The 111449-nt window shown below is 73.3% G+C and carries 100 protein-coding genes and 1 pseudogene (1 of these 101 only partly in view); 54 read left to right on the top strand and 47 right to left on the bottom strand.

What is annotated here, in order from left to right:
* Nucleotides 1-247 carry the 5' portion of a GFA family protein gene (locus FGE12_RS13455; RefSeq protein WP_228530777.1) on the bottom strand. 245 nt of this gene lie to the left of the window's left edge, so 247 of the gene's 492 nt are visible here — the first part of the coding sequence; the start codon lies at nucleotides 245-247; its stop codon lies beyond the left edge, outside the window.
* An 85-nt stretch (nucleotides 248-332) separates the two neighbouring features.
* Nucleotides 333-2372, bottom strand: a complete 2040-nt coding sequence (locus tag FGE12_RS13450; RefSeq protein WP_153866860.1) for a M13 family metallopeptidase — start codon at nucleotides 2370-2372, stop codon at nucleotides 333-335.
* A gap of 197 nt (nucleotides 2373-2569) precedes the next feature.
* On the opposite strand from FGE12_RS13450, the gene FGE12_RS13445 reads away from it, so the two are divergent.
* Nucleotides 2570-3043 carry a VOC family protein gene (locus tag FGE12_RS13445; RefSeq protein WP_153866859.1) on the top strand — a complete coding sequence of 158 codons (474 nt, stop codon included), beginning with the start codon at nucleotides 2570-2572 and terminating at the stop codon, nucleotides 3041-3043.
* Between the two features lie 146 nt (nucleotides 3044-3189).
* On the top strand, nucleotides 3190-5322 hold the full coding sequence (locus FGE12_RS13440; protein ID WP_153866858.1) for an AAA family ATPase: 2133 nt from the start codon (nucleotides 3190-3192) through the stop codon (nucleotides 5320-5322).
* Between the two features lie 75 nt (nucleotides 5323-5397).
* On the opposite strand, the gene FGE12_RS13435 is transcribed toward FGE12_RS13440, so the two are convergent.
* From FGE12_RS13435 to FGE12_RS13425, 3 genes are all read right to left on the bottom strand, one after another.
* Nucleotides 5398-6438: an MBL fold metallo-hydrolase gene (locus FGE12_RS13435; RefSeq protein ID WP_194797853.1), complete on the bottom strand. Its 1041-nt coding sequence runs from the start codon at nucleotides 6436-6438 to the stop codon at nucleotides 5398-5400.
* Between the two features lie 550 nt (nucleotides 6439-6988).
* Nucleotides 6989-8779, bottom strand: coding sequence for a CotH kinase family protein (locus FGE12_RS13430; protein ID WP_153866856.1), 1791 nt, complete (start codon nucleotides 8777-8779; stop codon nucleotides 6989-6991).
* A gap of 130 nt (nucleotides 8780-8909) precedes the next feature.
* Nucleotides 8910-10244: an amidohydrolase family protein gene (locus tag FGE12_RS13425; protein ID WP_153866855.1), complete on the bottom strand. Its 1335-nt coding sequence runs from the start codon at nucleotides 10242-10244 to the stop codon at nucleotides 8910-8912.
* Between the two features lie 376 nt (nucleotides 10245-10620).
* On the opposite strand from FGE12_RS13425, the gene FGE12_RS30940 reads away from it, so the two are divergent.
* Both FGE12_RS30940 and FGE12_RS13415 read left to right on the top strand, forming a co-directional pair.
* Nucleotides 10621-12084 carry a GGDEF domain-containing protein gene (locus tag FGE12_RS30940; RefSeq protein WP_153866854.1) on the top strand — a complete coding sequence of 488 codons (1464 nt, stop codon included), beginning with the start codon at nucleotides 10621-10623 and terminating at the stop codon, nucleotides 12082-12084.
* Between the two features lie 165 nt (nucleotides 12085-12249).
* Complete coding sequence (locus FGE12_RS13415) at nucleotides 12250-13566, top strand: DUF6600 domain-containing protein (RefSeq protein ID WP_153866853.1); 1317 nt, start codon at nucleotides 12250-12252, stop codon at nucleotides 13564-13566.
* Nucleotides 13567-13603: 37 nt separating this feature from the next.
* On the opposite strand, the gene FGE12_RS13410 is transcribed toward FGE12_RS13415, so the two are convergent.
* From FGE12_RS13410 to FGE12_RS13390, 5 genes are all read right to left on the bottom strand, one after another.
* The gene (locus FGE12_RS13410; RefSeq protein ID WP_153866852.1) at nucleotides 13604-15664 is read right to left on the bottom strand and encodes an alkaline phosphatase; all 2061 of its coding nucleotides are present in this window, start codon (nucleotides 15662-15664) and stop codon (nucleotides 13604-13606) included.
* 131 nt (nucleotides 15665-15795) lie between these two features.
* Nucleotides 15796-16977 (bottom strand): carboxypeptidase-like regulatory domain-containing protein, encoded by a 1182-nt coding sequence (locus tag FGE12_RS13405; protein ID WP_194797852.1) that lies wholly within the window; start codon nucleotides 16975-16977, stop codon nucleotides 15796-15798.
* Between the two features lie 165 nt (nucleotides 16978-17142).
* Nucleotides 17143-17847 (bottom strand): outer membrane beta-barrel protein, encoded by a 705-nt coding sequence (locus FGE12_RS13400; RefSeq protein WP_153866850.1) that lies wholly within the window; start codon nucleotides 17845-17847, stop codon nucleotides 17143-17145.
* A gap of 129 nt (nucleotides 17848-17976) precedes the next feature.
* Nucleotides 17977-19539 (bottom strand): GMC family oxidoreductase, encoded by a 1563-nt coding sequence (locus tag FGE12_RS30935; RefSeq protein WP_153866849.1) that lies wholly within the window; start codon nucleotides 19537-19539, stop codon nucleotides 17977-17979.
* A complete protein-coding gene (locus FGE12_RS13390; RefSeq protein ID WP_153866848.1) occupies nucleotides 19536-20186 on the bottom strand; it encodes a gluconate 2-dehydrogenase subunit 3 family protein in 651 nt (216 codons plus the stop codon). Before FGE12_RS13390 ends, FGE12_RS30935 begins: the two co-directional genes overlap by 4 nt.
* Before the next feature lie 231 nt (nucleotides 20187-20417).
* Between FGE12_RS13390 and FGE12_RS13385 the strand changes: the two genes are divergently transcribed.
* Nucleotides 20418-21302: a class I SAM-dependent methyltransferase gene (locus tag FGE12_RS13385; protein WP_153866847.1), complete on the top strand. Its 885-nt coding sequence runs from the start codon at nucleotides 20418-20420 to the stop codon at nucleotides 21300-21302.
* Nucleotides 21303-21475: 173 nt separating this feature from the next.
* Nucleotides 21476-22339 carry a metallophosphoesterase gene (locus FGE12_RS13380; RefSeq protein WP_153866846.1) on the top strand — a complete coding sequence of 288 codons (864 nt, stop codon included), beginning with the start codon at nucleotides 21476-21478 and terminating at the stop codon, nucleotides 22337-22339.
* Between the two features lie 16 nt (nucleotides 22340-22355).
* Here FGE12_RS13380 and FGE12_RS13375 read toward each other — a convergent pair whose 3' ends face one another.
* The gene (locus FGE12_RS13375; RefSeq protein ID WP_153866845.1) at nucleotides 22356-23354 is read right to left on the bottom strand and encodes an alpha/beta hydrolase; all 999 of its coding nucleotides are present in this window, start codon (nucleotides 23352-23354) and stop codon (nucleotides 22356-22358) included.
* Between the two features lie 222 nt (nucleotides 23355-23576).
* Between FGE12_RS13375 and FGE12_RS13370 the strand changes: the two genes are divergently transcribed.
* Nucleotides 23577-24845: a phosphatidylserine/phosphatidylglycerophosphate/cardiolipin synthase family protein gene (locus FGE12_RS13370; RefSeq protein ID WP_153866844.1), complete on the top strand. Its 1269-nt coding sequence runs from the start codon at nucleotides 23577-23579 to the stop codon at nucleotides 24843-24845.
* Between the two features lie 93 nt (nucleotides 24846-24938).
* Here the strand turns inward: FGE12_RS13370 and msrA are convergent, their stop codons facing one another.
* The 3 genes from msrA to FGE12_RS13355 all read right to left on the bottom strand — a co-directional run bounded on the left by msrA (nucleotide 24939) and on the right by FGE12_RS13355 (nucleotide 29393).
* The gene (msrA, locus tag FGE12_RS13365) at nucleotides 24939-25448 is read right to left on the bottom strand and encodes a peptide-methionine (S)-S-oxide reductase MsrA (protein WP_153866843.1); all 510 of its coding nucleotides are present in this window, start codon (nucleotides 25446-25448) and stop codon (nucleotides 24939-24941) included.
* Nucleotides 25449-25634: 186 nt separating this feature from the next.
* Nucleotides 25635-27635, bottom strand: coding sequence for a methyl-accepting chemotaxis protein (locus tag FGE12_RS13360; RefSeq protein ID WP_153866842.1), 2001 nt, complete (start codon nucleotides 27633-27635; stop codon nucleotides 25635-25637).
* Nucleotides 27636-27968: 333 nt separating this feature from the next.
* Nucleotides 27969-29393, bottom strand: a complete 1425-nt coding sequence (locus FGE12_RS13355) for a cytochrome P450 (protein ID WP_194797851.1) — start codon at nucleotides 29391-29393, stop codon at nucleotides 27969-27971.
* A gap of 112 nt (nucleotides 29394-29505) precedes the next feature.
* On the opposite strand from FGE12_RS13355, the gene FGE12_RS13350 reads away from it, so the two are divergent.
* Nucleotides 29506-30126 (top strand): TetR/AcrR family transcriptional regulator, encoded by a 621-nt coding sequence (locus tag FGE12_RS13350; protein ID WP_194797850.1) that lies wholly within the window; start codon nucleotides 29506-29508, stop codon nucleotides 30124-30126.
* Between the two features lie 96 nt (nucleotides 30127-30222).
* Nucleotides 30223-31353: a hypothetical protein gene (locus FGE12_RS13345; protein WP_153866839.1), complete on the top strand. Its 1131-nt coding sequence runs from the start codon at nucleotides 30223-30225 to the stop codon at nucleotides 31351-31353.
* A gap of 57 nt (nucleotides 31354-31410) precedes the next feature.
* Here FGE12_RS13345 and FGE12_RS13340 read toward each other — a convergent pair whose 3' ends face one another.
* Complete coding sequence (locus FGE12_RS13340) at nucleotides 31411-32283, bottom strand: alpha/beta fold hydrolase (RefSeq protein ID WP_153866838.1); 873 nt, start codon at nucleotides 32281-32283, stop codon at nucleotides 31411-31413.
* A 347-nt stretch (nucleotides 32284-32630) separates the two neighbouring features.
* Nucleotides 32631-33392 carry a hypothetical protein gene (locus tag FGE12_RS13335; RefSeq protein WP_153866837.1) on the bottom strand — a complete coding sequence of 254 codons (762 nt, stop codon included), beginning with the start codon at nucleotides 33390-33392 and terminating at the stop codon, nucleotides 32631-32633.
* 294 nt (nucleotides 33393-33686) lie between these two features.
* Between FGE12_RS13335 and FGE12_RS13330 the strand changes: the two genes are divergently transcribed.
* Nucleotides 33687-34100: a trypsin-like peptidase domain-containing protein gene (locus tag FGE12_RS13330; RefSeq protein ID WP_153866836.1), complete on the top strand. Its 414-nt coding sequence runs from the start codon at nucleotides 33687-33689 to the stop codon at nucleotides 34098-34100.
* A gap of 75 nt (nucleotides 34101-34175) precedes the next feature.
* Here the strand turns inward: FGE12_RS13330 and FGE12_RS13325 are convergent, their stop codons facing one another.
* Both FGE12_RS13325 and FGE12_RS13320 read right to left on the bottom strand, forming a co-directional pair.
* Complete coding sequence (locus FGE12_RS13325; protein WP_153866835.1) at nucleotides 34176-35366, bottom strand: NAD-dependent epimerase/dehydratase family protein; 1191 nt, start codon at nucleotides 35364-35366, stop codon at nucleotides 34176-34178.
* A 32-nt stretch (nucleotides 35367-35398) separates the two neighbouring features.
* Nucleotides 35399-36667, bottom strand: coding sequence for an NTP/NDP exchange transporter (locus FGE12_RS13320; RefSeq protein ID WP_370458976.1), 1269 nt, complete (start codon nucleotides 36665-36667; stop codon nucleotides 35399-35401).
* Between the two features lie 334 nt (nucleotides 36668-37001).
* Here FGE12_RS13320 and FGE12_RS13315 point away from each other — a divergent pair, with 334 nt between their 5' ends.
* The 7 genes from FGE12_RS13315 (at nucleotide 37002) to FGE12_RS13285 (ending at nucleotide 44631) form a co-directional block, all read left to right on the top strand.
* A complete protein-coding gene (locus FGE12_RS13315; protein ID WP_153866833.1) occupies nucleotides 37002-37709 on the top strand; it encodes a DUF1361 domain-containing protein in 708 nt (235 codons plus the stop codon).
* A gap of 78 nt (nucleotides 37710-37787) precedes the next feature.
* Nucleotides 37788-38642: a class I SAM-dependent methyltransferase gene (locus FGE12_RS13310; RefSeq protein ID WP_153866832.1), complete on the top strand. Its 855-nt coding sequence runs from the start codon at nucleotides 37788-37790 to the stop codon at nucleotides 38640-38642.
* Nucleotides 38643-39053: 411 nt separating this feature from the next.
* Nucleotides 39054-41966, top strand: coding sequence for a TonB-dependent receptor domain-containing protein (locus tag FGE12_RS13305; protein WP_370458975.1), 2913 nt, complete (start codon nucleotides 39054-39056; stop codon nucleotides 41964-41966).
* Between the two features lie 9 nt (nucleotides 41967-41975).
* A complete protein-coding gene (locus FGE12_RS13300; protein ID WP_370458974.1) occupies nucleotides 41976-42452 on the top strand; it encodes a GNAT family N-acetyltransferase in 477 nt (158 codons plus the stop codon).
* Between the two features lie 124 nt (nucleotides 42453-42576).
* Nucleotides 42577-43023, top strand: a complete 447-nt coding sequence (locus FGE12_RS13295; protein ID WP_153866830.1) for a hypothetical protein — start codon at nucleotides 42577-42579, stop codon at nucleotides 43021-43023.
* Nucleotides 43024-43037: 14 nt separating this feature from the next.
* On the top strand, nucleotides 43038-43874 hold the full coding sequence (gene nudC, locus FGE12_RS13290) for an NAD(+) diphosphatase (protein ID WP_153866829.1): 837 nt from the start codon (nucleotides 43038-43040) through the stop codon (nucleotides 43872-43874).
* A gap of 64 nt (nucleotides 43875-43938) precedes the next feature.
* Complete coding sequence (locus tag FGE12_RS13285) at nucleotides 43939-44631, top strand: radical SAM protein (protein ID WP_153866828.1); 693 nt, start codon at nucleotides 43939-43941, stop codon at nucleotides 44629-44631.
* Here the strand turns inward: FGE12_RS13285 and FGE12_RS13280 are convergent.
* Nucleotides 44628-44903 carry a hypothetical protein gene (locus tag FGE12_RS13280; RefSeq protein ID WP_194797849.1) on the bottom strand — a complete coding sequence of 92 codons (276 nt, stop codon included), beginning with the start codon at nucleotides 44901-44903 and terminating at the stop codon, nucleotides 44628-44630. The two genes, FGE12_RS13285 and FGE12_RS13280, sit on opposite strands and share 4 nt — an antisense overlap.
* A gap of 96 nt (nucleotides 44904-44999) precedes the next feature.
* Here FGE12_RS13280 and FGE12_RS13275 point away from each other — a divergent pair, with 96 nt between their 5' ends.
* Nucleotides 45000-45344, top strand: coding sequence for a hypothetical protein (locus FGE12_RS13275; RefSeq protein WP_194797848.1), 345 nt, complete (start codon nucleotides 45000-45002; stop codon nucleotides 45342-45344).
* Nucleotides 45345-45366: 22 nt separating this feature from the next.
* Here the strand turns inward: FGE12_RS13275 and FGE12_RS13270 are convergent, their stop codons facing one another.
* The 3 genes and pseudogenes from FGE12_RS13270 to FGE12_RS13260 form a co-directional block, all read right to left on the bottom strand.
* Nucleotides 45367-45834: a DUF1877 family protein gene (locus FGE12_RS13270; protein ID WP_153866827.1), complete on the bottom strand. Its 468-nt coding sequence runs from the start codon at nucleotides 45832-45834 to the stop codon at nucleotides 45367-45369.
* A 241-nt stretch (nucleotides 45835-46075) separates the two neighbouring features.
* Nucleotides 46076-46294: pseudogene (locus FGE12_RS30320) on the bottom strand (GIY-YIG nuclease family protein); the annotation flags it as partial.
* Between the two features lie 57 nt (nucleotides 46295-46351).
* A complete protein-coding gene (locus FGE12_RS13260) occupies nucleotides 46352-46696 on the bottom strand; it encodes an HPP family protein (RefSeq protein WP_153866826.1) in 345 nt (114 codons plus the stop codon).
* A gap of 262 nt (nucleotides 46697-46958) precedes the next feature.
* On the opposite strand from FGE12_RS13260, the gene FGE12_RS13255 reads away from it, so the two are divergent.
* From FGE12_RS13255 to FGE12_RS13230, 6 genes are all read left to right on the top strand, one after another.
* Nucleotides 46959-47963 (top strand): peptidyl-prolyl cis-trans isomerase, encoded by a 1005-nt coding sequence (locus FGE12_RS13255; RefSeq protein WP_153866825.1) that lies wholly within the window; start codon nucleotides 46959-46961, stop codon nucleotides 47961-47963.
* Between the two features lie 74 nt (nucleotides 47964-48037).
* Nucleotides 48038-49015 (top strand): peptidylprolyl isomerase, encoded by a 978-nt coding sequence (locus FGE12_RS13250; RefSeq protein WP_194797847.1) that lies wholly within the window; start codon nucleotides 48038-48040, stop codon nucleotides 49013-49015.
* A 2-nt stretch (nucleotides 49016-49017) separates the two neighbouring features.
* Entirely contained in the window at nucleotides 49018-50028 is a 1011-nt protein-coding gene (pdxA, locus tag FGE12_RS13245) for a 4-hydroxythreonine-4-phosphate dehydrogenase PdxA (protein WP_194797846.1), read from the top strand.
* A gap of 10 nt (nucleotides 50029-50038) precedes the next feature.
* On the top strand, nucleotides 50039-50848 hold the full coding sequence (locus FGE12_RS13240) for an SDR family oxidoreductase (RefSeq protein WP_153866824.1): 810 nt from the start codon (nucleotides 50039-50041) through the stop codon (nucleotides 50846-50848).
* A gap of 87 nt (nucleotides 50849-50935) precedes the next feature.
* Nucleotides 50936-51751, top strand: coding sequence for a hypothetical protein (locus FGE12_RS13235; RefSeq protein ID WP_153866823.1), 816 nt, complete (start codon nucleotides 50936-50938; stop codon nucleotides 51749-51751).
* Nucleotides 51748-52293, top strand: coding sequence for a hypothetical protein (locus FGE12_RS13230; RefSeq protein ID WP_153866822.1), 546 nt, complete (start codon nucleotides 51748-51750; stop codon nucleotides 52291-52293). The genes FGE12_RS13235 and FGE12_RS13230 overlap by 4 nt, the downstream gene beginning before the upstream one ends.
* Nucleotides 52294-52347: 54 nt before the next feature.
* Here the strand turns inward: FGE12_RS13230 and FGE12_RS13225 are convergent, their stop codons facing one another.
* The 3 genes from FGE12_RS13225 to FGE12_RS13215 all read right to left on the bottom strand — a co-directional run bounded on the left by FGE12_RS13225 (nucleotide 52348) and on the right by FGE12_RS13215 (nucleotide 55854).
* Nucleotides 52348-53079 carry an energy transducer TonB gene (locus tag FGE12_RS13225; RefSeq protein ID WP_153866821.1) on the bottom strand — a complete coding sequence of 244 codons (732 nt, stop codon included), beginning with the start codon at nucleotides 53077-53079 and terminating at the stop codon, nucleotides 52348-52350.
* 142 nt (nucleotides 53080-53221) lie between these two features.
* The gene (locus tag FGE12_RS13220) at nucleotides 53222-53932 is read right to left on the bottom strand and encodes a response regulator transcription factor (protein WP_153866820.1); all 711 of its coding nucleotides are present in this window, start codon (nucleotides 53930-53932) and stop codon (nucleotides 53222-53224) included.
* Nucleotides 53929-55854, bottom strand: coding sequence for a HAMP domain-containing sensor histidine kinase (locus tag FGE12_RS13215; protein ID WP_153866819.1), 1926 nt, complete (start codon nucleotides 55852-55854; stop codon nucleotides 53929-53931). The genes FGE12_RS13220 and FGE12_RS13215 overlap by 4 nt, the downstream gene beginning before the upstream one ends.
* Nucleotides 55855-56172: 318 nt before the next feature.
* On the opposite strand from FGE12_RS13215, the gene FGE12_RS13210 reads away from it, so the two are divergent.
* From FGE12_RS13210 to FGE12_RS13180, 7 genes are all read left to right on the top strand, one after another.
* Nucleotides 56173-56706 (top strand): pyridoxamine 5'-phosphate oxidase family protein, encoded by a 534-nt coding sequence (locus FGE12_RS13210; protein WP_153866818.1) that lies wholly within the window; start codon nucleotides 56173-56175, stop codon nucleotides 56704-56706.
* 402 nt (nucleotides 56707-57108) lie between these two features.
* Nucleotides 57109-58446, top strand: coding sequence for an inositol-3-phosphate synthase (locus FGE12_RS13205; RefSeq protein WP_153866817.1), 1338 nt, complete (start codon nucleotides 57109-57111; stop codon nucleotides 58444-58446).
* Nucleotides 58447-58489: 43 nt separating this feature from the next.
* Entirely contained in the window at nucleotides 58490-59458 is a 969-nt protein-coding gene (locus FGE12_RS13200) for a phosphatase PAP2 family protein (RefSeq protein WP_194797845.1), read from the top strand.
* The gene (locus tag FGE12_RS13195) at nucleotides 59451-60701 is read left to right on the top strand and encodes a GtrA family protein (RefSeq protein WP_153866815.1); all 1251 of its coding nucleotides are present in this window, start codon (nucleotides 59451-59453) and stop codon (nucleotides 60699-60701) included. Before FGE12_RS13200 ends, FGE12_RS13195 begins: the two co-directional genes overlap by 8 nt.
* A complete protein-coding gene (locus FGE12_RS13190; protein WP_153866814.1) occupies nucleotides 60691-61737 on the top strand; it encodes a hypothetical protein in 1047 nt (348 codons plus the stop codon). The genes FGE12_RS13195 and FGE12_RS13190 overlap by 11 nt, the downstream gene beginning before the upstream one ends.
* A 49-nt stretch (nucleotides 61738-61786) precedes the next feature.
* Nucleotides 61787-62380, top strand: coding sequence for a dual specificity protein phosphatase family protein (locus FGE12_RS13185; protein WP_153866813.1), 594 nt, complete (start codon nucleotides 61787-61789; stop codon nucleotides 62378-62380).
* Nucleotides 62381-62455: 75 nt separating this feature from the next.
* Nucleotides 62456-65251, top strand: a complete 2796-nt coding sequence (locus FGE12_RS13180; protein WP_153866812.1) for a hypothetical protein — start codon at nucleotides 62456-62458, stop codon at nucleotides 65249-65251.
* An 8-nt stretch (nucleotides 65252-65259) separates the two neighbouring features.
* Here FGE12_RS13180 and FGE12_RS13175 read toward each other — a convergent pair whose 3' ends face one another.
* The 5 genes from FGE12_RS13175 to FGE12_RS13155 all read right to left on the bottom strand — a co-directional run bounded on the left by FGE12_RS13175 (nucleotide 65260) and on the right by FGE12_RS13155 (nucleotide 69682).
* Nucleotides 65260-65616, bottom strand: coding sequence for a hypothetical protein (locus FGE12_RS13175; protein ID WP_153866811.1), 357 nt, complete (start codon nucleotides 65614-65616; stop codon nucleotides 65260-65262).
* A gap of 143 nt (nucleotides 65617-65759) precedes the next feature.
* Entirely contained in the window at nucleotides 65760-66617 is an 858-nt protein-coding gene (locus FGE12_RS13170) for a class I SAM-dependent methyltransferase (RefSeq protein ID WP_153866810.1), read from the bottom strand.
* 17 nt (nucleotides 66618-66634) lie between these two features.
* Nucleotides 66635-67390: a LytTR family DNA-binding domain-containing protein gene (locus FGE12_RS13165; protein WP_194797844.1), complete on the bottom strand. Its 756-nt coding sequence runs from the start codon at nucleotides 67388-67390 to the stop codon at nucleotides 66635-66637.
* Nucleotides 67387-68505: a sensor histidine kinase gene (locus tag FGE12_RS13160; protein WP_153866809.1), complete on the bottom strand. Its 1119-nt coding sequence runs from the start codon at nucleotides 68503-68505 to the stop codon at nucleotides 67387-67389. The genes FGE12_RS13165 and FGE12_RS13160 overlap by 4 nt, the downstream gene beginning before the upstream one ends.
* Nucleotides 68506-68515: 10 nt before the next feature.
* A complete protein-coding gene (locus FGE12_RS13155) occupies nucleotides 68516-69682 on the bottom strand; it encodes an acyltransferase (protein WP_153866808.1) in 1167 nt (388 codons plus the stop codon).
* A gap of 157 nt (nucleotides 69683-69839) precedes the next feature.
* Between FGE12_RS13155 and FGE12_RS13150 the strand changes: the two genes are divergently transcribed.
* Together FGE12_RS13150 and FGE12_RS13145 are read left to right on the top strand one after the other, a co-directional pair.
* Nucleotides 69840-70886 (top strand): hypothetical protein, encoded by a 1047-nt coding sequence (locus FGE12_RS13150; RefSeq protein ID WP_153866807.1) that lies wholly within the window; start codon nucleotides 69840-69842, stop codon nucleotides 70884-70886.
* Between the two features lie 133 nt (nucleotides 70887-71019).
* Nucleotides 71020-72510 (top strand): hypothetical protein, encoded by a 1491-nt coding sequence (locus FGE12_RS13145; protein ID WP_153866806.1) that lies wholly within the window; start codon nucleotides 71020-71022, stop codon nucleotides 72508-72510.
* A 21-nt stretch (nucleotides 72511-72531) separates the two neighbouring features.
* Here FGE12_RS13145 and FGE12_RS13140 read toward each other — a convergent pair whose 3' ends face one another.
* Nucleotides 72532-73314 carry a phosphate/phosphite/phosphonate ABC transporter substrate-binding protein gene (locus FGE12_RS13140; RefSeq protein ID WP_228530776.1) on the bottom strand — a complete coding sequence of 261 codons (783 nt, stop codon included), beginning with the start codon at nucleotides 73312-73314 and terminating at the stop codon, nucleotides 72532-72534.
* A 312-nt stretch (nucleotides 73315-73626) separates the two neighbouring features.
* Between FGE12_RS13140 and FGE12_RS13135 the strand changes: the two genes are divergently transcribed.
* Together FGE12_RS13135 and FGE12_RS13130 are read left to right on the top strand one after the other, a co-directional pair.
* Nucleotides 73627-74325, top strand: a complete 699-nt coding sequence (locus FGE12_RS13135) for a hypothetical protein (RefSeq protein WP_153866804.1) — start codon at nucleotides 73627-73629, stop codon at nucleotides 74323-74325.
* 4 nt (nucleotides 74326-74329) lie between these two features.
* Nucleotides 74330-75532: an MFS transporter gene (locus FGE12_RS13130; protein ID WP_370458973.1), complete on the top strand. Its 1203-nt coding sequence runs from the start codon at nucleotides 74330-74332 to the stop codon at nucleotides 75530-75532.
* Here the strand turns inward: FGE12_RS13130 and FGE12_RS13125 are convergent.
* Nucleotides 75529-76428, bottom strand: coding sequence for a hypothetical protein (locus tag FGE12_RS13125; RefSeq protein WP_153866803.1), 900 nt, complete (start codon nucleotides 76426-76428; stop codon nucleotides 75529-75531). The genes FGE12_RS13130 and FGE12_RS13125 overlap by 4 nt on opposite strands.
* A gap of 319 nt (nucleotides 76429-76747) precedes the next feature.
* Between FGE12_RS13125 and FGE12_RS13120 the strand changes: the two genes are divergently transcribed.
* Nucleotides 76748-77224 carry a hypothetical protein gene (locus tag FGE12_RS13120; RefSeq protein ID WP_153866802.1) on the top strand — a complete coding sequence of 159 codons (477 nt, stop codon included), beginning with the start codon at nucleotides 76748-76750 and terminating at the stop codon, nucleotides 77222-77224.
* Nucleotides 77225-77398: 174 nt separating this feature from the next.
* The gene (locus tag FGE12_RS13115; RefSeq protein WP_153866801.1) at nucleotides 77399-78034 is read left to right on the top strand and encodes a DUF4142 domain-containing protein; all 636 of its coding nucleotides are present in this window, start codon (nucleotides 77399-77401) and stop codon (nucleotides 78032-78034) included.
* 90 nt (nucleotides 78035-78124) lie between these two features.
* On the opposite strand, the gene FGE12_RS13110 is transcribed toward FGE12_RS13115, so the two are convergent.
* Nucleotides 78125-79054, bottom strand: coding sequence for an AraC family transcriptional regulator (locus FGE12_RS13110; protein ID WP_153866800.1), 930 nt, complete (start codon nucleotides 79052-79054; stop codon nucleotides 78125-78127).
* 145 nt (nucleotides 79055-79199) lie between these two features.
* On the opposite strand from FGE12_RS13110, the gene FGE12_RS13105 reads away from it, so the two are divergent.
* Together FGE12_RS13105 and FGE12_RS13100 are read left to right on the top strand one after the other, a co-directional pair.
* A complete protein-coding gene (locus FGE12_RS13105; protein ID WP_153866799.1) occupies nucleotides 79200-79634 on the top strand; it encodes a DUF4267 domain-containing protein in 435 nt (144 codons plus the stop codon).
* A 46-nt stretch (nucleotides 79635-79680) separates the two neighbouring features.
* Nucleotides 79681-80025, top strand: coding sequence for a hypothetical protein (locus FGE12_RS13100; RefSeq protein WP_153866798.1), 345 nt, complete (start codon nucleotides 79681-79683; stop codon nucleotides 80023-80025).
* Here the strand turns inward: FGE12_RS13100 and FGE12_RS13095 are convergent.
* Both FGE12_RS13095 and FGE12_RS13090 read right to left on the bottom strand, forming a co-directional pair.
* Nucleotides 80001-80621, bottom strand: a complete 621-nt coding sequence (locus FGE12_RS13095) for an SMI1/KNR4 family protein (RefSeq protein WP_153866797.1) — start codon at nucleotides 80619-80621, stop codon at nucleotides 80001-80003. The genes FGE12_RS13100 and FGE12_RS13095 overlap by 25 nt on opposite strands.
* 11 nt (nucleotides 80622-80632) lie before the next feature.
* Entirely contained in the window at nucleotides 80633-80983 is a 351-nt protein-coding gene (locus FGE12_RS13090) for a hypothetical protein (protein ID WP_153866796.1), read from the bottom strand.
* 136 nt (nucleotides 80984-81119) lie between these two features.
* Between FGE12_RS13090 and FGE12_RS13085 the strand changes: the two genes are divergently transcribed.
* From FGE12_RS13085 to FGE12_RS13070, 4 genes are all read left to right on the top strand, one after another.
* Nucleotides 81120-81953 carry an AraC family transcriptional regulator gene (locus FGE12_RS13085; protein ID WP_153866795.1) on the top strand — a complete coding sequence of 278 codons (834 nt, stop codon included), beginning with the start codon at nucleotides 81120-81122 and terminating at the stop codon, nucleotides 81951-81953.
* Nucleotides 81954-82037: 84 nt separating this feature from the next.
* Complete coding sequence (locus FGE12_RS13080; RefSeq protein ID WP_194797843.1) at nucleotides 82038-82796, top strand: metal-dependent hydrolase; 759 nt, start codon at nucleotides 82038-82040, stop codon at nucleotides 82794-82796.
* A gap of 70 nt (nucleotides 82797-82866) precedes the next feature.
* The gene (locus tag FGE12_RS13075) at nucleotides 82867-83097 is read left to right on the top strand and encodes a TM2 domain-containing protein (protein WP_153866793.1); all 231 of its coding nucleotides are present in this window, start codon (nucleotides 82867-82869) and stop codon (nucleotides 83095-83097) included.
* 74 nt (nucleotides 83098-83171) lie between these two features.
* On the top strand, nucleotides 83172-85163 hold the full coding sequence (locus tag FGE12_RS13070) for a hypothetical protein (protein WP_194797842.1): 1992 nt from the start codon (nucleotides 83172-83174) through the stop codon (nucleotides 85161-85163).
* 65 nt (nucleotides 85164-85228) lie between these two features.
* Here FGE12_RS13070 and FGE12_RS13065 read toward each other — a convergent pair whose 3' ends face one another.
* Both FGE12_RS13065 and FGE12_RS13060 read right to left on the bottom strand, forming a co-directional pair.
* On the bottom strand, nucleotides 85229-86359 hold the full coding sequence (locus FGE12_RS13065) for an MBL fold metallo-hydrolase (protein WP_153866791.1): 1131 nt from the start codon (nucleotides 86357-86359) through the stop codon (nucleotides 85229-85231).
* 94 nt (nucleotides 86360-86453) lie between these two features.
* Entirely contained in the window at nucleotides 86454-87374 is a 921-nt protein-coding gene (locus FGE12_RS13060) for a LysR substrate-binding domain-containing protein (RefSeq protein WP_153866790.1), read from the bottom strand.
* A 129-nt stretch (nucleotides 87375-87503) separates the two neighbouring features.
* Between FGE12_RS13060 and FGE12_RS13055 the strand changes: the two genes are divergently transcribed.
* The 3 genes from FGE12_RS13055 (at nucleotide 87504) to FGE12_RS13045 (ending at nucleotide 89876) form a co-directional block, all read left to right on the top strand.
* The gene (locus FGE12_RS13055) at nucleotides 87504-88268 is read left to right on the top strand and encodes an SDR family NAD(P)-dependent oxidoreductase (RefSeq protein WP_153866789.1); all 765 of its coding nucleotides are present in this window, start codon (nucleotides 87504-87506) and stop codon (nucleotides 88266-88268) included.
* Nucleotides 88269-88303: 35 nt separating this feature from the next.
* Nucleotides 88304-88732, top strand: coding sequence for a nuclear transport factor 2 family protein (locus FGE12_RS13050; protein ID WP_153866788.1), 429 nt, complete (start codon nucleotides 88304-88306; stop codon nucleotides 88730-88732).
* Between the two features lie 115 nt (nucleotides 88733-88847).
* Nucleotides 88848-89876: a hypothetical protein gene (locus tag FGE12_RS13045; protein ID WP_153866787.1), complete on the top strand. Its 1029-nt coding sequence runs from the start codon at nucleotides 88848-88850 to the stop codon at nucleotides 89874-89876.
* Here the strand turns inward: FGE12_RS13045 and FGE12_RS13040 are convergent.
* The 5 genes from FGE12_RS13040 to FGE12_RS30775 all read right to left on the bottom strand — a co-directional run bounded on the left by FGE12_RS13040 (nucleotide 89845) and on the right by FGE12_RS30775 (nucleotide 96706).
* On the bottom strand, nucleotides 89845-93444 hold the full coding sequence (locus FGE12_RS13040; protein ID WP_153866786.1) for an ABC transporter permease: 3600 nt from the start codon (nucleotides 93442-93444) through the stop codon (nucleotides 89845-89847). The genes FGE12_RS13045 and FGE12_RS13040 overlap by 32 nt on opposite strands.
* The gene (locus FGE12_RS13035; protein ID WP_153866785.1) at nucleotides 93441-94352 is read right to left on the bottom strand and encodes an ABC transporter ATP-binding protein; all 912 of its coding nucleotides are present in this window, start codon (nucleotides 94350-94352) and stop codon (nucleotides 93441-93443) included. Before FGE12_RS13035 ends, FGE12_RS13040 begins: the two co-directional genes overlap by 4 nt.
* A gap of 112 nt (nucleotides 94353-94464) precedes the next feature.
* Nucleotides 94465-95394, bottom strand: a complete 930-nt coding sequence (locus FGE12_RS13030; RefSeq protein ID WP_153866784.1) for a hypothetical protein — start codon at nucleotides 95392-95394, stop codon at nucleotides 94465-94467.
* On the bottom strand, nucleotides 95391-96296 hold the full coding sequence (locus FGE12_RS13025) for an ABC transporter ATP-binding protein (protein ID WP_153866783.1): 906 nt from the start codon (nucleotides 96294-96296) through the stop codon (nucleotides 95391-95393). Before FGE12_RS13025 ends, FGE12_RS13030 begins: the two co-directional genes overlap by 4 nt.
* Nucleotides 96293-96706, bottom strand: coding sequence for a GntR family transcriptional regulator (locus FGE12_RS30775; RefSeq protein ID WP_194797841.1), 414 nt, complete (start codon nucleotides 96704-96706; stop codon nucleotides 96293-96295). The genes FGE12_RS13025 and FGE12_RS30775 overlap by 4 nt, the downstream gene beginning before the upstream one ends.
* Nucleotides 96707-97041: 335 nt before the next feature.
* Between FGE12_RS30775 and FGE12_RS30310 the strand changes: the two genes are divergently transcribed.
* The 4 genes from FGE12_RS30310 (at nucleotide 97042) to hxsC (ending at nucleotide 100526) form a co-directional block, all read left to right on the top strand.
* Nucleotides 97042-97575, top strand: a complete 534-nt coding sequence (locus FGE12_RS30310) for a hypothetical protein (protein ID WP_228530775.1) — start codon at nucleotides 97042-97044, stop codon at nucleotides 97573-97575.
* Nucleotides 97572-97937: a His-Xaa-Ser system protein HxsD gene (gene hxsD / locus FGE12_RS13010; protein ID WP_153866781.1), complete on the top strand. Its 366-nt coding sequence runs from the start codon at nucleotides 97572-97574 to the stop codon at nucleotides 97935-97937. Before FGE12_RS30310 ends, hxsD begins: the two co-directional genes overlap by 4 nt.
* A 7-nt stretch (nucleotides 97938-97944) precedes the next feature.
* Nucleotides 97945-99411, top strand: a complete 1467-nt coding sequence (hxsB, locus tag FGE12_RS13005; protein WP_153866780.1) for a His-Xaa-Ser system radical SAM maturase HxsB — start codon at nucleotides 97945-97947, stop codon at nucleotides 99409-99411.
* A 134-nt stretch (nucleotides 99412-99545) separates the two neighbouring features.
* Nucleotides 99546-100526 (top strand): His-Xaa-Ser system radical SAM maturase HxsC, encoded by a 981-nt coding sequence (gene hxsC / locus FGE12_RS13000; RefSeq protein ID WP_194797840.1) that lies wholly within the window; start codon nucleotides 99546-99548, stop codon nucleotides 100524-100526.
* 141 nt (nucleotides 100527-100667) lie between these two features.
* On the opposite strand, the gene FGE12_RS12995 is transcribed toward hxsC, so the two are convergent.
* A complete protein-coding gene (locus FGE12_RS12995; RefSeq protein ID WP_153866778.1) occupies nucleotides 100668-101336 on the bottom strand; it encodes an HAD family phosphatase in 669 nt (222 codons plus the stop codon).
* 88 nt (nucleotides 101337-101424) lie between these two features.
* Between FGE12_RS12995 and FGE12_RS12990 the strand changes: the two genes are divergently transcribed.
* Both FGE12_RS12990 and FGE12_RS12985 read left to right on the top strand, forming a co-directional pair.
* Nucleotides 101425-101751, top strand: a complete 327-nt coding sequence (locus FGE12_RS12990) for a hypothetical protein (RefSeq protein WP_153866777.1) — start codon at nucleotides 101425-101427, stop codon at nucleotides 101749-101751.
* The gene (locus tag FGE12_RS12985; protein WP_153866776.1) at nucleotides 101748-102080 is read left to right on the top strand and encodes a hypothetical protein; all 333 of its coding nucleotides are present in this window, start codon (nucleotides 101748-101750) and stop codon (nucleotides 102078-102080) included. Before FGE12_RS12990 ends, FGE12_RS12985 begins: the two co-directional genes overlap by 4 nt.
* Before the next feature lie 52 nt (nucleotides 102081-102132).
* Here the strand turns inward: FGE12_RS12985 and FGE12_RS12980 are convergent, their stop codons facing one another.
* Nucleotides 102133-103734, bottom strand: coding sequence for a PQQ-binding-like beta-propeller repeat protein (locus FGE12_RS12980; RefSeq protein WP_153866775.1), 1602 nt, complete (start codon nucleotides 103732-103734; stop codon nucleotides 102133-102135).
* Between the two features lie 170 nt (nucleotides 103735-103904).
* Here FGE12_RS12980 and FGE12_RS12975 point away from each other — a divergent pair, with 170 nt between their 5' ends.
* Nucleotides 103905-104369, top strand: coding sequence for a type II secretion system protein GspG (locus tag FGE12_RS12975; RefSeq protein WP_153866774.1), 465 nt, complete (start codon nucleotides 103905-103907; stop codon nucleotides 104367-104369).
* 45 nt (nucleotides 104370-104414) lie between these two features.
* On the opposite strand, the gene FGE12_RS12970 is transcribed toward FGE12_RS12975, so the two are convergent.
* From FGE12_RS12970 to FGE12_RS12960, 3 genes are all read right to left on the bottom strand, one after another.
* Nucleotides 104415-106925 carry an RND family transporter gene (locus FGE12_RS12970; protein ID WP_153866773.1) on the bottom strand — a complete coding sequence of 837 codons (2511 nt, stop codon included), beginning with the start codon at nucleotides 106923-106925 and terminating at the stop codon, nucleotides 104415-104417.
* Nucleotides 106926-107199: 274 nt separating this feature from the next.
* Nucleotides 107200-109233, bottom strand: a complete 2034-nt coding sequence (locus tag FGE12_RS30770; protein WP_370458972.1) for a collagen-like protein — start codon at nucleotides 109231-109233, stop codon at nucleotides 107200-107202.
* Between the two features lie 451 nt (nucleotides 109234-109684).
* Entirely contained in the window at nucleotides 109685-110308 is a 624-nt protein-coding gene (locus FGE12_RS12960) for a macro domain-containing protein (protein ID WP_370458971.1), read from the bottom strand.
* A gap of 628 nt (nucleotides 110309-110936) precedes the next feature.
* Between FGE12_RS12960 and FGE12_RS12955 the strand changes: the two genes are divergently transcribed.
* Nucleotides 110937-111383, top strand: coding sequence for a hypothetical protein (locus FGE12_RS12955; RefSeq protein ID WP_153866771.1), 447 nt, complete (start codon nucleotides 110937-110939; stop codon nucleotides 111381-111383).
* Nucleotides 111384-111449: the final 66 nt, after the last annotated feature.

The raw sequence follows: 111449 nt of genomic DNA, 5'->3' as shown, positions 1-111449 counted from the left end.
CGGTGCTGCGGTGCGCCCGCGCATCCTCGGGGTTCTTGATGCGCGCGCGGTACACGCGCAGGTGCTCCTTGCCGCGGACCTTCAGCGTCTTCGCGTCACCCGAGAGGTTGATTGCAGAGCCCCCGCCCCCTTGCGTCTTGCGACACACCGAGCAGTAGCAGTGCATGAACGGGTACGGGTGCTTCGACTGCACGCTGAAGCGCACCGCGCGGCAATGGCAGGAGCCCTCGAGCTTCATGCGCCGCATCCTCGCGCACCTGCCTGCGCGGGCCGTGCGGCACCCGGCCCGCGCTGTCGAGGACGCGAGCGCCTCAGGCCGTGTGCGGGCCCACTCACCAGACCCGCACGCGGTCCTTGGGCTCGAGGTACAGCGCCTGGCCGGGCTTCACGTCGAAGGCGGCGTACCAGGGGTCCATGTTGCGCACGGTCTGCGCCCGGTACTGATCCGGGGCGTGGCCGTCGGTGATGACCTGCTGGCGAAGCGTCGCCTCGCGCGTTTCCGAGCGCCAGCTCTGGGCGAAGGCGAGGAAGAACTGCTGGTCGCCGTCCAGGCCCCGAGCCGCCGGGCCGGCCTTGCCGCCGTTGGCGATGCGATAGGCGTCATAGGCGGCGTTCAGGCCGGCGAGATCGGCGATGTTCTCGCTCAGCACCTGCTCGCCGTTCAGCACGAGGTCCGGGAACGGCCTGTAGGTCGAGAACTGCGCGGCCAGCGCCTTCCCCGAGGCTTCGAAGTGGGCGAAGTCAGCCCGCGTCCACCAGTTCCGCAGCAAGCCCTGGCTGTCGAACTGCGCGCCCTGGTCATCGAAGCTGTGGCTGATCTCGTGGCCGATGGTGGCGCCCGTCGCCCCGAAGTTCACCGCCGCCGGCGAGGCCGGATCGAAGTAGGGCGGCTGCAGGATGGCCGCCGGGAAGTTCAGCGCGTTGCGCACCGGCAGGTTCACGGCGTTGACCAGCTGCGGGTTCATCACCCACTCGCCGTGATCGACGGGATGGCCGAACTTCGCCAGGTTGCGGCGATATTCGAAGAGCTCGGCGCGATCGAGGTTGCCGACGGCGTCGTCGGCCTGGACCGTCAGGGTCGAATAGTCGATCCAGTGGTCGGGATAGCCCACGCCGACCTTGAGCGCGGCGAGCTTGCGCTTCGCCTCGGCCTTGGTCGCCGGCGCCATCCAGTCGAGGCCATCGATCCGCTTGTCGAAGGCGGCCATCAGCGCCTTCACCATCTGCTCGACGGCGGCCTTGGACGACGGCGGGAAGTACCTGGCGACGTAGAGCTTGCCGACGGCCATGCCCAGGCTGTCGCTCGTCGCGTCGACGCCGCGCTTCCAGCGCACCCGCTGCTCGGGCACGCCGCGCAGGGTCTTCGAATAGAAGGCGAAGCGCTCGTCGGCGAAGGCCCTGGGCAGGTAGGCCGCATGATGCTCCACCAGGTGCAGCGCCAGGTAATCCTTCCAGGTCTCCAACGGCTCGGAGGCGACCAGCGCCGCCTCGCCCGCCACCGCCTTCGGGTGCCAGACGTAGAACTCGCGCCGCGCCTGCAGGCCAGCGGCGGCGAAGAAGGTCGTCCAGTCGAGCCCGCGCGCGCGCGTCTTGAAGCTCGACGTGGCCCAGCGGTTGTCGGCCTTCTTGACGTCCTCGGACTCGGCGCGCGTGGCGTGGGCCCGGGCGAGCTTGGTCTCGAGCTCGAAGATGCGCTGCGCCGTACCCTGCGGATCGGGATGCCCCATCAGGGTCAGCACGGTGGCCAGGTGCGCCTTGTAGGCGTCGCGGATCTTGGCCATCCGGTCGCTGGTGGCGACGTAGTACTCGCGATCCGGCATGCCGAGCCCGCCCTGCAGCAGGTAGGGCGCATGGACGCCGGGCTTGTGCAGGTCCTGCTCGACCCACAGGCCGAACAGGTTGTCGGTGTAGAAGTCGGTGTTGTTCAGCGCGTCCACGTCGGCGCGCAGGCCCTGGCCGAACGCGCGGGCGAGGTCGGTCTTGTTGCGGATCGCCGCAATGCGCGCCAGCGCAGGCTTCAGCGGCGCGAGGCCGCGGGCTTCGATCGTCTTCTCGTCCATGAAGGCGGCGTAGTAGTCGCCGACCTTTCGCGCCTCGCTGCCCGCCGGCGCGGTCTGCGCCGCTTTGATCAGCTCGGCCACCTCGGCCGCCGTCTTCTCCGTGAGCTGCTCTCCAATGCCCCACGACGAACGGTCGGCGGGGATCTGCGTCGCCTTCACCCAGGCGCCGTTGGCGTAGGCGAAGAAGTCATCGCCGGGCGTGACGGACTTATCGATTCCGGCCTGGTCGACGCCCGGCGGGAAGGTCTGGGCTTGGGCGGCGGCGCTGAAGCCGCCCAGGCCGAGGGCGAGGACCAGGGAGAGGTGTTTCATGGGGCGGACGTTAGGGCGCGGGCACGTGGCGAGTCCATGGCGGGGCTTGCAGGCTCTGTAGCGCCGGCGACAAGGCGCCCGGCGACGCGCAAACGCGAGCAAGGCTTCGGTCCAGAAGGCTGAATTTCCAGGAGCTCGAGGTGGTTGCGCCGCGGGAGTCCCTGCATTCTCGCCCCTCTCCCACCGCAGGAGTGCACATGCTCGAGCACGTCAGTCTCCGATGCAGCGATGTCGCGGCCAGTCGGAAGTTCTACGAGAAGGCGCTCGCCCCCCTGGGGTACCGCGTCACGCAGGACTACCCGGAGGCCGTGGGCTTCATGGAAGGCGGGCACACGAGCTTCTGGGTGTCGAAGGGCGACGTCGGCACGCCCACGCACATCGCCTTCCTTGCCAAGGACCGGAAGGCGGTGGACGCCTTCCACCGCGCGGCGCTGGAGGCCGGCGGCAAGGACCACGGCGCGCCGGGGCTGCGCGACTACAGCCCCACGTACTACGCCGCGTTCGTGCTCGACCCGGACGGCCACAACATGGAGGCGGTGACCTTCGTCAGGGGCAGCGCGCCCCGCAAGAAGACCGCGGCGAAAAAGACCGCGGCGAAGAAGGCCGGTGCCAGGAAGGCACGGGCGAGCAAGGCGCGCCCGAAGGCGAAGCGCGCCGCGAAGCGTGCCTGAGCGCAGAGCACCGGAGAGAGGGGCTGCCGGCGCCCCGGCCTCCGGGATGCCTGGCCTCACCCGCGGCCCGAGAGCCCGGGCAACCAGGCAAGCATCCCGCAGCGGGCCCCGGCTACACTGCGGCGCTCTCCCCCGCCCTCGCCCCGATGCCCAGCGACGACCTCCCCCGCCTCCCCGCCGCCGACGCACGCCGCCTCAACGTCCTGCTGCTCGAGGCGCCGCGGCTGCAGCTGCCGCACGCCGCCAAGGGCCTGGAGCGCAAGACGGCGGCCCTGCTCGCGCGCCTGGCGCTGGAGGGCCCCGCCCCGCGCGCAGCGCTCGCGCAGCTGCTGTGGCCCGAGACGGCGGAGACCGCGGCGCGCGCGAACCTGCGCCAACTGCTGCGCCGGCTGCGGCTCGCGGCGGGCGCGGCGGACCTGGTGGCGGACGCGGGCGACACGCTGGCCCTGGGCGCGGACGCGCGGCTGGACGTGCTGCTGCTGCGCGAGGCGGCGCGCGCAGGAAGGCACGCCGAGGTGCTCGCGGCGCCGGGCGAGCTGCTGGGCAGCGAGACCTTCGACGACGTGGGCGAGCTCGCCGCGTGGGTGGACGAGGCGCGCGAGCAGGTGCGCGCCTGGCGCCGCACCGCGCGGGAGGCGGAGGTGGCCCGGCTGGAGGCGGCCGGAGAGCTCGGCGCCGCGCTCGCGCTCGCGGAGGAGTGGGCGCAGGCGGAGCCCGCCTCGGAGGAGGCGGGCCGCGCGCAGATGCGGCTGCACTACCAGCTGGGCGGGCGCACCGCGGCGCTGCTCGCGTGGGAGCGGCTGCGCCGCGCGCTCTCGCAGGCGCTGGACGTGGAGCCGATGGAGGAGACGCGCGCGCTCGCGCGCACCATCGAGCGCGGCGCGCGGCTGCTCGGTGTGGCCGCGCCCCCGTCGCCCGCGCGCCGCGCGCTGCCGCCCTCGGTGCTGCGCCCGCCAGTGCTCGCCGGCCGCGAGGAGGCCTGGCGCGCGCTCAGCGAGGGCTGGGACCGGGGCCAGGTGCTCTACATCTCCGGGGCGCCAGGGGCGGGCAAGTCGCGCCTCGCGCAGGACTTCGCCGAGTCCAAGGGCCGCTGGATGAGCTTCGACGGGCGCGTGGACGACCGCGAGGTGCCCTACGCCTCGCAGACGCGCAACTTCCGCCTGCTGCTGGCCGCACGGCCGGACGTGCAGCTGGAGCCGTGGGCGCGCCGCGAGCTGGGCCGCGTGGTGCCCGAGCTGCTCGCGCCCGACGAGCCGGTGCCGGGGCCGCTGCGCAGCGAGGCCGAGCAGGTGCGCTTCTTCCGCGCCGCGCGCGACCTCTACGTGGCCGGGTGCGACCACCTGCGCGCCTGCATCGTGGACGACATGCAGTACTACGACCCGGGCAGCGTGACGATGGCGCGCTTCTGCTTGGGGGAGCTCTTCCCGCTGGGCCGTCCGGGCAGCATGCCGCCCATCCTCATCGCGTACCGCGCGGGCGAGCTGCGCCCGGCGCACCAGCAGCAGCTGGTCAACATGGAGCTCGCGGGCCTCTCGCGAAACGTGCACGTGGAGCCGCTGGACGCGCGCGGCGTCGCGCGCCTGCTCGAGGGGCTGGGCGTTCCGGCGCTGGTGCCACACGCGGAGCGCCTCGCGCGCTACACCGGCGGCAACCCGCTCTTCGTCGTGGAGACGGTGAAGCACCTGCTGGAGACGGGCGCGCACGAGACGGGCTGGCCCGAGCGCCTGCCGCCGCCCGGCAAGGTGGCCCCGCTCATCCAGCAGCGCCTGCAGCGCGTGAGCCCCGCGGCGCTGCGGCTTGCGCGCGTGGCGGCGCTGGCGGGCACGCAGTTCACCCTCACGCTGGCCTCGGCGGTGCTGGAGGCGAGCCTGGTGGACGTGGGCGAGGCGGCCGCGGAGCTCGAGGAGGCGCAGGTGCTGCGCTCCGAGCGCTTCACGCACGACCTGGTGCACGAGGCCGTGGAGGCGGGCACGCCGCCGGCGCTCGCGCGCGCGCTGCACGCGCGGCTCGCCGAGGTGCTGGTGACGCGCGCCGCGCCCCCGGTGCGGGTCGCGCACCACTGGTTCGCCGCGGGCGAGTCGCAGCGCGCGGTGCCCTTCCTCATGCAGGCGGCCGGCGTGGACGAGGACGTGATGCTGCCCACCGAGGCCGCGGACCTGTACGCGCGCGCGGCCGGGCTGCTGGAGGGCGCGGGTCAGCTCGAGCAGGCCGCAGCGGCGCGCCGGCGCGAGGCCGAGTGCCGCCGCGCCGCGGGCTCGCGGCTGGCCGCGGCGCACTGAGCCCCCAGAACGACGACGCCCGCGGGCCTGGAGGGCCCACGGGCGTCGCTCACAGCACGACGACGTGCAAAGGCCTTACGGCGCGGTGCGCGTGTGCTTCATGCCCCAGACGGCGGCCACGCCCTGCTTGTTGTACTCGTGCACGTCGAGGTAACCGTCGTACAGGCTGACGTCGCAGGAGCGCAGCGCCTTGCCCGCGAACTCCTCCACCGGCGCGTCCAGGAAGCCGGCCTTCGTGGCGCCGTTCACCATGTTGGTGATGTACGTCTGCGTCGCGTCGATGAAGCTCTTGTCGTAGCCGCCGGTCTGGATGCGGTCCGGGTTGCCGTGGTTCGGCAGGATGCGATCGAACGAGGTCCACTTGGCCATCGCCTTCAGGCCGGTGATGTGGAGCTTCAGGTCGGCGTACTCGACCAGGTAGGGGATGCTGTCCTCGGTGGTGTCGCCCGAGAGCAGGATGCGGTCGGCCGGGAGCAGGATCACGGTCTCGTCCGGGCTGTGGACGTTCAGCTGGTGCAGCTCCACCGTGATGTCGCCCACGTGCAGGGTGCGCTCACCCACGTAGGTGTCGTTCGGCAGCACCACCGGGTTGATCGCCGGCGGACCGAACAGGGACGTGCCGGCCTCGAGGTCGGCCTTGTTGTCCGTCATGAACTGCAGGCCGCGGGCGGTCATGAGGATCTTGCTGTCCGCGTAGACCTCGTTGCCCGCGATGTGGTCGTTGTGCCAGTGGCTGGTGACGACCGTGAACTTCGTGATGCCCATGGACTCGAGCGTGGCGCGCTGCCACCGGGCCTGGTCGATGGTCGGGAAGGTGTCGAAGACGATCGCCTCGTTGCCCTTGTAGATGGCGTACGTGGCGACGCCCAGCTTGTTCGCCGCGTCGTCCACCCAGTTCGCGTCCGGCGTCAGGCGCTCGGTGTTGCGGCCGTCGTAGAAGGCGATGAGGTGGTCGTTGAGCTGGAAGATCTTCCGCGCGGGCCCGACGATGGGCGCAGCAGAGAGGCAGATGTCCTGGTTGCCGAGCGCCTGGGCCGCCTTGCCGACGGTGGCCTGCTGAGCGACGGGCGCCTGCGAGTCATCGCCCGCGGTGCCGCAGCCGGCGGTTGAAATCATCAAAAGTGCAGCAGTACTGAGCTTGCCAATGCCAACGCGCATGGTCGTGCCTTCTCTTTGGCTGTTTTGTTATTACCGGCTCGCGGGGGGAGGAAACCGCGAGGGAGCGTGCCCTCGGGCACCCTGGTTACAAACTCAACACCAAACTTTACCGAAGCGCAATGGGGCTCGCGTCGAATCCGCATCTTCAAAATGAGAGGGATTGAGCGACAAAGTGCTTTTTTGCCTACAACATCGCCGGCGCGAAGCTGACCCGCTCGGGTGCCGAAGCACCCACCGGCGCGGCGCGATCACGGGTGTCCCGAACACCCCGTCCCTCCCTCGTCGCGAGCGCCGCCCCTCTGCCGCATGTCTGGCTTCGAGTGGGTCAGCCTCGACTGCGATCAGGTCCGCGAGCTTGCGCATCCAGCCGCCCGCCCCACGGCAGCTCCGCGCTGCGGTCCACGGTGGCTGCGGGCACGGACGTGAACTGCGGGCGCGGGAGAGTCCCTGGCCGCGTTGGCAGGGTCAACTCCGCGCCGCCTGACTGCCTGGCCGCTCGCGCAGGCCCTCAGGGCGTGCCGGCGCCGTCCGTCAGCCGCACGTAGTGCTCGGCGCCGCGGGGGCTGCGCGCGAGCGCCTCGCCGGGCGCCTGCGGCGGCAGCCACAGCAGGTCCAGAGGGTGGTGCGCGTCCGCGGTGTACAGCCCCAGCTCGGGCCGCTGCGGGTCCACCTGCGCGCCCAGCGCGAGCTCGCCCTCGGCCGGGCGCTCCCAGAAGGTGGCCCAGGTGCCCGGCTGCAGCGTGAGCGCGGGCAGGGGCGGCGCCTGCTTCACGTCGCGCAGCGCGCCGGTGAGGTAGAGGCCCCCGAGCGACACGGGCTCCGCGCCCGTGTTGAGCACCTGCACGAAGAGGCGGCCCTGCGCATCGCGCCCCGCGCGGTCCAGCTTCAGCGGGCCGGTCTGCGCAATCTGCTCCAGCGCGGAGAGCTGCTGCTGCAGGAAGTCGCGGCGCTCGCGCACGAAGCGGCGCAGGAAGGGCGCGCTCGCGGCCGTGTAGTCGGGCAGCGCGAAGGGGTCCTCGGCCAGCGGCCCCGCGAGCAGCGCCGCGGTGGCGTCGATGCGCGCGCCCAGCTGCGCCTCGCTCAGCGGCCCCGCGAGCAGCGTGCGCAGGCGCTCCGCGTAGCGGGCGCGCAAGGTGGGGTCCATGAGGATGCGGGTGCGCAGGGTGCACCAGGCCGGGCGCATCTCCGTGGCGCCCAGGCCCTGGCGGAACTCGGCGAGCTCGTAGGCCGTGGGGTCCCACGCGGTGAAGCTGGGCACCGGGAGCCCCACCCAGGGGCGCTGGTCCGCGGGCTGGTCGCGGCGCAGGTGGGACCAGGCGTTGTTCAGGTCCCAGGGCACGTAGCGCCACTGGCCGGTGCGCGGCTCGTACACCAGGAAGCTGCGCGCATCCGTCTGGTAGTCGTTGGCGATGAAGGCATCCAGCGCCATCCAGGTGAGGAAGCCCTCCACGTCGAAGCGGCGCGTGAGCCACGCGGCGAAGTCCTGGGGCGGCGTGCGGTTGAGCTGGGAGAGCAGCGCGTTCAGCCCGTCCCAGGGCGCGTCCTCGTTCGTGCGCTTGTCCCAGGGCTCCTGGTAGCTGTAGGGCGGAGGCTGCTCGGTGAGGTCGCAGTTGTACATGCCGCAGCGGTACACGTCCCCGTCCGCATCCAGCCCGTGCGCGACGAGGAAGTCCTTCGTCACCGCCTCCAGCTCGGTCATCACCCCCAGCTGCTCTCCGTTCACCTCCAGCGTGACGAAGCGCGCGAGCGGTGCCTGCAGGCCCAGCAGGCCCGCGGTGTCGTACCAGAGCTTCTCCGAGAGGGCGCCTGCGTCCGCGTACTCGGCGAGCAGCTCGATGCGCTTGCGCTGCATGAAGCGGTCGTCCTTGTCGAAGCGCACCTGGAAGCTCTTCTTCGGCGCCTTGCGCGTGGACTGCCCGCGCAGGGACACCTGCACGGCCCAGGTGCGCCCGTAGGCGGTGAAGCGTCCGGGCACCTGCAGGTCCTCGTCCCACAGATGCGTGTAGAGGAGCTCCAGGTCCGCCGGGGCCAGGTCCAGCCGGTAGTGGGCGAGCTCCGCCTGCAGCCGCGGCCAGCCCTGCGCGTCGCGCTCCGGCAGCCACGCGCCGGGAGGCCCGGGCGGGAGCGGCGGGAGGTCCTGCGCCTCCGGCGGCACCCCGTCCCCGGGCGAGGTGGAGGGGGTGGGCAGCGGCGCCGGCGGGGGCACTGCGGGGGCGCCTTCGGGAGCGGCAGGCGCCCCACAGGCGGCGAGCAGGACACCGGAGACGACGACGAACAGGAGGACGGACGTGCGCTTCATGGCCGGTGGAGGCCTTTTCAACCCGCGGGCCAATCCAATGGGCAGGACGGGTGTGCGCTGGTGCACGCCTGGAGCGCCGGCGGGCTGCAGGAGGGAAAGGGATTTCCCAAGAGAGGGCGCTGCGCTTCGCTCAGCGGGCGTCCAGGACCACCTGCCCGTCCTTCACCACGAGCCGCACCTGCTCCAGCGCGCGGATGTCCTTCAGCGGGTCGCCCGCGACGGCGACGAGGTCCGCGAGCTTGTCCGGCTCGAGCGAGCCCACCTGGTCCTGCACGCGCAGCAGCTCCGCGGCGTTCAGCGTCGCCGCGCGCAGGATGTCCACGGGCCGGAGGCCCGCCTCGGCGTAGGCGGTGATCCACCTCACGCTCGCCTGCCCCCGCGTCAGCCCGGGCCTCACGTCGTACAGGTCCGAGCCGGCGGCGATCCGCACGCCGGCGGCCACTGCACGGCGGAGGCGATCATGCGCCCTCGCGAAGGCCTGCTTGCAGCGCTCCTGCCTCGCGCGCTGGCGCTGCGCATCGCCGGTGGGCGCCGCGAGCGAGTCGCAGACCTCCGCCGGGCCGTCCGTCGGCACGAGGAAGATGTGCTTGCGCGCCATGGGCCCCAGCACGTCCTCGGGGAGCACGTAGCCATGCTCGATGGAGTCGACGCCCGCCTGCACCGCGAGGCGCGCGCTCTCCTCGGTGGTGGTGTGCGTCGCCACCGGGCGCTTCATGCGGTGGGCCTCCTCGACGATGACCTTCAGCTCCTCCAGCGACAGGAGGGTGTGCCCGTTGTCGACGATGACCTTGATGCAGTCCGCGCCGTCCACGATTGCCTGGCGCACGGCGCGCCGGGCCTCCTCCACCCCGGAGACGGTGACGTACTCCTGCTCGACGAGGGACTGGGCCGCGGGCTGGAGCGCGGGGAGCTGCCCGCCGTGGGGCGCGAGTGCGCGGGTGCAGGCGGAGATGCGCGGGCCCTGCACCCAGCCGCGCCCGATGGCGTTGCGCAGCGCCACGTCGCCGTTGACCCCGGAGTTGCCCACGTCGCGCACCGTGGTGACCCCCGCCTCGAGCATCTCGCGGCCGAGCTTCGCGCCCAGCAGCGCGCGCTCGGCGGTGCTGCGCTGGGCCACGGTGGCGAGCAGCGGGTCACCGCCCTCCTCCGGGCCCACCTCCAGCAGCAGGTGCGAGTGCGCGTCGATCAACCCGGGCAGCAGGGTCACGTCGCCCAGGTCGATGATCCGGGTCCCCGCGGGAATGGGGAGCCCCGTGCCCACGGCCCGGATGCGCGCACCCTCGACGAGCACCACCGCGTTCGGCAGCACCCGGTCACTCCGCCCGTCGAAGAGCCTCGCGGCGCGCAGCGCGAGGCGCCCGGGCGCGGCAGCCGGGCGCGCCTGACCCCGCGCAGGCAGGGAGACGCAGCACAGGAGGAGCGCACCGATGAGCGGCGCCCACGGGCGGGGGGAACGGGAGGGCAAGGCGGGGCTCCTGGGGGGCGCGGCGCAGCGGGCAGCGCACGCTTGCCGTCCCGCCCCGCGAAGGCAAGCGCCCCCGCGCCCTGCCGGTCGCCGTGGCCTCGAGGACGACCAGGCCGCTCGGGCCGGTGAGGGACAGCTGCTGGAGGGCGCGCATCGAGTGGGGTAGATTCATGCGCACGTAGACTGCGGCCGGGGCCCAAAGGAATCGGCCGCCGTCTCCAGGGGGGTACACACTCTTGTCTCCGTCGAACTCGCCTCCCGCATGGGAAGAGCGCCCTCGCCGCTGCGTCGCGGCGTGGGTCCTTCCGGACCCCGGCCGTTGGCCCTGCCCCCCGCGCTCGTCCTATAGTCGGGCGGTCCTCGCCATGGAGCCGTCGTGACCCCAGCCCCGCTCGGTCAGAACCAGGGACCGGCGTGGTGGCCACTCGCGCTCGTGCGCGAGAGCGGCCGCCACGCGGGTGTGCGGCGCGTGGCGCTGGCGTGGGTCACCGTGGGGCTCTTCGCCATCGTGACGGCGCTGCTCGAGGCGCACTTCGACTGGAGCGGCATTCCGGTGCCGGTCGGCGGGGCCACGGTGAGCGTGAGCTTCTACCCGCCGCTGCTCGTCACGCTGCTGCTCGCGCTGTGGCTGGGCCCCACCTGGGGCAGCATCCCCGCCTACCTCTCCACCCTGGTGAGCGCGCTCTACGCGGGCCTGCCCTGGCAGGTGGCGGCGCTGTTCGCATTCGCCACGCCCGTGGAGCTGGTCATCGTCTGGGGCTCGATGGTGGTGCTCGACGTGCACCCCGACCTCCAGCGGCGGCGCGACGTGTGGCGCTTCGTGGCGGTGGCCACCATCGCCGCGATCGCCAGCTCGCTCGCGGGCCTCATCTGGATCGACGCGAGGGGGCTGGACCTCCTCGCCGGCGAGCGCATCTGGCAGGGATGGATCATCGGCGACATCCTGCAGATGTGCGTGTTCGCGCCGCCGCTGCTGCGCGTCTTCGGGCCGCGGGTGCGCGGCTGGGTGGACCGGCAGTTCCCGCTGCCGCCGCGCTACGCCTTCAGCTACACGCGCAGCGTGGGGCTCGTGGTGGTCATCGTGCTGCTGATGACCGCCATCGTGTTCCAGGGCGTGGGCATGATCACGCAGTCGCTGCACATCGCGGCCGACGCCCGCACGCCCAGCGGCGAGCTGCTGCTGCCGCGCCTGCGCGAGATCCTCTACTTCATGGCGCTGCTCGTGCTGGTGGCCATCGTCACCACCACCACCTTCGCGAGCGCCATCGCGCGCCACGGCGAGCGCGAGCAGAACGTGGGCCGGCACGATGCGCTCACGGGCGCGCTCAACCGCCGCGCGTTCTACCCGGCCTTCGAGAAGGAGCTCGACCGCAGCCAGCGCCTCGGCCTCGGCCTGTCGGTCATCTTCTTCGACGTCGACCGCTTCAAGACCCTCAACGACAGCTTCGGCCACGAGATGGGCGACGAGGTGCTGCGCCAGCTCGTGCGCCGCGTGCAGAGCGTGATGCGCGAGCACGACCTGCTGTTCCGCTGGGGCGGCGAGGAGTTCGTCATCCTGCTGCCGCACACGGCGCCGGCGGACGCGCCGCACCTCGCCGAGCGCGTCCGGGCCGCCGTGGCCGCGGTGCCGCTGGTGCAGCAGTACGTCGCCAACCCCCTCACGGTGACGCTGAGCCTCGGCACCGCCGGCACGGCCCACCGCGACGCGGACCCCCACGCGCTGGTGGCACGCGCGGACCAGGCCTGCTACCGGGCCAAGCAGCACGGCCGCAACCGCGTCGAGATGGCCGAGGCGGCCGCGCCGGAGCTCGGGCCAGAGCTCGCACGCAAGCTCGCGTAGCCGCGTCCAGGCGCGTCCTGCCAGGCTCGCGGCTGCACGCCGGGCCCCGTCCAGCCGCACGGGCGAGCGGCGGCCCCTGTCCCCCCGAGCGGGCGCGCGCGCTCCCGGCCTGCCGGCGCCGCAGCGCCGGGCCCTCGCCGCTATGGGACGCAGTGGAGGCCCGCCATGAGGCACGCGGTGGATGTGAGCGCAGTGGCGCTGCTGCTCTTCCTGGGCGGCGGTGGGATGGCGAGGGAGGCGCAGGCGGAGGACTCGTTCACGCGGCGCCTCCGCGCTCCCGCGGCGCCCTTCGTCACCGAGCTCGCGCCGTACGGGGACTGGCTCGACGTGGAGCCCTTCGGAACGGTGTGGCGGCCCTCCGAGCACGAGGTGGGCGCGGACTTCATCCCCTACGCCTCGCGCGGCCGCTGGGCCTATGCCCCCGTGGGCTGGGTCTTCCTCAGTGACTGGTCCTGGGGCTGGGCCACCTTCCACTACGGCTACTGGCTCTTCGACCCGAGCCTCGGCTGGCTGTGGGTGCCGGGCACGCAGTGGGCGCCCGCCTGGGTGGCGTGGCGCGTCGGCGGCGGCATCGTGGGATGGGCGCCCCTGGGGCCGCCCGCCTGGGACTGGCCCCCGCGCTGGTGCTTCACCTCCGCGCGCGACTTCACCGACCCCTTCGTCTCGAGCCACCTCTTCCCGCACGACCGGCACTACACCGGGCTGACACGGCCGCTGCCGCGCGCCCCCGCGCAGGGCGGAAGGACCTGGCCCGTGGGGCCGGAGCCTTCGGAGATCGCGGTGCGCGACGATGCCCGCGTGCCCACCGTGGGGCTGCAGCCTCCTGCCGAGGGGCGCGTGGCCCGGGTGGAGACAGGGCCCGTGGTGGAGCAGCCGCCCAGCGCGCTCGGGGGCGAGTGGGGACCGCAGCGCACCACGCGCGAGGAGCCCGTGGGCAAGCCCCGCAGGGAGCGGGAGCCGCAGGCCCCAGAGCGCCCCTCCACCCCGCCGGCACCCACTGCGGTGACGCTGCCCATGCCGCCGCCTCCCGCCGAGAACTCGACGCCCCGCCGCGGCGACCCGGCGGATGACGAGGGCCTCTCGCGGGCCGAGCAGCACCGCCGCGCGCTGGACCTGGACGCGGAGGAGGCGCAGGGGACGGGCGGGGCCGCGCCGGTGGCCGAGCCCAGCGCCGTCGCGCCCGCGCAGCCCCCGCCCTCCAGCGCAGCGGGCAGCGCCCACGCGCCCTCGCCCGCCGAGCGCCACGGGCCGAGCGAGCCGGCCGCGCAGCCGGCCTTCGCGCCGAGCACGCCGCCGCCCGCGAGCGCACCGTCACCGTCACCGTCGGCCGGGGCCGCCTCCGCGCCGATGGCGCCACCCGCCCCGCCGCCTCCGCCCGTGGCCGAGCCACCCGCCAGCTCCTCCACCCACGAGCCCAGCCCGTCCACCGCTGCCTCCGCCGGGACACACGTGGAGCGCTCGCACGCAGAGAGCGGGAAGTAGCAGCGCCGCGGGTGCGCACGCAGGCAGGCCGCGGAGCTCAGATCGAGAGGCCGGGATCGCCCTCGAGGACCTGCTGGCGCAGCGAAGGGCGCTCGCCCGGCTTCCAGAGCGATGCCGTGTGGACGACCCGGTAGCGAAGAGGACCGCCATCGGGGCGGTCGCTGCGGGTGATCGGGCGTGGAATGCAGACGAACTCGGTCCGAATCTCGGTGCGGGTGAGCCGCACCGTCGCGTAGCCGTGACCGCCCATGTCCACGAACTCGAGGTGCGGGGAGAGCTCCGGGTTGGAGACGGCGTGGGCGCGCTTCAGGTCGAAGCTCCGGGCGTACTCGAGGCACGAGCGGACGCCGTGCTTCAGCAGCATGTTGTAGGTCCACTCGGGCTTTCCCCCCGGCCGATCGGCGAGGAAGAGCGCGCGGAGCGGATGGTCCTTGGGGAGCTTGTGCTCGAAGGACTCCATCGCTCCGGGGCTGGCCAGCGAGGCGCCGACGAAGCTGAGCCCGACCGGCTCGAACTTCGCGGGTGGCAACAGGGCGGCGGCATAGCCGGCCCAGAAGCTGTGCCGGTCGCCCGACACGATCGCGAAGCCGGTGATCTTCGCGTCGCGGACGAGGTCGTAGATCTCGCCGCGCTCGTGGTAGGCGCTGCCGTAGTCGCCGCTGCCGAACTGGGCGAAGGTGTGGGCCGGCCACTTCTGCTTCGTCAGTCCATCCGGAAGGTTCTGCGGGTCGGCCCGCTCGTCGAGGGCCCCCAGCGAGTTGCCCCAGATCTTCCAGGTGGCCCTGGACCGGCGCAGCTGGTCCATGAACCACTTCTTCTGACGGGTCCCGAGGAGGGTGCGCGGCGGTGAGTCCTTTCGCGGGTTCGGGATGCGCGTGTCGCCGAAGCGCAGCTCGGCGGGCGGCTTGCCGCCGTTGAAGGTGCGGCCGGCGTCGAGCGCGAGCATCGCTGGCTCCGAGAACATCCCGTTGAAGGCCGGGTCGTAGATCTTCTCGACGCCCTCCGCGTCCGTCGGGTCGTCGCCGCGGAAGCTGTGCTGGTCCGTGAGGAGGAGCTCGAGGTGCTGGCCGTAGCGCAGTGACCGGTAGGCGATCAGGCTGTGGATGGCCTTCAGGTTGTTGGGCTCGGTCCCGAGACCACTGTCGTCCCACGCGTCGATCGGCACGTTCTTCACCGCCACCGCGCCGAAGGTGTCGAGCGAGCCGCTCGGCGCCTTCACGCGCGCGGGGATGTACTCGAACCAGGCCTGGTTCGCGGCGACCTTGACGGTCTGGCCCGGCCGCGGCGCGCCCCCGGCCTGGACGATGCTCTGCCGGCCCTGCCACGAGAACTCATGGTTGTCCCAGATGGCGACGAAGGGCCACCGCGCCCGCGCGTCCTGGAGGTCGGGATCGGCAAGGTAGCCCTTGTAGACGACCCGATAGCCCTCGACCGTGAGCGGGTAGTGGAAGTTGCTGCTCTGACCCCCATCGGGAATCCGGCCGACGTCGTAGATGGTGCGGTCGTAGCGCGTCGGCACCTCGTCGGGATACTCGACGACCTCGTAGATGAAGTCGCCGAGGTGGAGGACGAAGCCGAGCTGGTCGGCGGGCGCGGCGCGCTCGTCCTCGAAGATCATCCGGCGATAGCCGTTGAGCTTGCCCTCGTTGACGCTCTGGCAGCTGACGAAGGCGAAGTTGACCGGCCGTGGATCGTTGGCCGACGGCGCGGTGATCGTCCGGCCGATGCGGCTCCCGTTCCCCTCGCCATCGGTGAACCGGTACCAGTAGACGCGCGCAGGCTTCAGCCGACCGACCAGCACGCGCGTCGTCCAGTCCGACTCCGCCGAGACCGGCGCGGGCGCTTTGGCCACGACCCGCTGGAACGCATTGTCCTCGGCGACCTCCACCGTGAGCACACGCTGGCGGCCCGACTCGAACGGCCGCCGGGTCCAGAGGATCACGCTGCTCGGATCGGGATCGCCGGACGCGACGCCCTCCGGATAGAGGTCGCGCCGCTCCTGCCAGCCGGTGGTGGACGCTCGAGCCGAGCCGCCCCACGCCAGCGAGGCCCCCATCGCTGCGGCCAGTTGAACGAACTCGCGTCGATTGAGCGCCATCGGCCACCCGCCTCACGGTCTCTTCGCATGCCGAGCACCGTGCGCGGGCATGGATCTGGAGCGAACCGCTTCGAGGGGGGTAAATTCCAGGCCGCGGCAGGCCCCTGTGTTTCCGGGTGCGCCGAGCGCGCTCAGCGGGAGCAGCTCCTGACGACGCCGGTTCCCTGCGCCGTCTCCTGCCAGTGGAGCGCCGTCTCCTCGGAGGGCAGCCAGCTCGCACTCGACGGCGTGGAGCCGTAGCACGCATAGGTCGAGATCGCGCCGGTCTCGCGGTCGCCGAGCCAGCCGGCCGTCTCCGTCACCGCACGCAGCGGCGCCCCCGCGCTCTCCGGCAGGCGGGCCGTGAGGACGGTGTCCATCCAGTCGAACATCTGCTCCAGGTCGGCCATCGGGTCGTGGCCCAGCGCATCGACCGAGACGGCCCAGGGCGCCCCGGCCGCCCGGCCGGCCTCGAAGACGGCGGTGATGTTCTCGCGCCGGTAGTCCTCGTCCGCTCCTCCAACGAGGAAGTAGCCCGGCACCGAGGCCGCGGCCTGCGCGGGGCCCAGGTCGTGGCAGGCGCCCTTCATGGTGATGAACCCGGCCACCCGGGCGCCGTGCGCACGGCTGAAGCCGTACGCGGTGCACCCGCCCATCGAGTGCCCGACGAACAGGAGGGGAATGCTCTCGAGCTCCGGATGAAGGCTCTGCGTGCCCAGCGCGGAGAGCGCCGTGAGCAGCGTCTCGTAGCTTGCCGGCTGCTCGACCAGGGTCGTCGTTCCGACGAGTGCCACCTGCCCGCCGGCGAGCGCGAGGGAGCGCTGCCTCACCTCCTCCATCACGGAGGGCGAGCACCAGATGCTGCACTTCCCCTTCCAGGTCCCACTCACGAGGTCACGCGAGTCCAAGGGGTTACCGGTGGCGGGGTCCTTCAGGCCCGGCAGGAAGACGATCGCCGCCCTGTACTGGGCGACGCCGAGGGGCAGGTAGGCGCGCACCTCCCCGTGCGTGAAGAGCGTCTGGTCCAGCAGCACGACGTCGTGGGCGTTGCTCCCCTCGACCAGGCTGAGGTCCTCGGAGCGTGCGTCGAAGCGCGGAGCGCTCGTGCTGAGGGTGACGCGGCCGACGGGCAGCCTCTGGAGCTCGAAGCGTCCATCGGCGTCGGTGGTCGCGGTCACGCTTCCACTCGTCACCGAGGCGCCCGCGATGGCGGCTCCGGTGGAGGTCCTCACGGTGCCGGACACGGTCGCGGTCGGGCCCTCCCCGCACGCGGTCACGACGAGCGCAGAGAGCAGCGCCACTGCCAGCGCAGGGATGGATGCGGAGAGCCGCATGGGACGCCTCCTGAGGGGGAAGCCAAAGGCCCCGCTGCGATTCCATTCGCCGGGAGTGGAGCCGTCAATGCGGCGGCCCCGCGACTGTGAGCAGCGAGAAAGCATGGAGCGAACGGGCCTGGGACGCGTCCAGGCCAAGGTGCGGCCCCCGCCTCCTCTCAGAGGCTAGAACGCGAGCCGCAGCTCGAGGCTGGGCGCGAGGTAGAGCGTCGCACTGGTGACGGCGCTGCGCAGCTCGCTCTCCGGAGCCCCCTCGAAAGCGACGGAGGTGCGGCGGTAGCTGTTGCGGCCCACGCTGAGCATGTCTGCGCTCACCCGCAGGCTCAGGCGCTCGAGCAGCGGGTGCTCCACGCCGAAGCCGGCGCTGACGAAGACGCCGCGCATGCGCTCGTCGCGTGCCGTGTTGGAAGAGGGTGCCTCGCTGCGCGCGCCGCCCGCGTTGAGCAGGCCGTACACGGAGAAGCGGGTGGCGCCCGCGCTCGCCACGAAGCCGCGCAGGCCTACGCTCGCGGTGAAGCCATAGGCGGTCTGCGGCTCGGGCAGCACCACCCCCGGGTCCGACGACTCGAGGGTGGAGCGCGCGTAGGAGCCGGAGCCCCCGAGCACCAGCGCGAGGTTCTCGCCCAGCAGGTACTCGAGCGAGGTGCGCCCGGCCAGCCCGCTCACGCCTCCGAGCGTGCCCAGGGTGCTGGAGGAGAGGAAGGGGCCGCCCACCAGGGTGAAGCCGGAGTAGCCGATGCCCGCGCCCACCGACCAGCGCGCAGCGAGTCGCCCCTGCGCCTCCTGCTCTCCGTCCTGCGCCGCCGCCCCCTGCGCGCCCAGCAGCACGCAGCCCACCACCCACGCCTTCACTGCGCCTCGCACCTGCATCCACTCCCTCGTGAGCAGGCGGCGGAGAGTCCGCGCCGCCGTGAGTCCCCGGCTTTAGCGCACGGGTGGCGAAACGCGAACAAACAGCCCTTTCCGGAAAAAGCGCAGCCCCGGGCCCCGCGCCGAGCGCTACGCGCCCACCGCGGCCGCGACGTGCTGGGCGCCCCAGCGCGCGAGCCCGAAAATGCTCTGCTGCGGGTTCACGCCCACGCTGGTGGGGAAGACGCTGCCGTCCGCGACGAAGAGGTTGTCCAGGCCGTGGTAGCGCAGCCGGGAGTCCACGACGCTGCGCGCCGGGTCGCCGCCCATGGCGCAGCCGCCCATCTGGTGGGCGCTGAAGACCTTGACCCGCAGCGCCTCCCACGGCGCGCGCTCGAGCAGCGGCAGGTCCTCCGCCCGGCGCACCACCACGGGCCGCGCGTGCAGCGAGCGCACCTCGCGCGCGCCCGCGGCGAGCTGCACCCGCGCGAGCTCCACCTGCGCGTGGCGCAGCGCCTCCCAGTGGTGCGCGCGCAGCGGGTACTGGATGGAGAGCCGGCGGCCGCCCTCGCGCAGGGCCACCGTGCCCCCCTCGTCCCCCTCCACCACGCCGTCGCGGGTGATGACGAGCGCGGCCTGCACGTGGGCGAGCTGCTCCATCGCCTCCTGGTGCGCGAGCCCGAAGCCGCCCAGCGCGATCGCGCCGAGCATGGGGTGCACCGGGGGCGTCTCCATCAGGTAGCCCAGCCGGTCGTCGCCGCGCTCGGCGAACTGGCGGCTGCCCACGCTCATGGGCGCGCCGTACCAGGCGTTCACCGGCTCCTCGAAGAGCGCGGCGGACACGATGCCCGGGTGCAGGAAGGTGCGCCGGCCCACGCGCCCGCCCCCGTCCAGCCCCGAGCGCAGCAGCAGCGCGGGGCTGTTGATGGCCCCCGCGCACAGCGCCGTCACCCGCGCGCGCACGGTGAGGCGGCGGCCGGTGGGCCTGTCCGTCTCCGGATCCAGCAGCTGCGCGTGCACCGCCTCCACGCGCCGCCCCCGCGTCTCCAGCCGCAGCACCCGCGCGTTGGCGAACACCGTCAGCCCGCGCTCCACCGCCTCCGGGATGAGCGTCACCAGCATGCCCTGCTTCGCGTCCACCGGGCAGCCCATGCCGCAGTACCCGCTGTTCACGCACCGCTGCACGTTGCGCTTGAGGCTGTGGCGCTCGTAGCCCAGCGCGCCCAGGCCGTCCCACAGGAGGCGGTTGTTGCGGTTGGCGGCGGCGATGGGCCACTCGGCGATGTGCAGCCGCTGCTCGAGCCAGTCCCAGTGCGGCGCCAGCGCCTCCTCGGACAGGCCCTCCGCCCCGTGCACGTCGCGCCACAGCGCGAGCACCTTGGGCGGCGTGCGGTAGCACACGCACCAGTTGACGGTGGTGCCTCCGCCCACGCTGCGCCCCTGCAGCATCGTGAGGGACAGGTCGTCCGTCGCGCGGTTGCCCAGGTCCTGGTACAGCCGCGGGAAGGCGTGGTCCTCGCGCATGTCGAACTCGCGCCGCGTGTGGTAGCCGCCCTCCTCGAGCATCACCACGCACAGCCCGCGCTCCACCAGCGCGTGGGCGAGCACCGCGCCGCCGGCGCCCGAGCCCACCACGCACACGTCGCAGGTGCGCTCGAGGTCCTGCGCCACCTCGTCGCCGGTGTGGATGCGGCCCGCCTCCGCGCAGCTCACGGCCCACCTCCGAGCCCACCTCCCGGCCGGGGCGCGCCCCCGCCCTTCCACACGGGCGCGGCCGGGTCGTGCAGCGCGGCGGGCGGCCCGGGGTAGCCCACCGCGGGCCACACCCGGGGCGAGCCGTAGTAGGCGCCCGCGGCGAGCGCGCGCAGCGCCTGGAAGCCGGTGCGCCGCAGCGCGAGGCCGCTGTCGCGCCAGTCCGCGATGACGGCGTCCTGCGCCTCGGGGGACAGGCGGGTGAAGGGCGTGGTGCGCCCGGTGAGGAGCAGCCCGGCCAGCGCGCTCTCGAAGAGGTCGAGCAGCCGCCGGAAGTCCTCCTGCGCTCCGGCTTCCGTGGCGGCGAGGATGCGGTCGGCGTTGAGTGCGGTGCGCACCACCTCGTGCGGGGGGAAGCCCGGCCGCGGCGGCGCCATGCGCCGCACGAACGCGTCCACGACCGCGTACTGCCCGGGGGTCAGCACGCGCAGTCCCTCGGGCGGCACGGGGACGAGCCGCGTGGAGCGCAGCGCGAGCGCGCCGCCGCCCAGCGCGAGCGCGCCGCCGCCCAGCGCGAGCAGCGCGCCGCCCAGCAGACCTCCCTGCAGGAAGCGCCGCCGGGGGATGCCCGCGGCAGCCGCGGGCGGTAGCTCGGTCAGCGGGAGCATGGGCCGACGATAGGGCCGTGGCCCGCGCGCATCATCGGCGCAACGTGCAGGGCCGCCGCCGGCCGCCCGGCGCACGGCCGGCTGCTCGCGCCGCCATGGCCCCGGGTGTCCTGTACCTGTGGACGGGAGGACCTCGGGGACTTCCGGCCGTGCCCCCCGTGCGCAGATTTCCCGCCCGGGCGCCTGCCCGCCCGGAGGGCGCCGCGCAGGGTGCCGCAGGAGGAACACGACATGGACGTCATCCCGGACGACGCGGGCCCGGACCGCCAGCGCTGGCCGCAGCGCACGCACGAGCGCGCGGTCGAGCACTTCTACTCGCACGGGGTGGAGCGCTACGGCGACTACCACGGGGGCTACCTGAACTTCGGCCTCTGGGAGGACGGCGTCCGCCACTACGAGGCCGCGGCGGAGAACCTGGTGCGCCGGCTGGCGCACTGGGGAGCGCTCGACGAGGACAGCGTGCTGGCCGACGTGGCGTGCGGCACGGGCGCGCAGGACGTGCTGCTCGCGCGCGAGTTCCGCCCCCGCGTCATCCACGCGGTGGACGTGACGTGGGGCCACGTCGAGGCGGGGCGCCGCAGGGTCGCGCGGGCCGGGCTCGAGGGGCAGGTGCACCTGCACCACGGCAGCGCGACGGCGCTCCCCTTCGCGCCCGCCTGCTTCACCCACGTGCTGGGGGTGGAGGGACCCGTGCACTTCGACACCCGCGAGCGCTTCCTGCAGGAGGCCTTCCGGGTGCTGGAGCCGGGCGGCACGCTGCTGCTCGCCGACTACTGCGCCCAGCGCGAGCTGCGCCAGGGCAGCCGCGCGGACCGGCTCGTGCTGAAGCTCATCTGCCGCGGCTGGCACATCCCCTGGGAGAACTGCGACACGCAGGAGGACTACGTGCACAAGCTGCAGCGCACCGGCTTCACCGCGGTCCAGGTGCAGCGGGTGGGGGCGCTCACCTACCCGGGCTACTTCCGGGAGCAGCGCACCCTGCGCAACCTGCGCGAGATGCGCGCGCGGCGCGGGCTGGGGGCGGCCGCCGGCGGGCTCGCCATCGACGTGCTCGCCTACGAGGCCTACCGCCGCGGCTACATCGACTACGTGCTGGTGAAGGCGCAGAAGCCCTGAGCGCCCCCGGGCCGTCCCGCAGGCCGGGGTGGACACGCCGAGGGTCGCGCCCCACCGTTCCGGCCCCGGGTTTCTTTCCGCTTCAGCGGAGGCAAGGCCATGCGCGGGCGGCTCCACTCCTGTGCAGCGTGCGGCGCGCCCTGCACGCCGGTGCAGCCAGGAATGCGGAGGGCATGCCGGTGAGGGCGGGCCTCGTCGCGCACGTCTCGGACCTGCACCTCGGCGCCGACGCGTCCCGCGTGGACACCGCGCGCCAGCTGGTGGCCGCGCTGCTCGCCGCGCGGGTGGCGCACGTGGTCGTCACCGGGGACGTGACGCACCGGGGGCGCCCGGAGGAGCTCGCGCTCTTCGAGCGGCTCTTCGCCCCGCTGCTCGAGGCAGGGCGGGTGACGCTGGTGCCGGGCAACCACGACCGCGTGGGCCCCGCGGTGGGCGAGGGCTTCATGGGCGGGCGGCGCGTGGACGCGGTGCGCGCGCGCGGCCTGCACCTGGTGCGGGTGGACACCACCGGCCCGCAGAACCACAGCTACTGGCAGTGCCAGGGGCTGCTCACGCCCGAGCAGCTCGACGCGGTGGAGCGCGCGGTGGACGCGGCCCGGCCCGGCGACGGCGTCTGGGTGCTGATGCACCACCACCCGCTGCCCCTGCCCACGGAGTCGCTCGGCGAGCGCCTCGCCTGCCGCCTGGGGACAGGCAGGCTGGAGGAGCTGCCGCTCGGCGCGGCGCTGCTGCAGCGGCTGCTGGGCCGGGCGGACCGGGTGCTGCACGGCCACCGCCACCGCCCGAGCGCGCGGACGCTGCGGGCTCCTGGCCACTCCACCGGCCGCCCCCTGCACGTGAGCAACGCGGGGGCGACCCTCGAGCTGGGCCGGGTGCCCCTCTTCGCGCCCGGGCCGTGCGCGGCGGCGGGCCCCGGGGCGCGCTGGCTGCCCTTCACCGAGGCGCCGCTGGCCCCGCTCTCCTCGGCGCAGGAGCTGCGCACCGCGGTGGGCGAGACGCTGCGCGCCTGGCGGCAGGAGGCGGCCCGGCGCGCGTGAGGCCCCGGGGCGCGCTTCAGTGCAGCTGCTGGGCGAGGAAGCGAAACGCATCCTCCCAGTGCCGCCGCGCGCCGGCGCGCGTGTGGACGAAGGCGAGGAAGGCGTGCGGCTCGCCCGCGTAGTCGCGCGCCTCGCAGCGTGCGCCGAGCTGCTGCAGCGCCCGCGCGAGCCGCCGGGAGTCCTCGAGCAGCACGTCCGCGGTGCCGCAGGCGACGAAGAAGGCGGGCAGCGGGCGCGCGGGCGCCCCGGCCCGCTCGAGCACCAGCAGCGGGTCCGCGAGCTCCAGCCCACCCTCCTCCGGGACGCGGGCCCCGCGCAGGTAGGTCTGCCCCACCTCGGAGAGCCGGTCGCGCACGAAGAAGCTGCGCGGCTGCGTGCGCCAGTAGCGCTCCGGGTCGCTCACCTGCAGCACCCCGCAGGCGGGCAGCACCGCGCGCGGCACCACGCCGGTGTCGAAGACGGCGCGCGCCCACGGCTCCGGACGGCGGTAGCAGGTGGCCAGCGCCAGCCCCAGCGCGAGGTTCGCCCCCGCCGACTCGCCGGCCACTACGACGCGCGCGGGGTCCCCCCCGTAGTGCGCCGCGTGCTGCACCGCCCAGCAGTACGCCGCCGCCACGTCCTCGAGTGCCGCGGGGAAGGGGTGCGCGGGGGCCAGCCGGTAGTTGAGGTTCAGCGCGACGAAGCCCTGGCGCGCGAACACCACGCCGAACACCCAGTGCGTCTCCTTGGAGAGCGCCCGGAAGGCGCCCCCGTGGATGTAGAGCACCACGGGCCGCGGGCCGCCCGGCCCGCGGGGGCGGTAGAGGTCCAGCCGGTGGGCGCTGCCGCCATCGGGCAGGTACGCGACGTCGCGCAGCACCTCGACGGCGTGCAGCTCGCTGCGGGACTGCGGCAGCAGCCGGCCGCCGCGGGTGAGCCCCGTGCAGAACGCATCCACCAGGGCCGCGCCCGCCCGCTGGCGCAGCAGCGTGCTGCGCGCGAGCGCCTCGGGTCCGCGCGAGGTGCCTTCGTCCATTGCCCGTCCTCCCCATTCGACGTCCGGGTCCGGCGCGGTGTCACCCGCGGGCACGGCGCTGGGAACTGCGCCGCGGGGTGGGGGGCGGCGCTGCCGCCTGGCTGGCCGGGGACGGAACGGGCCAGGTTCCCCCTCGAGGTGCTTTCGCCTCGAAGCGCGGGCGAGGTGCGCAACGGCCGCCACTTGCGCGACGCATCCGGTCGCTGTCAGGACAGGCGCACCATGCAACCCGTCCGACACTCGCCTGCCCGCCTCGTCCCACTCCTCCTGGCGCTCGCCTGCGCCGCACCCGGCGTGCGCGCGCCCGCCGCGGGGCCGCAGGCCGCACCGCCGGAGCTGGAGCTGGAGCTGGAGCTGGTGGAGAGCGCGCCGGTGGAGACGCCGCTGAACCACGCGGCGCTGCGCGATGCGAAGGACGTGTGGCCGGAGCTGTTCGCGCGGGCCACCCGGACGCTCGACGTGGCGGAGTTCTACCTGTCCAACTCCAACCGGGAGGGCAGCGCGCTCGAGCCGAGCGTGCGGGCGCTGGAGGCCGCGGCGGCGCGGGGCGTGCGGGTGCGCATCCTCACCGAGGAGAAGTTCGCCCGGACCTACCCGGAGACGGTGGCGCGGCTGCAGGCGCAGCCGAACGTGAGCCTGCGCCGCTGGGACCGGGAGAAGCTGCAGGGCGGCGTGCTGCACGCGAAGTACTTCGTCGTCGATGGGCGCGAGGGCTACCTCGGCAGCCAGAACTTCGACTGGCGCTCGCTCGAGCACATCCAGGAGCTGGGGCTGCGCCTGAGCGGTCCCGCGGCGGTGCGCCCGCTCTCCGACGTGTTCGCCTACGACTGGGCCCAGGCGGGCGGTGAGCCCCTGCCGTCCGCCTCGGGCCCCGCGGCCGCGTGGACGGAGGCGCGCTTCGGCGGGGAGCGGGTGCGGGTGCTGCCCGTGGCGAGCCCCGAGGGCCAGGTGCCCGCGAGCAGCGCGTGGGACCTGCCCCAGCTGGTGCGCCTCATCGACGGCGCCCGGCGCACGGTGCGCGTGCAGCTGCTCACCTACCGTGCGCGCTCGCGCGAGGGGAACTGGGAGGTGCTCGAGTCCGCGCTGCAGCGCGCCGCCCTGCGCGGCGTGCAGGTGGAGCTGCTGCTCGCGGACTGGGGCAAGCGCAAGGGCACCATCGAGGGGCTGCAGGCGCTGCACGCGCCCGAGCGGGGCCTCACCGTGAAGCTGGTCACCATCCCGCAGCACTCGAGTGGCCACATCCCCTTCGCCCGCGTCGTGCACTCCAAGTACCTGGTGGTGGACGGCGAGAAGGGCTGGGTGGGGACGAACAACTGGGAGCGCAGCTACTTCCACGGCAGCCGCAACGTGGGGCTCGTGGTCGAGGGCGCCGCGTTCGCGCGGCAGCTGGACGCCTTCTTCCTCGACCTGTGGAACAGCACCTACGCCTCCCCCGTGGACCCGAAGGCGGTCTACACGCCCCCGGACATCGCCGGCGCCGAGGGCAAGTAGCGGCTCCCTCCGCGCGCCGCACGGCCGCGGGCCCCCGCGCGGGGCCGGAGTGGCCACGCGCGCGGCGGGCGCGAGCACCGGCCGAGGCCGGGGTCAGCTCGCGGCCTGGCGGCGCGGCAGCTTCCAGCCCGGACGCACGAAGTGGCAGGTGTAGCCGTCGGGGTAGCGCTGCAGGTAGTCCTGGTGTTCGGGCTCGGCCTCCCAGAACGCACCCGCGGGAGCAACCTCGGTGACCACCTTGCCGGGCCACAGGCCCGAGGCATCGACGTCCGCAATGGTGTCCAGCGCGATGCGCTGCTGCTCGGGCGAGGTGTAGAAGATGGCCGAGCGGTAGGACGTGCCGATGTCGTTGCCCTGCCGGTTGCGCGTGGACGGGTCGTGGATCTGGAAGAAGAACTCCAGCAACGTGCGGAAGCTCAGGCGCGCGGGGTCGAAGACGATCTCGACCGCCTCGGCGTGCGTGCCGTGGTTGCGGTAGGTCGCGTTCGGCACGTCGCCGCCGCTGTAGCCCACGCGCGTGGAGATCACTCCGTCCATGCGCCGCAACAGCTCCTCCACGCCCCAGAAGCAGCCACCCGCCAGAATCGCCTTCTCGGTGCTCATCTCACGTCCTCCCCAGGGTGGGGTCTACGCCCCAGGCGTTCGTCCTAACACCGAGGAGCTCTGTTGGCGCCAGGAGCAACCGCTCACCGGCCTGCCCGGTGCTGCCGGGCTCAGCCCGCCAGGCGCATGGCCACGAGGTCCCGGAGCGCGCGCAGGCGCGCCCGGCGGCCCCTGTCGCCGCCCTGCCTAGCGGCTCTCGAGCCTGGGCGAAGGGGCCGGGGTGGGTGCCACCGCAGGGCGCTGCGCGCGCACGGGCAGGTGCACGACGGGCCCGCCCGGCCGCGCGCTGCCGGCGTCCTCCGCGGTGCGGAAGAAGGACATGAGCTGCAGCAGGCTCTGCGCGTGGCTCGCCATCTCCTCCGCCGTGGCCGCCAGCTCCTCGGCGGCCGACGCGTTCTGCTGGGTGACGGAGTTGAGCCCCAGCACGGCCCGGTTCATCTGGCCCACGCTCTGCGACTGCTCGGTGCTGGCGGCCGCCACCTCCTTCACCAGCGCGCTCGTCTGCTGGATGCTGGGCACCAGCTCCTCGAGCATCCCGCCGGTGCGCTCCGCCTGGGCGACGCGCTGGGAGGCGAGCTCGACGATGTCGCGCGCGGCCCGCTGGCTGCCCTCCGCGAGCTTGCGCACCTCCGAGGCCACCACCGCGAAGCCGCGGCCGTGCTCGCCTGCGCGCGCCGCCTCGATGGCGGCGTTGAGCGCGAGCAGGTTCGTCTGGTACGCGATGTCCTCGATGATGGTGATGCGGCCCGCGATCTGCTTCATCGCCTCCACCAGCTCGGCCACCGCGCGGCCGCTCTCCGCCGCATCGTTCGCACCCTTGAGGGCGAGCGTATCCACGCGCGCGCTGTGGGTGGCGTTCTGGTCGATGGAGCTTCGCATCTGCTCGAGGCTCGCCGTCACCTCCTCGAAGGAGGCCGCCTGCTCGCTGGTGCCCGAGGAGAGCGCCTGGGAGGTCTGCGACAGCTGACCCGACGCCGAGGAGAGGGCGCTGGCGCCGTTGCGCACCTCGCCGATGACCTGCGCGAGCCGCTCGCTCATGGTGCGGAACGCCTCCGCGAGCGCGCCGATCTCGTCGGAGGAGCGGTGCTCGACCTGCTCGGTCAGGTTGCCCGCGGCAATCTGCGTGGCCACCTCCGAGATGCGCTCGAGCGGGCGGGTGACGCGGCGGACGACGACGAGGACCATGAGGGCGAGCGCGAGCAGCGCCAGCACCCCCAGGGCGAGCGTGAAGGTGCGCAGCTGGTGCGCCGGGGCGAGCACGGTCTCGAGCGGCGCGAACACGGTGAGGGCCCAGGGCGTCTCCGAGTGGCCGACGACGAAGGGCACCACGACCGCGATGGCCTCGGCGCCGAGCACGTCGGAGTGCACGCGGCCGACCTGGGTCTCGCGGCTGGCGAGCGCGCGCTTCACGAGCGCGTCCGCGGCCGAGTCCCCGAGCGGCTTGCCCAGCAGCTCCGCGTTGGGGTGCGCGATGAGGTTGCCCTGACTGGAGGTGAGCGTCGCGAAGCCCTTCTCGAAGGGCTTGATGGTCGCGACGAGCGCCTGCGTCTGCCGCAGGGGCATGTCCTCGCCGACGACGCCCATGAACTTGCCGTCCATCAGGATGGGCACCGAGATGCCGGTGATGAGCTCCGTCTTGCCCGCGGTCGTGTAGAAGTAGGGCTCGAGGAGGGTCTCCTTCTTCGTGGCGCGCGGCAGCAGGTAGCAGTCGCCGGGACCGGGCTTCTCGTAGTCCATCGCCACCTCCTGCTGGATGTTCCCGCTGCCCCGGTTCCACCAGGCCATGTGGCGGCCGGTGGCATCGACGAAGCCCTTGTTCGCGAACTTCGCGTCGGCGCCGTCGAAGGCGTTCGGCTCCCAGATGAACCAGAGGCCGAGGATCTCCGGCGTCTCCTCGACGGTGCGGCGCACCATCGCGGAGCCGAGCTCCCGGTCCGTGTTGCCCGCGAGCTTCAGGGCCGCGAGGGACTGCGCGATCGTGCGGGAGGTGAGCACCGAGCGCTCGAACCGCGCGTGCACCTGCGCCGCGGCGTCCCTCGCCAGCCCGGTCGCGGCCTGCGTCGCCTCCTCCTCCGCGACGCGTGAGGACTGCCGGCTGACGACGAGGACCACGAGGCCCAGCGTCAGCGCGATGACGCTGCAGAGGGTGACGAGAAGCTTGGTCGAGAGGCGGTGGCTGAGCGTCATGACTCGAAGGGGGAGCGGGGCCGCGGCGGCAGGGGAGCCGCTGCGGGAGGGCAGCGGCGAGAGCGTCACGCGCGTACCCCGCAGCAAGTCCCGCGCCCACGGCCGGACGCGCAGCCCGCTGCCTCGCCGCGCGTCCTGCGCTGCGCGAAGCCCAGAGCAATTACGACCACTTGCCAGGGCGGCGACGTGCCCGGCCGGGCACGCGGGAGCGGTGGCGGGCCCGCAGGCCCGAGTCCCAGCGGACCTGCGGTGGGGCGCCTCGTGCCCGCTTGCTCTCCCTGCTCAGCGCCCCCGTGGGGTCGGCGCACGCGTTCTCCGCGCCCACCCGGGCACTCACCCGACGACGCGCGACTCTTCCGGGCGCGGGCCCGCCCCGACCGCCGCGCGCTCGAGGCGCATGGGCAGTCCGCCGGAGGGCCGCAGCGTGGTGAGGTACTCGGGGCGGAGCGTGTACCCGTCGACGAGCCGGGGGCGGAAGCGCGGAGCGAGCGTGGCGAGCAGCAGCACCGCCTCGGTGAGGGCGAAGGTGTTGCCGATGCACTGGCGGGGCCCGGCGCTGAAGGGCAGGTAGGCGAAGCGGGGGCGGCGCTGCACGGCGGCCTCGTCCGCCCAGCGCTCGGGGCGGAAGGCGTCCGGGTCCTCCCAGTAGGCGGGGTGGCGGTGCAGCGCCATGGGGGCGACGACGACGGTGCCGCCCTTGCGCACGCGCGCGCCGCACACCACGTCGTCCGCCTCCACGCGCCGGAAGAAGATGTAGGCGGGCGGATAGAGGCGCAGCACCTCGTCCACCACGTGCCGGGTGTGGGCGAGCCGGGGCAGGTCCGCGAAGGTGGGTGAGCGGCCCTGCAGCTCGCGCGCGAGCTCGTCGCGCAGCCGCTCGGCCACGCGCGGGTGCTGGTCGAGCAGCGCCCACGCCCACCCCAGCGCGAGCGCCGTGGTCTCGTGTCCTGCGAGCAGCAGCGTCACCACCTCGTCGCGCAGCTGCGCGTCGCTCATCGCCTCGCCCGTGTCGGCGTCGCGCGCGGACACCAGCATGGACAGCAGGTCCTCCCCCGCCCCGCCCTCGCGCCGCTTGGCCTGCACCAGCTCGTCGACGATGGAGAAGAACGCGCGGTGCGCGGCGCGGAACGCGCGGTCCGAGCGGGTGGGCAGCACCGGGGGCAGGAAGCGCCGGCGGTTGTAGCGCTCGACGAACTGGGCGTTGAGGGTGTCCCACGCCTGGCGCACCTGCTCCGTCTTCGCCGCCAGCCTCGTGCCGAACAGCGCCTCGCCCACCACCTGCAGGGTGAGCGCGGACATGTCCTCCAGCATGGAGAAGGGGGCGCCGGAGGCGGCACGCGCCTCCCACGCGTCGCGGGTGCGCTCGGCCGCGCGCACCATCCGCTCCGCCATCGCCGCGATGCGGGCGCGGTGGAAGGCCGGCTGGGCGAGCCGCCGCTGGCGCAGCCAGTAGGGGCCCTCGCTCGTGAGCAGCCCGTTGCCCACGAGGCGGCGGATCATCGCGTAGGTGGGGTGGCGCTTGGTGTAGTTGCCCGCGTTGTCCTGCAGCACGCGCTTGAGCCCGTCCGGGTGGGTGACGAGGTAGTTCGTCCCCACGCCGTAGCGGTAGCGCGCCACGTCGCCGTAGGTGTCGCGGACGTGCGTCCAGCGCTGCAGGGGGTCCTCGCGGTGGCCGCGCAATAGCTTCCACACGCCCACCGGCGCGGGGCCCTCGGGCTCGCGCGCTGCCAGGAGCTCCTCCCTCGTCGCGTTGCTCATGGTGCTCCTCCGGGATGCCTTGCCCCTATCGAACACACGCCCGGGCGAGGCCTCAAGGAGTTTCGAGACGGTTGTGTTCCGTATATCCCCGCGGCTACCGTTGGCCGGCGAGATGGGCACGAGCGGAGAGGAACGGCGGCCAGGCCGGCCGCGCAGCGAGGAGGCGCACCAGGCCATCCTGGCCTCGGCGATCGCGCTCGTGCGCGAGGTGGGCTACGACCGGGTGCGCATGGACGCGGTCGCCCGGCGCGCTGGCGTGGGCAAGGCCACCGTGTACCGGCGGTGGAAGACCTGCGAGGCGCTCGTCTGCGAGGCGCTCGAGCGGCTGGTGAGCGCCCTGCCGGTGCCGGACACGGGGCGCCTGCGCGACGACCTGCTGCGGCTGATGGACGGGCAGCTCGGGCTGTACCGCGACGAGGCCACGGGCGAGCTGCTGTCGGGGCTGGTGGCGGGCATGGCCCGCAGTGCGCCGCTCGCGCGCACGGTGCGCGAGGGCTTCTTCGCCGCCGGACGCGCGGGCTTCCTTCTCGCGCTGCGACGGGGCGTGCGACGGGGCGAGCTGCGGCGCGGGCTGGACCTCGAGCTCGCCCTGGACGCGCTGCAGGGCCCGCTCTTCTACCGCTTCCTCTTCACCGGCGCGCCGCTCGACCGGAGGGTGACCCGCACGCTGGTGGATGCACTGCTGCGCGCGTTTGCGCCGCCGGTACGCGCGCGCGCGCCAGCGCACGGGTGAGGCGGACCGCTGGTTGTCCTGCGCGTCGGTGGAGTATGTCGGCGCGTCGGGCCCTGCTGGGCCCCGAGTCCCCACGCGTCGTCCGGAGCCCCCGCCATGCGGCAAGCGCCATCGTCCCTCTCCCGTGCGCTCGTGCTGTGCGCCGGCCTGCTCTCCACCACCCCTGCGCTTGCCCAGGCGGGCAACGCACGGGCGCTCGCGCTCGCGCGCACCTCGCCCACGGCGCGCACCGCCTACGCGGACCTGCTGCGTACTGCGCGCGGCCTGCGGGACAAGGCGCTGCGCGAGGCCACGGTGGGCCTGCTCGAGAACCCGCGGCCGACCTTCACGGAGCGGCTCGCCCTGCCCGAGGCGCGCGAGCGCGTGCGCGCGCAGCTGGTGGAGCAGGGCCTGCTGGATGCCGCGGTCACGCTCGAGCAGCTGTTTCCGCCGCTGCCACCGGCGCCCGCAGCGCCCCAGCCCTTCCTCTCGGCGCCGGGCCAGGCGGTGCACGGCCACCATGGCTACCCGGGCGGTCTCGCCGAGCACACCGCCTTCAACACCCGCAGTGGCCTCGCGCTCGTGCAGGACTACGAGCGGGTGTACGGCTTTGCGCCCGGGACCCTGCGCTCGGACTGGGTGGCTGCCGCCGCCATCCTCCATGACGCGATGAAGCCGTGGGTGTTGCAGTGGCAGCCCGACGGAGGCCTGACGACGCAGCCGCGGGTGGGCGGCACCGCGTCCCACCACGCGTTCATCGTCGCCGAGGCGCTCCACCGCGAGCTGCCCGCCGCGTTCGTCGTCGTGCTCGCCTCGGCGCACGAAGCGCCTCTGGGCCCCTCCGCCGCGCACGTCGTGGACTACCTGCGCGCAGGCGCCCTCCTCGCCGGCGTGGACCCCGTGGAGGCGGGGCTGCTGCGCAAAGGCGGACAGGGCTTCGAGCTGGCCGCGCCCGCCCCTGCCGAGGCCGTCATCCACCACCTGTCCGACCACGACTACGTCCTCACCGACCCCGCCGCTGGACAGGTGGAGGCGCTGCTCGACCAGCTGGCGCAGGCGGAGGCCGGCGCGCCGCTGCCCGGGTCCCGCCTGCGCTGGATGCACCACCGGGTCCAGGCCCTCGTGCCGGGCGTGGTGCTGTACACCGCCTACGCGCGCGGCGGCGAAGCGGCGGTGCGCACGGCGCTGCGGGAGCGGCACATCCCGCTGCTGAGTGATGCGGACGCGTCCGCAGCGGAGGCCCCATGAGGTGCGCTGGGCGGTGAGCGAGTCCGGAGTCGACGCTTCCCTGCCCCGCGGCCCGGGTCAGGCGCGGGCGACCGCGTCCCGCAGGAAGCGGCCCACCGCCTCGCGGAAGGCCTCCGGCGCGTCGATCCACGGGAAGTGGCCGGCCTCGGGGAGGACGAGGGCGCGAGCCGAGGGGAAGCAGCGCGCGACGGCGTGCACGGACGCGACGCCGGTGATGCCGTCGCGCGCCCCGCCCACCACGAGCACCGGCGCCCGCACGCGCGCCAGCTGCGCGGCGAGCCCCGCGGTGTCGACACCGCCCGCGTCGCGCCCGTAGCCCTCCTCCGCGGCGGCGCTGGACTGCGCCTCCGCCCCGGCTGCGTGCGCCTGGATGCGCGCGTCCCAGCGGCCGTAGAAGAAGGGGCGCGTGCGGCGCACGAGCGGCTGCTGCGCCTCGGGCGGAGCGCTCGCGAGCGCGCGCTCCGCCGCTGCGGCGTCCGCGTACCAGGGCTCGCCCGCGCGCGAGGCGCGGATGGCAGGGACGTCCGCGTGCCGGCCGCCCTGCAGCCGGTCGCTCGGCGTCACCAGCACCAGCGCGCCTACGCCATCGGGGTGCCGCGCCGCCCACACCTCGGCGACCACGGCGCCCGCGGAGTGCGCGAGCACGTCCATCCGCGCGAGGCCCAGGTGCGCGCGAGCGGCCTCGAGGTCGTCCGCGAGCCGGTCGAAGCGCAGCGTGGACGGGTCCGCCGGCATCTCGCTGCTCCCCGTCCCGCGCGGGTCCAGCAGCAGCAGCGTCCGCTCCTCCGCGAGGCCCGCGAGGTCCTCCAGATACACGGACGCGCGGCCCGGCCCTCCCGGATGGCACAGCAGCGGAGGGCCGCGGCCGAGCTCGGTGAGCGCGAGCCGGGTTCCGTCGGGGGAGGAGAAGGTGCGCGTGCGGCGGTCCATGCGCCCCGTCTACACCCGGGCTCCCCCACCCCGCGCCCCTGCGGCCTCCGGAAGGTCCGCGGGTGACCGTCGAGGGCTGCGAGCGTCTCGGGCACGAGCGCCAGCGGGCCCGCGGAAGGACGAGCAGGCAGGCGGCCTGAACCCCTCCGCGGTGCGGCCCTGCGGGGGGGCTGCCCTGCCGCCCGCAGGCCCGCCGTTCTCCCCGCAGTGGCGCCGCTGGTATGGCGAGGCGAGCATCGGGGTTGGGGGGCCACCTGCGCCCCTTCATCGGCGGTTGAGGCGAGCGCCTCCGGGGCCTCGGGGCTTCTCGAAGCCGACCTGGAAGCGCTCTCGCACCGCCGATGCGGCTAGCGGGGGTTGCGCCCGGTGCGGCGCCGGCGCGCCGTCTCCTGCAGGTTCTCCACGCCCGCGGGCACCGTGGTGGTGACGGGGCCTGCGGCGGCGGGCGTCGTCGTGCGGGAAAGGTTCTCGATGCCGCTGCCGCGCTCCGTCGCGGTCCTGCGCTCGCGCACCGGGCGCGTGGTGCGGGTGAGGTCCTCCGTGCCCGCGTCCGGCACGGTCACCACGGCGGTGCGCGGGTCGGCGGGCGTCTGCGTTTCCGAGAGGTTCTCCACGCCCGAGCGGCGGCTCTCGCGCTCCGGGTGGGGGCGCGCGGGGCGCTGCGTCCGCGACAGGTTCTCCACGCGGAAGTCCTCGCGAGCGGGCGCCGTCTCGCGGATGCGCAGGCCGGAGTCCGCGAGGTTCTCCACGCCCGCACCGCGCCGAGTGGTGGTGGTGGTGGCAGTCGCAGGCGCCGCACGGCGGGCCGTGTCGCGCAGGTTCTCTACGCGGCCGCCGCCGCGTGGGGCGGGCTCGGGCGTGTGGCCCACGCGCCGGTCGGAGAGGTTCTCCACGCGGCCGCTGCGGGCGCCCGCGCGCTTCGCGGCTGCACCGGTGCGCGCCGTCACAGCAGCGCCCGCGCGAGGCGCACCCGTGCGAGACGCGCTGCGCGCCGCCGTGCCACCGCGCTTCGCCCCCGCACCCTTCGCCGCAGCGCCGCGGGCGCTCGTCGCAGCCGCGCGCTTCGTGACCGGAGCCTTCTTCGCCTGCGCCTTCTTCTTCTGGGCCATCGTCGTCTCCCGTTGAGCGAGTGCGTGCGTGTCGAGCGGCGTCCTCCGCGAGGAGGTCGGCCCGCTGGGTCCACCGTTTCACCTCTGCCCGCGGGCGGGGATGCAATCTCCCGCGCGCGGACCCCGCTGTGTGGAACTGGGCGGCACGGCAGGCAGCCGTCACCACTTGCGGGATTCCGGAGCCCTACCGGGTCGCAGGCGGGGCCTCGCCTCCACCGGCGACGACGGCTTCGCCTGGCGGCCCCAGGGCCTGCACTGGCCGCACGCGCAGGCGGAGTCCCTGCCGCCGGGCCGATGCTGGTGCTGCCGGCGACAGCCCACGGCGCGCCTCCCGGCGACAACTCGAAGGACCTCGCGGCGTTCATCGCTCCGGAGAGCGCGGCATCGCGGGTGCTGCCCCTCGCGACGCAGAACCCCAAGGTCGGCGACGACGTGTGGCTCGTGGCCGAGGTGCGCGGCGGCCGCTCCGTCGGCACGCACCTGCATCGCGCGCGGGTGGTGGAGTCGAAGCGGACGACGCTCGCCTACACCTTCGAGGACCCGACGCTGGAGCTGCGGGCGACCAGCGGTGCCCCCGTGGTCAATGCGAAGGGCGAGGTCGTCGGCGTCAACCTCGGGGGCGGCCACCAGGGCGACTCCCTCTACGGGGTCGCGCACCCGGTGCAGAGCGTGCGTGCGCACCTGGAGGGCAGGGGCTCCGCGCCCTGAGGCGGACGCGGCGTCAGCGCGCGGCGCAAGGCGCCATGGGCTGACGGCGAGGGACTGTGCCCCCCAACGCTGCGCCTACCGCTGCGATTCGGCGTGCCAGGCCTTCAGCACCTCTTGCTCGCGCTCGGGCTTGAGGCCGGCGCGGCTGCTGAACTTCACCTGCTGCTCGGGGGGCAATCCCTCGAACCAGGTCACCGTGTCGCGCGCGGTCTCGGCGATGGGGCGGAAAGTGAGCCCCTGCGCAATCGCCCTCTGGCTGATGATGGTGTTCGCGCCCAGGGTGTCGCCCTCGGCGGGAATCCACATCGGCATGTCCTGCCAGGGCGTCACGTTCTGCTTCTCGAGGAAGGCGGCCGGCACCCAGGTGAAGTGCGCGTCGCTCGGCACGCCCTGCTTCACCTGCTCCAGCATCTGGCGCATCGAGGTGCGCTGCGCGGGGCCCACGGCGTTGTAGGTGCCCATGGCCTTCTGCTCCACCATGTGGATGGTCCACTTCGCCAGGTCGCGCGCGTCGATGACCTGGGCGGGGTCCTCCCCCGTGCCCGGCGCGAGCACCTCGCCGCCGCGCTTCACGCGCAGGGGCCAGTAGGTGAAGCGGCCCGTGGGGTCCCCGGGCCCGACGATGAGCCCGGGGCGGATGACCGTCACGCGGCCCGGCATCGCCCGCTCCGCGGCCTTCTCGCACAGCGCCTTGAGCGCGCCGTAGTTCTCCGGGACGTTCTCGTTCGTCTCGTCGGCGATGGTCGCGAGCGGCGCGCTCTCGTCCATCCCCGGCTTGCTCAGGTCCGCGTAGACCGAGATGGTGGAGATGAACACGTACTGCTTCACGTTCGGGGCGAGCAGCTCCGCGCTCGCGCCCACGATGCGCGGCACGTAGCCGCTGGTGTCGATGACCGCGTCCCACTGCTTGCCCTTCAGGGCCTCGAGCCCGGGCGCATTCTTCGGGTCGCGGTCGCCCTGCAGCTTCTCGATGGTCTCGTCCTTCGCGAAGAGGCCGGGGCGCGTCTTGCCGCGGTTGAAGAGCGTGAGGTGGTGGCCGCGCGCCTGCGCCGCCTCCACCAGCTCGGGGCCGAGGAAGCCCGTGCCGCCGAGAATCAGGATGCGCAAGGGCGCGCTCTTCGCCTGGGCACTGCCTGCGCTCGCGGCAGCGGTGCTGCTGCCCGCGTCCGCCGCGCCCGACTTCTTCCCGGCCGTGCAGCCCGCGGCCACCACGGCCCCGGCGACCAGCGCGATCTGCACCACCTGCCTGCGGCTCAGCTTCGTCATGGCTTCTCCCCTCGTGAATGTGCGGCGGCCCTTCAGCGCGCGGCGGACGCCTCCTGCGCCTCCACCTGGTCCACGGTGAGGTGCGCGCGCGCGGCGCGGGCCTGGTGGCGCGCGAGGTACACCGCGACCACGCCCCACAGCACGGCGAGCGGCGTGCCCAGCAGCGCGAGCCCGGCGAGCCCGAGGCCCAGCCCCGTGAGCCCCGTCTGCAGCCAGGTGCTGACGAGATCGCCGCCGCGGTACACCGCCGTGTCGATGAAGCTCTTGGACTTGTAGCGCTCCTCGCGGTCCACGCTGGTGAAGAGCACCTCGCGGCTGGGCCGGTCGATGGCGTAGTGCACCGAGCTGCGCAGGGCGCGAAAGACCGTGAGCATCGCGAGCGACGGCGACACCGCGAGGGCGAGGAAGCCCAGTGCCGTGACCACAGGCGTGAGCAGGAGCCCCGTCACAAGCCCGAGCCGGTCCAGCAGGCGCCCGGTGACCAGGACCTGGAGGAACAGCGTGAGGCCCTGCACCCAGAACTCGATGTTCGCGAAGGCCTGGACGCGGCCCGCCGTGTCGCTCGCGTGCGTCGCCACCAGCTGGAGCTGCTGGATGTACAGGAACGTGGAGGTGACGGTGTAGAGCAGGACCTGGAGGCCCAGCATCAGCAGGAAACGCGAGCGCAGCATCAGCTGGAAGCCGGCGAAGACGCCGCCGCCCACCGGCGCCTCGTTGCGCGGCACGAGCGGCGGGCGGCGCTCGCTGGCCACGTGGGCCCAGGCGGTGAGCCGCTTCACGCACACGATCGCGACCACGAGCAGCGCCGCGGAAACCAGCAGGAGGTTGGTCGCCCCCAGCGGCTTCACCAGCCGCGCCGTGAGCAGCGGCCCGAGAATGGCACCCAGCGTGCCGCCCGCCGCGATGAAGCCGAAGAGGCGCTTGCCCTGCTCGCTCACGAACAGGTCCGCCATGAAGCTCCAGAACACGGAGACGACGAAGAGGTTGTAGACGCTGGCCCAGACGAAGAAGGAGCGCGCCACGGCCCGCGGCGCCACGCCTGCCTCCATCAGCGCGTAGAAGGCGACCAGGTTGAGCAGGAAGAAGCCGTACACGTACGGGATGACGCGGTGGCGCGGGTAGCGCGCGACGAGCGCCGAGTAGAGCGGCACCGCCACCAGCATCGCGCCGAAGGTGATGCTGAAGGTCACCGAGGTGCTCAGCAGCTTCATGCTCCCGGCGACGAGCATCGCGTCGCGCAGCGGCTTGAGGATGGCGTAGCCGCACATGAGGCAGAAGAAGTAGGCGAAGCTCCAGAGCATCGCCCGGACCTCCTCGCCCCGTACGTCGACCAGTCGCCGCAGCATGGAGTGTGCGCTCGCCCCTCGTGTGCCGGCGCGCCCTGCGCCGCCGTGGGCGCCCGAACCTCCGGGGCCCGGGTCTATTCCCTCCTTCGGTGCAGGGGGCGGCGGAGTGCGCGTGGAGTCGTGGGCCATGCCGGAGGCAGACGCTAGCGCCGCCGCCGGCGCGTGGGCGGCGCACGTGGCGCAGGGCGCGCGCCGGCCCCTCTGCCGGGCCGTGCACCGTGCGGGCAGGGTGCATTCCCACATCCGGACAGGTGACGCGCTGGCGCAGGCCTTGCTCCCCGGGTCGCGCATGGCCTTCCCCCTCCCGGACTCTCCTGCTCGTGCGCGGGCGCTCGCCCGCACGGCGCCGCCCGCCTGCGGCCTGCTGCCCGCGCTGCTGGGCAGCGCCGCCGCGCTCGCGCTGCTCCTCCTGCGGCTGCGGCTGAGCGAGCGCGCGAGCTTCATCTTCCTCGCCTGGAACCTCGCGCTCGCCTGGGCGCCGTATGCGTTTGCCCTCTGCGCCGCGGCGCTGGGGCCGCGCGCGCCCGCGCCGCTGCAGGGGGCGCTGCTCGTGCTCTGGGCGCTCTTCCTGCCCAACGCGCCCTACCTGCTCACGGACTTCGTGCACCTGCGCGTGCGCCCCGGCGTGCCCGTGTGGCTGGACATCGGGCTGCTCGCGCTCTTCGCCGCCACGGGCTGGCTGCTGGGGCTGCTCTCGCTCGAGGTGTGGCGCGCGCGCTGGGAGGCGCGCTGGGGCGCGGCGGCCGCGTGGGCGCTCGCGGCGCTCACCTGCGTCGCGTGCGGCTACGGCATCTGGCTGGGACGGGTGCTGCGCTGGAACAGCTGGGACCTGCTCGGCGCGCCCGGCGCGCTCTGCCTCCAGGTGCTCGCGCACCTGCGCGCGCCCTCCGCCCACCCCGGGCTGCTCAGCGTGACGGGGGTGTTCGGCGCGCTGATGCTGCTGTCCTCGGTAGCCTTTGCGCTCCTGCGCCGCACGCCGGCCCCGCCGCGCGCGTAGGCCGCCACCGCGCACGCCGCGCGCCGTTCGGGTAAGCAGGAGCGCGGAACCGCGCAGCACCCGGGGGAGGCAGCGGCCATGGCGAGGAAGGACCTGCACGAGGCGAACCGCCTCACCTGGAACGCGGCCACCGCCGCGCACGAGAGCCACAAGGGTGGCCAGGCGCGCTTCCTGCGCGAGGGGGGCAGCACGCTGTTTCCCGAGGAGCTCGCGCTGCTGGGGCCGCTCGCGGGCAAGCGCCTGGCGCACCTGCAGTGCAACGCAGGAGCGGACTCCCTCAGCCTCGCGGCGCGGGGCGCGAGGGTGACGGGCGTGGACATCAGCGACGTGGCGGTGGACAGGGCGCGCGCGCTCTCGCGCGACACGGGCCTCGCCGCCACCTTCGAGCGCGCGGACGTGCTGGACTGGCTGCAGGAGGCGCCCGAGTGCCGCTTCGACCTCGCCTTCAGCTCCTACGGCGCCATCCTCTGGCTCAGCGACCTCGGCGCCTGGGCGCGCGGGCTCGCGCGGGTGCTCGCCCCCGGCGGGCGCTTCTGCCTCGTGGAGTTCCACCCGGTGCTCGGCCTCTTCGAGCCGGGGCCGGACGGGCGCCTGCAGCTCACCCATCCGTACGGCGGCGGCGTGCACGTGCAGACGCCGGGCGTGGGCGACTACGTGGCCCAGTCGGGCGAGGGGCTGGTGCCCTGGGGCTACGAGGAGGGGGTGAAGGACTTCCGCAACCCGCACCCGGACCACTCCTTCCAGTGGGGCCTCGCGGACGTGGTGGGCGCGCTGCTCGCGGCGGGGCTCACCCTCGAGCGCTTCGAGGAGTACCCGTACGCCAACGGCTGCCGGCTGCTGCCCGGGATGCGCGAGGTGGGCCCGCGCCGCTACGCGCTCGCCGAGGACGTGCCCGCGCTGCCGCTGATGTACGCGCTGAGCGCGCGGCGCTGAGGCGGACGGAAGAAGGGAGGAGGGCCGGCGCGCTCCAGAGGCGCACCGGCCCTCCCCTCCCGAGGAGGTCCTCGGCCGTTGAAGCAGGTGAAGCGACTCGAGACGCCGTCGATGGAGCACCGCCCCGGCGCGGCGTGCGCCATGAGCAACCCGTGGGCCAGAGAGGCGGCAGCACCGGCGCACGTGCAATCCCGCGCACTTGAGCGCCCGGGGCTGCGGCGTCCTCGCGCACCCGCGCTGTAAAGCGCGCTGACAGCGCGCAGGCCAAGTCGTGGGCCCTGCTGGGCTTTCGCCTGGCGGTACGGGTGGCGCAAACCCGGACAGCGGCGTGTTCTCCCGCTGGACATGCGCGGCGCCCCCCGCGCCTCCGTGCTTGCACCCCCGGGTGAGCCCCGGCGCACAATGCGCCCCGTGTCCCCCCTGCCCCCCCGCTCCACCGCCCTCGCGGCCGCGCTCGCGCTCGCGCTGCTGATGCTGCTCGGCGCCCCGGCCGCGCGCGCCGCGAGCAGCACCGCGGACGAGGCGGACGTGGCCTTCGAGCTGGGCAACGAGGCGTACGCGAAGGGCAACTTCAACCTCGCGCTGCAGCAGTACTTCACCAGCTACCGCCTGGTGCCCAACCGCAGCGTGCTCTTCAACATCGCGCGCTGCTACGAGGCGCTCGAGCGCCCCACCGAGGCCTACCGCTACTACGACGAGCTCTCGCAGTCGCCCGAGGGCCTCGGCTCGGGGTTGGATGACGACGACGTGACGGAGGTGCGCCGCTCGCTCGAGCGGCTGCGGCCGAAGGTGGCGCTGGTGCGCGTGGACTCGAACCCGCGCGGCGCGGACCTCTACGTGGGGCGGCTGGACGCGGCGGGCGCGCGCGGCAAGACGCCGCTCACGCTGGTGCTGCCGCCCGGGGTGCGCGCGCGGCTCATCGCGCGCAAGGAGGGCTTTCGCCCGGCCGAGGCCTTCGTGGTGCCGGTGAAGGGGCGCCAGCTCGCGCAGGCGCTCGAGCTCGCGCCCATCGTGGGCCAGGTGGAGCTCACGGGCAGCCCCGAGGGCGCCGAGGTGCGCGAGGGAGGCCCCGGCGGGGCGCTCGTGGGCCGGGTGCCCGGGAAGTTCCCGCTCTCCGCCGGGCGCCACCAGCTGCACGTGAGCGCGCCGGGCCACGCGAGCGCGAGCGTGGCGGTGGACGTGCCGGAGGACGGCAGCGTGCAGGCGCAGGTGGCGCTCGAGGAGGGGCACGAGGCGGGGCCCACCGGGCGCCTGCGCGTGACGGCGAGCCGCGAGGGCGCGCACCTCAAGGTGGACGGCAAGCCGCAGGGCACCCTGCCCGCGCTGCTCACCCTGAGCGAGGGCCCGCACACCCTGGAGGTGGAGAGCAACGAGGTGCGCCCGCAGCAGCAGCAGGTGGAGGTGGTGCGCGACCAGGAGACGAGCGTGCACCTGGCGCTGCGCTACACGCCGCCGCCCGTCGCGGCCGCCACCGGCCGCCCCACCCCCATGGACGCGCTCGCCGCCTCCACCACCGTGCTCTCCCAGGAGGAGCTGCGCGCCTTCGGCTACACCACGCTCTCGGAGGCGCTCGCGGGGGTGAGCGGCTTCTTCCTCACCGACGACCGCCGCCTCACCTCGCTCGGGGTGCGCGGCTTCGAGGCCCCCTCCGACGTGGGCAGCCGCCTGCTGGTGCTCTGGGACGGCCACCCGCTCAACGGCGGCTGGGACGCGCGCGCGTACGCGGGGAGCGACCTGGCGGTGGACCTGGACGAGGTGGAGCGGCTCGAGGTGGTGCGCGGCCCCGCGAGCCTGCTCTACGGCTCGGGCGCGCTGCTCGGGGTGGTGAACGTGGTGCCGCGCGACTCGCTCGGCGCAGGCCAGCACCTGGAGGTGACGGGCGCGCTCGCGGCGCTGGGCGGGGTGCGCGGGCACGCCACCGCCTCGCTCGAGGCGCAGGGCGGCCCTGCCCGCAGCCTCCTCTTGAGCGCGGCGGTGGGGCGCAGCCGCGGCGCGGAGTTCACTGCGCTCTCCGAAGGCGTCACGGTGGAGGGGCTCGACGAGGAGCGCGCCGCGAGCGCGAGCGCGCGCGCCCGCCTGGGCAGCTTCACCCTGCTCGGCCAGCTGGATGCGCGGCGCAAGGACATCCCCACCGCCCCGCGCGGCACGCTCGTGGGCGCGGCCGGCACCCAGGCGCAGACGGTGCGCGCCTTCGCCGAGGCGCGCTGGGAGCACCGCTTCGGCGAGCGCGCGAGCCTGAGCGTGCGCGGGAGCTACGACGCGAGCCGCGTGCGCGGCCACTGGGCCTACGCGGCGGGCGCCGGGCGCAGCACGGACGCGGGGGCCACCGACGCGCTGGGCGGCGAGGCGCGGCTGGGGCTGCAGCTGGGCGCGCGCCAGCAGCTCACCCTCGGGGTGCAGGCGCAGGGGCAGCTGCGCGCGGAAGGAGAGCGGCTCGCCCCCGAGAGCGACGCCGCGCCCGACACCGTCTCGCTGCCGGGGCGCACGCAGCTCGGCCTCTTCGTGCGCGACGAGGTGCAGCTGCACCCGCGGCTGCAGCTGCTCGGCGGCCTGCGCGTGGACAGCGTGCAGGGGGTGGACGGGCTGCCGGTGTCCGCGGAGCTCGCGCTGCTCGCGCACCCCTACGCCGCGGGGCTCACCCGGCTCTCGGTGGGCCGGGCCTTTCGCGCCCCCAGCCCGCGCGAGCTCTACGCGCCCGCGCTCGCGCCGGGCGCCGGCGCAGTGGCCGGTTCGACGCTCGGCTCGGAGTACGCGGCCACGCTCGCCCTCGAGCACTCGCACGACCTGAACGACGCGCTGCGCCTCACCGTGGGCGCGAGCCTCACCCGGCTCAGCGACCTGGTGGTGCTCGCGCCGCAGGACGGCTGCGTCACGGCGGCCTGCGTCGCGTTCGCGAACGCCGAGGGCAGCGCCCGGGACTGGAGCGCGGAGGCCGGCCTGCACTGGCAGCCGGGGCGGCTGCTGCTGGTGGACGTCTCCTACACCTGGGCGCGGCTGGAGGAGGCGCCCGCGGAGGTGGCGGCGCTGGGGCCTCGCCACCTCGCCACGGCGCGGCTGCTCCTGCCCGTGGCGGACGGCAGCGTGCGGCTCGCCACCCAGGCGACGTACCAGAGCGCGCGCGGCGGGGGGCGCGGCTCGGAGGGCGGCGAGGCGCTGCTGGTGGGGCTCGGCGTCTCGGGCGACTACGGGCGGCTGCGCTACTTCGCCGGCGTGCAGAACCTGCTGGATGCCGCGTACGCCCTGCCCTCGCTCGCGCCGAGCGCCGCGAGCGCCGTGCCCCAGTACCGCCGCACCTTCACCCTGCAGCTCACCGGCAGCTACTGAGGCGCGCCCGTGTCCTCCTCCCCTGACGCGCCCTCCTTCGCGCTGCGCTTCATCACCCCCGCGGACCCGCTCTACGCGGGCGAGCTGGAGCTGCGCTTCCGCGTGCTGCGCGAGCCCCTGGGCCGCCCGCGCGAGAGCGTCACCTTCCCCTTCGAGGCGCAGAGCCTGCACCTCGTCGCGCATGCAGGCGACGAGGTGGTGGGCTGCGTGCTCTTCCACCCGGACAGCGCCGCTGGCGAGCCCTCCGGCGGGCGGCTCTTCCAGATGGCGGTGAGCCCGCGGCTGCAGGGCCAGGGGCTGGGGGCGCGGCTGGTGCGCCACCTCGAGGCGGAGCTGCGGCGGCGCGGGGTGGCGCGGGTGCACCTGCACGCGCGCGCGGCCGTGCTGCCCTTCTACGAGCGGCTGGGCTACGCGGTGTACGGCGAGCCCTTCGAGGAGGTGGGCGTGCCCCACCGCCACATGCAGCGCCTGCTGGCAGAGGGCTGACGTTCTGCAGGACAGGGAGGCTGTGCGCTGGGCCACGGAGGCGCGCGGCGCACGCCCAGAAGAGGACGGCGGGGTTTGCCGCCTCCCGCGCGCGGGCCCACCTGTGAGGGGCGGAGGTGGCTGCGTGGGGCATCGGGGCGGAGGGCGGGGAGGCGGGCTGCTGCGGGGGCTCGTGCTGGGGGCGTGGGCGCTGGGGCTCGGGGCCTGCGGGTCCGGGGGCGGCAGCGGCGAGACGGACCAGCTGCAGGTGGCGCACAGCCTGCGCTTCGCGGTGGAGCCCTCGGACGCGCTGTCCGGGGCGCCCATCGAGCCGGTCGTCACCGTGGAGGTGGTGGACGCGGCGGGCGAGCGCGTGCGCGACCTCTCGGTGCCGGTGGAGCTGACCCTGCCGCTGCGCACGAGCGGAGAGAACCTGCGCGGCGCGGTGGCGTACACCCAGGACGGGCGGGCCACCTTCCCCAACCTCACCCTGATGCACGTGGGCGCCTACCAGCTGGAGGCGCACGGCACGGGGGTGCTCGCCGCGCGCAGCCGCTCCTTCACCGTGCGCGGGGTGGAGGGGGCGCGTTAGCTTTCGCGCCGCCCATGCCCAGCGCCCTCTTCGTCCCCGGTCACCAGGCTCCCGAACCCGCTCCCGGCGCCCCGGCGCAGCTGGTGCTCGCCCAGGGCATGGAGGTGGTGGTGGCGCAGGCCGAGGGCGCGGCGCCGCAGCTGCCCGCCTTCGCGCAGGTGCAGCCCCTCGCGGACGGCCCCCTGCACTTCCTCGGCATGCTGGGCGAGCAGGCCTGCTTCACCGCGCCGCTGCGCGCAGGGGTGGAGCTGCCCGCGCCGCTGCGGCTCGCGCCCGCGCGCACGCTCTACGGCACGGTGGACGAGGCGCGCTTCGGCATGGTGGGGCGCGCCATCGCCATCAGCGAGTGGGACGTGATGCACCGCTACTGCGGGCGCTGCGCCACCCCCACGCAGCTCGCCGAGGGCGAGCGGGCGCGCCGCTGCCCCGCCTGCCACGCGGTCTTCTACCCGCGCATCAGCCCCGCGGTGATCGTGCTCATCGAGCGCGGGGACGAGGTGCTGCTCGCGCGCGGGGCGAACTTCCCCGGCAAGTGGTTCAGCCTGCTCGCGGGCTTCGTGGAGCCGGGCGAGTCGCTCGAGGAGACGGTGGTGCGCGAGGTGCGCGAGGAGGTGGGCGTGGAGCTGCGCGAGGTGCGCTACTTCGGCAGCCAGCCCTGGCCCTTCGGGCGCTCGCTGATGGTGGGCTTCACCGCGCAGTACGCGGGCGGCGCGCTGCAGCTGGACCCGAAGGAGATCGCGGAAGCCGCGTGGTTCCGCGCGGACGCGATGCCGCCCCTGCCCCCGCCGCTCTCCATCGCGCGCCGCCTCATCGACGACTACCTCGCGCGCAAGGGGCAGGCTCCCCGCTAGCCCTGCGGAGGGGCGGGTAGCGCTTGCGCAGCGCGCCCCGCGTGCGGTTAAAGGCCTCCCTCCCATGCCCGCCGCGCGCCCCCATATCGAGCCCCGCCGCCTCCCCTCCGCCGACTCGGTGGTGGTGAAGGAGACCTACCTCTCGGTGCAGGGCGAGAGCTCGCACGCGGGGCTGCTGTGCGCCTTCGTGCGGCTCACCGGCTGCCACCTGCGCTGCAGCTACTGCGACAGCGAGTTCGCCTTCCACGGCGGGCAGCGGCGCAGCATCGCGGACGTGGTGCAGGAGGTGCGCGGGATGAACGCGCCCCTGGTGGAGGTGACCGGCGGCGAGCCCCTGCTGCAGCCGGGCGTCTACCCGCTGATGGAGGCGCTGCTCGCCGAGGGGCTCACCGTGCTGCTGGAGACCTCGGGCGCCATCGACGTGCGGCTCGTGCCCCCGGCGGTCCACAAGATCGTGGACATGAAGACGCCGTCCTCGGGCGAGTGCGACCGCAACGACCTGCGCAACCTCACCAGCATGAACGGCAACGACGAGCTCAAGCTCGTCATCGGCAGCCGCGAGGACTACGACTGGAGCCGCCGGCTCATCGAGGAGCACGGCCTGCTGAAGAAGCCCTACGGGCTGCTCTTCTCCACCGTGTTCGAGAAGCTGCACCCGCGCGAGCTCGCCGAGTGGATCATCGCGGACCGGCTCCCGGTGCGCTTCCAGCTGCAGCTGCACAAGTACGTCTGGGACCCGGTCGCGCGCGGGGTCTAGAAGCGCGGAGGAGGCGGGAGCGCGGGCTGCAGCGCCGCGAGCCCCACGCCCAGCAGCAGCGCCGCGAGCACGCTGCAGGCCACGAAGCCCGCCACGATCAGCCCCTTGCGCCGGTGCTCGAACTGGCTGAACGCGTACACGAGCACGTAGGCGGGCAGCAGCAGCACCAGCATCCCGGTGCCCACGCTGCGCGCGAAGGCGTGGCGGACGAGGAAGAAGGCGCAGACGAGCGCGGCGAGCGCGAACAGGGTGGCGAGTGGCAGGAGCGGCACACCGTGGCCATAGCATGGGTAGGGCGGCCTTTGCCGCCCGGGCGTGCTGGGCTAAGCCAGGCCCCAGTCTCCCTCCCTGCTCACGAGGCATGCGCCATGTCCCTGCTCCGCACCGTCATCACCCTGATGCTCGCCGGCGCACTGCTGGGCGGCTTCATCGCCGGCTGGATGGCTCCGAAGTACCTGGAGTGGAACACCACCAGCCCCTACGCCACGACCACCCAGTGTGACCTGCCCGCCGTGGTGCGCCAGGTCGCGCACGACCTGCAGCACGCGGAGCTCATCGGCGCGGGCGTGGGCGCCGGCGTGGGCCTCGTCCTCGGCCTGGTGCTGGGGGCGCGCGGGCGCAAGAAGCGCAACGCCCTGCCCCCTCCGGCGACCCCTGGCGCAGGCAGCGGCCTGCCCCCGGCGCGCGCCGACGTCACCCGCCCGCCGGTCTAGGCGCGCCTAGGCAACTGCGCATCTACGCATCTACGGTGAAGAGCACCGCGCGGTGGTTCTCGGCCGCGCGGGTGAAGAAGTCGCGCAGGCCGCACAGGTGGCTCCACAGCCAGCGGCCCTCCACGTCGTCCCCGGCGCTCACGTAGCCCGTGGCGGCGAGGTCGCGGAAGCGCTGCGCGAACCACTCCGGCGTGAGGGCCTGCAGCCCCGCCGCCACCGAGCGCACGTCGTCCGGCAGCACCAGCACCACGGAGTAGCCACGGCCGCCCGGCAGCAGCCTGCGTCCGCCGAGCATCGCGAGCTCCAGCACGCCGCCGTCCGAGAGCATCCGCTGCAGCGGGTCCCACGCCTTGTGGCTCTCGTAGAGGCTCGCCTCGTCCCAGGTCTCCTCGAGCTCGCGCACCCGCCCCATCACCTCGTCCTCCCCTTCCGCGGCGCGGAGCGCCTGCAGCTGCGCGGGTTGGAGGGCGAAGTGGACTCCGAGGCTCATGGGATACGGCTCCTTCCAGAGGTCTGCGACCAGAGGACGACGACAGGCGCGCACAGTGGGGAGGCCTCGGCTTCGCGGCAAGGCCTGCCTTCCGCATGTGTGCACTTCTCCAGCATCATCAGAAGCTGCGGCGGCCGCGCTTCGCGGTCCGCGACGACGGCTTCCCCACCGGGGACGGGCGCTTCCGGGCGGCAGGCTTCCGCGGCGCCGGGCGCGAGCGAGGCGCACGCGGCGCCACGGCCTGCACGAGCGCGAGCTTCTGCGTCCGGGTGAGGCGCTTGAGGGCCGCCTCGCGCCGCAGCGCCGCGCTGCGGTCCTGCGCGGGCTCGCTCCACACGAGCGCCACCGGCAGGCGCGAGCGCGTGTACGCGGCGCCGCGGCCCGCCTGGTGCGTGGCCACCCGGCGCTCGAGGTCCACGGTCGCGCCGGTGTAGAGCGAGCCGTCGCGGCAGCGCAGCATGTAGACGGTCCAGGGAGGGGCCACGGGGGCGCGCACTGTACACGCGCGCCGGGGCGCCTAGTGGCTCCAGCGCTCCCCCTCCTCGCCCACGCCGCTCGCCTCGAGCGCCTGCGCGGCCGTCACGACGCGGGTCTCGGGCCCCTCGCCCGGCAGCCACGGGGCGCGCGGCGCCGGGTGGGGCGCCATCACCTCGGAGACGGGCAGCAGCGGATCCGCGCGCCAGGCGCCCAGCAGGTGCGCCTCGGTCAACAGGCCGACCAGCTCCCCCTGCGCGTCCAGCACCGGCAGCAGCCGCCGGCCGTGGGCCTGCATCACCTGCAGGGCATAGAAGAGGGTGTCTGTGGGCAAAACACTGACATGGTCCAGGTCGCTGTCTTCCGCGGGTGAGGGCTGCTGCTGCATCCAAGGGCCTCCAGAGGTGTCGTTGCGCTGTGTGCCTGCAACCGCCCTGCCGGTCAGGACCCCCCCCCGGGAAGTGGACACCCGGAGCAGGCGGGCGGGCGTGGAGTCCCCTGGGGGCCAGGAGCCGGGCGTGGGCCGGCGCCGGCCGTCCGCCGCAGCTCGGCCGGGCGCTCGGTTGCCCTGTCAGGGCCTGCGTGTTACCCGGGTATGATCGGGCTCCGTCTCCCGTTCCATCGTCTCTGCCGTCCCCCGGAGTTCCCGCATGTCCCCGGTCCCCTCCCGCCGCCCGCTCCTCCCCCTCGCCGCCGCGCTGCTCGGCGCGCTCGCGCTGCTGGGCGGCTGCCGCAAGGCGGCCCAGGAGTCGCCGGACGCGAACACCGTCGCCACGGTGAACGGCGAGGCGGTGGCGCGCGCGGACTTCGAGCGCGAGCTCTCCAACGAGGTGGCGCCCGAGCTCACCCCGCAGGAGGTGGAGCCCTTCAAGCGCGCGCTGCTGGACACCCGGGTGAACCAGCTGCTGCTCCTGCAGGCGGCGCGGCAGAACAACGTGACGGTGAGCGCGGCCGAGGTGGACCGCGGCGTGCTGCGGCTCTCCAGCGACTACCCCGAGGGCAACTTCAGCGAGGCGCTGAGCCAGGGGCAGAAGTCCATGGCGGACCTCAAGGCCGAGACGGCCGCGAGCCTCACCATCGAGAAGCTCTACGCCGAGCACGTGTACCCGCGCGTCGCCGTGACCGAGGAGGAGCTGCGCGCGTACTGGGCCGCGCACGAGGCGGACTTCAACGAGCCCGAGCAGGTGCGCGCCGCGCAGCTGGTGGTGAAGGGCCTGGACGAGGCGCGAAGGCTGCAGAAGGAGCTCAAGAGCGGCAAGAAGTTCGCGGACCTCGCGCGCCGCTACTCCCTCAGCCCGGACGCGAAGGTGGGCGGGGACCTGGGCTTCTTCGCGCGCGGGCAGATGCCGCCGGAGTTCGAGGAGGTGGCCTTCCGGCTGCGCGTGGGCGAGGTCTCCGACGTGGTGAGCACCGACTACGGCTACCACCTCTTCCGCGTCCTCGAGCGCCGCCCTGCGCGCCACCGCGAGCTGGCAGAGGTCCGCCCCCAGGTGGAGGCGCGCCTGCTCGAGGACAAGCGGCTGCAGGCCCAGGAGGACTACCTCAAGGGCCTCAAGGCGCGCGCCCAGGTCTGGGTGAACGAGCCGGTGCTGCAGGCGCTCAAGGTGCGCGCGAACGGTGCGAAGGTGGCCAGCCCCGAGCCGGGCGGGCCGTGACACACTGCGCCCGGGCGAGCCCGGCTCCTCCAGAGAGGGCCCCCAGGGCGCACACGAGGAAGGCGATGGAGCGGATGACGAAGCAGAGGACGATGGCACTGGGCGCGGCGCTCGCGCTGCTGCTGGGCGCGGGGCCCGCAGGCGCCGAGGTCGTGGACCGGGTGGCCGCCGTGGTGAACCAGGACATCATCACGCTCTCCGAGGTGGAGCTGCGCGCCGGCCCCGAGCTCGAGAAGCTGGGCGCCGTGCGCGACCCCAAGAAGCGCGGCGAGGAGCGCCAGAAGCTGCTCAAGCGCGTGACCGACCAGCTCATCGGCGAGAAGCTGATGGAGAAGGAGGTCAAGGAGATGGGCCTCTCCACCACCGACAAGGAGCTGGACCAGGCCATCGACGACGTGCTCCAGCAGAACAACCTCAAGAGCCGCGAGGAGCTCGAGGAGCGCATCCGCTCCGAGGGCCTGAGCATGCAGGAGTACCGCGAGATGCTCAGCGGCCAGATGTCGCGCATGAAGCTGGTGCAGCTCAAGGTGCAGCCGCGCATCAAGCTCAGCGAGGCGGACCTGCGCAGCGAGTACGCCCAGTACACCCGCAACGAGCGCGGCGACGCCGAGGTCCACTGCCGCCACATCCTCGTGCAGGTGCCCAAGAACGCCTCCCCCGAGCAGGTGGAGGCCGCGCACAAGCGCGCGCTGGCCATCGCCGCCGAGGCGCGCCGGCCGGGCATGGACTTCGAGGCGCTCGCGCGCGCGCGCAGCGAGGGCCCCAGCGCCGCGGACGGCGGCGACCTCGGCTTCTTCCGCCGCGGCCAGATGGTGCCCGCCTTCGACCGCGTCGCCTTCGGCCTCAAGGAGGGCGAGGTGAGCGACCCGGTGCGCACCGACTTCGGCTGGCACGTCATCAAGGTGGAGGAGCGCCGCGCCATCGACGTGCCCAAGTTCGAGGACGTGAAGGAGCAGCTCGCCGAGAAGCTGCGCCGCGAGAAGACCGAGAAGTTCGTGGAGCAGTACGTCCAGGAGCTGCGGCAGAAGGCCGTGGTGCAGGTGAAGCTCTAGCCGTGCCCGCCCCGCGCCGCGCGCAGCGCAGCGAGCGCCCCGTCGTCGGCATCTCGCTCGGAGACCCCTCGGGCATCGGGCCCGAGGTCACGGCCGCGGCGCTCGCGCTGCCCCGCGTGCGCCGCGCGCTCGTCCCGGTGGTGTTCGGGGACGGCCCCACGCTCGCGCGCCTCGCCCCGCTGGGCGCCTACCCGCGCGCGGCCGCGCTCGGCGCCCGCCCCCAGGGCCCCCTGTGCATCGAGGTGAGCCGGCTGCCCGCGCCGGCGCGCCGCCCCGGGCGCCCCAGCCTGGAGGGAGGCCGCGCGCAGTACGCCTACGTGCGCGCGGCGATCGACGCGGCGCGCGCGGGCCACGTGGACGCGCTGTGCACGGCGCCCGTGAGCAAGGAGCAGATCAGCCGCGCGGGCATCCCCTTCATGGGGCACACCGAGGTCCTCGCCGAGGCCTTCGGGCGCGAGGTGCTGATGCTGATGGACGGGCCGCGGCTGCGCGTGGCGCTCGCCACCAACCACGTGCCCATCGCGCAGCTGCCCTCGCTGCTGAGCGCGGAGGGGCTGCTCGCCCAGCTGCGCCTGCTGCACGCCTCCTTCCGGCCGCGCCTCGGGCGGCGCCCGCGCATCGCGGTGCTCGGGCTGAACCCGCACGCGGGCGAGGGGGGGCTGCTGGGCCGCGAGGAGGTGGAGGTCATCGCCCCGGCGGTGGCGCGCGCGCGGGGCGAGCGCATCGATGCGCACGGGCCGCTGCCGGCGGACGGGCTCTTCGCCCACTTCGGGGACGGGAAGGGCCGCCCCTTCCCCTACGACGCGGTGCTCGCCATGTACCACGACCAGGCGCTCATCCCGGCCAAGGCCCTGGACTTCGTGCACACCGTGAACGTGACCCTGGGGCTGCCGGTGCCGCGCACCAGCCCCGACCACGGCACCGCGTACGCCATCGCGGGCAAGGGCGAGGCGAGCTGCCTGCCCATGGCCGAGGCCCTGCTCAAGGCGGCGGAGCTCGCGCGTTTGAGGTAGAGGGGTGGGCATGTCCAAGCCACTCGCGCTCGCCTCCCGCTGGGTCCTCGTCACCGGTGCCTCCTCGGGGCTGGGGCTGGAGATGGCGCGGGTGCTCGCGCGCGTGCACCGGGCGAACCTGGTGCTGGTGGCGCGCCGGCGCGAGCGCCTGGACGCGCTCGCCGCCGAGCTGCAGAGGGACTGCGGGGTGCAGGCGCTCGCGGTGGCGGCGGACCTCGCGGAAGGGGGCGCCGCCGAGCGCGTGCTCGCGCAGGCGACGGCGGAGGGGCGCACCCTGAGCGCCGTGGTGCTCAACGCGGGCGTCACCTTCTACGGCGAGGCGCTCGCGCAGGAGCCCGCGCAGCTGGAGGCGCTGGTGCGCACCAACGTGCTGGGCATGGTGGACCTGGCCTCGCGCGCCGCGCGCCACATGGTGCAGGCCCGCGAGCCGGGCGCCCTGCTGATGGTCTCCAGCGTCGGGGGCCTGATGCCCCTGCCCTACCAGGCGGCCTACGGCGCCTCGAAGGCCTTCGTCACCAGCTACGGCCTCAGCCTGGGCGAGGAGCTGCGCGCGCACGGGGTGAGCGTCACGGTGTTCGCCCCCGGCGGCATCGCCACCGAGCTGCTCGAGCTGAGCGGCCTGGATGCGAAGTTCAAGGCCGGACAGGTGGGGGTGATGGAGGCGCCCGCCTGCGCGGAGCGGGCGGTGGCGGCGCTCGTCTCGCGCCGGGCGCTGGTGGTGCCCGGGCTGCTCAACCAGGCGCTCGCGGCGGCCCCCCGGCTCCTGCCGCGCCGCTTCCTCGCGGCCCGGGTGGCGGCGCTCTACCGTCCTTCGCGCTGACACTCCCGGGCGGGAACGGCTTTCGCCGGGCGCGGAGGGCTGACTAGAGTCGGAGCTCGCCTCCCCACCTTCCGTGGAGTCAGCCCCGTGCTCTCCAGTCTCCTCGTCGTGTCCCTGCTCGCGGCTGCGCCCGCGAAGCAACCCAACCTGGCCTCCCCGGGCCTCGCGGCCGCGGGGGTGCCCCCGGACGTCGCCGCCGGCATCACCGACCACCTCGACCGGCAGCTCGCGCGTCAGGGCGTGAAGGTGCAGAGCGCGGCGAGCATGCAGCACACGCTGCCCGAGGAGCGCTGGCGCAAGCTCTTCGAGTGCGACTGGCACAGCAAGTCCTGCCTCGCGCAGTACGGCGAGGCGCTGGGCGTCTCGGGGGTGCTCACGGGCGAGGTGTCGCGCGGGGAGGCCGGCTACGCGGCGCGCATCCAGGTGCTCTCGGTGAAGGACGGCACGGCGCTCGCGGACGAGTTCGTCACCGGCTTCGGGCTGCCCGAGCTGCAGCAGGCCATCGTCCGGCTCGCGCCCCGGCTCGCCGACCAGCTCGCGCTGCGGCTGGAGACGCGGCTGGACCGGCCCACCTCCTCGCGCGTGTGGGCGCTCGCGCCGCTGGGCGTGGGCATCGGCCTGTCGGCCGGCGGCACGCTGCTGCTGATCAACGCCACCCAGAAGCGCGACTTCATCGAGGCGGGCTTCCCGGACGGCCCGGCCACGCCGCTGGACGCCTTCAAGATCCGCGACGCGGGCCACAAGCAGCAGCTGTGGGGCGGCATCCTGGTGGGCGCCGGCCTCACCGCCATCGTGGGCTCGGTGGTGCTCTACAAGGTGCAGGAGTCGAACACGCCGAAGAACCTGCTGTCGGGAGTGAGCGTCGGGCCCTCGGGCATCGTGGTCTCGGGGGTGCTGCCGTGAGGGGCCCCTTCGTTGCGCTGCTCATCGGCCTGGCCCTGGGGCTGGGCGCAGGCGCCTGCAGCTTCACCCCCGCGCTGCAGGCCTACTGCGACGAGACCCAGCTGTGCGCCTGCGAGGGCGACGACTGCTGCATCAAGTCCGCCAACAGCTGCGAGGACGGGCTGTGCTGCGGCCGCCTGGTGTGCACCGACGGCTTCTGCGGCCAGGGCCCGGACCAGCCCTTCCTCGCCATCACGCCGCCGGGCATCGACTTCGGCGTGTACGACCGCACCAGCGTGAACCCCGCCCCCTTCCAGGTCTTCACCGTGACCAACGTGGGCACCCAGCCCACCGGCCCGCTGCAGCGGCGCACCCTGGGCAACGTGGGCGACCTCACCGTGAGCGAGGACGGCTGCGCCAACCGCGCGCTCGCCCCGGGCCAGTCCTGCACCACGCGCGTGGACGTGACGCCGACCTCCGCGGGCTTCAAGGAGCTGCGGCTCGCGTACTTCGAGTCCTCGGACGTGGACACCACCGTCACCATCACGGCGCTCGTCCGCTAGCGCGCCCCGCTGCCCGGGTCCCGGAGGCCGGGACCCGGGGCTGCCCGCGGGCCACTACTGCGGCAGCTTCAGCTGCACGTTGAAGACGTAGGAGACGCTCACCGGGCGGCCCTGGAAGGTCACCGGCGTGTAGCGGCGCGCCTCGAGCGCGCTGCGCACGGCCTCGCTCAGGTGCGGCAGCCCCTTGAGCACCTTGCAGGCCTCCGTCTCACCCTCGCGGGTGATGGTGCAGCGCACGATCAGCGTGCCCTCCACGTGCGCCTCCAGCGCCTCGCGCGTGTACTCGAGCGCGGGGCCGGAGACCATGCGGGGCTTGGTCATCCCGCTGCCGAAGACGAGCACGTCCTCGCCCGTGGGCTGCCCTTCGCTGCTCGGGACGAAGGGGATGTTCGTCAGGGAGCTCGTGATGCTGCCGCGCGGGTCGCCCCCCAGCACGCCCTCCCGAGCAGGCACCTCGTCCGCGGCGGGCGGCGACGGGGGCGTGTCGGTGGGCGTGGCCTCCGGCGGACGCGCGGTGGGCGCGTGGCGCGGGATGCGGTCCGCGCGGGGCTTGGGGCGCACGGTGGCCGCGGGAGCGGGGTCGCGGTAGCCCTTGGCGACCATCGGCGCCTTGGGACCGAGGTGGATGACCAGGTCCTTGGGCCCCTGAACCTCCACCTCCGGGCGAGGCGCCGTGAGCCACAGCACGCCGGCGAGCAGCCCCGCGTGCACCGCGAAGGAGATGAAGGCGCCCGTGCCGAAGCGCCCGTGCCGCATGCCCTGGGTTTCGATGACCGACTGGAACATCCGCTGCCTCCCGTCCTCGTGGGCGCCCCGGGCGGCCGCTTGGTTGCGGCCTGCGTGGGAGTCCCGGAGGCGCCGCTGTCCACGCACCTGCCAAGCTACGGAAGGCACGCGGGGCGGGTGCGGAGGCCCGGCCATCTCTTCGTCATCGTTCGGTCATGGCGCGCGGCTCGAGCTCCATCCGGTAGCCCACGCCGCGCAGCGTGTGGATGGCCCAGGGGCTCGCGCTCGTCCAGGCGAGCTTCTTCTTCAGGCTGCTGACGAAGTTGTCCACGGTGCGCGGGTCCACGACCACGTCGGTGCCCCACACCGCATCCAGGATGGCGTCGCGCGTGAGGGCGCGGTCGCGGTGGCGCAGCAGGTACACGAGCAGGTCGAACTCCGTGCGGGTGAGCTCGATCTCCTCGGCGCCGCGGCTCAGGCTGCGGCGCCCGAGGTCCAGCGTGAAGCCGCCGAAGGCCATCACCTGTGGCGCGGCCGCGCCCGTGCGCCGCACCAGCGCCGCCACGCGCGCGAGCAGCTCGCGCAGCCGGTAGGGCTTGCCCAGGTAGTCCTGCGCGCCCGCCTCGAAGCCGCGCACCAGGTCGTCCTCCAGCGTGCGCGCGGTGAGCATCAGCACCATGCTGGTGAGCCCCCCTGCGCGCAGGCGCCGGCACAGGCTGTAGCCGTCCTCGCCCGGCATCATCACGTCCAGGATGAGCAGATCGAAAGTGCGCTGGGCGAGCTGGGACTCGGCCTCGCGCGCGTTGGCCGCGAGCGCCACCTCGTAGCCCTCGTCCTGCAGGTTGTCGCGCAGGCCGGTGCGCAGGTGCGGGTCGTCCTCGACGATCAGGATGGAGGGGCGGGCGGTGGTCATGCGAGCTCGTGGGAAGGAGCGGGGAAGCTGAGCAGGAAGGTGGTGCCCTCGGGGCTGGAGGCGTGCACGCGGATGTGGCCTCCGTGCACCTGCATGATCTTGCGGCACAGCGCGAGCCCGAGGCCACTGCCGTGCACCTCGTGCTCCGGGCGCTCGAGCCGGTAGAAGTCCTGGAACACGCGCTCCCACTCGCCCTCGGGGATGCCCAGGCCGTTGTCCTGCACCTCCACGAGCACGCGCGCGCCCTGCAGGCTCGCGGCGAGGCGCAGGCGCACGGGGCTGCGGCGGTTGTAGGTGCACGCGTTGCGCGCGAGGTTGCTCAGGAGCAGGCGCGCGAGCTGCGGGTCCACCTGCAGCGCCACGTCCCCGCCCTCTACCTGCAGCTCTGCGCCGGGCGCCTGCGCGTGCAGCTCCTCGCGCACGGGCCCGAGCAACTCCTCGAGCCGCACGCGCGCGGGGCGCGGGCTCCAGCGTCCCTTGTCGATGCGGTTGAAGGAGAGGATGTTCTCCACGAGGAAGTGCAGCCCGTCCGCCGCCTGCACGATGCGCTGCGGGTAGTCGCGCGCCTCGGGCACGCTCCCCGCGCGCCGCTCCAGGCTCTCGGCGAGCAGCCGGATGGAGGCGAGGGGCGTGCGCAGCTCGTGGCTCACCGTGGCCACGAAGTCGCTCTTGAGCTCCACGAAGCGGTACTTGCGGTGCTGCGCCACGCCGGCGAGCACCACGATGGCCGCGGCCAGCGCCGCGCACGCCGCCACCAGCCCCGTCTTCAGGCCGTAGCGCTGGGCGATGTCCGCCTCGGCCGCCGCCCACTCGGGCAGCTGCACCTGCACCGCGAGGCGCGAGAGCGGCTGCACCGCGCCGCCCGGCTCCAGGCTCACCCGCGCGTCCTTGCCCGCGAGCCCCTTCTCCTGGAGCTCGCGCGCGAGCGCCTCGAGCAGCCGCGCCGGGTCCACGGCGAGCCCGCGCACCGCGCCGCTCTCGAGCGGCTCGAGGTACCAGCGCTCGCCCACCAGCGTGGGCGAGCCGAGCGACTCGGGCAGCACGAGCGCGCCCGCACCCTGCTCGTACGCGCGCGCCATGAAGTCGTCCGCGGGGACCTGCAGCGCGTAGCTGAGGCGCGCGATGCGCTCGCGCAGGAAGGCGAAGTCCCCCTCCCCCAGCCGCCCGCGCATCCGCAAGAGCTCGCGCTGCAGCCCGGGGAGGCGCTCGGGGCCCTCGCCGTAGCCCTCGCGCACCAGCGCGCGCACCGGCGCGGGCGTGAGCGCGCCGCGCTGCAGCCGCTCGGCGACGAGCAGGGCGAGCGCGAGCTCCTGCGGCACCGGCAGCGGGTGCTCCACGCGCGCCTGTCCGAGCGCGAGGAGCAGCGGCTCGGGGTTTGCCAGGCCGGCCGCAGCACCGGCGCTGGACGCCACCGCCGAGAGCCCCGGAGCGCTCCGGGGCGGCGGTGCGCCCGCGCCCTGCGCAGGGCCCGGCGCTGCATCGGACGTAGAGAGCGCGGCGGCGAGCGGCGCGAGGCGCAGCGCGAGCGCGCTTCCCGCGGCGGGCAGGGGCGTTCTGCCCGCGAGCGCGCTGGAGAGCTGGGCGTGGGCCTCGCGCGCGGCGCCCTCGGCACCCGGGCTCGCGCGCACGAGCCGGGGCAGGTACTGGCGTCCTCCGCGCGCGACGAAGAGGTGGTCCGCCGGCAGCAGCGGGTCCACGAGCGCGGCCTCCAGCTCGGGGAGGCTCGCCTCCATGCGCGCCTGCAGCGTGCGCGCGAGCACCTCGCGCGCGTACTGCTCGAGCGTGCTGCGGCGCCCCGCGAGCTGGGCGCGCGCGTCCTCCGCCTCCTGCAGGAAGATGCGCTGCAGGCTCGCGAGCCCCCACGCGAGCGCGAGGAAGCCCAGGCCCAGCAGCAGCAGCGTGGGCATCAGCCGGCGCAGCATCTAGGCGCTCCCCTGCCGGCAGGGCACGGCACGGCGAGGGGGCACGGCGGCGAGAGCGGAGCGCGTCACGGACGGGCCCGACTATCGCACAGCAGGCAGGCGGCCCGGGTCAGCGTCCGGTCGGCGCCGCGTCACGGCCCCGTCATGGCCTCGCGGCAGGGGCGCCGCGCCCGCGCGCGGGGCAGGCGGCCGGGCGGAGCCTCCGCCCTGCGCCCCTCGCCGGACGTGGCCAAGCTGAGCGGGGTCTCTGTCTTTTCGCGGGCGCCCGCCGTGCGCCCGTCCACGCTCGCAGCTCAGGCTCGCAAAGGAGAAGGCGCCATGGCGAAGAAGCGGTCCGGCACGGATGCGGTGCAGCACCTGGGAGAGCTCATCGAGGACATCAAGGTCGCGATGATGACCACCGTGGAGGAGGACGGCGCCCTGCGCAGCCGCCCCATGTGGACGCACGAGCTGCACGCCTTCGAGGGCGAGCTCTGGTTCTTCACCCGCCAGCACTCGCACAAGGTGGACGAGCTGGAGCACGACCACCACGTGAACCTCTCCTACGCGGAGCCCAAGCGCGACCAGTACGTGAGCCTCTCGGGCCGCTGCAGCATGGTGAAGGACCGCGAGAAGATGGAGAAGCTGTGGACCCCCGCCCTCAAGGCCTGGTTCCCCGAGGGGCTCGAGGACCCGGAGCTCTCGCTCCTGCGCGTGCGGGTGGAGAAGGCCGAGTACTGGGACACGCCCAGCAGCCGCATGGTGCAGCTCGCCGGCTTCGTGAAGGCGAGCGTCACCGGGCGCCCGGCCGACCCCGGCGACAACGAGAAGCTCACCTTCCACGAGGACGGCACGACGTCCGCGCCCCACTGAGCGACGCACCGGCTGAGGGGTGCCCCGTACGCCCGGGGCACGCTCCCTCGCCTGCTCGAGCAAGCAGCCCCGCTTAGGGCCGCCAGTATCCCGCCCACCCTGCGCACCTTGCCTTACCGGGCTGCTGCGGGGTGGGTGACACTTTTCTGGGGCGGAGCATTGAGGTATTCGCCCGCGCCGGAGGGGCGAGTGCCGTCCGCCTCCCCTTGCACCGCAGTGAATTCGCACCCGGCAAGAAGAAAGTGTAGACCCCCGCACAAACGGTTGTGACCGGACGCGGTTCGATGTAGATAGTCCGCAATCGAGACTATCCGCGCTCGGGAGTATGTGGGGCCGGCACAGACCAACGCGGCTGACGTCGCACAGCGGGAGGCCGTGAGGCGCCCCGCAGGAGAAGCAGACATGACTACGAAGAAGAAGGTCGCCGCCCCCGAGGGCAAGCTGGCCATCCTGATCCCCGGCCTCGGTGCCGTGTCCACCACCCTGATGGCCGGCGTCGAGATGGCGCGCAAGGGCCAGGGCAAGCCCATCGGCTCGCTCACCCAGATGGGCACCGCGCGCATCGGCCGCCGCGACCAGAACAAGACCGTGAAGCTCAACGAGCTCGTGCCGCTCGCGAGCCTCGAGGACGTGGTCTTCGGCGCCTGGGACATCATCCCCGAGGACGCGGCCCAGGTGGCCGAGCGCTCCGGCGTGCTGAGCAAGGAGCACCTGGACCTGGTGCGCCCCTTCCTCAAGACGATCAAGCCCAAGAAGGGCGTGCACAACCCCGAGTTCGTGCGCCGCATCCAGGCGACCCACATCAAGGACACCAAGACCCACCGCGACAGCATCGCGGCGCTGCGCCAGGACATCCGCGACTTCCTCAAGGAGCTCGGGGCCAAGCGCGCGGTGATGGTGGTGTGCTCGAGCGTCGAGACCTACCGCCCCTACCCGGACATCTTCAGCACCCTGGAGAAGCTCGAGAAGGCGATCGACGCGAACAGCGCCGAGATCAACCCCACCTTCCTCTACGCCTACGCGGCCATCATGGAGGGCGTGCCGTTCGCCAACGGCACCCCCAACGCCAGCGTGGACACGCTCGCGCTGCAGGAGCTCGCCAAGAAGCAGGGCGTGCCGGTGGCCGGCCGTGACCTCAAGAGCGGCCAGACGATGATGAAGACCGTCATCGCGCCCGCGCTCAAGGCCCGCATGCTCGGCCTGGACGGCTGGTTCAGCACCAACATCCTCGGCAACCGCGACGGCGAGGTGCTCGACGATCCCCAGGCCTTCAAGGCCAAGGAGGTCACCAAGAGCAGCGTGCTGGACACCATCCTGCAGCCCGAGGTCTACCCGGACCTCTACAGCAAGATCAGCCACAAGGTGTCGATCCACTACTACCCGCCCCGCGGCGACGCGAAGGAGGGCTGGGACAACATCGACATCACCGGCTGGCTCGGCTACCCGATGCAGATCAAGATCAACTTCCTCTGCCGGGACTCCATCCTCGCCGCGCCCCTGGTGCTGGACATCGCCATCTTCATGGACCTGGCCAAGCGCCTCGAGTGGCGCGGCATCCAGGAGTGGATGAGCTTCTACTTCAAGACCCCGATGGCGCTCGAGGGTCTGCCGGTGGAGCACGACCTCTTCATCCAGTCCGCGAAGCTGAAGAACACCCTGCGCGCGGTGGCGGGCGAGGAGCCCATCACCCACCTCGGCCTCGACTACTACGGGGACGACCTCCCCCTGCCGACGAAGTAGTCGCAGCCCCCGCAACGACTCACCCGCCGCGCCTGGTGCCTCCGTGACCTCCCCCGTGCGTTCTTCGAGCGAGCCGATGAAGAACCCCGCGGGGGAGGCGTCCCGGAGCGCCAGCGCGCCGGCCCTGCTGCCGTGGCTCGCCACGGCGCTCGCCGCAGCGCACCTCGCGCTGGTGCTCGCCACGGGGCTCTTCCGCCCCGAGCACCTCTTCGCGGACGCGCTGCTCGGCGTGCTCGCCTGGGCGGGCCCGGGCGCGCGCCGCTTCCTCAAGGGCGGCATCGCGCTCTGGCTCACCGGCACCCTGCTGGACAACCAGCGCCTGTGGATCCACCTGCGCCCCGCGGTGCACACCGGGGACCTGGTGGCGCACGAGAAGGCGCTGTTCGGCGTGAACCTCGCCGAGTGGTTCGCGAGCCACACCCACGTGGCGCTCGACGTGCTCTGCGGGCTCGGCTACGCCACCTACCTCTTCGAGTTCTTCGCCCTGCTGGTGGTGCTGTTCTGGCGCCGCGACGCGCGCTTCGAGCGCATGGCGTGGACCTTCTTCGCCGTGAACCTCATCGGCTGCATCACCTACGTGCTCTACCCCGCCGCCCCGCCCTGGTACGTGATGATGCACGGCCCGGGCCCCGCGGACCTGAGCGTGGCGGGGAGCGCCGCGGGCGCCGCCCGCTTCGACGCCCTCATCGGCGTGGGCTTCTTCAAGGGCTTCTACTCGCGCAATCCCAACGTGTTCGGCGCCATGCCGAGCTTGCATACGGCCTACCCCACGGTGGCCCTCTGGCAGGTCTGGCACCTGGGCAAGCGCTGGCGCATCCCTGCAGCCCTGTTTGCGGGCCTCATCGGGTTCAGCGCCGTCTATCTGCAGCATCACTACATTCTGGACGTGGTGGGGGGAGTGGCCGCTGCGCTCCTCGCCTGCACGGCGGTGGACGCACTGGCCGCCCTGCTCAAGGGCCGGGGGGTTGCCGAAGTGGGCGCCCTGGCAACCGAAGGAGAGACCCATGATTGACACCCTGTACTCCTGGTTGACGGGCGACCTCAGCCGCTCGGCGCGCATCTGGACCGCGCTGGCGCCGGCCATCCTCGCCTCGGCCTACTTCATCGTCGGGCTGCTCGCCTTCAGCGTGCGCTGCCTCTTCAAGGGCATCCCCGAGGACAAGGAGACCGTCAGCCGCGGCGCGACCGTGCTGGTGGGCTTCTTCCTGCGCCACTACTTCTTCTGGGTCATCCGGCCCGTGTGGTCGCTCATCCTGCGCAGCGGCATCCCCGCCAACGCGATCACCATGCTCGCCACGCTGCTGTCCGCGGCGAGCGGCGTGGCGGTGGCGGCCGGGCGCTTCGCGCTGGGCGGCTGGCTCTTCCTGGGCGCGGGCATCCTGGACGTGATGGACGGGCGCATCGCGCGCGTGCGCAAGACGGCGAGCCCCGCGGGCGCCGCGCTGGACAGCGTGCTGGACCGCTACGCGGACAGCGCCATCCTCATCGGCCTGGGCTGGTACTACCGCGACACCTGGGTGCTCTTGCCCGTGCTCGCCGCGTTCATGGGCACCAGCCTGGTGCCCTACGTGCGCGCGCGCGGCGAGGGCCTGGGCATCCCGCTGCGCGGCGGCGCGATGCAGCGGCTCGAGCGCGTGCTCTTCCTGGGCGGCGGCGTGGCGCTCGCGCCCATCCTCGAGGCGCTCGCCTTCCCCAACAACCCGCGCCCCATGCACTGGCTCGCGGTGGTGGGCCTGAGCGTGGTGGCGGTGGGCAGCAACATCACCGCGATGACGCGCCTGCGCGACCTCATCCGCGCGCTCGCCCCGCCCCCCAAGGCGCGCCGCCGCTCGAGCGGCGCGCTGCTCACGCTCAGCGTGGTCGCGGCCGCGCTCGCCACCGCGGTGGACAACGGCGCGATGACGGCGCTGGTGGAGCTGGCGAAGTTCAACGTGACCTTCGCCACGGCGCTGGGCTGCGTGGTGGGCGCGGTGGTGAACTACACCTTCAACCGCGTCATCACCTTCCGCAGCGAGGGCGCGGTGGCCCCGCAGCTGGCGCGCTACGCGCTGGTGAGCACGGTGAGCATGCTGCTCAACGCGGGCGGCGTGGCGCTGCTCGTGCTGCACCCGCAGCTGCACTACCAGCTCGCCTGGTGGCTCGCGCGCGCCGCGGTGTACCTCGCGTGGAACTTCCCCCTGCAGCGCGACTACGTCTTCGGCGACAGCTCCGAGGGCGACGACGACCCGCTGCTGCCGCGCCCCCATGCCGCCTAGCGGCGCCCCGCGGCCGGCCTCCCTGCGGCTGCTCGCGCTGCTGATGCTCCTGCCCGCCGCGGCGCTCGCCGCGGCGGACGCGTCTGGGGCGCCCGCAGCTCCGGCCGCACCGGCGAGCCCCGGCCTCCTCGAGCCGCAGCCCGTTCCGAGCGACAACTACGGCGAGAGCTTCACCTTCCTTGCCGACCTGCAGGACGGCACCTACGTCTGGACGCAGCTGTCCTTCACCCACCTGGGGCCGGGCAGCCACCACGGCGTGTGCCGCGCGCTGGTGGTGCGCGGCGGTGCGGCGAGCGCGCAGCCGGCGTGGACGCCGAGCGAGCGCGTGAGCAAGGGGCAGTGGGGCTACGACGCCGCGGCGCGCGCGCTGCGGGTGGGCCCCTGCAGCGCCACCGAGGGCGAGCACCCCGCGGTGCGCATGGCCTTCGGCGACGGCACCCTGGAGCTCACCTTCGCGCAAGGCTTCCACCCCTTCACCCCGCCGGGCGCCACGCTCTCGCAGGGCGCGGCGCGCTACCGCGCCGAGGTGCTGCTGCCCTGGAGCCCGGTGCAGGTGCGGCTCGCGCGCAAGGGGCTGCCCGAGGAGCGGCTCGCGGGCAGCGGCTACGTGGACCACAGCCACTCCACCTTCCCGCCGGCGAAGCTGGCGCAGGCGTGGGTGCGCTTCCGCGCGCCGGGCACGGCGCCCCACCCCCTGCTCGTGGGGCGCGAGGCGCAGGACGGCGGCTACGGCCCGGTGTACTTCTGGTCGGACGGCAGCGGCGCGCAGGCGCTCACCCGCTTCGCGCTGCGGCGCGAGGGGACGCGCGCCGCCACGCGCTGGACGGCGGAGTTCGGCGACGCGGCCGCCACGCCCTGGCGCCTGCGCAGCACGGGGTTCGTCTACCGCAGCGCGCCCGTGGAGGACCTCGGGCTGATGGGCGCGCTCGTGCGCCCCCTCGTGGGCAGCCCCGTCACGTACACCCACCGCGCCGTGCTCGAGCGCGCGGGGGCGCCGCCCGTGAGCGGGCTGCTCGAGGTCACGCTGGAGGAGTAGGACCTGGCCAAACCCGCGGCGAGCTGCCCGGGAAACGAGGGGATGGGAAATGAGTGTCTCGCTGCTCCGCGACGTGCACCGCGTGCCGGGCGTGCGCGGCTGGGTGCGCAAGCAGGTGCTGCGCTCGGTGGCGCGCGTCATCGAGTGGACGACCAAGCTGCCGGGCCGCCCGCTCAACGTGAGCCGCGTCACGCCGCAGCTGCTGGTGGGCGGGCACGTGCCGCGCGCGGCCTACCCGCAGCTCAAGGCGCTGGGCGTGACGCACGTCATCGACGTGCGTCAGGAGCGCTCGGACGACGCGCAGGCGCTGCGCGCGCTGGGCATCGAGCTGCTGCACCTGCCCGCCCCGGACCGCTACGCGCCCTCCGTCACCCAGTTGCAACAAGGTGTCGCGTGGGCGCTGCCGCGGCTCGCGGCAGGCGGCCAGGTGTACGCGCACTGCGAGCACGGCGTGGGGCGCGGGCCGCTGATGGGGCTCGCCATCCTCGTCGCCCAGGGGTGGGATGCGACCGAGGCCTACAAGAGGCTGCGCGAGGCGCGCTGGCAGAGCACGCTCAACGACCGGCAGCTGGAGGGGCTGGTGCGCTTCGTGGAGGCCACCCGCCCCGCCCAGGCGCGCGCGGAGGCCGCCGGGGGCGCGTAGGGGCCCAGGCTGGCAAAGGCAGGGCAGAGCAGATTAGTCTGCGCACCCCGCCCCCGCCCCCGAGGCTCCCCCCGCATGCTCCTGAACCGTCCGCACGCCCTGCTCGCCGCAGGCCTGTTGCTCTCGCTGCTCGGCGCGTGCGGCGGCGTCGATCCCTGTGAGACCACCGTGTGCCCCGCGCCCGGCGTGTGCACGCCCCAGGGCGAGAGCGCGGCGTGCCTCTGCGACGGCTACTCGTGCGCCACGCCGCGGGGCAACGAGGACGCGCGCATGCAGCAGGAGGCCACCCTGCTCGCGTCTTCGCCGGAGCGGCACGTGGACTCGCTCGCGCGGGGCGGCACCTATGCCCCGGTGCGCTACTACGCGTTCACCGCGGTGGCGGGCCACACGTACGCCATCGGCTGCGAGCCGCTCACGCTCCCCTCCTGCGTGGTGCGCCTCTTCGACTCCCAGTTCCACTCGTTCGGCGGGCTCAGCGCGGGGCCGGGGGAGACCGTCGACGCCCTCTACCAACCCACCGCGAACGGCACCTACTACCTCGCCTTCACCGGCAAGGAGCTCTCGGACACGGGCACGTTCCGGTACTGGTTCGAGGACCTCGGCCCCGATGACGTCAGCGACTTCGCGGCGGGCGCCGGCCATCGCGACCCCTCGCCCCTGCCCTTCTCCGGCACGCTCGAGCGCGTGGGCGACCGGGACGTCTTCACGACGGCGTCCGTGGCGGGCCGCACCTACCAGCTGCGCTGCGAGCTGCCCGGCGCGACCGGCAACTGGGCGCTCGCCTTCTATGGCCTCGAGGGCCAGCCTGCCGCCAACGCCGTGGCCGTGGGGCAGACCTCGCTGACGGTCCAGTTCACGCCCTCGTTCGCCGGGGCGCTGTACTACAGCATCAGCTCGTGGCTCCCGGACGGCGCCACCGGCGCCTACCAGTGCACGCTGCTCTCCGGCACGGACGACCACGGGGACACGGTGGACACGGCCACCGCGCTCGCGGTGCCGGGAAGCGCGTCCGGGACCATCTCGCTCCCGGAGGACCTGGACGTGTTCTCCGCCACGCTCGAGGCCACCCACCTCTACGAGCTGAAGGTCACCTGCAGCGCGTATGGCTCGGACCGCTGCGCGCTCGCGCTGAAGGACCCGGACGGGAGGCCCGTCACGGCCGCGCTGCCGGGGCGCTTCACCGCCGAGAGCACCGGTCGCTACACGCTCACCGTGAGCGGCTCCGCCGGGACCCGCTACTCGCTCACGCTGACGGACCTAGGCATCGACCCGCAGGGAGGGTCCTTCGAGGACGCACAGCCGATCGCCACCGACGGCACGCCCGTGAGCGGGAGCCTGAGCTACGAGGGCGACGAGGACGCCTTCGCCTTCGAGGCGGTCCGGGACCGCGTCTACCGCCTCACCTGCGACTTCAGCGCCGCGAACGGCCCGGTGCCCGCGCCCGACTTCTGGAGCGCGAGCGGGCAGCGGCTGGGGCTCGTCGTGCAGCAGGCGCCGCACAGCGAGACCCTGTTCGAGGCGTCCGCCACGCAGCGCACCTACGTGAAGCTACAGAGCTACTCGTTCAGCGGGCCGCAGGTCCCCTACACCTGCCGGCTCGTCGAGGCCGTGGACGACCACGGCGATGCGCCCGCGCAGGCGACCCCGGTCTCCGTGGGGGCGAGCGCGACAGGGCGCCTCGAGTGGGGCTGGGACGTGGACGTGTTCTCGCTCGCGCTGCCCGCCGAGCAGATCGTCCGGGTGAGCCCCCAGTCGGACCTGCCCGACGGGCTCTTCATCGAGGTGCGCGACATGGAGGGCAACCTGGTCACGTGGACGTCCGGGCCCGCCCTCCTGGGCGGCGGCGCCGCGGGCACCTACTTCCTGCACGTGCGGCCCCTGAACAGGCAGCAGGGGGGCACCTACAGCCTCGGCCTCGAGGACCTCGGCAAGGACGAACATGGGAACTTGCCCGCCTCCGCCACGCCCCTCGCGCTCGACACCGTCGTGGACAGCTGGATCGACACGCCGGGTGACGTGGACGTCTTCGCGCTCACGCTCGAGCGGGGGCGCATCGTGACCCTCCGCTGCACCGCGGACGATGGCAGCTGCACCTTCGACCTCGCCCGCTCGGACGGCAGCCGCCTCTATATGAACGCGGGCCCGACCCAGCAGTGGGTCGCCCCCGAGGCCGGCACGTACTTCCTGACCGTGCGCACCTCCGGGAGGCAGCACTACACGCTGGTGGCCGAGGACAGCGGGCTGGATGACCACGGGGACACGCGCGACACCGCCACGCCCCTGGTCCCGGGCGTCCCCGTATCCGGGCGCAGCGACTACCTGTACGACTGGGACCTGTTCCGCTTCGAGGGCACGGCGGCAGGCGCGTACCGCATCCGCTACACGCCCGAGCCGGGCGACACGCAGCCCCTGCAGCTCTGGCTGCCCGCGGGCGCGCGCCAGGTGCCCGCGCCGGGCGACCCCGGGCTGACCTACATCGACGTGCCCACCGCGGGCACGGTCGTGGTGCGCGTGCGCAGCACCGGCCGCTACACCGTGCTGCTGGAGGACCTGGGGCCGGACGACCACGGCGACACGGTCACCACTGCCACGGACGCGCAGGTGGGCGCCGAGCTCTCGGGCACCCTCGAGACGGCGCTGGACACGGACGCCTTCCGCTTCGCGGTGACGCCCGGCCAGACCTACCAGGTGGAGTACCTCTCCGGGCCGGCGGTGCAGTCCACGGTGTTGCGCTCGGACGGGCAGCTCTGCCCGCAGAACGGCGACGGGAGCTTCACCCCCTGCGATACGCAGCCCCACGTGCTGCTCGTCTCGGGCATCACCGAGTCCGCGTGGACGGACCGCAGCGCCTACCGGGTGCGCGTGCGCTGAGCGCCGGCCTACGTCCGGACGCGCGCGCGTCCGAAGTGCGGCAGGTGGGGCCGGCCGTGGCGCTGCAGGTGCACGAGGACGCCGAGGCTCGCGTAGCCCGCGGCGAAGAGCAGCAGCAGGGTCGCGTACCAGGCGGGACCCCACGCGAACGCCGTGAGCCCGAGGATGCCGAGCAGGGTGGCGAAGCCCCAGGGCGCGTGCAGGCGGTAGTGGGACTCGCTGAAGGCCAGGCCCGCGGACGCCAGGGCGCACGCGAGCACGACGAAGCCCAGCGGGATGGCGAAGCGCCCCAGGATTCCCGCGAGCCCCACCCAGGTGAGTCCCAGCCCGATGCCGCCCAGACCTCCGGCCAGTGCTCCGCGCATGGCTGCCTCCCGCGCCCGGGCCCCCGCGTGCGCAGGGGCCCACCTGCCGGGAAGATGGGACGCGGGCGCGCGCGCGGCGAGCAGGAGGCCGGCGAGCCCTCTGCCGGCCTCTCGTCGTCCGGGCTCGGCGCCGCGCGGGCCCCCTACGCCGTCGCGACCAGCAGCTCCTCGGAGTGGCTGGGCAGGCGCAGGCCGTCCGTGCGGCCCGCGAAGTAGCGCTCGGTGAGCGCGTCCGCGGACACGTGCGCCACGTCGCGAAAGCCCGCCTCGCGCGCCAGGGCGAGCAGCTGCTCGGGCTCGAAGAAGCTCAGCCACGGAGTGCCGCTCGCGCGGGCTCCCCGCGCCGCGGCCTCGATGCCCGGGCGCAGCGCGGGCTCGGCGCGCTCGAGGGGCAGCATGAAGGACATCACCAGCGTGGAGCCCGGGGCGAGCGCTGCGGCGTCGCGCAGCGTGGCCACGATCGCCTCGCGCGTGAGGTACATGCTCACGCCGGTGGACGCGACGACGGCGGGCTGCGCGGCGTCGAAGCCCGCCATGGCGAGCTGCCCCCGCCACGACTCACCGCGCTCGAAGTCCACCGGCACGAAGCGCAGGAAGGAGGGGACCGCGAGGCCCCGCTCGACGAGCTGCCGCCGCTTCCACGCCTGCGTCCCCGGCGCGTCCACCTCGAACACGCGCAGGCGCGCACCGAGCTCCGGGCGGCGCTGGGCAAAGGTGTCCAGCCCCGCGCCCAGCAGCACGTACTGCGCGACGCCGCGCGCGACCTGCGCCTCGACGAGGTCCTCGACGAAGCGCGCGCGGGCCACGATGGAGGCGCGGAAGGGCCGCGTGAACGCGCCCATGTCCGGGCGCTGCTGCCAGCCCTCCTCCGGGGCCGCGAGCGCGAGGCCCACCGTGTCCTCGAACACGTGCGGCGGCGGGTCCGCGAGCACGTGCAGCGCGCGCCACAGCGCCGTGCGGAGGGCGGTGTTGTCCGGGCCAGACTTCCGGGGGTCCGTCATGGGCGTGCTCCTTCAGCTCAGCCCTCCACGCCCCAGCGGGCGAGGAAGGCATCGCGGTGGGTGCGGCTGAGGACGACGGTGCTGCCATCCTGCATCACCAGGAGCCCGTCGCCGTGCGTCCAGGGCTCGAGCCGCGCCACCGCCTCGAGCGCGACGAGCTCGCTGCGGTGCACGCGCACGAAGCGCCCGGGGTCCAGGCGCGCCTCCAGCGCCTTGAGCGTCTGGCGCACGAGGTGCTCGCGGCCACCCGCGTGCAGGCGCACGTACTTGTCCTCGGCGGTGAGCCGCGTCACCGCGTCCAGGCGCAAGGGCACCCAGCCCTCGCCCTGGCGCACGATGAGCCGCTCGAGCCGCGGCTGCACCGCCTGCAAGAGCGCGCCCGGCGCCTCGACCCGGCCCGCCGCGAGCTGCACGTGGGCGCGGTCCAGCGCGCGACGGAAGCGCTCGGCGTCGTAGGGCTTGAGCAGGTAGTCCAGCGCCGCCGCCTCGAAGGCGCTCAGGGCGTACTGGTCGTACGCGGTGGAGAAGACGACTGCGGGCGCGGCCTCGCCCAGGGCCTCGAGCACCTCGAAGCCCGTGAGGCCCGGCATCTGCACGTCCAGCAGCAGCAGGTCCGGCCGCGAGGCCTCGTCCTGCAGCAGGCGCAGCGCCGCGTGGCCGTCCGCCGCCTCGCCCGCGAGGGCGAAGCGCGGGTCCTGCGCGAGCAGGCGCTTCACCTTCGCGCGCGCCGGCGCCTCGTCGTCCACCACCAGCACGCGAAAGGGGCCGCTCACGCCGCCTCCTCCGGAAGGACCGGAAGCACCAGCCGCACCTGCGCGCCCCCGTGCGCGCCCGCGCCCCGCTCCACGCGCGCGCCCGCCCCGTACAGCAGGCGCAGCACCTCCTCCAGGTGGCGCAGGCCCAGCCCCGCGCCCCGCTCGGGGCTGGGCGCGCCGAAGCCGCGCCCGTCGTCCTCCACCTGCAGCAGCAGCGCGCCGTTCTCGCGCTCGTCGCGCCACGCCGCGAGCCGCAGCGTGAGCGCTTCCGCGCGGTCCTGGTTGTGCTTCACCGCGTTCTCCGCGAGCAGCTGCAGGGAGAAGCGCGGCACGCCCTGCGCCTCGAGCCCCGGGGCCACCTCCCACGCCACCTGTAGCCGCTCGCCGAAGCGGGCGTGCAGCAGCGCGAGGTAGCGCTCGGTGTGGGCGCGCTCCTCCGCGAGGCTCCACGTGGCGCGGCGCGCGTCGAAGCCCGCGCGCAGCACCTGGCCCAGGTCCGCGAGCAGGCGGTCGGTGCGCGCGAGGTCCTCGTACATGAGCGAGGAGACGGTGTTGAGCGCGTTGAAGAGGAAGTGCGGGTCCAGCTGCCCGGTGAGCGCCTGCAGCCGCGCCTCCTTCAGCTCCGCGGCGAGCTGCGCCTGGCGCAGCGCGAGCCCCTGGCGCTCGCGCCACACCCACACGCCCCGGCACGCGCCGGCCCACAGCACGTACGCCACCGCGTCCTTCATCATCTCCATGCCCAGGTGCACCGGCAGCGCGTGGTAGCCGTACTCGCCCCAGCCCAGCCAGCGGTAGATGGCGAAGCGCGGCGGCACCATCAGCGCGTTCTTGAGGACGGTGAAGGCGAGGAAGCTGGCGAGGTGGATGCCCAGGAAGCGGCCCCAGCGGCCCGCGGGCGCGGGCGCGTTGAGCACCGCCGCGGTGGGCAGCCAGCAGCTCGCCCAGAACGCGAGGGTCCCGGTCAGCTCCCACACCAGCGGGCGGCTCCAGGGCTCCGTGCTGCCCTCCGCGCGCATCGCGAGGTGGACCGTGGTCGCCATCCAGAGGCCCACCAGCAGGACGGCGCCCAGCAGGGCGAGCGCCGTGCGGAGCCGCAGCGCCGGCCAGCGCCAGGAGGGAGCGGAGGAGGCCATGGCCCGCACTCTACGCGGACGGCGCGGGCGCGGGCAGCGGCTCTGCGAGCGGCCGGGGGCGACGGCGCGCGGGCCCGAGGCCGAAGAGGGGCCGCAGCAGCGGCACGCGCGCCACCGCCTCGCTCAGCGCCCAGCTCACGCCCCCCGACGCGGCGAGCAGCAGCGCGAAGCGCGCCCAGGGGCCCAGCGCGGGGCTCCAGCGCAGCAGGCCGTACGCGAGCACGAGGATGACCGTCTGGTGCCAGATGTAGAAGGGGTACGCGAGCCCCTGCGCGTGCTGCAGCCACGGGCGCGCGGTGCGCACGTGGTGGCGCGCGTAGCCCAGCGCCGCGAGCATCCCGCTCCAGGCCATGGCCCAGGTCGCCAGGTGCTCGAAGGGGAAGGGAAACTCCGCCTCCGGAAGCAGCGCCGCGAGCAGCAGTGCGAAGGCGCCGAGGTGCAGGTGGCGCTGGGCGGCGAGCCGGTCGAAGAGGCCCGGCATGCGCCCGAGCAGGTGGCCCACGAGGAAGAGATAGCCGTAGCTCGACCACAGCTTCGGGTCGTCGAAGAGCGCGTGTGTCTCCGGGTAGCGGCGCAGGGCGATGCGCAGCGCCGCGAGCGGCAGGAAGAGCAGCAGCAGGGCCCCGGGGCGCGCGAGCCCGCGCTCGAGCCGCGCGAGGGCGGCCCGGCCCGCGGCGCGGCCCAGCCACGCGAAGAGGGGCAGCGCGAGCAGGCAGTAGGTGAGCAGGTAGGCGACGAACCAGAGGTGGTGCCAGCTGGTGTTGCCCGCGGGGTAGGCCTGGCCGCGCAGCACCGAGGGCCAGAAGGCGAGGAAGGAGCCGTGGAACTGCCCCTTGTAGACGCGCTCCACGTAGATCTGCGGCGGCACCACCGCGAGGATGCCGAAGAGCACCGGCACCCCGAGCCGCTTCACCCGGTCGCGCGCGAAGGCGCCCAGCGAGCGGCGCCGCAGCGCGAACGCGGTGCCCGCGCCCGACACGAGCATCAGCAGCGGCATGCGCACCACGTGCAGCACGTCCATCACCGGCTCGAGCACGGGCAGCAGCTGCGGGTTCTTCAGGTGCCAGTCCCACGTCACGAAGAACATGCCCACGTGGTAGGCGAGCAGCACGGCGATGCAGAACACCCGGAGCCAGTCCAGGTCGGGGCGGCGGGTGTCGGCGGTGTGTGCGGTCATGAGGACCTCCTCTGCCGCCCAAGCTCTGCCCTTCCCCGGCGCGCGTCCTGCGCAATGTCGTGGGACGGACCGGGCGCGGCGCGAGCCGGACGCGGGCGTCGCGGGCGCGCGCGGAAGTTCGCTATGTCCGGGCCAGGGCCGAGACCGAGAGCAAGAGATGGCGATGCTGGGACTCGTGGTGGCGGGCGTGCTCGCGCTGGCGCAGCAGGACGCGCCGGTGCATGAGGTGAAGCTCGAGCCGGGCAGCGAGGTGCGCGCCCGGCTGCACGCGGACGCAGGCGCGCAGGTGCTGCGCGGGCGCGCGCAGGAGGCCCCGCCCGGGGTGCTGCGCCTGCAGCTCGAGGGCGGAGCGGTGCGCGAGGTGCCCCTCGTGCAGGTGCAGGCGCTGGAGGCGCACCGGAATGGAGCGCTCGCCGGCGCGCTCTGGGGAGGCACGACGCTGGGCTGGGCGAGTGCCAGCTTCACCACCTTCGTCGGTATCCTCGCCAACGGGCTGCGCGAGTCCGGCAGCGCCACGCCCATGCCGTTCTTCACCGGCGCAGGAGCACTGGTCGGCGCGGTCCTGGGCGCCGGCGTGGGGGTGGTGGTGGGGTCTCGCTCGGAGCGCTGGCCCGCGCTGCACGGCCCCGGCGCAGGCGCGCCCGCGGCGCTGCGGCTCAGCTACGGCTCCGACGGCAGCGCGCCCTTCGCGCGGCGCGACCGGGTGGAGCTGGGGCTCGGGCTGGGGCTGCTGCTGGACCCGGACGAGTACCAGCGCACGATGGTCGGCTCGCGCGTGCGGCTGCACCTGCTGGTGCCACTGACCGAGCGCCTCGCGCTGGGCCCCGAGGCCTCGCTCGGCCAGCTCGACCACTTCGTGGACCACTACGGGGAGCTGGACGAGGACCTCACCCAGGCGAGCGCGGACGTGGGCCTGCGCGCGCGCTACTGGCTGGGCAACCCGGGCGGCGCGCTGCGGCCCCTGCTCAGCGCGGGGGCGGCGCTGCACCTGCTGAGCGAGGACGCGCAGTTCGTCGTCAACGGGAGCCAGCAGTCGCGGGAGGTGACGGAGCTGGCGCTGAGCTTCGGCGGCGGCGTGGACTGGGTGCCGGTGCCCGGGGCGCCCGGCTTCACGCTCGAGGCGCTGTGGCGCCAGGGGCTGCACCCGGAGGGGCCGCGCACGAGCCACCTGGAGCTCTCTCTCACCAGCGCGCTGCGCTTCTGAGCGCGCCCGCTCCCCTGCCGGGCGGGGACACGCGGGCCCCTCGGGGTTTCTCCGGAGGCGGCGCGTGGCCTCGTCCGGAAGGGTCGGCTGGCGATGGGGCCCGGGCGCCCGATGTTGCCTCCCAGGAGGTGACATGGGCCGAGCCCTGGGGTTGGTGCTGGCAGTGCTGGCGTCGCAGCCGGCGTGGGGTGGCGAGGCGCGGGCCGCGCAGGCTGCGCCCTGCCGGCTGAGCGCCGTGCGCGGCGTCATCTGGCACGGCGCGCAGACGGTGCTCCCGCTCTCGCGCCTCGCGGCCTACGCCGCCCCCGTCTACTGGTTCTCCCCGGACGAGCCCGGGCTGCGCGCGGAGGAGGGCGGCGAGCTCCAGCTTCCGATCGCGCTGCCCTTCGAGCCCCCGGGCACGACGCCCGTCGTCTACTACCAGTTCGGCGAGCTCACCCTGAGGGAGGGCGCGCACCTGCAGCGCAACGCGGACCCGGCCCAGACGCAGGTGGACCTGCGCGACGTGGTGAGCTTCCGGCTCCACTTCTACGCCTACTTCCCCACCGAGCAGGGCGTGGGCGCGCACGAGCACGACGTGGAGGGGGCCGAGTTCAAGGCGGTGGTGCTCTCCACGCAGGGAGACGCCTTCCACGAGCTCACCGGCATGCGCTGCAGCACGCCCGAGTGGGTGGTCGCCATCACCCGGGTGAGCGCGAAGGCGCACGGCCTCTTCTGGTTCTGGAACATCAGCGACACCACCGACGAGACGCGCCTGCCGATGCACCTGCTGGTGGAGGAGGGCAAGCACGCGCTCGCCACGGACAAGAACAGCGACGGCTACTACACGCCCGGCTACGACGTGAGCCAGCACCTCAACGACGCCTGGGGCGTGCGCGACGCCACGCGCAGCGGCCTGCTCTTCAGCGGCGGCTACCAGGCGTGGATGTCCAAGGTGCGCCGCCCCGAGGACCGGCTCTTCCCTCCCCTGCCCGAGGACAGCCCGCTGCGCGCCGCGCTCGCGCGGCGCGTGGGGGACGCGCCCATGCCCCGGTACGCGCTGCGGCCCCTGCCCCCGGCCGAGCGCGCCCGCAGCGTGCGCGGCCTCTATCCCTTCCTGAAGGACAAGGACGTGCCCGACTGGCCGGTGGTGCAGGAGGCCAGCTCCCTGGACGAGGTCGCGGAGTGGCTCGAGGAGGGCCAGTCGCTGCGCTCGCTCTCGCTCTCGCTCTACTCGGACGGCGCGCTGGGCGCGTCGCTCGTCGTGCCGCTGCTGCTCGTGCGGAACGTGGAGGCCCCCATCGCGGGCGGCTACCTGGTGCACCGCGTGTACCTGAAGGACCACGCCTTTCGCGACTTCGGCTGGATGCTGATGTACACGCCCTCGGCGTCGCGCTGGTTCGACACCTACTTCGCCGCGGGCGTGGAGCGGGACCGCGAGGAGCTGGACGGACAGCGCACCAGCCGCACCTCCTTCGTGCTCGAGACCGGCGTGAAGCTGCGCGTGAACCTCTCGCGCTCGCCCCTGCGCTTCCTCAGCGTGCTCACCCCCTTCTGGGGCGTGCGCTTCGGCCTGAAGAACTACGGCTTCCAGGACATCGACCGGCTCACCTACGTGCTCGAGGTGGGCGCGGGCGTCTGGTAGCGCCCGCGCGCGGGCGCAGCGCTACAGGCTCGCGAGCGCCAGCCGGTAGAGGGCGCGGTAGGCGTTGCGGGGCGCGGGCTCGAAGCCGTCCGCGCGGAACAGCTCCTTGAGGAGCCGCTCGCCGGTGGGCGTGCCCCCGAGCTCCCGCAGCGCGCGCTCCAGCGCCTCCACCGTCTGCGCGGGGAGCGAGGCGTGCACCACCACGCCGTCGTTGGGGGACTCGTCGGTGTAGGCCACCAGCGCGAGCTGCTCCTCGCGCCCCGGCGCCACGTCGCGCAGCCAGGTGCGGAAGTCCGCCCCCTGCACGCTCGCGGGCGGAGCGAAGATGCTCGCCACCTGCGCGCGGCCCTCGAGCACCGCGTCCACCGCCGCCGCGTACGAGCCGGCGAAGAGCTGCTGCGCGAAGAGCTTCCCCGGCTCCAGGCCCTGGCCCTTGAGGAAGGCCACCGGCAGGAGGTAGCCGCCGGCGGAGTCGCGGTCCGTCCAGGCCACGGTGGTGCCCTGCAGGGTGCCCAGCGTCACCGGCGCGCCCACCTTGCACACCAGCGCCGCCCGGTAGCTCGCCGTGCCGCGCCGCAGGCCCCGCAGCAGCACCCGCGCCCCGGCGGCCTCCAGCCGCGCGCACACGAAGGGCGGCGCCCACGCCACCTGCGCGCGGCCCGCCTGCATGTCCGCCGCGAGCGCCTCGTAGGTGGGGGCCACCGCCACCGTCAGCGGCTGCCCGAGGGCGCGGCTGAGCACCGACTCCACGCGCGGCGCATGCTCCGCGAGCACCGCGGCCCCCAGCCCCGAGGGGAGCACCATCCGCACTGCTTCCGGCTGCGTCGACATGAGCTGAGTGACCTGGTTTCTCCCCCGTGCGCCCTGCGACCCCGGGAGGACGGCGACTGTAGCCGAAGTGAACTATTCGTGTCCTACCGGACACTCGAAGTTCAGGGGTGCGCCGGGCACCTACCCCCCTGGACAGGCCGGCTGCCGGGTGCGCTCCGGGCGGGCGTGGCCGGGGCCTCGTGCGGGTGCCGCGCGGAACCTTCGTGGTGTCCCCCTCCGCGCGCACCGCGCTCCGGCGCTCGGCCCGGATCGACGCCGCGGCCGGAGCTTTGCGAGAGTGCGCCCATGGCCCTCTCCCGCGTCTCGACGGTCCTCCTCCTGATCGCGCTCGCCGCCGCGCCCGGGTGCCGCACGCACCTGAGCCCGGAGGATGCGCGCCAGCTCTCCGGCGCCCCGGCCATCGGGTACACGCTCCTGAAGGAGAAGCCGGGCCGGATGGACATCCTGCTCCCCCGGGGAGCTTCGATGGAGACGATGCTCGAGTCGTTCACTGCGGCGGCCATCACGGCAGGCGACTTCGTGCGCTCCTCCGAGCTGCCCGCGGCGGAAGCAGAGGACTGGTACCGCCCGGCGGCGCCGCCCGAGAAGGGACCGCTGTTCGACCCGGCCAACGTGCTCGCCGCGAGCCTGCTGCGCCGGATGGTCGCGCAGCATCTCGCGCAGCCGGCCCCTCCCGCGTGCACCGGGGCTCAGCCCTGCACGGGCGCGACACTGGTGCTCGAAGCGGGACTCGGGGAGATCCGCACCGCGCTCGGCGGGCAGCCCCTGCGGATCGCGCTCAAGGGCCTGGAGGGCGAGGCGCGGCTGAAGACTCCCGAGGGGCGCACCGTGTGGAACGCCCGCTGCGAGGTGAAGTCGGTGCAGCTCCCGCCCGTGCGCATCGAGTCGCGTACGCACGCCACCCAGCTGCTCTACGACGCCGCGGCGCAGCAGTGCGGCCAGCAGCTCTTCGAGCAGCTGCGCGCGGCGCTGTCGGAGCCGTGAGCGGGTGAGGGGACGACGGGTGCACGTGGACAGCGAGGCGGGAGCGCGCGGGCGGCTGCCGCGCACGGTGGTGGTGCTCGGACTGGTGAGCCTGCTCACCGACCTGAGCAGCGAGATGATCTTCCCGCTGCTGCCCGCCTTCCTCGCGCTGCGCCTGCCCGGCGCGGCGCCCCTGCTGCTCGGGGCGATGGAGGGGCTCGCGGACCTGGTGGCCGCGGTGCTCAAGTACCAGTCCGGGAAGTGGGCGGACCGCAGCCGGCGCCTCAAGCCGCTGGTGCTCGCCGGCTACGGCGCTTCGTCGCTCGCGCGCCCGCTGATGGCCTTCGTCACCGCGCCCTGGCAGCCGCTGCTCATCCGCTCGCTGGACCGCGTGGGCAAGGGCGTGCGCTCCAGCCCCCGCGACGCGCTCATCGCCCACGCCGTCCCTGCGCCGCTTCGCGGGCGCGCCTTCGGCTTCCACCGCGGCATGGACCACGCGGGCGCGGCGCTGGGCGCGCTCGCCGCGATGGGCCTGCTCGCGCTGGGGCTGCAGGTGGAGCGCATCTTCCTCCTCTCGGCGGTGCCCGGGGCGCTGGGGGTGCTCGCGATCGGCCTCGCGCGCGAGCCCGAGCGCGCGCCCGCGGCGCCCTCCGGCACGCCCGCGGTGCCCGTGCCGCGGCGCCTCGGCTGGTTCCTCGGGCCGGTGGCGCTCTTCGGCCTCGCGAACGCGACGGACGCCTTCCTCCTGCTCAAGCTGAGCGAGGAAGGGGCGCCCGCCACGCTCCTGCCGCTCGCGTGGCTGCTCTTGCACGTGGTGAAGGCCGCCGTCTCCTACCCGGCGGGGCGGCTCGCGGACCGGCTGGGGCCCGCGCGGCTCGTGGTGGCGGGCTGGACCCTCTACGCCCTGAGCTACCTCGCGCTCGCGGCGGTGCGCGGCGTGGGCGCCACGCTCGCGGTGATGGCGGTGTACGGGCTGTACCACGCGCTCGCGGAGGGCGCGGAGAAGAGCCTGCTCACGGCGCTGGTGCCGGCCGAGGCGCGGGGCCGTGCCTTCGGCCTCTACAACGGGCTCGCGGGCGTCACGGCGCTGGGCGCGGGGCTGCTCTTCGGCGGGCAGTGGACGCGCCTGGGCAGCGGCGGGGCCTTCGCCGCGGCGGCCGGGCTCGCCGGTGCCGCGGCGCTCGGGCTCGCGCTGCTGCTGCCGCGCGCCTGGCCCCCGGGCCGCTAGAAGCCCACGCCGAGCGTGAGGCTGGCGAGGTAGCGGCCCGTCTCCGCGCTGGTCAGGTCCGCCTCGCTGGTGCCCTCGGGCAGGCCGGTGGACACGCCGCGCGCGAACTCCTGGCTGAAGAGGAAGTTGTAGGTGCCGCGCAGGTCGGCGCTGAACCTGCCCGCGGTGGTGCGAACGCCGAGGCCCACGGGCACGTCGCCCACCGTGTCGTCGTGGAAGCGCGCGCTGGTGGCGCGGACGTTGTAGTGGCTGAAGCCGATGCCCCCGAGCAGGTAGGGCTGCACGGGCGTGGGCACGCCGAGGGTGAGGTCCGCGTGTCCGCCGTTGCGCACGATGTCCGCGCCGTTGTGCACCTCCCCCGGCCGCGGGTTGCGGAGCTCGTTGAGCGAGCCGCTGTAGCCCGCCTCGAGGCCCAGGAAGGGCAAGGGCTGGAAGGCCACGGTCGCTGCCGCGGCCGGGCCGGGGCTGATCTCCGGCGCGAGCCGGCTGGTGTAGCCGTCCAGGCCACCGCCGAGCGTCACCATCAGCTGCGGCACGGGGGACTTCCGCTCGACGTGGTACGTCACGGTGGACGTGGAGGTCTCCACGCCCGCGCCGCCGGTGCCCGGCGCCGGCGTGCTCGGCGGCGTCACCTCGCCCTGCGCGCTCCCCGCGGGCGGAGGAGGCGGCGCGGGAGGCGGGCTCTCCTGCGTGCCGGCCGTGCCGGCCCCGCCCGTGGCCGTGCCTTGACTGCCCGCGGTGCCCGTCCCTGCCGAGCTCTGCGGCTCGAGGCAGGGAGGCGGGGTCGCCCCCGCCTTCGTGTTGCCCTGCGTCTGCTCGGACGCCGGGGTCCCTGCATGCGCAGCCCCGGCACCGAGGAGCGCTGCCACCAGCCCACTCGTGAGCATCGTCTTCATTGCGTCGTCCTCCGCGAAAACCCGGAGGTGGACTTCTGTACTCGGCCAGAGCGCAGCAATGCACCAACGTGCAGGCGGGGCACCTGCCCTGGGCGCCCCGGCACGGTCCGGGGGCGTGCGGGCCGGCCCCTGCAGCCGGGTGGGGCACCGCGCCCCGCGGACAATGTGCCCCGTCTCGGCCGGGGCCCGTCCGCCCGGCGTGGGAGCAGGCGCCGCCCGCGCGTAAACCGGCGCGATGCCGGGTGTGGCCCGCGCGCGCGAGGGTCCGGCACGCGCGAAGCAAGGGCATGCGGGTGACACGAGCAGAAGGAGAGCACGCATGCGAACCATGTTCATGGGAGTGACCGCAGGACTGCTTCTCGGGACGGCGGGCGTGGGGACCGCGCTCGCGCAGAGCACGACCTCGAGCACGAGCACGACGCAGCACAAGCAGAAGCACGAGGCCTCGGAGACGAAGGAGCAGGAGCGCGCCGAAGGTCACGAGCACCACGCCGCCAACGAGCACAACGAGCACCACGTCATGGGGAAGATCACCTCCATCAAGGGTGACACGGTCACCGTGCAGGGCCACGACGGCGCCGTCGCGCTCAAGGTGGGGAAGGACACGCACTTCAGGGACGTGAAGAAGGGCCACACGGCCGAGCAGACGCTGAACAACGACTTCCGCGAGGGCCAGGAGGTGCGCGCGAGCTACCGCGTGGAGGGCAGCACCAACATGGCCCGCATGCTGGCGCCGGAGCAGAGCCCGTCGCACTCCAGCAGCACGAAGGCCGAGAAGCCCGCCTCCACGAAGTAGTGCCCGGCCGCACGCAGGCCCCGGGCGCGCGCCTCCTCGGACTGCCGCCGGTCGAGCCTCCCGTGCCCCTTCGGCCGATGCGGCTCCCCGGCGCAGCCCCCAACTTTCCCGCAGGCGCGTGACACCTCACCGGGCCGGAGGCCGAGCGCGCGCCCCTCGAAGAGGAGACCCCGCATGAGAAAGCACATCGGAAGCTGGCTGGTCGCAGGCGCACTGCTGGTGGGCGGCCCCGGGCTCGCGCAGAGCAGCGCGGACGCAGGCACCGCCAGCGCAGGCACCGACGCCCTCACCACCGCGAAGCAGCTCATCGGCCAGGACGAGAGCGGCCTGCTGCAGCGCCTGCACCAGGCGAACAAGATGGAGGTCGAGCTGGGCCAGCTCGCCCAGCAGAAGGCGACCGACAGCGACGTGAAGCAGTATGGGCAGATGATGGTCACCGACCACCAGGCGCTCGACCAGCAGCTGAAGGCCTACGCCCAGAAGAAGGGCGTCACGCTCTCCGAGGACGAGCCGAGCGCGGCCAACGACACCGAGAAGGCGGTGATGGAGGCCGAGAAGGCGAGCAAGGCGAAGCTTCAGGCGCTGCAGGGCCCGAGCTTCCAGTACGCCTACGTCGCGGACATGGTCGAGGACCACGACATGGACATCTCCAAGGTCGCCGCGGCGATGGAGCAGTTCAAGAGCAACGCGGAGCTGGTGAAGATGCTCGAGGCGACGGCCCCCAAGCTCACCGAGCACCGCGAGCGCGCCTACACGCTGCTCGGCCGCCACAAGGCGAAGGCGCACATGGCGAGCAGCGGCAAGAAGTGAGGCCCCGCGCGCAGCTGCAACCGGGTTGCAGCTGCGCGCCACCGCCCCAGCCCCACGGGCTCGAGCGGCCGCGAGCGCGCCCTTGGTAGCTCAGGACCTCGTGCTTCGCCGGAATGCGCCGGGAGGCATGCCCATGTGCCGGCGGAACGCGCGGTTGAATGCGAACTCGGAGTCGTAGCCCACGCGCGCCGCGACTGCCGCGAGCCCTTCGTCCCCCCGACGCAGGTGCGCGGCGGCCTCCTGCATGCGCAGCTGCGTGAGGTACGCGTGCGGCGCCATCCCGAGCTCGGCCGCGAAGCGCCGCGCGAGCGTGGCCCGGGAGGTCCCCGAGCGGCGCGCCAGCTCCTCCACGCTCCAGTCCCGCCCGGGCTCGGCGTGCATCCAGCCCAACGCGCTCGCGAGGCTCCGGTCCCCGAGCGCCCCCAGCCACCCCGCCCCGCCCACCGGCTGCGCGTCCGCCCACGCGCGCAGCACCTGCACCAGCAGCACGTCGAGCAGCCGGGACGCGACCACCGTCGCGCCGCGCTCGGCGCGCTCGTACTCCTGCTCCAGCAGCGCCACCGTGGGCCCCATGGCGCGCACCGCCTCGGAGTCCCCGCGCAGGTGCACGCGCTCGGGCAGCAGGCGCATCACCGGGTGCACCCCGGGCTCCTCGAAGGCGAAGTGGCCGCAGAGGAAGCGCGACTCCGCACCGCTGCCGCCCAGCGCGTGCACGGGCGCGTCACCGCGCTCGGCCAGCCACTGCTCCAGGGGCAGCTTCGGGGTGCGCGGAGAGTCGGCCACGGCATGCCCCTCTCCCCGGGGCAGCAGCACGACGTCTCCGGTCCCCAGCGCGATGACCTCCCGCCCCTGCACCAGGCACCCGCGTCCCGCGGTGACGAGGTGCAGGGTGGCCACGGCCGTGGGCGGGAAGCGCAGCCCCCAGGGCGCACGCGCCACGGTGCGGCAGTAGAGCTGCCCTCGCAGCCGGGTGCGCTCGAGGAGCTGGCCGAGGAGGTCGGGAGTGGGGGCGCCATCCATGTCCCCACGCTAGCAACGGCCCGCCCGCCGCGCCTGGGCATTGAGCGTTTCGAGCAAATGATTGAGCCGGACACGAATGGTCATCCGAGCCCACGAAGGTCACATTCCATCTCGTTCAGCGCGACACCCCGCGCTCGGAGGCCCCATGGAGACGAACCGCTCCGCCTTGTCCTGGAAGCTCACCTCGCCCACCGCCCTGCTGACGCTGCTGCTGGGTGGCTTCATGCTGTTCCTCAGCGTCAACACCACCCTCCATCCGGTGAGCGCCGGTCAGGGCTTCGGGATTCCGTCCACGGGAGCCGACGCCCTGCCCTGGCTGAGCGTCAAGGCGGGGAGGGACCTCGGCATCGCGCTGGCCCTCTTCGGGCTGGTCTTCACGCGGCAGCGGCTCGCGGCGGGCATCTTCGTGCTCGCCACGATCGTGATGCCCGTGGTGGATGCGCTGACGGTCGTGAAGGCGGGCACCCCGCTCCTCTACGCCCTCTGCGTGCACGGCAGCGCCGCTCTCTTCGGCGTCCTCCTCGGCGCGGCGCTGCTGCGCGGCCACGGCGCCCGCGCACTGGGCCGCGTCGCAGGGTGATGCCCGTCTCGAGGGCGCCTCCCCGGAGAGCTCCGCGCACCGCCCCGTGGCGCTGCTATGCGACGGGGCGCTACGCGGACGGCGCCTTCCTGGCGATGGCGTACGGCATCGGCGCGGCAGCGGGCGCGCCCTTCCGCGGGCAGGCGCTGGACCGCGCGGCGATGCCACCTTCCTGCTGCAGCGCACCCTGCCCGAGCGCCAGCAGGTGGAGGGCTTCTCGCTCTACTACGCGGCCTTCGCCCTGGGCATGGGCGTGGGCAGCGGACTCGCGGGCGTGCTGCTCTCGCAGGGGCTGCCGCGCGGGGTGCTGCTGCTCAGCGCAGCCGTGCCGCTGCTCGCCGCCGCGCTCTCGCTGCTCGCGCGGCGCTACAACGCGCCCCAGAGCGGGTAGCTCTTGCGGTGCGCGGGGTCCTCGAAGCTCCAGTACCCCTTGGCGAGCGACCACCGGACGCTCCGCAGCTGCGCCAGGAAGCGCCGCAGGAAGTCGTCCACCGAGCTCCCGAGGAGCCGCTTCTCGTCCTCGTCACGCCCGAAGGCGATGACCTGGCCCGCGGTGCCGTGGGTGTCCGGATCGCCGTCGACGCCGAGGTGATTGCCCCCTGCGTCGTCCGTGAACGGGAGCCACCTCGCGTTGAAGTACACCGGCTTGATCATCCCCGGCGGCCGGGACGTCATCGACCCGGCGAGGGCGTCGTCCATTCCCTCTTCGGCGAGCGAGCGCCAGTTGCGCCAGTGCAGGCCGATGCCCTGCACCGAGAGGAACGTGAGACCGAAGAACACGCCGCAGGCGGCCGTGTCCTGCTGCCCGTCGTGGATGCGCAGCAGCGCCTTCAGTGGGGCGGGCAGCGCCGTGCCGAGCTCCCGCTCGAGCGCCGCGAGCCCGGCCTCTGCGGCCGGCGGGTTGAGCGCGAACAGCTGTGCTGGGCCTGCGCCGAGCAGCACCGACTCGATCTCCCGCCACGTGTCCTGCACGTCATCGCTGGGCATCCGTGCTCCCGTCAGCTGCGCGCGTCCTGGGCCTCGATGGTCCTCGCGGCCATCGGCGGCACGCCGTAGCCGTGGTCGAACGTGAACTTGCCCGTGCTGTCGATGCGGAAGTCCATCGAGGTCCAGTGCTCCGCCTGTCCCTCGGGCTTGGCGTTGCGCAGCTCGCACATCAGCTCGAAGGCGTCGAACGACAGGTCGACGTCGGACTCCTTGCCATCGAGGAAGGAGACGGAGGTGGACTGGCGCAGGACGTCGCCCTTCCAGACGTAGTACTCGAAGTGGACCTCGATGCGGTCCCAGGCGCCGTCCACGCCCGCGAGCACTTCACGGATGAATCGCTGCTGGAGCTCCACGAGGGACATCTCGACCTCCTGCACGGCTGGGTGCGGCTTCGGCACTGTGCCACAGCGGGGACCCACGTCGATTGCGTGACCCGGGCACGCCGGCGACACGGAGGGCCTCTGTGCCACAGCGCCCGCATGCGGCATCCTCCAGCCCGTGAGGCCCCCCGAGCCCCCGGCCCCGCAGCTCCTGCCCCCGCGGCTGCCGGGTGTGGAGGTGGTGCGCGTGACGCGCGACACGCGCCTGTGGTCCGGCGTCTCCACCCGCTACGGCGTGGCGGTGGTCGAGGCCGGTGCCTTCGACTTCTGGTACCGCGGCAGGGCGTGGACGCTCTCCCCCGGGCGGCTGAAGCTGAAGGAGCCGGGCGAGGTGCACCGCGACCTGCGCGTGCACGCGCCGGTGACGTGCCAGTCGCTCTCCCTCGACGTGCCGCTCGTGCAGAGGGCGGCGCGCGAGCTCGGCCTCGTCGCGCCGCCGCCGCTGCGGCCCGTGACGGACGGGCAGGGCCGGATGGAGCGGCTGGGCCACGCGCTGCACACGGCGCTGCGCGATCCCGGTGCGGACACGCTCGCCCTGCAGTCGCTGCTGACGGAGCTGCTCGCGCAACTGCTCGGCGGGGCCATAGCGGACGAAGGCCCGATGCGTGCGCGCAGGGCGGCGCTGCGCGCTCGCGACGTGCTGCACGCCTCGGTGGAGCAAGGCGCGAGCCTGGAGGCGCTGGCCACGGCGGCGGGCCTCGGGCGCTTCCACCTGCTGCGCACCTTCCGCCGCGAGTTCGGGCTGACGCCGCACGCCTACCTCACGCACCTGCGCGTGGCGCGGGCGCGCGAGCTGCTCGCGTGCGGCGTGAGCGCAGCGCGCGCGGCGCTGGACGTGGGCCTCTACGACCAGAGCCAGCTGCACCGGCACTTCGTGCGCATCGTGGGCGTGAGCCCGGGCGCCTACGCGCGCGCAGTGCGCGGCACGTCAACTTCGCCCAAGCGCGCGTAGACCCGCCCGGGCGACGCTCGCCGCGAGTGACCCGCCGGCGGGATGCCCCCGCCGTGCCGCGGCTCCGGAACGAGAGAGACTCCCGTGCTCATCACCCTGCCGCTGCTCGCGGCCCTGCTGGGCGCCGCGCCCGCCGCCAGCGCCCCCGCCCCGCAGCACTTCCGCGTCACCTGGCTGGGCCACGCCGCCTTCGAGGTGGTGTCGCCCGGCGGCACGCGCCTGCTCATCGACCCGTGGCTGAAGGAGAACCCGCGCGCGCCCGAGGCGTGGCGCGACCTCGGGCGCGTGGCGAAGGAGCCTCCCGCGGCCATCCTCCTCACGCACTCGCACGGAGACCACGCGCAGGACGTGCACGCGCTCGCGCGCCTCACGGGCGCGCCGGTGGTGGGCACGGGCGAGACGCTGCGCTGGCTCAAGGTGCCCGAGCCCCAGCAGCTCACCGTCAACGTGGGCGGCTCACTGCGCATCGGCGACGTCACCGTGCACCCGGTGCCGGCCATGCACTCGTGCGAGCCGGATGGCCGGCCCCTGGGCTACGTGCTCGTCCTGCCAGACGGACACTCGCTCTACCACACGGGCGACACCTGGCTCTTCGGGGACATGGCCCTGGTGCAGGAGCTGCTCCACCCGGACGTGGTGCTGCTCAACGTGGGCGGCGGCCCCTACGGGATGGACCCGCGCACCGCGGCGCTCGCGCTGCGCAAGTACTTCAAGCCGTCGGTGGTGGTCCCCATGCACTTCGCCACCTTCGAGCCCCTCTCCACCGAGGCCCAGGTGCGCGAGGCCTTCGCCGGCGACGCGCGCGTGCGCTACCTCGTCCCCGGCACGCCCGCCTCACTCTGAGCGCTGCACCTTGTTTCCCGGAGAGGATGGGCCCTACAGTCTTCTCCTGCTTTTCCAGGAGCGACGCGCAATGAAGACCAAGGGCACCGCCATCATTCTGGCCTTCTTCCTCGGCGGATTCGGGATCCACAAGTTCTACTTGGGCCGGACACTGGCGGGGGTGCTCTACCTCCTCTTCTTCTGGACCTTCATCCCTGCCCTGCTCGCGCTCGTCGACATCGTCGTGCTCGCGGCCATGGATCAGCAGAAGTTCGACGCGCGCTTCAACGCGGGCGTGCAGCAGACGCTGCTCGCGGGCTGAGCCGCACCGAGCGCGCGGTCCCCATGCAGGGCCGCAGCGACGCACCTTCTTACGCTTCTCCTACCGGAGCCTTCATGCCCCCCGTCCGAACCCGTGCGCTGCTCGCGCTGTGCCTTCTTGCAGCGTGCCAGCGCACGGCGCCCGAAGCGCCGCAGCAGGAGCTCCAGACGCGCGCGTCCGCGCTGCACCGTGCGAGGCAGGTCGCGAACATCTGGCCCGAGGTCGAAGGCGGAGGGCCGAGGAACGGCGGCATCTATCACCTCACGAAGCTCGGGGACGCCGCTGTGTTCGCCGCGAACGACGGTGTGACGGGCCGAGAGCTGTGGCGCACCGATGGATCCACGCTGGGCACCTTCCAGCTCGCAGACATCTGGCCTGGCGCCGAGGGCAGCAATCCGGACTCCCTGTGCCCTCTCGAGGGCCGCGTCTATTTCATCGCGCAGCAGGCCGCGGGCCCGGAGGTCTGGGACACGGACGGAACGGTGCAGGGGACGCGCCGCACCGTTGAACCGGTGGAGGGCCTGCAGCCCAGCGTCCTCGTCTGTGCGGCCGATGGCGTCTACATCATCAGTGGACCTGCCGACCGGAGCCTCCAGGAGGTCTGGCGAATCGCCCCAGGAGATACGAAGGCCATCCGTCTGACGAACTTCAGGGCAGGGGGAGCTCTGTCGCTCGTCACCTGGATCGAGCCGAAGGGCGCCATGCGGTACATCCACCGGCGCTTCGGCTGGCTGACGCCGGAAGAGCTCTGGCGTACCGACGGCACGCCTGAGGGAACAACCCTGGTGGCCGAGAGCGGCCCCGGTGTCCAGTGGCAGCCAGGAGGCACCTTCGGCTCTACCTACTACTTCTTCGCGTCCATGAGTGGCGGAGTCACCTCGCTGTGGTCCACCCAAGGCACACCGGAGACGACGGCCGTGTTCCAGCCGATGCGCACGAGCGGAAGCGGGCCGCATGACATGGGCATGGCGATTACGCCGACGGGCTTCTTCTTTCTGGGTGACACCGCCGAAGGGGAGCGCGCCCTCTGGGTGAGTGACGGGACCCAGACTGGGACGCGCATCGCCACGAGCTGGGGGGAGGATCAGGCTTCCCAGATCTATCGCCCCCGGGCGTGGGGCGAGCGCGCGGTCCTCACTGCCAAGCGGACGGGCTATTTCGCGAATATGGAGATCTGGGTCGTCGACAGGGATGGCGAAACGCACCAGGTGTCGCCCGCCAATGGAGAGGACTTCAGCGTCGTCCCCGCCTACGACGTCGACGACTTCATCAACTTCATCCCCGAGCAGGACCAGCTCCTCTTCACCGCGAAGACCCCGGAGTTGGGATGGGAGCTGTGGGCAGTCGACCCTGGCGGCACCGTGGGACATCCCGTGACGGACATCGCCGAGGGTCCCGCGGACTCCATCTACGACGGCTGGTTCAACGTCGCACGGCTGGGCGACCAGCTCCTCTTCCCCGCGAGCGACGGTGTCACCGGGATGGAGCTGTGGTCGGCCCCCTATCCGCTCGATGACGCACATGACATCGACGCCGGCTCGCCCGATGCGGGGACCGAGGATGCTGGCGTACAGGATGCCGGCGCCGTCGATCCCGAGGATGCAGGCACGTCCGACGCGGGCACGGTCGAACCCACCGATGCCGGCTCGCCCGATGCGGGCGACGTCGATGCGGGCGCCGGGACCGACGATGGCGATGAGGGCACCATCGATCCTGTGGATGCCGGCTCGCCGGATGCGGGCGATGCCGATGCTGGATCCGAGACTGGCGATGACGATGCAGGCACCCTTGATCCCGAGGATGCAGGCACGTCCGACGCGGGCACAGTGGATCCTGCCGATGCTGGGGCGCACACGCCGCCTGACGCAGGCGCCGTCGGTTCGACCGATGCCGGAACGAGCACGCCGGACGCCGGCCCGGTGAGTCCGGTGGACGCGGGAGCCACGCCCCCGCCCTTCACTCCAAGTACCCACGGCTGCGCGGCAAGCGGTGGCGAGCTGGCCGCAGCGCTCGCGGCCCTCACCGTCCCTGCACTGCGCTCCCGCCGCCGTCGCGCGCTTCGCTGAGAGCCTGAAGACCGGGGCCCGGGCCGCAGCTGCCGGGGCCCGCCGAGACGTCGATCAGCAGCGGCTCAGGGCGCGGCCGGCAGGTCGCGGCACGCGCTGCGCGGCTCGCCCGGCTCCCAGTACTCCGCCGCCGGGAGGAAGACCCGCGTGCGCATCTCGGGTAGCAGCCAGTCCGCGCCGGCGGGCGCGCTGCGGTTCACCCGGCCGATGAAGTCGTGCAGTCCCTCGCGGCCCAGCGTGCGCAGGGGTTGCTGCGGTCCATCCTCGGGGAGGCAGCCGTTGCCGAAGAAGTCCTCCCAGTGACCGAGCATCACGAAGCGCGGGCGCGTGTCGCACAGGACGGTCTCCGGGTAGCGGCCGCCGGACACCTGCTCGTAGCCCCCCACGCTGGTGATGGCGAGGTCCACCCAGTGCTCGGCCAGCAGCCCGGGCGGCATGCGCGCCATGCCGGGGCTGCTCGCCGCGTCCTGGTAGAAGACCCGGAAGGCCACGCGCCCGCCCTCGCCGAGGAAGTCCACGACGTACGCGTAGGCCTCGCCCTCGATCCAGTCCCACATGGCGCTGGTGGGGTTCTCGAGGTTCGGCTTCGTGCCGATGCCGGTGGACAGCAGCTTGAGGCCCAGCGCGTGCGGCGCGTGGTCGCTCGCGAGCGCGAGCACGCGCACCCTCCCGCCCGGCGCCACGTACGCGTCCCCGGGCGCTCCGAGGTGCGCGCTCATGTCCACGAACGCGACGCCCGCCCGCCGCGCGTGCGTGAGCAGCTTGCCCGCCGTGGGGGTGCCCAGCACGGTGGCGCCGCGCAGGTGCCCGCGCACCACGGGCTCCACGTCCAGCAGGTGGTCGTAGTGCGAGTGGCCCACGAGCACGAGGCGCACCCCGTCCAGGGTGCCGCGGGGCAGCGCCGCGAGGCACGCGTCCACCTTGGGCACGTCGGGCACGATGTTCGCGCCCAGGGCGATCGTGGGCAGGTCCGGGTTCGTGTACGAGGGCGCGAACATCACCGCCTCGCCGCCGAAGCGCACGACGCTTCCTCCCGCGCCCAGGTACGTGAGCTCCGCGTGCGGCGTGCCCGCCTGCGGCGGCGCGCAGTAGGGCTGGGGCTTCGTGCAGTCCGTGAGCCGCAGCTCGCGCCCGGGCGAGGCGCAGCCTGCGAGCCCGAGCACCGCCAGTGCACACCCCAGCCGCCGGATGGACATGCGAACGCCCCTGTCCCGTCGCGAGCCCCGGCCCGGGTGCGCCCGCGCGAGCGCTGTGCACCCTACCCTGCGCGTCCCCCCGGGGCCATCCCGGTCAGGTGGGCAGCGCGGGGCTCAGCACCTGCGTCTCGCCGAAGTGCGCGGCGAGGTGATCGATCCACGCGCGCACGGGCGGCGGCAGGCCCCGGCGGGTGGTGAACACCACGTGCACGATGCCGTCGACTGCGTGCCACGGGTGCAGCACGCGCACCAGCTGCCCGGCCTTCAGCGCCGCCGCGCAGGCGTGGTCCGGCAGCAGCGCGACGCCCGCGCCGGCCACCGCCGCATCGCGCAGCGCCCCGAAGTCGCCGCAGGCCAGGAGCGGCTCGTGCTCGAGGACGCGCTGCTGCCCCGTGGGGCCCACGAGCGCCCAACGGTCGGTGCCCTGCTGCTCCGTCGCGCTCAGCGTGGGCAGCGCCGCGAGCTGCTCCACCTCGCTCAGCGGCTCGCGCGCGTTCACGAAGGCGGGGCTCGCGACGAGGATGCGGCGGCTCGTGCCCAGCGTGCGCAGCGTGAGGGCGGCATCGCTGTCCAGCTCGGCGCGTACGCGCAGCGCCACGTCGATGCGCTCGTCGATGAGGTCCACGCGCCGGTTGGTGGCCACCACGTGCAGGCGCACGCGCGGGTGGCGCGAGAGGAAGCCCGCGATGAGCGGCGCGAGCGGCTCCATCAGCCCGAGGGGAGACGAGAAGCGCACGAGCCCGTGGGGCTCGCCCTGCGTCTCCTGCACCAGCGCCTCGGCGCGCTCGACCTCCGCCATCGCGACCCGGCACTGCGCGTAGAAGGCGCGGCCCACCTCCGTCACCTGGAAGCGCCGCGACGAGCGCTCGATGAGCCGCACTCCCAGCCGCGCCTCGAGCGAGGCCACGCGCCGGCTCAGCTTGCTCTTGGGCTCGCGCAGCGCCCGCCCCGCGGCGGCGAAGCCTCCGTGGGCCACCACCTCGGTGAAGAAGAGCAGGTCGTTCAGGTCCCGCATGCGCGTGCCTCCAGCGTTCCAAATCCGGAACGCTGGGTCCCATTCACACCACGTTTCGCCTCCAGCGTTCCAGCCGTACATCCATCGGGCAGCGGCGAGCACCTCGCCGCCACCCACCGGAGAAACACCATGGCAACGCAGCAGGGCAGCAAGCTTCAGGGAAAGGTCGCAGTCGTGACGGGCGGCACCACGGGTATCGGGCTCGCCACCGCGCGGCGCTTCACGATGGAGGGCGCCAAGGTGGTCCTCATGGGCCGGCGCCAGGACGCGCTCGATGCAGCGCTCAAGGAGCTCGGGCCCAGCGCGAGCGGCGTGCGCGGGGACGTGGCCAGGCTGGAGGACCTCGACCGCCTCTACGACGCGGTGCAGAAGCGCCACGGGCCCATCGACATCCTCTTCGCGAATGCAGGCGGGGGTGAGTTCATGCCGCTCGGCGCCATCACCGAGGCGCACTTCGACAAGACCTTCGCGACGAACGTGAAGGGCACGCTGTTCACGGTGCAGAAGGCGCTGCCGCTGCTGCGCGACGGGGCGTCGGTCATCCTCACCGGCTCGACCGCAGGCTCCAGCGGGACGCCCGCCTTCAGCGTGTACGCGGCGTCGAAGGCGGCCGTGCGCGCCTTCGCCCGCAACTGGATCCTCGACCTCAAGGACCGGCGCATCCGGGTCAACACGCTGAGCCCCGGCCCCACGCGCACCCCGGGCGTGGACGGCCTCGCCCCGGAGGCCGAGCAGTCGCAGCAGCTCTACGCCGCCCTGGCGAGCCAGGTGCCGCTCGGACGCGTGGCCGACCCCGACGAGATCGCCAAGGCGGCCGTCTTCCTGGCCTCCGACGACAGCAGCTTCGTCAACGGCGCGGAGCTATTCGTCGACGGCGGCATCGCACAGGTGTGAGCCGCTGCCCTCAGCCCTCTTTCCGGGAGACGCACATGAGCCAAGACGAGACCCGACGCATTGCACAGGAGTTCCTCGCCCGGCTGGGGTCCGGGGCCGAGCCCGAGGCCATCGCCGCGCTGTTCAGCCCGGACGTGGACTTCCACATCCCCGGCGACGTGGGCGCGCTGCCATGGATCGGCCGTGCGAGCGGCCGCAGCGCGGTGGTGCGCTTCATCGCCGGCATGAGGGAGCTCCTCGCGCCGAAGCGCTTCGAGGTCCACGACATCTTCGTGAGCGGCAACCGCGCCATCATCCTCGGCGAGCTGGCCTCGAGCCTGAAGGCCACCGGCGGGTCCGTCGACCAGCACTACGCCATGGTGCTCACCGTCTCCGGCGGGCTGGTCACCGACTTCCTGATGCTCGAGGACAGCTTCGCGGTCTCCCGCGCGGCGCAGGTGCCGGGCCCGCCGAGCGCGCCCTGAGCCCTGCCGAAGTGGCCCGGTGGGGTTCGTGCCAAGTGGCCCCGTTGCGGCCCCGGGCTCCACGCTATCTCCCTCCTGTCGCGCAGGAGCACTCGCGCGGCAGGAGGAGTGAGCCGTGCGAAACGGGGGCATCGGGTTCATCGTCGCGATCGCGGTCCTACTCTCGGCGCCTGCCGGGGCCGCCTCGAAGTCCTCGGACTTCGACTTCGCGGACGGCGTGTGGAAGACCCACATCCGCCGCACGCTCCACCCCTTCGATGCGGGCTCGGAGGTGGTCGAGCTGACGGGCACGAAGTCGATGCGCCGCGTCTGGGACGGGGCACACGTCGAGGAGATCCAGGCCGACGGCCCCAGCGGCCGCTGGCAGGGGCTCACCCTGTTCCTCTTCGATCCCCAGACGAAGCAGTGGACCCAGACCTTCGCGAGCAGCAAGAGCGCCATGCTCACCGCCTCTGCCGCGGGCGGGTTCAAGGACGGCCAGGGCGAGCTGTACTCCACCGACACCTTCGAGGGCCGCAGCATCCTCGTGCGCAGCCTGTGGTCCGGCATCCAGCCGGACTCGCACCGCTACGAGGAGTCCTACTCCGACGACGGCGGCCGCACGTGGCACGTCGCCTTCCAGGCCACGCTCACCCGCAGCACCGAGCCGCCGCTGACGGCACCTCCCGCGCCCAAGGCGGCGCGCGCGTTCGACTTCGAGAACGCGAGGTGGAAGACGCGCATCTCGCGGCTGATGCAGCCGCTGTCCGGGAAGAAGGACTGGGCGCAGTACGACGCCACCACCGACATCCAGCCCATCTGGGGCGGGCAGGGAAACATCGTCCACATCGTGGGTGACGGCCCCCGGGGCCACCTCGAGCTCATGGGCATCCGGCTCTTCCAGCCGAGCTCGGGGCAGTGGCACCTGTGGTTCGCCCACACCCAGGGCGGCCTGGCCCTGCCCCCGCTCGTCGGCGAGGTGAAGGGAGGCCAGGCCGCGCTCTACGACCAGGAGGAGCTCGAGGGGCGGCCGGTCTGGGTGCGCATCTCGGTGAAGGCCACCGGCCCCGACACCGTCCTGAGCGAGCAGGCCTTCTCGGCGGACCACGGGAAGACGTGGGAGACGAACTTCATCAGCCGCCAGACCCGGGCTGCGGCGGACTGAGCGCCAGCTTCTGGGGCGCCACCTCCTCGACGTTGTCGTCCGGCTTCACGTCGATGAGGAGGTGGCGCGGGTCGATGCCGGCGCGGGCGGGCTCGCCCTTCACCCGCACGCGCAGCTGCTGCGCGCCAGAGTGCACGTGGTGCCGCTCGAGGGAGAGCGGCTCCCCCTGCTCGCCGTCCTTGCCGGCCGCGTACACGCCCACCTCCACGAGGTCATCCATCGGGACCTCGGTCGCTCGGCCCTCGGTGTCCACCACCTCCTTGCGTGCGAGCACGTCGAGCGTCACCCACCAGGTGCCGTCTCCGGCAGGCTCCGCCGCGGCGCGCTTCGTCTCCAGCGACCAGTAGGTGTTCTCCTCGAAGAGGTCGTGCAGCAGGCCACGCTGCGCCTCGGGGGTGACGGCCTGCAGCTCGCGGTAGAGGTCGCGCGAGGTGGGCAGGGGCGGAAGGCCTGCGCCGTAGCGCTCCACCATCCGCCGCAGCGCCGCGTTCACGCGCGCCTCGCCCACGTACTCGCGCAGCGCATACATGGCGAAGGGGCCCTTGCGGTACGCGAGGAACCAGTCGACGGCCTTGAGCAGCGGCGGGCCGGCGCGGGTGCGCGGGGAGAGGTACGCCTCGCGCATCAGGTCCATCACCCGCTCCATGTGGGCCGTACCGTGGGTCTTCTCCACCACCGAGAGCGCGGCGTACCAGGCGAGGCTCTCGCACATCAGCGGCGCGCCCTCCACCCAGGCCGGGGCCACCTGGCCGCAGAACCACTGGTGCGACACCTCGTGCGCCGCCACGGCGAACGGGAAGTCGATGCCGCGCGGGTCCTGCTCCGGGTTGAGCAGCGAGAAGCCCTCGAGGTACGAGATGTTCATCGGCCCCCCGTGCAGGCTCAGCCCGGAGCCCGGGTGCTCGATGAAGCGCAGCGCGCGGTGCGGGTAGGGGCCGAACTGGCTCGAGAGGTAGTCGAGCGAGGCCTCCATGCTCTTCAGCGTGCGCGCCACGTTGTGGGTGTGGCCGGGGTGATGGAAGACCTGGAGGGCGACGTCCTTCCAGCGCCCCTCCGCCACCGCGTAGTGGGCCGAGTAGAAGGCGTAGTCGTTGTCGATGGGCGCGTCCGCCACGTAGTGGAAGTAGCGCCGGCCCCCTTCGCTCCACGTGCGGCGCAGGACGCCCGGCGCGAGCGCCACCTGGCCCTCTTCCGTGCCCACCACGGCCTCGAAGGCGATGCGCGGACCGCCTCCCGCGCGCGCCCCCTCGTCGCTGTCGTCGAGGGCGCGTACGGCAGGGCGCGGGACGAGGCCGTACTTGCGGCGGTCGCCGGCGTTGCTGAGCTCACGGCGCCGCTGGTAGCCGAGCGCAGGCAGCAGCTGCTGCTGCACGAAGTAGGTGCCGTTCGCGGTCACGGCGGCATCCGGCCCGTCGTTCGGAAAGCCGCGCGGGGCGTAGCGCACCTCGAAGTGCAGCGGCAGGGTGTCTCCGGGCTGCAGCGGCTCGGCGAGCGCGTAGATGCGATGGCCGAGCGCCTCGTCCGAGACCTGCACCGTGGCGGGCCTGTCGAAGCGCACCGCCGTCTCCACGTCCGGCGCGGGCTCCAGGTGGAGGGTCTCGATGGGCGCCGTGCCGCGGTTGACGAGCTGGTAGGTGCCGCGCACCACCGCCTCGCGGCGCTGCGGATACAGCTCGACGCGCAGCTGCGTGCCGGTGAGCTGCGGCTGCAGCAGGTCCGCGTACTGCGCGTAGCGCCGCTCGTACTCCGCGCGCTGCGCCCGCGCTCCTGCGGACGTGCGAAAGGTGTTCAGCACGTTCGTGTTGTAGAGGATGAAGCCCCCCACGCCGAGGATGAGCGCCATGGCGAGGACGGCCGTCGCGGCGACGGGACGGCCGAAGCGCCAGCGCGCCTGCCGCAGCCGCGCCCCCTCCCTGCCGCGCACCCACAGGAGCCGCGCCGCCACGGCGAGCAGCAGCGCCCACGCCGCCCAGTAGAGCGTGAACCACAGCCACGGCCCCACCGAGGGCCCGAAGCCGCTCATGTCCGAGTAGGTCCAGCCGGGGTTCGCGCCGTAGACGAGCAGGTGGTGCTCGAGCCCCATCGACGCGCCGAAGGTGCGCAGGCCGTGCGCGAGCACCCCCAGCAGGTGGCCCAGGTACTTCGAGTCCACCAGCACGTGCACGCAGAGCGCGAGCAGGGCGAAGAGGAGCCGGTCGGCGAGCTGCAGCCCGAAGAGACCGCGCAGGTACAGCCCGGGCTCGAAGTGGGTGTAGCCCGCGCTCACCTGCACGAGGAGGCACGCCGCGAGCAGCAGCGCGTGCAGCGCGACGAGCACGAGCGCGAACCCTCCGAGCTTGCCCAGGAAGGGGACCCCGTCGGGCACCGGCGTCGCGTCGGACATCTCGCTCAGCCCCGCCTCCCGCTCGCGCCACACCAGCTCACCGGCGCACCAGAGGGTGAAGAGCGGGATGAGCAGCCAGAACAGATCCCCGGAGGTGCCGAGGAAGGCGAGCATCTGCTCCGTGGTGGGCAGCAGCGGAATACCCATGTGGTTCACCACCTCCGGGGCGAGGAGCACCACCAGCAGCGGGAGGCCGACCAGGGCATACGCGCCCCCGCCCGTCACCAGCGCGCGGAAGGAGTGCCCCGCCACTGCCGCCACCTGGCGTGCGCGGGCCGCGGCGCCGAAGCGGCCCTGCACGCGGGGGACGGCGATGGGCGCGGCGGCTCCCTGCAGCTCGGAGGTTGCGCGCGCCCGGCGCCCCCAGCGGCGCGGCGCCGTGAGCGGGTGCGCAAAGCGGAAGCGCCAGTGCGTGAGCGCGAGCAGGCCGAGCGAGACGCCCATCCACAGGAGGCGGTTGGCGAGCAGCGAGCCCTCGAGCGCAATGAGGCGCGTGTTCTTCTCGCCGCTCGTCCACGCCTTGGACAGCTCGCTCAGCACGCCGAAGCCGAGCGGGTCCAGCAGCTTTCCCAGCGCCCAGTGGCCGAGCTTGTGCGCCACGACCGCGACGCTCACCATCATCGCGACGAAGATGAGCACCCCAGCCAGGTAGCTCGCCACCGCGCGCCGGCTCAGCGCCGCGAGGGTGAAGCCGAGCGCCACCGCGAGGAAGGCGTTGGGCAGCGCGAGGAAGAAGTACGCGCCCAGGTAGGCCGCGGGCCGGAAGGGTCCGAAGCCCTCGGGCTCCAGGCCCGGCGCGAGCGTGGCGAGCAGCAGGCCCAGCGGCACGGCGAGCAGGATGAGCGCGTTGAGGAGGAAGGCGCCGAGGAAGCGGCCCCCGAGGTAGGTCCCCTTGCCCACCGGCGTGGTGAAGACGAGCGGGTGCATGCGCAGCTGCACGTCGCGCGCGGCCGCATCGCCCGAGAGCTGCGCGCTCACCAGCAGCCCCAGCAGGCTGGCGATGAGGGTGGTGAGGGCGATGGCGATGGGCGCGTTGAAGAAGAAGCCCCCGTCGCGTGCCTGCTCGAACTGCGCCTCCACCGAGGCCTGGTAGCTGATGCCCGCCAGCGCCACGAAGCACAGCCACGGAAAGACGCGGCGCGCCTGCAGGGAGAGCTCGTAGCGCACCACCTCGCGCAGGCTCATGACGCCACCTCGAACGCGGGCTGCGCCGCGCGCGCGGCGGAGTGCCCCGCCATGGTGCTGAAGTAGACGTCCTCGAGCCCCGGCTCCACGGGCTCGAAGCCGGGCGCCGGCGCGCTCTCGGCGTAGACGCGCACCACCGTGCGTCCCGCGAGCAGCTTCGTGGAGATGACGGCGTGCGCGCGCTCGAGCGCCTCCAGCTCGCTGCGCGCGACGGTGCGGCGCCAGATGCGCCCGCGCAGCGCCTCCACCGCGCGCAGGGGCTCTGCCTCCAGGAGGATCTCCCCGCGGTTGATGATCGCCATGCGGCTGCACAGCTCCGCCACGTCCTCCACGATGTGCGTGGAGAGGATGACCACGCTCTTCTCGCCGAGCCCGCTGAGCAGGTTGAGGAAGCGCACGCGCTCGGCGGGGTCCAGGCCCGCTGTGGGCTCGTCCACGATGATGAGGCGCGGGTCGCCGAGCAGCGCCACCGCCACGCCGAAGCGCTGCCGCATCCCGCCCGAGTAGCCCCCCAGCCGCTCCTTGCGCACCGCGTGCAGGTTCACCTGGTGCAGCAGCGCGTCCACCGTCTCGCGGCGCACGCGCTTGTCCGTGAGCCCCTTGAGGATGGCGAAGTGCTCGAGCAGCCGCTCCGCGCTCTCCTTCGGGTACACGCCGAACTCCTGCGGCAGGTAGCCGAGCGAGGCGCGCACCCGGTCCTTCTCGCGCAGCACGTCGATCTCTCCGAGCCGCACCGTGCCTGCGTCCGGCTCCTGCAGCGTGGCGAGCGTGCGCATCAGCGTGCTCTTGCCCGCGCCGTTGGGGCCCAGCAGCCCGTACATCCCCGCCGGGATGGTGAGCGTGACGTCCTTCAGGGCGTGCACCCCATTCGCGTAGGTCTTCGAGAGGTTGCGGATCTGCAGTTCCATCGGACGCTCCGGGTGAGAGGCGCTTCGGCGTTGGGCAAGGCGGTGGCGTCACCGTCCTCAGCGAAGGAGGACGGCGAGGTGAGGAGGCAGGCGCTGCACTACTGCGAGGGGCTCAGGCCCTGCGTCGCTCCCGGTGTCGAGACGCTGCGGCCCAGAGGAGGGCGAGGCCCGCCCCCAGCCACAGCAGGGTGGCGCGGGCCCACAGGCCCAGGTCTGGCGGCGCCCGCCACACGCCCAGCGTCTCGCCGGTGGTGAGGGTCACCTCGGTGTGGAGCGACTCGGTCCGGGCGGTGAACAGCGTGTCCAGGCCATAGCGGCCGACGGCGAAAGTCTGCAGCCCGCGCTCCACGCCGTCCGCGAGCCACCCGGCCCGCACCGCCTGGCCGATGGAGAGCAGGAGGAAGACCGCGAGCACCGCTCCGGCGAGCCAGCGCAGCGGGTGGCGCAGCCCCAGCATCAGCGCGCTCGCGACGAGGTAGGCGCCGCTCGCCGCGGTGAAGGGGACGAGCCACAGCAGCGGGCTGGGCGTCCACTGCACGCTCCCCAGCGCCGCCGGGTCCACGTCCCTCCCTCCTGCGATGGCACCCGGCAAGAGGCGCAGCGTCTCCTCCGAGAGGAGGTTGCCTCCCGAGAACAGCGTGAGCGCGAGCAGCCAGAGGAAGAGCAGCGCCACGGCCGCCATCAGCCACACCCACCCGGCGAGCACCTTGGCCAGCGCGTGCTGGCGCCGGTCCACCGGGAGCGTCCAGAGGAAGGCGGGCCCGAAGCGCGGCTCTCCGCGCCAGACGAAGAGGGGCAGCAGCAGCCCCACCATGCCCGGCACCATCGAGAGCTCGGGGTGGAAGCCGAGGGGCCCCGCGCCCCCGCGCAGCTGCGCCACGCTGAGCACTGTCGCGAGCGCGAGCAGCGCGGCGGCCACCAGCGCGGGCGCCCGCAGCACGAGCGCCACCGCGCGTACCTGCTCGCGCAGCACGGCGCGTGCGCCCGGCGCGGCGTGCACCGCCGCGGAGGAGGCAGGGGTGGAGAGGGTCGTGGACATCATCGCGAGGTCTCCTCGGGGAAGAAGGCGAGCGCGGCGTCCTCGAGCGAGAGGGGCGTCACCTCGCGCACGCGCGCTCCCGCGCTCGCGAGCCGCTCGGTCAGCGCGCGCTCCTCGCCCACCAGCGTGCACTGCAGCTCGCGGCCCGCGCTCGAGCGCCGCAGCCCGCCGGCCTGCAGGCCCTCCGGCAGCTCCCAGCGCTCCGGCACCTCCACGCGGTAGCGGCGCACCGTGCGCTGCAGCTCGTCTCGCGACTGCTGCACGACGAGCCTCCCGTCGCGCAGCACGCCCATGTGGTCCGCGAGGCTCTCCACCTCGTGCAGGTGGTGCGTGGAGACGAGCACCGTGGTCGGCGTGTCGGCGAGGTGCTCGGCCAGCAGCGCGAGCGTGCGCTTGCGCACCACCGGGTCCAGGCCGTCGGTGGGCTCGTCCAGCAGCAGCACGCGCGGCCGGTGCGCGAGCGCCAGCACCAGCTGCAGCCGGCGCGTCTCGCCCTTGGAGAGCGCGCTCACCTTGCGCTGCAGCTTCAGGCCGAAGGCCTCGCTCAGGCGCTCCGCGTACGCGGGCTCCCACGCGGGGTAGTAGGCCGCCGCGTGCTGCAGCAGCCTCGAGCAGGTCATCCAGCCGTAGGCCTGCGCGTGGTGCTCCGGCACGTAGCCCACCTGCGCGCGCACCTGCGGCCCCTGCAGCGCCGTGTCCAGGCCGAGCACCCGCGCGTGCCCCGCGTCCGGGCGCTCCAGGTTCATCAGCACCTTGAGCGTGGTGCTCTTGCCCGCGCCGTTCACGCCGACGAGCACGTACACCGCGCCCTCGGGGACGCGCAGCTCCACGCCCTCGAGCGCCGTCTCGGCCCCGTAGCGCTTGGACAGGCCGTGCGTGGTCACTGCGTCCGTCACGTCGCTCATCGCTCGCCTCCCCGCTTTGCCTCGGCGGCCGGGGGCTCGCCCTCCTCTGCTGCCACCTCGCGCAGGCTCTTCACCAGCTCCTCCAGACTCAAGCCGCTGCGCCACGCCTCGCGCAGCGCCCGCAGCGCCACCTCGCGCGCGAGCGCCCGGCGCTCCTTGCGGTCCGGCTGCGCGTCCGGGGACACGAAGGTGCCCTGCCCGCGGCGCACGTAGACGACGCCCTCGCGCTCCAGCTCCCCGTAGGCCTGGCTCACCGTGCGCGGGTTCACCACCAGCTGCGCCGCGAGCTCGCGCACCGAGGGGAGCGGGTCCTCCGCCCGCAGCGTCCCCACCACGAGCGCACGCCGCACCTCGTCCACGATCTGGAGGTAGAGCGGTCGCGCGTCGCGCGGGTCGAGGCTGATCAGCACCGAGCCTCCCGTGTGGCGGTGTTGCGCATGACTGCAACACTGCCCCAGGTCGGGGCGGGGCGCAAGGGGGGGCTGGGTGGAGGCCACGGCGCGCGTTGCGAGAGTGCACGGAGAGCCATAGCGCAGCAGGTACCGCGCCCCAGGATTGCGTTAGGCATGCGGGCGGAAGGCAGCGCCTAGGCGAATCTCTCGCGCCCTCCCGCTCGGAGGCTGGCGACGCCCTCAATTCGCGACGCGCGCGGCGTCCAGCAAGCTTTGACCTCGCTCAATCGCAGTGGCACCTTTGCGGCATTTCCCAATTAAGTATAATTTGCCGCCTCCGACGGAGGGGACAGATGAGCGAGCGGAAGCCGTTTTTGAAGCTGGGACTCCTGGCGAGTGGCCTTCGAGGGCCTGCTGTCGCTGCTGCATCCCTGCTTTTCCAGGGCACCGCGGCGGCCGGCACTCCCATCGAGCCGATCATCACTCGGGCGCGGCAGCGCACGGATGACGCGAGCCCCGGCGCCACACTTCTCGAGCAACTGGTGATGCAGCAAGGCAGCGAGGACCTCGTCATCGGAGGACACCGCTCACACTCTTCGCATCGCTCGCACTCGTCGCACTACTCGAGCAGTGGTGGCGGCTCCTACTACCCGCCGTCGCCTCCTACCTATACCCCCCAGCCCGCCTACACACCGCCGGCGCGAGCTCCTGCGCCGAGCGCGACGAATCAGGACACCATCTACCGAGTCACCCTGAACAACGGGAAGGTCTATCGCGGCACGGTGACCAAGACGGAGAACACGCTCATCATCACTACCAAGGACAAACTGGTCGAGCGGGTTCTGAAGTCTGACGTGAAGGAGATGGTCATCGAGGTCCCGCTGTGACGAACGCAGTTGCAACAGTTGAGTTTGACCGGCGCGTTTATCGACTCGAAGCGGTGAAGAAGGCCGCCTATCGACTCAGTGCTCAGTGCGTCTCGCAAATCGAATTGGGGAGTGGAGACGAGGTCTACGTCACCCTCACGCTGAAGCAGCCGGGCTCACTGGATGACCTGGTAGTGGCCTTCCGCACCGAGGTGCTCGACCAGGAGCTTCGCGAAGTCGTCGCGAAAGAGACCGAGGCCGTTCGCAACCTCATCCTCGCTCAGGCTTTTTCGAAGACCGCCCTGCTCGACCCCGTCGGGGAGTCGGGCGACTTTCGTGAGGACCCGCTCGGCATCGGCAAGCCCGACCCGCGGGCGAGGTAGTTCGAGCATGTCAGGCCTCAAAGCCGCATTTCGGCCGCGGAGCCACTTCAACGCTCGAAGTGGCAATCGGTACAGCCTGCTTCCTCTTCGCTTTCTAGCGCTCGATGACAGCCGCTACATCGTGACCAATCTGGTGGGCGAGCACCTCGTCCTTCCGAGGGAAACGGTCCATGCGCTTGTGCGGCACGAGTTGCCCATGAACTCGGCCGCCTATGCCGAGCTCAAGGCATCGCACTTCGTGGTCGACGCGGACTCTGCGGTGGCGCTGGACCTTCTGGCACTGAAGTACCGGACCAAACAGGCGTTTCTCTCGCAGTTCACAAGCCTGTTCATGTTCGTCACCACTCTGCGGTGCGAGCACTCTTGCCGCTATTGCCAGGTGTCCCGCCAGTCCGAGAGCAAGCACGAGTTCGACATGACCGTCGAGACCGCCAAGGCAGCGGTCGACTTCATGTTCAAGAGCCCCTCTCCCAGCCTCAAGGTCGAGTTTCAGGGAGGAGAGTCCCTGCTGAACTTCGAGATCGTGAAGCACATCGTGGCGCGGGTCGAAGAGAGGAACCTACAGGAGCGTCGTGCCGTCGAGTTCGTGATCGCCACCAACCTGGCGCCGCTCTCGGAAGAGCATCTTCGCTTTTGCGCGGACCACCACATCCTCATCTCGACTTCGCTCGACGGACCCGAGTCGCTGCACAACTTCAATCGACCGAAGAAGGGCAAGGACAGCTACGCGCTCGCGGTCGATGGAATTCGCCGCGCGCGCGCTGCACTTGGCAAGGACCGGGTCTCGGCACTGATGACCACCACGGAGGCGAGCTTCGAGCGTCCCAAGGAAATCGTCGACGAGTACGTAGCCCAGGGCTTCGACTCGATCTTCCTTCGCTCCATCAGTCCCTATGGCTTCGCCGTGAAGACCGGTCAGGCGTCCCGCTATCAAATGGCGGCCTGGCTCGACTTCTACAAGACCGCGCTCTCCCACATCATCGATCTGAACCTCCGCGGGGTTCCGTTTCGAGAGGAGTTCGCATCCCTGATTCTGCGCAAGATCCTGACGCCTTGGCCCACCGGCTACGTCGACCTTCAATCGCCGGCGGGCATCGGCATCAGCGCCCTCGTCTTCAACTACGACGGTGCCATCTACGCTTCGGATGAGTCGCGCATGCTCGCCGAGATGGGCGACCAGACGTTCCGCCTCGGGACACTCGGCATCGACGAGTTCGAAACGGTGATGACGAGCGACCGCCTTCTTCAGCCTCTTCTCGATTCCATGTCCGAAGGCGTCCCGATGTGCAGTGACTGCGCATTGCAGCCTTACTGCGGCGCGGACCCAGTGCACCACCACGCGACGCAAGGTAACTCCGTCGGCTTCAAGCCAACGAGCTCGTACTGTCAGAAGACGATGGGCGTGGTGCGTCACCTCATCGGCTTGCTCGAGGACGATCCAGCCGCAGCCCATGTGCTTCGAGGGTGGGTCTGATGCGGCTCCATGCTCGAGTAGCGAAGTGGGAAGGCGAGCCCGCGGTGCTACGCGTCGCGAGCACGCACAATGGTCCTGGGCCGACCTCTGCTTTGATTGAGGAGGACCCTACCGTAGGCGAAGACGCAAAACGGTTGCGCCTGCCGGATGGACCTTCCGTCGCGCTGCCGGAGGAGCTGAGCTACCTGAGGGAGGGCGACGTCGTTCGCGTCGTTCCGTACGCTGGCGAGTTCAACGTCCTTTATCGCCGCGCATCACCCCACAACTCGATGCTGCTCACCGAGCGCTGCAACAGTTTCTGCGTCATGTGCAGCCAACCTCCGAAGGAAGCAAATGACGGCTTCCTCGCGGACGTCTGGCTCCAAGCCATTCCACTCATGGCCCCCGAGACGCGCGAGCTCGGGCTGAGTGGCGGAGAGCCTGCACTGCTCGGCGACCGGTTCATCGAGTTGCTTCGCGCGTGCAAGTCGCACCTACCGTCGACGGCGCTTCACGTCCTCTCGAACGGGCGCCTCTTTAACTACCTCTCCCTCGCGAAGCAGGTCGCCAATGTCGCCTGTGCCGATCTCATGATCGGCATCCCGCTCTACAGCGACCTTCCGGCCGGTCATGACTTCGTCGTTCAGGCGAGGGGTGCCTTCGAGCAGACCCTGCGCGGGATCATGAATCTCAAGCGATGCGGCGTGAAGGTCGAGCTCCGAGTGGTCCTGCACAAAGAGACAATCGATCGCCTACCTCGCTTGGCGCGCTTCATCTCGCGCAACCTTGCCTTCGTGGACCATGTGGCGCTGATGGGGCTCGAGTTGATGGGGTTCGCCCGGGGCAACCTCGAGGCGCTTTGGGTCGATCCGGCGGATTACCAGGCGCAGCTTCGGGCGGCAGTTGAAGAGCTCGTGAGGGGACGGCTGCAAGTCTCGATCTACAACCACCCACTCTGCGTCCTCGACCGATCGCTGTGGGCCTATGCGCGCAAGAGCATCTCCGATTGGAAGAACGAGTACCTTCCCAGCTGTGTGGCCTGCACCGAGCGCGAGCAATGCGGCGGCCTATTCGCTTCGGCGACGCTTCGTCGAAGCGCTCACATCGCGCCTATTTTCAGAGGAGCGTCGGGATAGGAGCCGCGTCTGGCGTCCCGTACCTGCCCTCGTTCAAGGCCTCGGTCACCGACGTCCTCGCGGAGGCGCAGGTCCGCGAGCTGGAGCAGGTACTCGCCTTCGCAAGCCGCCGCTCGCCTTCGGCATCACCTGACCTTACGGTCACCTCCTGACTTCTGGCGCGTCCTGCGCCTCGCTCGTCAGCGCGGCCGAGAGCTCGGCGAGCGAGGAGAAGCGGCGGTCTGCTTCGTCGAACGACGATTGCGCGGTGAGCGGCGAGGGCAGCACCCAGCAGCGCAGGCCCGCCGCCCTGGCCGAGAGCAGGCCGCGCCGCGAGTCCTCGATGACGAGGCACTCCTCGGGCCGCGCCCCGAAGCGGGCCACCGCCGCGAGGTAGGGCTCGGGGTGCGGCTTCGACTCGGCGTAGTCCTCGCGGGTGAGCACGAAGGAGAAGAAGGACGGGAGGCCGCTCTCCCGGTGGAGGACGTCGAAGTGCGCGCGGTGGCTGCTGGTGACGATGGCCATGCGAAAGCGCGGCGACAGCGCGGTGAGCAGCTCGCGCACGCCGGGAATCACCCGGTCGCCCGTCGAGAGCAGCTCGACGTAGCGCGCGTCGCGCAGCGCCTTGAGCCGTGCGACTCCGGCGGCATCGACGCCGCGCGCCTCGGCGAGGTGCCACGCGCCGCGCGACTCCACCAGGAAGTGCTGACGGTAGAGTGCCTCCGTGAGCGTGGCCCCGACCGTGGCCATCACCTCGCGCGTCGCCTGGTAGTACAGGTGCTCGGTGTCCACGAGGACGCCGTCGTGGTCCCAGAGCAACGTGGTGATCATGCGCGCAGCGATATCACCGGCGCCGGGCAATCGGTGTAGGGTGTCGTCCCAACGCCCCGGACGGCCGGACCGGGCACGACGAGGTGCCATGTCCCCGCTCGTTCCCCTGGCCCCGAGGGCCCTACTCTTCATCGCCGCTATTGCCGCGGGCGCACTGCTGCTGCGCTCCCACGAGGCGCACTGCTGCGACCCCGCTCCCTGCCTGGAGTCTCAGGGCGAGCGGCTCACGCTCCGGCCCCTCTCGAGCCGGGTGGACGGCGTCGAGCAGCCCCTGCCGGCGACGGATGGGGGCACCCTCGCCTTCTCGGTGGCCAATGACTGGATGGAGCCCAACGAGGCGTTCGCGAGCGCGTCTCTCTACGACCCCGAGCACCCGGCCACGCCGCGCGCTCGCCTGATGCGGAGGGCGCCATGAGCGCGCTGCGCACGGCGCTTGCGGGGCTGTTGCTGGGAGCGCTCGGCGCGAGCGTCCTCCAGGCCTGCGATCCCGGCGGCTGCAGTGGACAGGGCGAGTGCCCCACGCCCCAGCTCGTCCCCTTCCTCTCGGGGACCTATCGCGGAGCGGACTCCTCTCTCTCCCTCCTGCCGGCGCCGGAGCCGGAGCTCACGCTCTCGCTCGACGAGGCCCGAGCGCGCGTCACCGAGCGCTACGCGCACGACGGGCACACCTACGAGACGCAGTACGAGGTGCTGCAGATCCGCCCGGAGAACGCCATGCACGGCGGCGTCCCCCTCGCGCCCTAAGCACGGCGGGGGCCCGAAGCGGCCGCCTCCGCGCCCCGTGAGTGAGGCCTCCTCAGGACGTGTACCGGTACAGCAGCAGACGCCCGTCGATGGCACCAGCGGCGAGCTGCTCACCGCGTGCGGCCAGCGACAGCAGCACCGTCGCGACGCCGTTGATGCGGGCGGACTCCTGCCATACGAGCGCCCCAGTCTCGGCATCTACGAGCCCCACGTCCCCGCTCGTCAGGGCATAGGCGACGTGGCCCTGCGTGCCTACGGGCGTCATCGCAGTGACGAGCGCCTCGAGCTCGCGCGTCCAGAGCACCTGCCCCGTCACTGGGTCGCAACGCTCGAGCCGGAAGGTCGCGGCACTCGGACGCGGGTCGTACACCTGGAAGGCGCGCAGCAGGGAGTCCGCGGGGCCCCAGCACGCGGCGGCATTCATCGCGTGGCGCGGCAGCCCGTCCCACGCCATGAGCGCCTGCACCGTCCCATCGCGGCCGATGCGACACAGGCGCTTGCCCTGGTGGGACGACGGTGGTGTGCCGCGCAGGAAGCACAGGCCCTCTCCCCCGTCGAGCCGCACGAAGTGGTTGAAGAGGTCGTAGTGGCCGAGGTCCCCCCGCAGCAACTCCGTCCCGTCGGTCGCGAGGACGAGGTCCTCGCGGGGCCTGCGCCGCATGAGGTCACCTGTGTCCCGGCACAGCAGGCGTCCGGCCGCGTCCGCTCCGAGGGCCACGGTGTGCGGAAAGTCGCGCACGTGCACCAGCTCCCGGTCCTGCAGACGGTGCAGGGACGAGCGGTCGGGCGCGGCAAAAGGGTCGGTAGCGCGGTGCACGACGTGGACGACGAGGTGGTCAGAGACGCGCGCGAGCTGCACCCCGTGCCCTGCGCCCGTGAAGCACTCCAGGCGCGTTCCTCCCGCCTCCCACAGCTCGGCGAGGCAGCCGTCGTGGACGGCCGCGAGCCGCCCCTCGGGCGTCCAGGAGAGGTCCCACACCCGCGTGCGCGCCTCCAGGCCTCGTGAAGCGCAGAAGGCCCTCGCTGCCTCGGCGCGCTGGAGGTCTGCCGTCGGGGCGGGCGCCTCGAAGCCGAGCGTCGCAGGCAGTCGCGGGGTGAGGCCGGCAAGGCGCGGGTCGGGCCCTGTGAAGCCGGCAGCGGCGGCGCTGCGCAGGTCCGTGAGGACGGTGCCCAGGTAGGTGTCGAAGGCGTCTCCCTCGAACTCCTCCTCGTGCACGGGCCGAAGGAGGACGGCCAGGCGCTCGCCATCGACGAAGCGGAGCCGCACCACCTCGCGCGACCCTGCGAGCAGGTTGGAGCACTCGCCCGTCTCCCAGTTCCATAGCAACAGCTCCCCCTCGAAGAGGTAGCCGCCGTCGTAACGCCCCGTCCCAATGGCAAGGATGGGCCGCGTCGGATGGAAGGCCACATCGTTGATGGGGAAGCGCACCGTATCGAGGACCGCGACGCGCACGCGCAGCGAACCATCGTAGAGGCTGATGCGGTGTCGCAGGCGGTGACCCTCGTAGGTGGCCCGCCCGGGCCAGTACAGGAGCGGGAAGTCTGAGGCGAGGGCGACCCACTCCCCGCCGGGATGGGGGAAGACGCCCGAGGGCTTGCCGAGGTCGGCGAGGTGTCCCGGCGTCAGGTGTGATTCGAGCTCGAGCCTGGACATGCACGGGGGAGTATAGGACCAGCAGTCCCGGCTCCGTCGTCCTGAGAGCGGAGAAGGAACAGCCCGGCCTAGACGCTGCGTCTCGATGTCACGGAGCCCCCGGAGATCCATGACAAGGTGGCGCAGCGTCCCGCGCGCGCTCACCGAAGCACTCGACAGGGACGCACGGCATGCGGCTTGAACACACGAGCGCCATGCACCTCCGCCGTCCCATCGGCCACACGCTTCGCCGCCTCTCGAAGGTCCTGCTCGTCGCGAGTGCGTGGCTGCTGCTCGTGCTGACCGGACTCTTCATCCTCGGTCTGGGCGTCTCGGTCTTCCTCGGACTTCGCGACTATGAGCAGGTCGACCGCGCGGAGCTCGACATCCACAACATCGCCGGTGCCCTGAAACTCTCCTACGCGAAGCAGGGCCGCTACCCGTCGACTGCGGAAGGACTTCAGGCCCTCGTCGCGCAGGGCTCCATCGAGAGCATTCCGCTCGATCCCTGGAACCATCCCTATCGCTACGAGCTGCGCGACGGGCGCCCCGAGGTGCTCTCCCTCGGGGCGGATGGACGGCCGGGCGGCAGCGGCCGGGACGAAGACATCCGCCTCAGCGACCTGCGGCGCCCACCCGCGGATGCGGGGACTTGATCGACATCCCTCACCCTGGCCCTCTCCCAGAGGGAGAGGGGACCGCTACCCCTCGCCCTCCGCGAGCCCCTCGTCCCCCGCGTGCTTCACGTCCCGGGGGCAGTGCTCCATGGGCACCACGCGGGCGAGGCCCTTCTTGCGCCGCTGCATCAGCAGCAGGAACGCGGGGAAGCCGAGCAGGATGATGAGCAGGTTCACCGCGAAGCCGAGGATGGCGAGCTCGCCCACCGAGTTGAGGCCCGGATGGTGCGCGAGGATGAGCGCGCCGAAGCCCACCGCGCTGGTGAGCAGGCCGCCCACGATGGCGCGCCCCGTCTCGCCATACACCGCGGGGAAGTCCCCGGTGTCCTCCTCCGTCAGCCGGCTCACCAGGTGCACGCCCGCGTCCACCGTGGTGCCGATGAGCACCGGGATGACCACGATGTTCAGGTAGTTGAAGGGCATGTCCAGCAGCGCCATCAGCCCCACCAGGGCGAGGATGGAGAGCAGCGTGGGCATGAGGCAGAAGAGCGCCGTCTGCAGCCGGCCCATGGTCAGCCACATCGCGAGCAGCACGCTGAGCAGCGCAGCGAGCAGCACCGCCGGCGCCTCGCTCGTCACCATGTGCAGGATGTCCGCGAGCACGAAGGCCTCGCCGGCGGCCGAGATGCGGCTGCCGTCCGAGAGCTCGAGCCCGCGCACCTCGTGGGCGAACTTCTGCACCCCCGCGCCGTCCGAGAGGCTCACCCGCGCGAACACCAGCACGAAGCCGGAGGCCTCGCCCCCGGAGCCCTCGAACTGGCGGCGAACGCTCGCCGGGATGTCCGCGCGCGTGAAGGGCTCGGCCCCGGTGCTGCGCAGCGCCTGCTCGTAGCTGCGGCGCGCCGCGGGGTCCAGCGTGGCCGGGTCCACCTTCTGCAGCTGCGCGCGGATGCGCTGGAGGATCTGCTGCTTCTCCTGCTGCCCCTGCGGCACCAGGTCCTCGAGCGCCGCCACGAAGTCGATGGCCGAGTCCTTGCCCTGCTGGCGCTTGCGCTCCTGCAGCCGCGCCACCACCTCGCGCTCCTGCTTCGGCGTGTCGGTGAGCACGATGACCGGCGTCTGCGAGTAGCCGAGGATGGGGTCGACCTTCTTGTCGAGCTTCACCGACTCCAGGCTCACGTCGTCCAGCGCGCTGAAGTCGTAGTTGAAGCGCACCTTGGCCGCCGCCACCCCGAGCCCCAGCACGAGCAGCCCCATCACCAGCGTCACCGGGCGGTAGAGGCGCGGCAGCCAGCGGGCGATCTCGGAATTCGCCCCCTCGTGCCCGCGCCCTCCCCGCGGCTTCCAGCCTGCGCGCGCGGCGAGCCCCAGCAGCGCCGGCAGGATGAGCACGTAGGCGGCGACCGCGACGACCATGCCCACCGCGGCGATGACGCCGAACTCGCGGAACGCCTTGAACTCGCTGATGGCGAGGCTGAGGAAGGTGAGCGCCGCCACCATCGCGCTGATGAGCGCGCTGAAGCCGGTGTGCTGGAAGGCCTCGCGCGTCGCGTCCTCCGCGAGGATGCCCTCGGTGCGCAGCGCCGTGTAGCGCCCGTACAGGTGGATGCCGTGCTCCACCCCGAGCCCGCCGAGGATGGCGCCGAGGAAGCCCGTGAGCAGGTTCACCTGCCCGTACGCCACCCCCACGAAGCCGTAGGTCCACGCGAGCGCCGCACCCACCGGCACCAGCGTGAAGAGCACCGCGAGCGCGCTGCGGAAGTGGAAGCAGAGGTAGAGCAGCAGCAGCACCGACGCGATGGTCGAGGCGCGCGCCAGGTCCCCGGTGATCTCCTTCTGCTGGTCCACCTTCTTCTTGTAGGTGCCGGTGATGGCAGTGCTGAAGCCGGGCCCGTACTTCGACAGGTCCTGCGCCTTCAGGAACGCGTCCACCTTGGTGACCACCTGCTTCGCGTAGCCCAGGTCCGCCGAGGTCCCCTTCGGCTTCACCAGCAGCACGATGACCCTGTTCTCGCGGTCCAGGTAGTAGGTCTCGCCCTTGCCGCTGAGCCGGCTCTGCGCGCTGCCGCCGTACTTCTGCTGGATGTCGGTGAAGTCGAGCGGGGGCGCGGGCTCGTCGTCCAGCTGCACGAAGAGCGGGTTGCGCGCGAGCAGCTCGTAGTGGATGCGGTCGTCGATGCGCGTCTCGACGGCCTTCAGGTCCTCGGGCTCGAGGTAGTAGAGCGCGCGGTCGGCGAAGAAGCCGCTCGCCCGCTTGTAGTCCACGAAGCGCACGTCCGGCAGGGCCGCGAGCCTGGGCGCCAGGTCCTCCGCGAACTGCTGCAGCTGCTCGGGCGCCGCGCCCTGCCCCACCACCACCACGTAGCCCATGCCGCCGAAGCGCTGGCGCAGCTTGTCGATGTCCTGCACCGACTCGAAGGAGCGCGGCAGCAGGCTCACCAGGTCCGCGTTGAGGGTGAGGTGGCGCGCGCCGAAGACCCCCAGGCCCGTGAGCAGCGCCGCGATGGCGAGCGCGAGGAAGGGGTGGCGGTGGAAGCGCGCCGCCACGCCGCCCATGCCGAGCTCGAGGCGCTGGGGCAGGTTCTTCAGGGACATAGGAGATTCACTCGGAGGTGTGGGAGCGCAGCGCACCTGCGCCACGCCAGAGGGGACTGGCTTTCGCTCAGAGGCCCCACCGGGCCGCAGGTTGCGCCAGCAACAGCGCCCTCCCTCGCCTATTTCGCCGCGCTTCTCAACCTATGGGCCGCCCAGCAGGCCTCCGAGCAGCCGCCCGCCTCCAGGCCACCGCACGACGCCCTCGGCCCGCCTCGCAGGCGCACCTCGGGCCTCGCGGGCCGGGGCTGCGTGCGCGCCCCGGCCCGCCGGCAGACTAGCGGTAGAGGTTCTCGGGGCTGGGCACCACGATGTTGAAGGAGTACCCCGAGGCGCCGGCCGAGACCGTGGACGTGGTCTGCCCCGCCGCTCCGCCGTTGCCACCGCAGGCCCCACCGCCGCCGCCCGGGTTGATGGTCGCGCTGGCGCCCGCGTTGGCGCCGGCCGCGCCGCCGCTCACCTGGATGGAGCCCGTGACGGACGGCGTGGCCGAGGCGAGCAGCGCCACGATGCCGCCGCCACCGCCGCCGCCGCCGCCCTCGGCGTTGCCGCCGTTGCCGTCGAAGCCGGACGCACCCGCGCCGCCGTTGGCCTGGATGGTCCCCGCCACGGTGACGGTGCCCTTGGCGAGCAGGGCCACCACGCCGCCGCCACCGCCGCCGCCGCCCGTGATGCCCAGCCCCGCGGTGTTCAGGTTCACCGAAGCGCGGCCGTTCGCGTTGATGATGGCGCCGGAGGCGACGGTGATGTTGCCCCGGGCCAGGAGCGTGAACGCGCCGCCCCCCTCTGAGCCGGTGACGTTGTTGGTGGGCCGGGCGCCCGCACCGCCGCCGAGGAGGCCGGCCACGAACGCGCGGCTGGCCTGGATCGTTCCCAACCCGACGCCGCCCACGGGAGTGCTCGCCGCGGAGAGCGCGACGCCTGCGAGCGGCCGCGCCGTGCCGTTGTCCTGCGCGCCCGGCGCCACGACGATGCTGCCCGTCCCCGTGACGTTCACGTTACCGGTGGCGCGCAGCACGGTCCCGCTCGGCACGACGAGGGTGCTGGAGATGGTGATGTCCGTGTACTGCATGTTGAGCCCACCCGGCAGGGTGTTGACTCCCGCGGGCGTGGTCAGGTCCAGCGGACTGCTCACCGTCAGCGCCCCGGACGAGCCGTCGCCGAAGATGCCCAACGTGCCGGCCGGACCCTGCGGACCCGTCGCACCGGTGGCGCCGGTCGCGCCCGTCGCGCCGGTGGCGCCCGTCGCACCCGTCGCGCCGACCGGGCCCTGAGGACCTTGCGCGCCCGTCGCGCCCGCGGGGCCTTGCGCGCCCGTCGCGCCCGTGGCGCCGGCGGGGCCCTGAGCGCCCTGCACTCCTTGGGGGCCCTGCGCGCCGTTGCACACGTAGCGCGTGTGCGCCGCGATCACCTCACCTGCGTCCAGCGTGCCGTTTCCGTTGCCGTCCAGGCCACTCTGCAGCTTCACGCCGCCCGTGGCGCAGTTGGGGCCTGGGGCCTCGGCCGTGGTGGAGAACGCCGCATTGAGGCCGCTTGCACCCGTGGCGCCCGTCGCGCCGGTAGCACCCGTGGCACCCTGCGGACCCTGCGCGCCGTTGCACACGAAGCGGGTGGCCGCGAGGTCGAGCTCGCCGGTATCGAGCGTGCCGTTGCCGTTGAAGTCGAGACCGAACTCGAGCTTCACGCCGCCGGTGGCGCAGTTCGCGCCAGGCGCCTCGGGCGAGGTGCGCGCGAGCGTGGACGTGCCGTCACTCCCGCGAGCGCCCGTGGCACCGGTAGCGCCCGTGGCACCGGTAGCGCCCGTGGCTCCCTGCGGGCCCTGGGCGCCGGTCGCGCCCGTTGCGCCGGTCGCGCCCTGCGGACCTGCAGGCCCGGTGGCACCATCGTCACCCTTGGGCCCCGCAGCCCCCTGCACCCCGGTCGCGCCCTGAGGCCCCATCGGGCCCATGACGCCCTGGGAGCCGTTGCACACGTACCGGGTGGCCGAGTCGATCACCTCACCCGGGTCGATGTTGCCGTTGGCGTTGGCATCGAGCGCGGACTCGACCTTGAGGCCTCCCGTGGCGCAGTCCGCGCCGGGCGCCTGGGAGGTGGTGCGCACCAACGTCGTGATGCCGCTCGGGCCCGGGGCGCCCTGAGGGCCGGTCCCGCCCTGCGGGCCCGCGAGGCCGTTGCAGAGGTAGTTCGTGAGCGCCGCGTTCCGCTCCGCGTCGTCGAGGACGCCGTTGGCGTTGGCGTCGAGGCCCATGTCCACCCGGAAGCCGCCGCTCACGCAGTGTGCGCCCGGGTCCTCGGGCGTGGTGCGCGTCACCGTGTTCTGCCCGTTGCTGCCCGCAGCGCCCGCAGCGCCTGCAGCGCCCGGGTCCCCCTTGGCGCCGGCGGGGCCAGCAGGACCCGCGGGCCCCCCGTTCCCCTCGGCTCCGGCGGGACCCTGCGTACAGGCGGTAATGGCCAGCGCGGCGGACAGCAGCACGACTCGCCCCAGCAGGGCCCTCGGAGTTCCCCGGTTCATCCCATCTCACTTTCGCGTTTACGCGCTCGGGGACGGCCCCGGAGACGCGGACTTGCGCTCGGCGCGTCTCGAATGATTCGAGGCGCACGAAGACTGTAAATGTTCAATGCAATGAAATACAGGTGGGGACCGGAGGCACTTGCGCCCTACATCCGGGGCGATGTGGGTGCGGGCTGGCGGCCGACGCCCCAGGGCACGGCGGATGGGCGAGGCTCTCGAGCGCGCGCCGGAAGCCTGGACGGCGCGGGCCTCAGCGCGCGAGCACGCGGTGCCGCTCGGCCGCCTCCGCGCCGCTCGCCGGCAGCTTCAGGCCGCCGAGCAGCACGTCGTCGATGGCCGCGCGCACCTGACGCGCGCACACCCGCGCCGGCATCCCGCCCACGCCCGTGCCCAGCCCGGGCATCGCCACCGTCCGGATGCGCTCGCTCACCAGCGGCCCGCGCGTGAGCCCCGAGCGCATGCGCCCGTGCTCGAGCAGCAGGAACACCGCGCGCGCCGCGAGGTATGCGTTCACCGAGTCTGCTGGCAGGGGCGCGGGGACGCGCATCGTGGGCGCCGCGATGAGCCAGGGCGTGCGCTCGTTGCCCGTCTCCACGAGCCCCGCCGCGCCGACGAGCAGCTCGCCGTGGTGCTCCTCCAGGATCATGCGCTGCACGCGCGCCTGCAGCTCGGGACCGAAGTGCCGCACGTACGCCGCGTCGATGCCGCCGGCCATGAAGCCGAAGCTGTTCGCCGGGCTCACCAGCGCGTCCGCGGAGACCTCCAGGATGGAGCCGCGGTGCACGGTGACGAAGTCGAGCCCTCCGCACGCCTCCTCCCAGGCCGAGGCGAGCGCGGGCTCGAGCGCACAGAGGACGAGACGGGTCGTGGACACCAGGGGCTCCGGGGAGAGCGGGAGAGGCCGCATGGTGTGCCAGCCGCGCCTCCGAGGGAAGGGCCTGTCCGGGGCGCCGGCGCTTCGCGCGTGGGACGCGCAGGGGTCGCGTGGACTCGCGGGGAGTGCGGCGCTAGCGTCGCTGCGCCATGTCCCCTCGAGCCACCCGCACCGCCGCGCTGCTCTGCCTGCTCACGCTCGCCCCCGGGTGCACGGCTGCGATGGCCGACGCGACAATCAAGGTGCTGGATGCAGCGCTCACGGGGGGTGTCCCGCCGAGCCGGCCACCGCCGCCCCGGGGAGACCGGCCTCTGCCTTCACCGTACCGCCAGGACCCGGACTCGCAGGCTTCGTCGGCCGCGCCCTCTTCCGAGAAGAGCAGCGACTGACGCGGCTTCGCCCGGCGCACGGAACCGGGTACCGTCCCCTACCCCTTCGACTGGTCGATGAGGCGTTCATGATCCACGGTCTCTGGTCGGCGGCGATCCGCCCGGGCGGCACCGAGGCGTCGGGCGGAGTCGCGGCGACGAGCGGCGTCACGTCCTGCCCGGCCTCGTGGAACGGAGCCACGTTCGCGCCGCTCAATGCCAGCTGCAGCTGACGGTCCCTCGCGTTCCCCCGAGCTCCGATGCTCGCACTGACCTTCTGGCGGCCGTGGGACACGGCGCTGTTGCACCTGGGGAAGCCCATCGAGAACCGCGAATGGCCACCCCCGGCGCGCGTGGTCGGCGAGCGCATTGCCATCCACTCGGGGCTGAAGTGGGACGACGAAGGCGCCGCGGAGGTCGCGCGGCTCGCCGCGGCGGACGGTGTTCCGCCCGACGTGATCGCCGCGCACCTGCACCGCGCCCGCAGCGTGAAGGGCGCCATCATCGGGACGGTCCGGATTGCGCGCGTGTTACGGCGGGACGCGCTCGATCCCACGGATTCGCTGCACGATTCGCCCTGGTTCTTCGGCAGCTTTGGCTGGGTCTGCTCGGACCTGGTCGTGCTCCGGGAGCCCGTGCCCTGCCGCGGCATGCACAAGCTCTGGCGTGTGCCACCCGACGTCGAGCGGCGCATCCTCGCGCAATAGGGCCACCGCACGACGTCTTCGGCCAGGTCGCAGGCGCACCTCGGGCCAAGAGCACCCCTGCGCGCG

The sequence above is a fragment of the Aggregicoccus sp. 17bor-14 genome (assembly GCF_009659535.1).
Taxonomy (GTDB): Bacteria; Myxococcota; Myxococcia; order Myxococcales; family Myxococcaceae; genus Aggregicoccus.
The sequence above is the reverse complement of the archived record's forward strand: the minus strand, read 5'-3'. Positions and strand labels throughout refer to the sequence as shown.

Excerpts from the sequence above, each read along its gene's own strand:
- FGE12_RS13450 (WP_153866860.1), bottom strand. The coding sequence starts at position 2,372 with ATGAAACACCTCTCCCTGGTCCTCGCCCTCGGCCTGGGCGGCTTCAGC.
- FGE12_RS13445 (WP_153866859.1), top strand. The coding sequence starts at position 2,570 with ATGCTCGAGCACGTCAGTCTCCGATGCAGCGATGTCGCGGCCAGTCGG.
- FGE12_RS13440 (WP_153866858.1), top strand. The coding sequence starts at position 3,190 with ATGCCCAGCGACGACCTCCCCCGCCTCCCCGCCGCCGACGCACGCCGC.
- FGE12_RS13435 (WP_194797853.1), bottom strand. The coding sequence starts at position 6,438 with ATGATTTCAACCGCCGGCTGCGGCACCGCGGGCGATGACTCGCAGGCG.
- FGE12_RS13430 (WP_153866856.1), bottom strand. The coding sequence starts at position 8,779 with ATGAAGCGCACGTCCGTCCTCCTGTTCGTCGTCGTCTCCGGTGTCCTG.
- FGE12_RS13415 (WP_153866853.1), top strand. The coding sequence starts at position 12,250 with ATGAGGCACGCGGTGGATGTGAGCGCAGTGGCGCTGCTGCTCTTCCTG.
- FGE12_RS13410 (WP_153866852.1), bottom strand. The coding sequence starts at position 15,664 with ATGGCGCTCAATCGACGCGAGTTCGTTCAACTGGCCGCAGCGATGGGG.
- FGE12_RS13405 (WP_194797852.1), bottom strand. The coding sequence starts at position 16,977 with ATGCGGCTCTCCGCATCCATCCCTGCGCTGGCAGTGGCGCTGCTCTCT.
- FGE12_RS13400 (WP_153866850.1), bottom strand. The coding sequence starts at position 17,847 with ATGCAGGTGCGAGGCGCAGTGAAGGCGTGGGTGGTGGGCTGCGTGCTG.
- FGE12_RS13390 (WP_153866848.1), bottom strand. The coding sequence starts at position 20,186 with ATGCTCCCGCTGACCGAGCTACCGCCCGCGGCTGCCGCGGGCATCCCC.
- FGE12_RS13385 (WP_153866847.1), top strand. The coding sequence starts at position 20,418 with ATGGACGTCATCCCGGACGACGCGGGCCCGGACCGCCAGCGCTGGCCG.
- FGE12_RS13380 (WP_153866846.1), top strand. The coding sequence starts at position 21,476 with ATGCCGGTGAGGGCGGGCCTCGTCGCGCACGTCTCGGACCTGCACCTC.
- FGE12_RS13375 (WP_153866845.1), bottom strand. The coding sequence starts at position 23,354 with ATGGACGAAGGCACCTCGCGCGGACCCGAGGCGCTCGCGCGCAGCACG.
- FGE12_RS13370 (WP_153866844.1), top strand. The coding sequence starts at position 23,577 with ATGCAACCCGTCCGACACTCGCCTGCCCGCCTCGTCCCACTCCTCCTG.
- msrA (WP_153866843.1), bottom strand. The coding sequence starts at position 25,448 with ATGAGCACCGAGAAGGCGATTCTGGCGGGTGGCTGCTTCTGGGGCGTG.
- FGE12_RS13360 (WP_153866842.1), bottom strand. The coding sequence starts at position 27,635 with ATGACGCTCAGCCACCGCCTCTCGACCAAGCTTCTCGTCACCCTCTGC.
- FGE12_RS13355 (WP_194797851.1), bottom strand. The coding sequence starts at position 29,393 with ATGAGCAACGCGACGAGGGAGGAGCTCCTGGCAGCGCGCGAGCCCGAG.
- FGE12_RS13350 (WP_194797850.1), top strand. The coding sequence starts at position 29,506 with ATGGGCACGAGCGGAGAGGAACGGCGGCCAGGCCGGCCGCGCAGCGAG.
- FGE12_RS13345 (WP_153866839.1), top strand. The coding sequence starts at position 30,223 with ATGCGGCAAGCGCCATCGTCCCTCTCCCGTGCGCTCGTGCTGTGCGCC.
- FGE12_RS13340 (WP_153866838.1), bottom strand. The coding sequence starts at position 32,283 with ATGGACCGCCGCACGCGCACCTTCTCCTCCCCCGACGGAACCCGGCTC.
- FGE12_RS13335 (WP_153866837.1), bottom strand. The coding sequence starts at position 33,392 with ATGGCCCAGAAGAAGAAGGCGCAGGCGAAGAAGGCTCCGGTCACGAAG.
- FGE12_RS13330 (WP_153866836.1), top strand. The coding sequence starts at position 33,687 with ATGCTGGTGCTGCCGGCGACAGCCCACGGCGCGCCTCCCGGCGACAAC.
- FGE12_RS13325 (WP_153866835.1), bottom strand. The coding sequence starts at position 35,366 with ATGACGAAGCTGAGCCGCAGGCAGGTGGTGCAGATCGCGCTGGTCGCC.
- FGE12_RS13320 (WP_370458976.1), bottom strand. The coding sequence starts at position 36,667 with ATGCTCTGGAGCTTCGCCTACTTCTTCTGCCTCATGTGCGGCTACGCC.
- FGE12_RS13315 (WP_153866833.1), top strand. The coding sequence starts at position 37,002 with ATGGCCTTCCCCCTCCCGGACTCTCCTGCTCGTGCGCGGGCGCTCGCC.
- FGE12_RS13310 (WP_153866832.1), top strand. The coding sequence starts at position 37,788 with ATGGCGAGGAAGGACCTGCACGAGGCGAACCGCCTCACCTGGAACGCG.
- nudC (WP_153866829.1), top strand. The coding sequence starts at position 43,038 with ATGCCCAGCGCCCTCTTCGTCCCCGGTCACCAGGCTCCCGAACCCGCT.
- FGE12_RS13285 (WP_153866828.1), top strand. The coding sequence starts at position 43,939 with ATGCCCGCCGCGCGCCCCCATATCGAGCCCCGCCGCCTCCCCTCCGCC.
- FGE12_RS13275 (WP_194797848.1), top strand. The coding sequence starts at position 45,000 with ATGTCCCTGCTCCGCACCGTCATCACCCTGATGCTCGCCGGCGCACTG.
- FGE12_RS13270 (WP_153866827.1), bottom strand. The coding sequence starts at position 45,834 with ATGAGCCTCGGAGTCCACTTCGCCCTCCAACCCGCGCAGCTGCAGGCG.
- FGE12_RS13260 (WP_153866826.1), bottom strand. The coding sequence starts at position 46,696 with ATGCAGCAGCAGCCCTCACCCGCGGAAGACAGCGACCTGGACCATGTC.
- FGE12_RS13255 (WP_153866825.1), top strand. The coding sequence starts at position 46,959 with ATGTCCCCGGTCCCCTCCCGCCGCCCGCTCCTCCCCCTCGCCGCCGCG.
- FGE12_RS13250 (WP_194797847.1), top strand. The coding sequence starts at position 48,038 with ATGACGAAGCAGAGGACGATGGCACTGGGCGCGGCGCTCGCGCTGCTG.
- FGE12_RS13240 (WP_153866824.1), top strand. The coding sequence starts at position 50,039 with ATGTCCAAGCCACTCGCGCTCGCCTCCCGCTGGGTCCTCGTCACCGGT.
- FGE12_RS13225 (WP_153866821.1), bottom strand. The coding sequence starts at position 53,079 with ATGTTCCAGTCGGTCATCGAAACCCAGGGCATGCGGCACGGGCGCTTC.
- FGE12_RS13220 (WP_153866820.1), bottom strand. The coding sequence starts at position 53,932 with ATGACCACCGCCCGCCCCTCCATCCTGATCGTCGAGGACGACCCGCAC.
- FGE12_RS13215 (WP_153866819.1), bottom strand. The coding sequence starts at position 55,854 with ATGCTGCGCCGGCTGATGCCCACGCTGCTGCTGCTGGGCCTGGGCTTC.
- FGE12_RS13210 (WP_153866818.1), top strand. The coding sequence starts at position 56,173 with ATGGCGAAGAAGCGGTCCGGCACGGATGCGGTGCAGCACCTGGGAGAG.
- FGE12_RS13205 (WP_153866817.1), top strand. The coding sequence starts at position 57,109 with ATGACTACGAAGAAGAAGGTCGCCGCCCCCGAGGGCAAGCTGGCCATC.
- FGE12_RS13195 (WP_153866815.1), top strand. The coding sequence starts at position 59,451 with ATGATTGACACCCTGTACTCCTGGTTGACGGGCGACCTCAGCCGCTCG.
- FGE12_RS13190 (WP_153866814.1), top strand. The coding sequence starts at position 60,691 with ATGCCGCCTAGCGGCGCCCCGCGGCCGGCCTCCCTGCGGCTGCTCGCG.
- FGE12_RS13185 (WP_153866813.1), top strand. The coding sequence starts at position 61,787 with ATGAGTGTCTCGCTGCTCCGCGACGTGCACCGCGTGCCGGGCGTGCGC.
- FGE12_RS13180 (WP_153866812.1), top strand. The coding sequence starts at position 62,456 with ATGCTCCTGAACCGTCCGCACGCCCTGCTCGCCGCAGGCCTGTTGCTC.
- FGE12_RS13175 (WP_153866811.1), bottom strand. The coding sequence starts at position 65,616 with ATGCGCGGAGCACTGGCCGGAGGTCTGGGCGGCATCGGGCTGGGACTC.
- FGE12_RS13170 (WP_153866810.1), bottom strand. The coding sequence starts at position 66,617 with ATGACGGACCCCCGGAAGTCTGGCCCGGACAACACCGCCCTCCGCACG.
- FGE12_RS13160 (WP_153866809.1), bottom strand. The coding sequence starts at position 68,505 with ATGGCCTCCTCCGCTCCCTCCTGGCGCTGGCCGGCGCTGCGGCTCCGC.
- FGE12_RS13155 (WP_153866808.1), bottom strand. The coding sequence starts at position 69,682 with ATGACCGCACACACCGCCGACACCCGCCGCCCCGACCTGGACTGGCTC.
- FGE12_RS13150 (WP_153866807.1), top strand. The coding sequence starts at position 69,840 with ATGGCGATGCTGGGACTCGTGGTGGCGGGCGTGCTCGCGCTGGCGCAG.
- FGE12_RS13145 (WP_153866806.1), top strand. The coding sequence starts at position 71,020 with ATGGGCCGAGCCCTGGGGTTGGTGCTGGCAGTGCTGGCGTCGCAGCCG.
- FGE12_RS13140 (WP_228530776.1), bottom strand. The coding sequence starts at position 73,314 with ATGGTGCTCCCCTCGGGGCTGGGGGCCGCGGTGCTCGCGGAGCATGCG.
- FGE12_RS13135 (WP_153866804.1), top strand. The coding sequence starts at position 73,627 with ATGGCCCTCTCCCGCGTCTCGACGGTCCTCCTCCTGATCGCGCTCGCC.
- FGE12_RS13125 (WP_153866803.1), bottom strand. The coding sequence starts at position 76,428 with ATGAAGACGATGCTCACGAGTGGGCTGGTGGCAGCGCTCCTCGGTGCC.
- FGE12_RS13120 (WP_153866802.1), top strand. The coding sequence starts at position 76,748 with ATGCGAACCATGTTCATGGGAGTGACCGCAGGACTGCTTCTCGGGACG.
- FGE12_RS13115 (WP_153866801.1), top strand. The coding sequence starts at position 77,399 with ATGAGAAAGCACATCGGAAGCTGGCTGGTCGCAGGCGCACTGCTGGTG.
- FGE12_RS13110 (WP_153866800.1), bottom strand. The coding sequence starts at position 79,054 with ATGGATGGCGCCCCCACTCCCGACCTCCTCGGCCAGCTCCTCGAGCGC.
- FGE12_RS13105 (WP_153866799.1), top strand. The coding sequence starts at position 79,200 with ATGGAGACGAACCGCTCCGCCTTGTCCTGGAAGCTCACCTCGCCCACC.
- FGE12_RS13095 (WP_153866797.1), bottom strand. The coding sequence starts at position 80,621 with ATGCCCAGCGATGACGTGCAGGACACGTGGCGGGAGATCGAGTCGGTG.
- FGE12_RS13090 (WP_153866796.1), bottom strand. The coding sequence starts at position 80,983 with ATGTCCCTCGTGGAGCTCCAGCAGCGATTCATCCGTGAAGTGCTCGCG.
- FGE12_RS13075 (WP_153866793.1), top strand. The coding sequence starts at position 82,867 with ATGAAGACCAAGGGCACCGCCATCATTCTGGCCTTCTTCCTCGGCGGA.
- FGE12_RS13070 (WP_194797842.1), top strand. The coding sequence starts at position 83,172 with ATGCCCCCCGTCCGAACCCGTGCGCTGCTCGCGCTGTGCCTTCTTGCA.
- FGE12_RS13065 (WP_153866791.1), bottom strand. The coding sequence starts at position 86,359 with ATGTCCATCCGGCGGCTGGGGTGTGCACTGGCGGTGCTCGGGCTCGCA.
- FGE12_RS13060 (WP_153866790.1), bottom strand. The coding sequence starts at position 87,374 with ATGCGGGACCTGAACGACCTGCTCTTCTTCACCGAGGTGGTGGCCCAC.
- FGE12_RS13055 (WP_153866789.1), top strand. The coding sequence starts at position 87,504 with ATGGCAACGCAGCAGGGCAGCAAGCTTCAGGGAAAGGTCGCAGTCGTG.
- FGE12_RS13050 (WP_153866788.1), top strand. The coding sequence starts at position 88,304 with ATGAGCCAAGACGAGACCCGACGCATTGCACAGGAGTTCCTCGCCCGG.
- FGE12_RS13040 (WP_153866786.1), bottom strand. The coding sequence starts at position 93,444 with ATGAGCCTGCGCGAGGTGGTGCGCTACGAGCTCTCCCTGCAGGCGCGC.
- FGE12_RS13035 (WP_153866785.1), bottom strand. The coding sequence starts at position 94,352 with ATGGAACTGCAGATCCGCAACCTCTCGAAGACCTACGCGAATGGGGTG.
- FGE12_RS13030 (WP_153866784.1), bottom strand. The coding sequence starts at position 95,394 with ATGATGTCCACGACCCTCTCCACCCCTGCCTCCTCCGCGGCGGTGCAC.
- FGE12_RS13025 (WP_153866783.1), bottom strand. The coding sequence starts at position 96,296 with ATGAGCGACGTGACGGACGCAGTGACCACGCACGGCCTGTCCAAGCGC.
- FGE12_RS30310 (WP_228530775.1), top strand. The coding sequence starts at position 97,042 with ATGAGCGAGCGGAAGCCGTTTTTGAAGCTGGGACTCCTGGCGAGTGGC.
- hxsB (WP_153866780.1), top strand. The coding sequence starts at position 97,945 with ATGTCAGGCCTCAAAGCCGCATTTCGGCCGCGGAGCCACTTCAACGCT.
- FGE12_RS12995 (WP_153866778.1), bottom strand. The coding sequence starts at position 101,336 with ATGATCACCACGTTGCTCTGGGACCACGACGGCGTCCTCGTGGACACC.
- FGE12_RS12990 (WP_153866777.1), top strand. The coding sequence starts at position 101,425 with ATGTCCCCGCTCGTTCCCCTGGCCCCGAGGGCCCTACTCTTCATCGCC.
- FGE12_RS12985 (WP_153866776.1), top strand. The coding sequence starts at position 101,748 with ATGAGCGCGCTGCGCACGGCGCTTGCGGGGCTGTTGCTGGGAGCGCTC.
- FGE12_RS12980 (WP_153866775.1), bottom strand. The coding sequence starts at position 103,734 with ATGTCCAGGCTCGAGCTCGAATCACACCTGACGCCGGGACACCTCGCC.
- FGE12_RS12975 (WP_153866774.1), top strand. The coding sequence starts at position 103,905 with ATGCGGCTTGAACACACGAGCGCCATGCACCTCCGCCGTCCCATCGGC.
- FGE12_RS12970 (WP_153866773.1), bottom strand. The coding sequence starts at position 106,925 with ATGTCCCTGAAGAACCTGCCCCAGCGCCTCGAGCTCGGCATGGGCGGC.
- FGE12_RS12955 (WP_153866771.1), top strand. The coding sequence starts at position 110,937 with ATGCTCGCACTGACCTTCTGGCGGCCGTGGGACACGGCGCTGTTGCAC.